This window comes from Xanthomonas euvesicatoria (assembly GCF_013112235.1).
GTDB classification, from domain to species: Bacteria; Pseudomonadota; Gammaproteobacteria; order Xanthomonadales; family Xanthomonadaceae; genus Xanthomonas; species Xanthomonas euvesicatoria.
Genome location: NZ_JABFFS010000001.1, coordinates 3552839 through 3668181 on the forward strand (window position 1 = coordinate 3552839; position 115343 = coordinate 3668181).

103 protein-coding genes, 9 tRNA genes and 3 pseudogenes (2 of these 115 running past the window's edge) are annotated in these 115343 nt (G+C 63.2%); 50 read left to right on the forward strand and 65 right to left on the reverse strand.

Annotated elements, in window-relative coordinates; translation table 11 throughout:
• The 4 genes from HLH45_RS15255 to HLH45_RS15270 form a co-directional block, all read right to left on the reverse strand.
• Positions 1–306: the 5' portion of a cytochrome-c peroxidase gene (locus tag HLH45_RS15255; RefSeq protein WP_033479007.1), read on the reverse strand. 687 nt of this gene lie to the left of the window's left edge; 306 of the gene's 993 nt are visible here — the first part of the coding sequence; its start codon is at positions 304–306; its stop codon lies beyond the left edge, outside the window.
• A complete protein-coding gene (locus tag HLH45_RS15260) occupies positions 303–1082 on the reverse strand; it encodes a response regulator (protein ID WP_008575747.1) in 780 nt (259 codons plus the stop codon). The genes HLH45_RS15255 and HLH45_RS15260 overlap by 4 nt, the downstream gene beginning before the upstream one ends.
• A gap of 400 nt (positions 1083–1482) precedes the next feature.
• Positions 1483–2310, reverse strand: coding sequence for an alpha/beta fold hydrolase (locus HLH45_RS15265; RefSeq protein WP_008575745.1), 828 nt, complete (start codon positions 2308–2310; stop codon positions 1483–1485).
• 47 nt (positions 2311–2357) lie between these two features.
• Positions 2358–3944, reverse strand: a complete 1587-nt coding sequence (locus tag HLH45_RS15270; RefSeq protein WP_033479006.1) for a GMC family oxidoreductase — start codon at positions 3942–3944, stop codon at positions 2358–2360.
• A 603-nt stretch (positions 3945–4547) separates the two neighbouring features.
• Between HLH45_RS15270 and HLH45_RS15275 the strand changes: the two genes are divergently transcribed.
• The 6 genes from HLH45_RS15275 (at position 4548) to HLH45_RS15300 (ending at position 14146) form a co-directional block, all read left to right on the forward strand.
• Positions 4548–5756, forward strand: coding sequence for a cytochrome P450 (locus HLH45_RS15275; RefSeq protein ID WP_197046130.1), 1209 nt, complete (start codon positions 4548–4550; stop codon positions 5754–5756).
• Between the two features lie 162 nt (positions 5757–5918).
• Positions 5919–6431: a response regulator transcription factor gene (locus HLH45_RS15280; RefSeq protein ID WP_008575737.1), complete on the forward strand. Its 513-nt coding sequence runs from the start codon at positions 5919–5921 to the stop codon at positions 6429–6431.
• Positions 6428–9505, forward strand: a complete 3078-nt coding sequence (locus HLH45_RS15285) for a sensor histidine kinase (RefSeq protein WP_033479003.1) — start codon at positions 6428–6430, stop codon at positions 9503–9505. Before HLH45_RS15280 ends, HLH45_RS15285 begins: the two co-directional genes overlap by 4 nt.
• Positions 9506–9543: 38 nt before the next feature.
• Complete coding sequence (locus tag HLH45_RS15290) at positions 9544–10146, forward strand: response regulator (protein WP_008575732.1); 603 nt, start codon at positions 9544–9546, stop codon at positions 10144–10146.
• Positions 10147–10285: 139 nt separating this feature from the next.
• A complete protein-coding gene (locus HLH45_RS15295) occupies positions 10286–10672 on the forward strand; it encodes a hypothetical protein (RefSeq protein WP_008575730.1) in 387 nt (128 codons plus the stop codon).
• A gap of 420 nt (positions 10673–11092) precedes the next feature.
• Positions 11093–14146 (forward strand): sensor histidine kinase, encoded by a 3054-nt coding sequence (locus HLH45_RS15300; protein WP_033479002.1) that lies wholly within the window; start codon positions 11093–11095, stop codon positions 14144–14146.
• Positions 14147–15518: 1372 nt separating this feature from the next.
• Here the strand turns inward: HLH45_RS15300 and HLH45_RS15305 are convergent.
• The 10 genes and pseudogenes from HLH45_RS15305 to HLH45_RS15350 form a co-directional block, all read right to left on the reverse strand.
• Positions 15519–15818: a hypothetical protein gene (locus HLH45_RS15305; protein WP_127170495.1), complete on the reverse strand. Its 300-nt coding sequence runs from the start codon at positions 15816–15818 to the stop codon at positions 15519–15521.
• 34 nt (positions 15819–15852) lie between these two features.
• Positions 15853–16179, reverse strand: a complete 327-nt coding sequence (locus tag HLH45_RS15310; RefSeq protein ID WP_046932637.1) for an SEC-C metal-binding domain-containing protein — start codon at positions 16177–16179, stop codon at positions 15853–15855.
• Between the two features lie 259 nt (positions 16180–16438).
• Positions 16439–16771: pseudogene (locus HLH45_RS22090) on the reverse strand (helix-turn-helix domain-containing protein); the annotation flags it as partial.
• Positions 16772–17023: 252 nt separating this feature from the next.
• Complete coding sequence (locus HLH45_RS15320; RefSeq protein WP_127170495.1) at positions 17024–17323, reverse strand: hypothetical protein; 300 nt, start codon at positions 17321–17323, stop codon at positions 17024–17026.
• 34 nt (positions 17324–17357) lie between these two features.
• Entirely contained in the window at positions 17358–17684 is a 327-nt protein-coding gene (locus tag HLH45_RS15325) for an SEC-C metal-binding domain-containing protein (protein ID WP_046932637.1), read from the reverse strand.
• 259 nt (positions 17685–17943) lie between these two features.
• A pseudogene (locus HLH45_RS22095) lies at positions 17944–18276 on the reverse strand (helix-turn-helix domain-containing protein); the annotation flags it as partial.
• Between the two features lie 252 nt (positions 18277–18528).
• On the reverse strand, positions 18529–18828 hold the full coding sequence (locus HLH45_RS15335; protein WP_127170495.1) for a hypothetical protein: 300 nt from the start codon (positions 18826–18828) through the stop codon (positions 18529–18531).
• A 34-nt stretch (positions 18829–18862) separates the two neighbouring features.
• The gene (locus HLH45_RS15340) at positions 18863–19189 is read right to left on the reverse strand and encodes an SEC-C metal-binding domain-containing protein (RefSeq protein WP_046932637.1); all 327 of its coding nucleotides are present in this window, start codon (positions 19187–19189) and stop codon (positions 18863–18865) included.
• Positions 19190–19448: 259 nt separating this feature from the next.
• Positions 19449–19751: pseudogene (locus HLH45_RS22100) on the reverse strand (helix-turn-helix domain-containing protein); the annotation flags it as partial.
• 33 nt (positions 19752–19784) lie between these two features.
• A complete protein-coding gene (locus HLH45_RS15350) occupies positions 19785–20606 on the reverse strand; it encodes an AraC family transcriptional regulator (RefSeq protein ID WP_033479001.1) in 822 nt (273 codons plus the stop codon).
• Positions 20607–20716: 110 nt separating this feature from the next.
• On the opposite strand from HLH45_RS15350, the gene HLH45_RS15355 reads away from it, so the two are divergent.
• Positions 20717–21742, forward strand: coding sequence for an alpha/beta hydrolase (locus tag HLH45_RS15355; protein ID WP_008575722.1), 1026 nt, complete (start codon positions 20717–20719; stop codon positions 21740–21742).
• Between the two features lie 552 nt (positions 21743–22294).
• Here HLH45_RS15355 and HLH45_RS15360 read toward each other — a convergent pair.
• Complete coding sequence (locus tag HLH45_RS15360; protein WP_033479010.1) at positions 22295–22603, reverse strand: ArsR/SmtB family transcription factor; 309 nt, start codon at positions 22601–22603, stop codon at positions 22295–22297.
• Between the two features lie 254 nt (positions 22604–22857).
• On the opposite strand from HLH45_RS15360, the gene HLH45_RS15365 reads away from it, so the two are divergent.
• The 5 genes from HLH45_RS15365 to HLH45_RS15385 are packed head-to-tail and all read left to right on the forward strand — an operon-like array spanning position 22858 to position 25812.
• Positions 22858–23724 (forward strand): MBL fold metallo-hydrolase, encoded by an 867-nt coding sequence (locus tag HLH45_RS15365; protein ID WP_008575719.1) that lies wholly within the window; start codon positions 22858–22860, stop codon positions 23722–23724.
• Positions 23721–24161: a YeeE/YedE family protein gene (locus tag HLH45_RS15370; RefSeq protein ID WP_008575717.1), complete on the forward strand. Its 441-nt coding sequence runs from the start codon at positions 23721–23723 to the stop codon at positions 24159–24161. Before HLH45_RS15365 ends, HLH45_RS15370 begins: the two co-directional genes overlap by 4 nt.
• On the forward strand, positions 24158–24589 hold the full coding sequence (locus tag HLH45_RS15375; RefSeq protein WP_008575716.1) for a DUF6691 family protein: 432 nt from the start codon (positions 24158–24160) through the stop codon (positions 24587–24589). Before HLH45_RS15370 ends, HLH45_RS15375 begins: the two co-directional genes overlap by 4 nt.
• On the forward strand, positions 24586–25026 hold the full coding sequence (locus tag HLH45_RS15380; protein WP_008575714.1) for a protein tyrosine phosphatase family protein: 441 nt from the start codon (positions 24586–24588) through the stop codon (positions 25024–25026). Before HLH45_RS15375 ends, HLH45_RS15380 begins: the two co-directional genes overlap by 4 nt.
• Before the next feature lie 24 nt (positions 25027–25050).
• Entirely contained in the window at positions 25051–25812 is a 762-nt protein-coding gene (locus HLH45_RS15385; RefSeq protein ID WP_074053121.1) for a sulfite exporter TauE/SafE family protein, read from the forward strand.
• A gap of 167 nt (positions 25813–25979) precedes the next feature.
• Here the strand turns inward: HLH45_RS15385 and HLH45_RS15390 are convergent, their stop codons facing one another.
• The 9 genes from HLH45_RS15390 to HLH45_RS15430 all read right to left on the reverse strand — a co-directional run bounded on the left by HLH45_RS15390 (position 25980) and on the right by HLH45_RS15430 (position 34774).
• On the reverse strand, positions 25980–26783 hold the full coding sequence (locus HLH45_RS15390; RefSeq protein ID WP_008575709.1) for an SDR family NAD(P)-dependent oxidoreductase: 804 nt from the start codon (positions 26781–26783) through the stop codon (positions 25980–25982).
• 53 nt (positions 26784–26836) lie between these two features.
• Positions 26837–28363 (reverse strand): GMC family oxidoreductase, encoded by a 1527-nt coding sequence (locus HLH45_RS15395; protein ID WP_008575707.1) that lies wholly within the window; start codon positions 28361–28363, stop codon positions 26837–26839.
• On the reverse strand, positions 28360–29724 hold the full coding sequence (locus HLH45_RS15400; RefSeq protein WP_033479000.1) for an alpha/beta hydrolase: 1365 nt from the start codon (positions 29722–29724) through the stop codon (positions 28360–28362). The genes HLH45_RS15395 and HLH45_RS15400 overlap by 4 nt, the downstream gene beginning before the upstream one ends.
• A gap of 289 nt (positions 29725–30013) precedes the next feature.
• Positions 30014–30682 (reverse strand): glycosyltransferase family 2 protein, encoded by a 669-nt coding sequence (locus tag HLH45_RS15405; protein WP_008575703.1) that lies wholly within the window; start codon positions 30680–30682, stop codon positions 30014–30016.
• Entirely contained in the window at positions 30679–31281 is a 603-nt protein-coding gene (locus tag HLH45_RS15410) for a class I SAM-dependent DNA methyltransferase (protein WP_008575701.1), read from the reverse strand. Before HLH45_RS15410 ends, HLH45_RS15405 begins: the two co-directional genes overlap by 4 nt.
• Positions 31278–32036 carry a PIG-L deacetylase family protein gene (locus HLH45_RS15415; protein WP_008575699.1) on the reverse strand — a complete coding sequence of 253 codons (759 nt, stop codon included), beginning with the start codon at positions 32034–32036 and terminating at the stop codon, positions 31278–31280. The genes HLH45_RS15410 and HLH45_RS15415 overlap by 4 nt, the downstream gene beginning before the upstream one ends.
• Positions 32024–32542, reverse strand: coding sequence for an acyl-CoA dehydrogenase family protein (locus HLH45_RS15420; protein ID WP_029819477.1), 519 nt, complete (start codon positions 32540–32542; stop codon positions 32024–32026). The genes HLH45_RS15415 and HLH45_RS15420 overlap by 13 nt, the downstream gene beginning before the upstream one ends.
• Positions 32543–33408: 866 nt before the next feature.
• Complete coding sequence (locus HLH45_RS15425; protein ID WP_008575693.1) at positions 33409–33999, reverse strand: O-methyltransferase; 591 nt, start codon at positions 33997–33999, stop codon at positions 33409–33411.
• A 298-nt stretch (positions 34000–34297) separates the two neighbouring features.
• Positions 34298–34774 carry a BLUF domain-containing protein gene (locus HLH45_RS15430; RefSeq protein WP_031422802.1) on the reverse strand — a complete coding sequence of 159 codons (477 nt, stop codon included), beginning with the start codon at positions 34772–34774 and terminating at the stop codon, positions 34298–34300.
• A gap of 69 nt (positions 34775–34843) precedes the next feature.
• On the opposite strand from HLH45_RS15430, the gene HLH45_RS15435 reads away from it, so the two are divergent.
• Both HLH45_RS15435 and HLH45_RS15440 read left to right on the forward strand, forming a co-directional pair.
• The gene (locus tag HLH45_RS15435) at positions 34844–35035 is read left to right on the forward strand and encodes a hypothetical protein (protein ID WP_046934669.1); all 192 of its coding nucleotides are present in this window, start codon (positions 34844–34846) and stop codon (positions 35033–35035) included.
• 13 nt (positions 35036–35048) lie between these two features.
• Positions 35049–35513, forward strand: a complete 465-nt coding sequence (locus HLH45_RS15440) for a hypothetical protein (protein ID WP_031422804.1) — start codon at positions 35049–35051, stop codon at positions 35511–35513.
• Between the two features lie 168 nt (positions 35514–35681).
• Here the strand turns inward: HLH45_RS15440 and HLH45_RS15445 are convergent, their stop codons facing one another.
• Both HLH45_RS15445 and HLH45_RS15450 read right to left on the reverse strand, forming a co-directional pair.
• Positions 35682–36836 carry an epoxide hydrolase family protein gene (locus HLH45_RS15445; RefSeq protein ID WP_008575686.1) on the reverse strand — a complete coding sequence of 385 codons (1155 nt, stop codon included), beginning with the start codon at positions 36834–36836 and terminating at the stop codon, positions 35682–35684.
• Position 36837: 1 nt separating this feature from the next.
• A complete protein-coding gene (locus HLH45_RS15450) occupies positions 36838–37752 on the reverse strand; it encodes an NmrA family NAD(P)-binding protein (protein ID WP_031422808.1) in 915 nt (304 codons plus the stop codon).
• A gap of 181 nt (positions 37753–37933) precedes the next feature.
• Between HLH45_RS15450 and HLH45_RS15455 the strand changes: the two genes are divergently transcribed.
• On the forward strand, positions 37934–38575 hold the full coding sequence (locus HLH45_RS15455) for a TetR/AcrR family transcriptional regulator (RefSeq protein ID WP_008575681.1): 642 nt from the start codon (positions 37934–37936) through the stop codon (positions 38573–38575).
• 148 nt (positions 38576–38723) lie between these two features.
• Here HLH45_RS15455 and HLH45_RS15460 read toward each other — a convergent pair whose 3' ends face one another.
• Positions 38724–41849, reverse strand: a complete 3126-nt coding sequence (locus tag HLH45_RS15460; protein ID WP_008575680.1) for a multidrug efflux RND transporter permease subunit — start codon at positions 41847–41849, stop codon at positions 38724–38726.
• Positions 41850–41899: 50 nt separating this feature from the next.
• Positions 41900–43012: an efflux RND transporter periplasmic adaptor subunit gene (locus HLH45_RS15465; protein ID WP_008575678.1), complete on the reverse strand. Its 1113-nt coding sequence runs from the start codon at positions 43010–43012 to the stop codon at positions 41900–41902.
• Positions 43013–43135: 123 nt separating this feature from the next.
• Between HLH45_RS15465 and HLH45_RS15470 the strand changes: the two genes are divergently transcribed.
• A complete protein-coding gene (locus HLH45_RS15470; RefSeq protein WP_008575676.1) occupies positions 43136–43708 on the forward strand; it encodes a TetR/AcrR family transcriptional regulator in 573 nt (190 codons plus the stop codon).
• 290 nt (positions 43709–43998) lie between these two features.
• Here the strand turns inward: HLH45_RS15470 and HLH45_RS15475 are convergent, their stop codons facing one another.
• Both HLH45_RS15475 and HLH45_RS15480 read right to left on the reverse strand, forming a co-directional pair.
• Positions 43999–45801: a hypothetical protein gene (locus HLH45_RS15475; RefSeq protein ID WP_008575674.1), complete on the reverse strand. Its 1803-nt coding sequence runs from the start codon at positions 45799–45801 to the stop codon at positions 43999–44001.
• 13 nt (positions 45802–45814) lie between these two features.
• Positions 45815–46414, reverse strand: coding sequence for an NfuA family Fe-S biogenesis protein (locus HLH45_RS15480; protein WP_008575672.1), 600 nt, complete (start codon positions 46412–46414; stop codon positions 45815–45817).
• An 88-nt stretch (positions 46415–46502) separates the two neighbouring features.
• Between HLH45_RS15480 and HLH45_RS15485 the strand changes: the two genes are divergently transcribed.
• The 4 genes from HLH45_RS15485 (at position 46503) to HLH45_RS15500 (ending at position 50476) form a co-directional block, all read left to right on the forward strand.
• Positions 46503–46859 (forward strand): 4a-hydroxytetrahydrobiopterin dehydratase, encoded by a 357-nt coding sequence (locus tag HLH45_RS15485; protein ID WP_003489213.1) that lies wholly within the window; start codon positions 46503–46505, stop codon positions 46857–46859.
• Positions 46856–47278 (forward strand): energy transducer TonB, encoded by a 423-nt coding sequence (locus HLH45_RS15490; RefSeq protein WP_008575670.1) that lies wholly within the window; start codon positions 46856–46858, stop codon positions 47276–47278. Before HLH45_RS15485 ends, HLH45_RS15490 begins: the two co-directional genes overlap by 4 nt.
• A 264-nt stretch (positions 47279–47542) precedes the next feature.
• Positions 47543–48361 carry a zinc transporter ZupT gene (zupT, locus tag HLH45_RS15495; protein WP_008575667.1) on the forward strand — a complete coding sequence of 273 codons (819 nt, stop codon included), beginning with the start codon at positions 47543–47545 and terminating at the stop codon, positions 48359–48361.
• A gap of 297 nt (positions 48362–48658) precedes the next feature.
• Entirely contained in the window at positions 48659–50476 is a 1818-nt protein-coding gene (locus HLH45_RS15500) for a DUF3300 domain-containing protein (RefSeq protein ID WP_008575666.1), read from the forward strand.
• A 33-nt stretch (positions 50477–50509) separates the two neighbouring features.
• Here the strand turns inward: HLH45_RS15500 and HLH45_RS15505 are convergent, their stop codons facing one another.
• Entirely contained in the window at positions 50510–51496 is a 987-nt protein-coding gene (locus HLH45_RS15505) for an RluA family pseudouridine synthase (protein WP_008575665.1), read from the reverse strand.
• Between the two features lie 409 nt (positions 51497–51905).
• On the opposite strand from HLH45_RS15505, the gene HLH45_RS15510 reads away from it, so the two are divergent.
• Positions 51906–55574 carry an Rne/Rng family ribonuclease gene (locus HLH45_RS15510; protein ID WP_008575663.1) on the forward strand — a complete coding sequence of 1223 codons (3669 nt, stop codon included), beginning with the start codon at positions 51906–51908 and terminating at the stop codon, positions 55572–55574.
• 523 nt (positions 55575–56097) lie between these two features.
• On the opposite strand, the gene HLH45_RS15515 is transcribed toward HLH45_RS15510, so the two are convergent.
• The 3 genes from HLH45_RS15515 to HLH45_RS15525 all read right to left on the reverse strand — a co-directional run bounded on the left by HLH45_RS15515 (position 56098) and on the right by HLH45_RS15525 (position 58196).
• A complete protein-coding gene (locus HLH45_RS15515) occupies positions 56098–56745 on the reverse strand; it encodes a response regulator (RefSeq protein WP_003489223.1) in 648 nt (215 codons plus the stop codon).
• A gap of 224 nt (positions 56746–56969) precedes the next feature.
• Positions 56970–57731, reverse strand: a complete 762-nt coding sequence (locus HLH45_RS15520; RefSeq protein ID WP_008575662.1) for a sulfurtransferase — start codon at positions 57729–57731, stop codon at positions 56970–56972.
• Positions 57732–57830: 99 nt separating this feature from the next.
• Positions 57831–58196, reverse strand: a complete 366-nt coding sequence (locus HLH45_RS15525) for a DUF6164 family protein (protein WP_008575660.1) — start codon at positions 58194–58196, stop codon at positions 57831–57833.
• A gap of 59 nt (positions 58197–58255) precedes the next feature.
• On the opposite strand from HLH45_RS15525, the gene HLH45_RS15530 reads away from it, so the two are divergent.
• The gene (locus tag HLH45_RS15530; RefSeq protein WP_014090254.1) at positions 58256–58687 is read left to right on the forward strand and encodes an FKBP-type peptidyl-prolyl cis-trans isomerase; all 432 of its coding nucleotides are present in this window, start codon (positions 58256–58258) and stop codon (positions 58685–58687) included.
• 10 nt (positions 58688–58697) lie between these two features.
• Positions 58698–59960, forward strand: coding sequence for a TIGR03862 family flavoprotein (locus tag HLH45_RS15535; RefSeq protein ID WP_008575657.1), 1263 nt, complete (start codon positions 58698–58700; stop codon positions 59958–59960).
• On the opposite strand, the gene HLH45_RS15540 is transcribed toward HLH45_RS15535, so the two are convergent.
• Positions 59944–61236: a nucleotide sugar dehydrogenase gene (locus tag HLH45_RS15540; protein ID WP_046932256.1), complete on the reverse strand. Its 1293-nt coding sequence runs from the start codon at positions 61234–61236 to the stop codon at positions 59944–59946. The genes HLH45_RS15535 and HLH45_RS15540 overlap by 17 nt on opposite strands.
• Positions 61237–61376: 140 nt before the next feature.
• Between HLH45_RS15540 and HLH45_RS15545 the strand changes: the two genes are divergently transcribed.
• The 12 genes from HLH45_RS15545 to HLH45_RS15600 all read left to right on the forward strand — a co-directional run bounded on the left by HLH45_RS15545 (position 61377) and on the right by HLH45_RS15600 (position 72024).
• A tRNA-Leu gene (locus HLH45_RS15545) sits at positions 61377–61463 on the forward strand.
• 83 nt (positions 61464–61546) lie between these two features.
• The gene (locus tag HLH45_RS15550; protein WP_074053117.1) at positions 61547–62581 is read left to right on the forward strand and encodes a tyrosine-type recombinase/integrase; all 1035 of its coding nucleotides are present in this window, start codon (positions 61547–61549) and stop codon (positions 62579–62581) included.
• Positions 62582–62764: 183 nt separating this feature from the next.
• Positions 62765–62962, forward strand: a complete 198-nt coding sequence (locus HLH45_RS15555) for a DNA-binding protein (RefSeq protein ID WP_081397838.1) — start codon at positions 62765–62767, stop codon at positions 62960–62962.
• A complete protein-coding gene (locus HLH45_RS15560) occupies positions 62962–63216 on the forward strand; it encodes a hypothetical protein (RefSeq protein ID WP_139369044.1) in 255 nt (84 codons plus the stop codon). Before HLH45_RS15555 ends, HLH45_RS15560 begins: the two co-directional genes overlap by 1 nt.
• Complete coding sequence (locus HLH45_RS15565; protein ID WP_126952661.1) at positions 63213–63479, forward strand: hypothetical protein; 267 nt, start codon at positions 63213–63215, stop codon at positions 63477–63479. The genes HLH45_RS15560 and HLH45_RS15565 overlap by 4 nt, the downstream gene beginning before the upstream one ends.
• A gap of 9 nt (positions 63480–63488) precedes the next feature.
• Positions 63489–65357 (forward strand): AAA family ATPase, encoded by a 1869-nt coding sequence (locus HLH45_RS15570; RefSeq protein WP_081397839.1) that lies wholly within the window; start codon positions 63489–63491, stop codon positions 65355–65357.
• A 638-nt stretch (positions 65358–65995) separates the two neighbouring features.
• Positions 65996–66667: a hypothetical protein gene (locus tag HLH45_RS15575; protein WP_126952659.1), complete on the forward strand. Its 672-nt coding sequence runs from the start codon at positions 65996–65998 to the stop codon at positions 66665–66667.
• Positions 66668–66800: 133 nt separating this feature from the next.
• On the forward strand, positions 66801–68012 hold the full coding sequence (locus HLH45_RS15580; protein WP_081397840.1) for a phage major capsid protein: 1212 nt from the start codon (positions 66801–66803) through the stop codon (positions 68010–68012).
• A 1-nt stretch (position 68013) separates the two neighbouring features.
• Entirely contained in the window at positions 68014–68532 is a 519-nt protein-coding gene (locus HLH45_RS15585; RefSeq protein ID WP_050494991.1) for an HK97 family phage prohead protease, read from the forward strand.
• The gene (locus HLH45_RS15590; RefSeq protein ID WP_081397841.1) at positions 68523–69674 is read left to right on the forward strand and encodes a phage portal protein; all 1152 of its coding nucleotides are present in this window, start codon (positions 68523–68525) and stop codon (positions 69672–69674) included. Before HLH45_RS15585 ends, HLH45_RS15590 begins: the two co-directional genes overlap by 10 nt.
• Positions 69675–70057: 383 nt before the next feature.
• Positions 70058–70525, forward strand: a complete 468-nt coding sequence (locus HLH45_RS15595) for a phage terminase small subunit, hendrixvirinae-type (protein WP_081397842.1) — start codon at positions 70058–70060, stop codon at positions 70523–70525.
• An 80-nt stretch (positions 70526–70605) separates the two neighbouring features.
• A complete protein-coding gene (locus HLH45_RS15600) occupies positions 70606–72024 on the forward strand; it encodes a terminase TerL endonuclease subunit (RefSeq protein ID WP_198931174.1) in 1419 nt (472 codons plus the stop codon).
• A 168-nt stretch (positions 72025–72192) separates the two neighbouring features.
• On the opposite strand, the gene HLH45_RS15605 is transcribed toward HLH45_RS15600, so the two are convergent.
• From HLH45_RS15605 to HLH45_RS15670, 14 genes are all read right to left on the reverse strand, one after another.
• Complete coding sequence (locus tag HLH45_RS15605; protein WP_033483558.1) at positions 72193–72471, reverse strand: hypothetical protein; 279 nt, start codon at positions 72469–72471, stop codon at positions 72193–72195.
• Positions 72472–73071: 600 nt separating this feature from the next.
• Positions 73072–73147: transfer RNA gene (locus tag HLH45_RS15610), tRNA-Gly, on the reverse strand.
• Between the two features lie 81 nt (positions 73148–73228).
• Positions 73229–73302, reverse strand: a tRNA-Cys gene (locus HLH45_RS15615).
• A gap of 68 nt (positions 73303–73370) precedes the next feature.
• Positions 73371–73446: transfer RNA gene (locus HLH45_RS15620), tRNA-Gly, on the reverse strand.
• 36 nt (positions 73447–73482) lie between these two features.
• A complete protein-coding gene (gene pgsA, locus HLH45_RS15625) occupies positions 73483–74115 on the reverse strand; it encodes a CDP-diacylglycerol--glycerol-3-phosphate 3-phosphatidyltransferase (RefSeq protein ID WP_005916703.1) in 633 nt (210 codons plus the stop codon).
• On the reverse strand, positions 74112–75971 hold the full coding sequence (gene uvrC / locus HLH45_RS15630) for an excinuclease ABC subunit UvrC (protein ID WP_008574530.1): 1860 nt from the start codon (positions 75969–75971) through the stop codon (positions 74112–74114). Before uvrC ends, pgsA begins: the two co-directional genes overlap by 4 nt.
• A complete protein-coding gene (locus HLH45_RS15635; RefSeq protein ID WP_029819492.1) occupies positions 75968–77386 on the reverse strand; it encodes an NHL repeat-containing thioredoxin family protein in 1419 nt (472 codons plus the stop codon). Before HLH45_RS15635 ends, uvrC begins: the two co-directional genes overlap by 4 nt.
• 23 nt (positions 77387–77409) lie before the next feature.
• Entirely contained in the window at positions 77410–77874 is a 465-nt protein-coding gene (locus tag HLH45_RS15640; protein WP_008574215.1) for a low molecular weight protein-tyrosine-phosphatase, read from the reverse strand.
• Positions 77871–78650 carry a 3-deoxy-manno-octulosonate cytidylyltransferase gene (gene kdsB, locus HLH45_RS15645; RefSeq protein WP_046932258.1) on the reverse strand — a complete coding sequence of 260 codons (780 nt, stop codon included), beginning with the start codon at positions 78648–78650 and terminating at the stop codon, positions 77871–77873. Before kdsB ends, HLH45_RS15640 begins: the two co-directional genes overlap by 4 nt.
• A gap of 304 nt (positions 78651–78954) precedes the next feature.
• Positions 78955–79992, reverse strand: coding sequence for a tetraacyldisaccharide 4'-kinase (lpxK, locus tag HLH45_RS15650; RefSeq protein ID WP_008576646.1), 1038 nt, complete (start codon positions 79990–79992; stop codon positions 78955–78957).
• A complete protein-coding gene (gene msbA / locus HLH45_RS15655; RefSeq protein WP_008576647.1) occupies positions 79989–81758 on the reverse strand; it encodes a lipid A export permease/ATP-binding protein MsbA in 1770 nt (589 codons plus the stop codon). Before msbA ends, lpxK begins: the two co-directional genes overlap by 4 nt.
• Positions 81755–82219, reverse strand: coding sequence for an ExbD/TolR family protein (locus tag HLH45_RS15660; RefSeq protein ID WP_008576649.1), 465 nt, complete (start codon positions 82217–82219; stop codon positions 81755–81757). Before HLH45_RS15660 ends, msbA begins: the two co-directional genes overlap by 4 nt.
• Before the next feature lie 3 nt (positions 82220–82222).
• Entirely contained in the window at positions 82223–82885 is a 663-nt protein-coding gene (locus tag HLH45_RS15665; RefSeq protein ID WP_033479147.1) for a MotA/TolQ/ExbB proton channel family protein, read from the reverse strand.
• On the reverse strand, positions 82776–85322 hold the full coding sequence (locus tag HLH45_RS15670) for a DNA internalization-related competence protein ComEC/Rec2 (RefSeq protein WP_008576652.1): 2547 nt from the start codon (positions 85320–85322) through the stop codon (positions 82776–82778). Before HLH45_RS15670 ends, HLH45_RS15665 begins: the two co-directional genes overlap by 110 nt.
• 294 nt (positions 85323–85616) lie before the next feature.
• Between HLH45_RS15670 and HLH45_RS15675 the strand changes: the two genes are divergently transcribed.
• Positions 85617–86681: an SDR family oxidoreductase gene (locus HLH45_RS15675; protein ID WP_008576655.1), complete on the forward strand. Its 1065-nt coding sequence runs from the start codon at positions 85617–85619 to the stop codon at positions 86679–86681.
• Positions 86682–86891: 210 nt separating this feature from the next.
• Here the strand turns inward: HLH45_RS15675 and lolD are convergent, their stop codons facing one another.
• The 10 genes from lolD to HLH45_RS22010 all read right to left on the reverse strand — a co-directional run bounded on the left by lolD (position 86892) and on the right by HLH45_RS22010 (position 93626).
• Positions 86892–87626 carry a lipoprotein-releasing ABC transporter ATP-binding protein LolD gene (lolD, locus tag HLH45_RS15680; RefSeq protein WP_008576656.1) on the reverse strand — a complete coding sequence of 245 codons (735 nt, stop codon included), beginning with the start codon at positions 87624–87626 and terminating at the stop codon, positions 86892–86894.
• Positions 87619–88860 (reverse strand): lipoprotein-releasing ABC transporter permease subunit, encoded by a 1242-nt coding sequence (locus tag HLH45_RS15685; RefSeq protein WP_008576657.1) that lies wholly within the window; start codon positions 88858–88860, stop codon positions 87619–87621. The genes lolD and HLH45_RS15685 overlap by 8 nt, the downstream gene beginning before the upstream one ends.
• A 23-nt stretch (positions 88861–88883) precedes the next feature.
• Complete coding sequence (locus tag HLH45_RS15690; protein ID WP_033479149.1) at positions 88884–89336, reverse strand: YgfX family protein; 453 nt, start codon at positions 89334–89336, stop codon at positions 88884–88886.
• Positions 89287–89535, reverse strand: a complete 249-nt coding sequence (locus tag HLH45_RS15695; RefSeq protein WP_003482785.1) for an FAD assembly factor SdhE — start codon at positions 89533–89535, stop codon at positions 89287–89289. Before HLH45_RS15695 ends, HLH45_RS15690 begins: the two co-directional genes overlap by 50 nt.
• A 111-nt stretch (positions 89536–89646) precedes the next feature.
• A complete protein-coding gene (locus HLH45_RS15700) occupies positions 89647–90429 on the reverse strand; it encodes a succinate dehydrogenase iron-sulfur subunit (protein WP_003482787.1) in 783 nt (260 codons plus the stop codon).
• Between the two features lie 16 nt (positions 90430–90445).
• A complete protein-coding gene (locus HLH45_RS15705) occupies positions 90446–90649 on the reverse strand; it encodes a hypothetical protein (RefSeq protein ID WP_033479151.1) in 204 nt (67 codons plus the stop codon).
• A 9-nt stretch (positions 90650–90658) separates the two neighbouring features.
• A complete protein-coding gene (sdhA, locus tag HLH45_RS15710) occupies positions 90659–92449 on the reverse strand; it encodes a succinate dehydrogenase flavoprotein subunit (protein WP_005916748.1) in 1791 nt (596 codons plus the stop codon).
• Between the two features lie 33 nt (positions 92450–92482).
• Positions 92483–92869 (reverse strand): succinate dehydrogenase, hydrophobic membrane anchor protein, encoded by a 387-nt coding sequence (sdhD, locus tag HLH45_RS15715; RefSeq protein ID WP_008576669.1) that lies wholly within the window; start codon positions 92867–92869, stop codon positions 92483–92485.
• The gene (sdhC, locus tag HLH45_RS15720; RefSeq protein WP_008576670.1) at positions 92866–93261 is read right to left on the reverse strand and encodes a succinate dehydrogenase, cytochrome b556 subunit; all 396 of its coding nucleotides are present in this window, start codon (positions 93259–93261) and stop codon (positions 92866–92868) included. Before sdhC ends, sdhD begins: the two co-directional genes overlap by 4 nt.
• A gap of 56 nt (positions 93262–93317) precedes the next feature.
• On the reverse strand, positions 93318–93626 hold the full coding sequence (locus tag HLH45_RS22010) for a DUF1674 domain-containing protein (RefSeq protein ID WP_014090240.1): 309 nt from the start codon (positions 93624–93626) through the stop codon (positions 93318–93320).
• Between HLH45_RS22010 and ygfZ the strand changes: the two genes are divergently transcribed.
• A complete protein-coding gene (ygfZ, locus tag HLH45_RS15730) occupies positions 93528–94400 on the forward strand; it encodes a CAF17-like 4Fe-4S cluster assembly/insertion protein YgfZ (RefSeq protein WP_031422853.1) in 873 nt (290 codons plus the stop codon). The two genes, HLH45_RS22010 and ygfZ, sit on opposite strands and share 99 nt — an antisense overlap.
• Before the next feature lie 132 nt (positions 94401–94532).
• Here the strand turns inward: ygfZ and HLH45_RS15735 are convergent, their stop codons facing one another.
• Entirely contained in the window at positions 94533–95621 is a 1089-nt protein-coding gene (locus tag HLH45_RS15735) for an ABC transporter ATP-binding protein (RefSeq protein WP_008576674.1), read from the reverse strand.
• Between the two features lie 419 nt (positions 95622–96040).
• Between HLH45_RS15735 and zwf the strand changes: the two genes are divergently transcribed.
• From zwf to HLH45_RS15760, 5 genes are all read left to right on the forward strand, one after another.
• Positions 96041–97471 carry a glucose-6-phosphate dehydrogenase gene (gene zwf, locus HLH45_RS15740; RefSeq protein ID WP_008576676.1) on the forward strand — a complete coding sequence of 477 codons (1431 nt, stop codon included), beginning with the start codon at positions 96041–96043 and terminating at the stop codon, positions 97469–97471.
• The gene (glk, locus tag HLH45_RS15745; RefSeq protein WP_005929801.1) at positions 97468–98475 is read left to right on the forward strand and encodes a glucokinase; all 1008 of its coding nucleotides are present in this window, start codon (positions 97468–97470) and stop codon (positions 98473–98475) included. Before zwf ends, glk begins: the two co-directional genes overlap by 4 nt.
• Entirely contained in the window at positions 98472–99191 is a 720-nt protein-coding gene (pgl, locus tag HLH45_RS15750) for a 6-phosphogluconolactonase (protein ID WP_008576678.1), read from the forward strand. The genes glk and pgl overlap by 4 nt, the downstream gene beginning before the upstream one ends.
• A 131-nt stretch (positions 99192–99322) precedes the next feature.
• Complete coding sequence (gene edd / locus HLH45_RS15755) at positions 99323–101239, forward strand: phosphogluconate dehydratase (protein WP_008576679.1); 1917 nt, start codon at positions 99323–99325, stop codon at positions 101237–101239.
• Between the two features lie 52 nt (positions 101240–101291).
• Positions 101292–101951, forward strand: coding sequence for a bifunctional 4-hydroxy-2-oxoglutarate aldolase/2-dehydro-3-deoxy-phosphogluconate aldolase (locus HLH45_RS15760; RefSeq protein WP_008576680.1), 660 nt, complete (start codon positions 101292–101294; stop codon positions 101949–101951).
• Between the two features lie 478 nt (positions 101952–102429).
• Here the strand turns inward: HLH45_RS15760 and HLH45_RS15765 are convergent, their stop codons facing one another.
• Genes HLH45_RS15765 through HLH45_RS15775 form a run of 3 tightly spaced genes read right to left on the reverse strand, consistent with a single transcriptional unit; the run spans position 102430 to position 110152 of the window.
• Entirely contained in the window at positions 102430–105516 is a 3087-nt protein-coding gene (locus tag HLH45_RS15765; protein ID WP_008576681.1) for an efflux RND transporter permease subunit, read from the reverse strand.
• Complete coding sequence (locus HLH45_RS15770) at positions 105513–109022, reverse strand: efflux RND transporter permease subunit (RefSeq protein WP_008576682.1); 3510 nt, start codon at positions 109020–109022, stop codon at positions 105513–105515. The genes HLH45_RS15765 and HLH45_RS15770 overlap by 4 nt, the downstream gene beginning before the upstream one ends.
• On the reverse strand, positions 109019–110152 hold the full coding sequence (locus HLH45_RS15775; protein WP_008576683.1) for an efflux RND transporter periplasmic adaptor subunit: 1134 nt from the start codon (positions 110150–110152) through the stop codon (positions 109019–109021). Before HLH45_RS15775 ends, HLH45_RS15770 begins: the two co-directional genes overlap by 4 nt.
• 204 nt (positions 110153–110356) lie before the next feature.
• Here HLH45_RS15775 and HLH45_RS15780 point away from each other — a divergent pair, with 204 nt between their 5' ends.
• The 6 genes from HLH45_RS15780 to HLH45_RS15805 all read left to right on the forward strand — a co-directional run bounded on the left by HLH45_RS15780 (position 110357) and on the right by HLH45_RS15805 (position 112321).
• Positions 110357–110749, forward strand: a complete 393-nt coding sequence (locus HLH45_RS15780) for a c-type cytochrome (RefSeq protein WP_033479153.1) — start codon at positions 110357–110359, stop codon at positions 110747–110749.
• A gap of 8 nt (positions 110750–110757) precedes the next feature.
• A complete protein-coding gene (locus HLH45_RS15785) occupies positions 110758–111219 on the forward strand; it encodes a c-type cytochrome (protein ID WP_008576685.1) in 462 nt (153 codons plus the stop codon).
• A gap of 91 nt (positions 111220–111310) precedes the next feature.
• Positions 111311–111386: transfer RNA gene (locus tag HLH45_RS15790), tRNA-Ala, on the forward strand.
• Positions 111387–111433: 47 nt separating this feature from the next.
• Positions 111434–111509: transfer RNA gene (locus HLH45_RS15795), tRNA-Glu, on the forward strand.
• A gap of 613 nt (positions 111510–112122) precedes the next feature.
• A tRNA-Ala gene (locus HLH45_RS15800) sits at positions 112123–112198 on the forward strand.
• Between the two features lie 47 nt (positions 112199–112245).
• Positions 112246–112321: transfer RNA gene (locus HLH45_RS15805), tRNA-Glu, on the forward strand.
• Positions 112322–112618: 297 nt separating this feature from the next.
• Here HLH45_RS15805 and HLH45_RS15810 read toward each other — a convergent pair.
• Together HLH45_RS15810 and HLH45_RS15815 are read right to left on the reverse strand one after the other, a co-directional pair.
• Positions 112619–112795 carry a hypothetical protein gene (locus HLH45_RS15810; protein WP_003482805.1) on the reverse strand — a complete coding sequence of 59 codons (177 nt, stop codon included), beginning with the start codon at positions 112793–112795 and terminating at the stop codon, positions 112619–112621.
• A 371-nt stretch (positions 112796–113166) separates the two neighbouring features.
• Positions 113167–113253, reverse strand: a tRNA-Leu gene (locus HLH45_RS15815).
• Positions 113254–113391: 138 nt separating this feature from the next.
• On the opposite strand from HLH45_RS15815, the gene HLH45_RS15820 reads away from it, so the two are divergent.
• The gene (locus tag HLH45_RS15820) at positions 113392–113772 is read left to right on the forward strand and encodes a response regulator (protein WP_011347430.1); all 381 of its coding nucleotides are present in this window, start codon (positions 113392–113394) and stop codon (positions 113770–113772) included.
• Between the two features lie 202 nt (positions 113773–113974).
• Positions 113975–115343 carry the beginning of a PAS domain S-box protein gene (locus HLH45_RS15825; RefSeq protein ID WP_046932261.1) on the forward strand. 2033 nt of this gene lie beyond the right edge of the window, so the window shows 1369 of its 3402 coding nt (coding positions 1–1369); the start codon lies at positions 113975–113977; the stop codon falls past the right edge of the window.

Sequence of the window (115343 nt, forward strand, 5' to 3'; positions counted from 1 at the left end):
ATCGGCGGCAGCACCGTTGCTGGCCAGGTGATGACATGAGGTGCAGGCAACGCGATTGTCGCCCGACAGCCGGCGATCATTGAACAGCAGCGCGCCGAGTGCGACCTTGCGGCTATCCAGGCCGGTCGCTGGCTGGATGGCGTGGATGGGCTCGCCTGTGCGCACCGACGGGGCTGCAATTTCAGCTGCCGGCACGAGCGGCATGACGAGTAACGCTGCAGAAGCGAGCGCGACTTTAAGGATCGGCGCCGGCGACCAACGCCATTTGCGATGGTCTGGCCTGGCTCGCGCCGGCGGCTGTGTCATCGAGCGTGCTCGACCGGCGGCGTGAAGACATAACCGGCGCCGCGCTGGGTCACGATCAGCGTCGGCTCGCGCGGATCCTGTTCCAGCTTGCGTCGCAGGCGCAGGATCTGCACGTCGATACTGCGATCGAACACGTCCTCATGCAGACGCGTGGCACGCATCAGGTGCTCTCGGCTCAGCGCTCGTCCAGGCGCATCGACAAAGGCGCGCAACAGCGCGTATTCGCCCTTGGTCAGCGGAATGGCGGGCGTACCCGCGCGCGCCACCGTGCGGGCCTGCAAATCGAATTCCCAGGCAGCGAAGCGCACCCGGCCTTCGCCCGCGTCACGCGCCACCGCCACCTTGGAGGCGATATGGCGACGCAGCACGGCGCGGATCCGTGCGGTCAGTTCATGCAGCCCGAACGGCTTGGGCAGGTAGTCGTCGGCGCCCAGCTCAAGCCCTACCACGCGATCGATTTCGTCGCGGCGATGGCCGGTCATGATGATCACCGGAATGTCGGATTCCTTGCGCAAGGCGCGCAACAAGTCCAGACCGTCTTCGTGCTTGAGCATCAGGTCCAGTAGCAGGATATCCGGTTCGCGCCGACGCAAGGCCTCGGCAACCTCGCTGCTGCTGGTGGCGACAAAGGCTTCCATGCCGTGGGAGCGGATGTGGCCCATGACGACGTGTGCCATCGCCTGGTCGTCGTCCACCACCAGCACCTTGGCGGCGGGTGCGGGACGTGCAACGGATACGTCAGAGGAGGAGGGGGAGTTGGAATGCAGCTTGATCATCGACTCTCTATCCCGGCATGACCGCGTTCGCGGACAGATTCCGAGTGTCGACCGGCTGGGGTGACCGAATCGACCGCGTTGGGGAAGTGCGTCCATGCGCGGCGTGCCACGATACGCCGTCGCGGGGACAGCATCTTCACGCACGATGCTAGGGTGTTTTTGTGTCGGCTTGCCACGTCGACAAGCGGGTGGTCACGCTCCGTGCCGTGGTCGATGACGACTTTTCTTCGATCTTGTGACCAGCCACTCGCTCTGCGACGACATGGGCGAGGGGCCGATCCCATCGCCAGCCCGATCCGACCACGAGGTTTTCGAATGAACCGCATTGTCGAGTCTGCTTCTGTAGCGGGTGGCCGTCGCCGATGGTCGGCGACGGTCCCGTTCGCTATCGACCTTGGCGTCAGCCTGTCTTGGCGCTGCTCTTGGCTTTGGAGGTGGACTTGGCTTTTGTCGCAGCATCACGTGCTGCGCGGTCGATCACTTCGGACACGGTCTGCGCCTGCGTGATGAACAGCGCGTGGCTTCCCGGCACGGTGGTGATGTCCGCGCCGATGCGCTTGGCCATGTGCAGCAGCATCGCCTGGTCGAACGCCTTGTCCTCGGTGGCGATCACGGCCCAGCTCGGTTTGCTCTTCCAGGCCGCATGGTGCAGCCGCTCGCCGAATGCGGACATCTTGATCGGCACCTGCGACGCGGCCATGAATGCAGCGTCGGCGTCGCTCACATCATTGGCGAAGCCGGCCTTGAAGTTGGCCGGGCGCACGAAGCCGAAGCCGTCGGGCCGGGTGTCGATCACGAACTCCGGCGTTGGTGCGAAGCCCTGGTACAGCTGTGCGGTGGTCTCGCCGGCATCGGGCGCGAGTGCAGAGACGTAGACCAGGCCGATGACCTTGTCGTGCACGCCGGCTTCGCTGATCACCGTGCCGCCCCAGGAGTGTCCCACCAGGACCGTTGGGCCGTCTTGCTGATCGAGCGCGCGCCGGGTGGCGGCGACGTCGTCGGCCAGCGAGGTGAGCGGGTTCTGCACGATGGTCACGCGATAGCCGCGCTTGACCAAGCGCTCGTAGACGTTGCGCCAACCGGAGCCATCGGCGAAGGCGCCGTGCACCAACACGACATTGCGTGCAGCATCGGCCGGCAGCGCTTCAGTGGGGGCAGCGCCCTGGGCAGCACTCATGGTGGCGGCAGCCATGGTGGCTGTCAGCAGTAACGGGAACGGAAAGCGCATGGTGGATCTCCTTCGGTGAACGAGCGTGGTTGAACGAGTGAAGCGGCTCAGAGGCGATGGGCCGCTTTGATGATGTCGGCGGCGCGTTCACCGATGACCACGCACGGGGCCATCGTGTTGCCGCTGGTGACATTGGGCAGGATCGAGGCATCGGCGATGCGCAGGCGGTCGATGCCGTGCACGCGCAGTTGGCCATCGACGACGGAGAGGGCATCGCGGCCCATTCGCGCCGTGCACCCCTGGTGCCAGAAGGTGATGGCGGAGTTGCGCAGGTATTGGTCCATCTCGGCACCCGAGAGCGGCCCGGGCATCGCTTCGCGCTTCAGTAATGCGTCGAACGCCGGTGCATGGGCAAGCTCCCGGGCAATGGCAACGCTGGCACGCGCCGCCCGTAGATCGTCGGGGTGGGAGAGCGTGTTGGCGTGGATGCGCAGCGGCGCGCCCGGATCGCTACCGGTCAGGTGCAAGCTGCCGCGGCTCTTGGGATGCGACAGTCCGGCGAACACCATCCAGCCGTGGTCCGGCACGCCCATGTGCGCGGTTTCGGGCGTAGCCACCGGAAATTCCAGCTGGCAGTGGAACACGTCCGGTAGCTGCAACGCCGGGTCGGTCTTCCAATAGAGCGTGGCTTCCGAGCCGCCATACTGCGCAGCGATCGGCGCCCTGGATTCGAAGATGCAGCCGAAGGCCACATGGTCCTGATGGTTGCGGCCAACGCCCGGCAAATGCTGGACGACGTGGATGCCATGGGGACGCAGTTCCGATTCGGGGCCGAGCCCGGACTGCATCAGCAGCTTGGGTGTATTGATCGCGCCCAGCGACACCACCACCTCGCGGTCGGCCATGAACCGTTGGCGACGATCGCCAACGATCGCTTCCACGCCCACCACCGAGTGGCCGTCGAACAGCAGTCGGCTCACTTGCGTCTGCAGCAGCACGGTCAGGTTCGGCTGGTGGCGCTTGGGCCACACGTAAGCGCGAAAGATCGACGCGCGGCTGCCGTCCTTGACGATCAGTTCGGTCAAGGCGACGCCGCCGCGGCCTTCCATCATCTCGCCATTGGGACTATCGAACGTCGGCAGGCCGGTCGATGCGGCGGCCTCGACCATGGCGCTGGCAACCGGATGCGGATCGCGTGCGGTTTCGACATGGACCGGGCCACCGCTCCCGCGTCGCAGCGGATCGGCAATGCCCTGCCAGTCTTCGATGCGGCGGTAGACATCCAGCACCGAGCGATAGCTCCAGCCCTCGTCGCCGGCCTCCTGCGCAAAGCTGTCCCAATCCGCCTGGTGGCCGCGTGCCCACACCATCACGTTGATGGCCGAACCACCGCCCGCCACCTTGCCCATGTTGAGCGGAATCGCGCGATCGTTCAGATGCGGATTGGGCTCGGCAACGAATTGCCAATCGCGCTCGGAGCCAAGATTGAGCGGCCATTGGGTCGGGGTCATCACCTCCGGAACCTCATCGCTGCCGCCAGCTTCGAGCAGCAGAACCTCGAACTGCGGATTTTCTGCCAGCCGCGCGGCGAGAGCGCTGCCGGCGGGGCCTGCGCCGCAGACGATGAAGTCGTAATGACGTGTCAGTTGCGGTGTATCGGCCGTCAATCGGAGTGGATCGAAAATCATTGGCATCTCTTGAATCCGGTAGAGAAGCGGCAACGCAGTGCCTTTGCGCTTCCGAAAAGGGTGGGGGATGCATGCATGGCGCAAGCCAGCACGGCGCGATCCTGTCGACTCGGCGCATGCGCCAGGCAATTCCTGCGCTAGAGCGATCAAGGACTCTTGATGGCGGCAGCACGGCCAAGGCACAAAGGCGCGGCATCACGCCGCATGTCGATGCCGCTTCGGATACTGCAAGCGCACCACGACAGGTCGGCCGCAGCAGTATCTGCACTGCGCGTGCCGAGCGATATTCGATATTCATCGTATGAAGCGCGAGGCGTACGGTATAGCGCGCGTTACTCCAAAGGGGTAAATCGACCGCGCGACTTCCGGGCGACGCGACATCCTTTGCGTGCGCACTACCATGCGCGTCCGCTGCAATGCCGCTGCCATCGGAAAAGAGGCGCACGTGCGGCCCGCCTTGTCGCACAGCCCTACAGGCTGTCTTAGTGCTCGCGTCGTTTCCAGGTCGACACGCGTTCGCCGCTGGTATCCCTCTGGCTCTTACCGACGGTGCATGCAGCACTGTCCAATCGAAGTGGATTCCCTCGCATTCCCCCACACGAGATGATCATGCAGCAACCTCTGAAATGTACGAGCGCCGAACTGCAGGCCAACCCCCAGATCGTATTCGCACGCTTGCGTCCGCTGACGCCCGTCCTGCAGCGCGACGACGGACTCTATGTCGCCTTACGTGCGCAGGATGTGCAGCAGCTGCTCGTCGACCCGCGAACCAGGCAGATGGAAACCGAGATCGCCACCGCGCGCGGTGTCACCGATGGTCCCTTGCTCGAGTTCCTGAAGCACACCATGGTGCTGAGCAATGGAACGGCACATCGGAACCGGCGCCTACCGCTCGTTCAGGCATTTGCGTCGCGCTTCGTCCAGGACGTACGCCCCTACGCGCGTCGCGTTGCCGAACAACTGATCGATGCGCGCTACGACGCGGGCGCAATGGACGTCATCGGCGACTTCGCAAGCTGGCTTCCTGCGCGTGTCATTTGCCACATCCTGGGATTGCCCGAGACGGATATCCCGGCCTTCACCCGTTGCGTTTACAGCTTGTCACGCGCGTTCAATTCCACCTTTACCCCTGACGAAGTCCCCGAGCTACAGCAAGCTTCAGGCGAGCTCGATGCCTATGTGCGGGGCTTGATCGCCCACCGTCGGCGTCACCCACGCGAGGACTTCATCACCAGCTACATTGCTGCCAGCGATGCATCCGGGCAGCTCTCCCAGACCGAAGTCGTGGCGCAATTGATGTCCATCCTGCTCGCCGGGAGCGACACCACGCGCAGTGCACTTGCAATCCAGACCTCGCTCTTACTGCAGCATCCGGAGCAGTGGCAAGCGGTCTGCCGCGACTCAGCATTGATTCCGGCGGCAGTACGCGAATGCCTGCGTTATCAGCCGGCGGTGGCATCGGTGCCGCGTATCACGTTAGAGGACATCGTGCTGGATGACACCTTGGTGCCTGCAGGAAAGATCCTGTCTTTGTCCACGCTATCGGCGCTACGCGACCCGGCGCTGTATGCGGAACCGGAGCACTTTGACATTCATCGCACTGACGCTCCCAAGCGCCAACTCGTATTCGGCGGTGGTGTCCATCGCTGTCTCGGTGAGGCATTGGCCATGATCGAGCTTGAGGAAGGCCTGGCTGCAATGGCGCAACGGCTACCGGACATGCGACTCGACGGCAATCCGGTCGTGGTTCAGGGTGGGTTCGGCATTCGGACGGCGCAAGACTTCCGCGTCAGCTGGGGCAGTGCCCGGACGGGTTGACGCATCGCGCAGCGAAGCACTCACTGCCGATCCGATGCTCGGCTATTACCCTAAGGTGCAATGCAGCTGCTGGACTTGAGAGCATTGTGGGGGTGGGGACGCGCAGTTACGGTAGTAGGCGTTCCAACGGGACCCATCCGCATGCAACAGCCTCCTCCGATCATGTTCGTCCTGGTCGATGCCAGCCGCTGGCAAACACCAGGACTTCCGCTATCGTGCGGTGAGGTGGCCGCCCGGCGCGATGCAGCAGTCAAGCCGGCCATGCTGGTGATGGGGGATGGCGCACACGCCCCCTGTGTGTTGTTGCGATCGGACGATCTCGATGGCATCGATGCGCAGCTCGACGAGTGGATCGTGGCGACGGCGACCAGGTTCGCGGACGCAATGGCGCGCTACGCAGCATTGACGCCGCGCGAGCGGCAAGCATTACAGCTGGTCACCGATGGCCTGCTCAATAAGCAGGCTGCCGCAGCCATGGGCATCAGCGAGGCGACACTGCAGATCCATCGCAAGCGTGTCATGGATAAAATGGGTGCGCGTTCGTTTGCCGAGCTGGTGCGCATTGCCGATCTGCTGGGCCTATCAGGCGATGCTTGCCACCCTCCCGTGCCTCCCGACCGTCACAACGCACGGGTTCCACCTCGTCCACGCCGGCTTGGCGCACGCGCGACGTGAGCGTGTCTCGTGCACCAGCGTTGGCATTTCGGCTTGTGCTGGGGTGGGCCCTGACGCTGTGCGCATGTCTGCCGGCATTCGCACAGCTGGCGGAGGTCCCGCTTTTCCAGTTGCACCAGATGCACTGGACGGTCCAGACCGGCGCGCCAAGCGGCATGATCGCCATGACCCAGACGCGCGATGGCTATATCTGGGTTGTCGCCAGTGGAGGCTTGTTCCGATTCGATGGGGTCAAGTTCGAACGCGTCCAGCAGGTTGCCGGCGTTCCTTTGCCGACATCTCAAATCTATGCACTGTGGGCAAGGCCAGCGGGGGGCTTGTGGGTCGGCTATCTGTTCGGCGGCGCCAGCTTCATCGGTGAGGATGGAACATCGCAGCACTATTCCACTCAGGATGGCTTGCCACCTAACACGGCGATGAGCTTTGCCGAGGATGGCGGCCGCATGTGGATCGGGACCTCACGCGGCTTGTTCCGGTTAGAAGGCGGGCGGTGGACGCAGGCGGAAACGGCCTGGCAGTTTCCGCCGGTGCAAGTCAACCAGCTGGAACTCGACGGCGCGGGCACGCTGTGGGCTTATACGGACGATTCGCTGTACTTTCGCCGGCGTGGAGAGCGTCACTTCGAACTTGGCCTGAGGCAGGCGAACCATACCAAATGGAGTTACTTGCTGAAATCGCCGGATGGGCAGGTCTGGTTGGCGCAGCATCGATTAGGGCTCAGTGAACTGAAAGCCCCACAGGTCGGAAACGCATTGGCAATGACCTGGCAGAACTTTCCAGAGTCTGCCGCTGAGCTGCTGGTATTGATGATCGACCGCGATCGCATGCTTTGGCATGCGTCCTCCAATGGCCTCAAGCGGATTCCACTGCTCCGGCAAGACCGCACGGCAACACAGAGCACCCCGGCGAGCAAAGATGTCACTGCCCCCATCCGTCTGTTGGGCGAGACGCCGATCGCGCTCATGCAGGACCGCGAAGGCAACGCCTGGGTAATCTCTGATGGTGGGTTGTCGCGATTTCGTAGCTCTGCCTTCTTGCGAGTTGGGCTTGAGCGCGCTTCACGCGGTGCGGCATTGACTGCAGCGGGAGATGGCTCGATCTGGGTCAGTGATTCGGACCATGGACTGCACCGATTACGGAACGGATTAAGACAAGAATCGCTGCCGTCGTCCCATGAGAACTTTTCAGCCCTGCACCGGGATCACAACGGCACCTTATGGCTGGGTGGACGCCACAGTTCCATTTATCGCAGCAGCAGCAAGGGACTTGTCGAATGGCGTCCCCAGCACACACACAAAGCCAGCGGCATCCAGGCGATTGCCAGCCAGAAGGATGGCACGCTCTGGGTGTCGGTGATCCGGGGAGGCGTGTACCGGGTCGTCGACAATCGCTGGATGTTGTGGGGCGGGTTGGCCGCGTTGCCGCGCGAGCCGGCGACATCGATGACCGTGGATGCAGCTGGGCGGCTCTGGCTTGGCTATGTGCACAATCGCCTGGCGGTCGTCGATGGCGACCAAGTTAGGGTATACAGCGCTGCGGATGGGTTGGCGACAGGCCCGGTGCAGGTTATGGCCGTGTCGGGTCGCGATGTCTGGATCGGCGGCGAAAAAGGCCTCGCTCGTTTCGATGGCAAGCGGTTTCACTCGGTACTCAACAGCGAAGGACTTCGGTTCGGCAGCATCGCCGGGCTCATCCAGCGGGCAGGGGGGGAACTGTGGTTGAACACCAGCGATGGCGCGGTCTTCATCGATGCAAATGAAGTTCGCAATATCGTGGCAAACCCGGCACATCTGGCAAGGTCCAGGCTGTTCGACCACAACGATGGCTTTCCAGGTGCCGTACAGCTCCTGAGCACATGGCCAACTGCCATCGAAAGTACTGATGGACGGTTGTGGTTCACGACCTCCAGCGGCGTGGTTACGCTTGCGCCGGGGCCACTGCCACGCAATATGGTGACGCCCAACGTCTACCTAAAATCCATCACGGTGGATGGCCAGCGCACCAGTATCGAAGGACAGAGTCGCTCAGTGATAGCGCTGCCTACCAAGCCGCGGGTGATTCAGCTCGCCTATACCGCACCCAGTTTCACCATGCCCGAACGCGTGCAGTTCCGCTATCGCCTAAAAGGATCGGCCATGGGCTGGGAAGACGTAGGCACCAGGCGCGAGGCCTTTTTCACCGGTCTGCGCCCCGGGAACTATCGTTTCGAGGTTGTTGCAGCAAACGAGTCGGGGGTTTGGAACAACGCTGGCGCAAGCGTGGACTTTGTCGTTCCGCCCACCTTCGTGCAGTCACGCACCTTCCTGGCCCTGTGCATTGCAGCGATCGCCTGCGCCCTATGGGTGCTGTTTTTCCTGCGCATGCGCCAGGTCAAGGCAAAGCTACAATGGCGAAGTGAGGCGCGATTGTTGGAACGCGAGCGCATCGCACGCGATTTGCACGATACGTTTCTGCAGGGCGTGCAAGGGCTGATGCTGAGATTTCAATCGGCTGCCGAACGGATACCGGACGGAGAGCGCGCACGAGAACTGATGGAAGATGCGTTGGATCGCGCGGACAGAATTCTGGCCGATGGTCGCGACAAGGTGGCTGAATTGCGCACTTCGGTCTGCATGGACCTGCCGGATGCATTGGCGATGTCCGGAAGCGAACTGGCGCGCGATTATGGCGTGGCCTTCCAGGCCTCGGTGGAGGGCAGCCGACGCGCACTGGATCCGCTGGTTCTGGATGAAGCCTTCCATATCGGCAGCGAAGCGATGGCCAATGCCTTCCGCCATGCGCGTGCCACCCGCGTGCAGGTCGTCACCGTTTTCGGGCGCCGGCAACTTGAGATACGCGTCAGCGACGATGGATCTGGCTTCGATCTATCGGGAGTCAAGGATGGGCACTGGGGCCTGAAAGGCTTGCGCGAGCGTGCCGCCAGGGTGCGCGGCAATCTCAGCATTTCGAGCAAACCGGGTGTTGGGAGCACCGTGCAATTGCAGCTGCCTGGCAGCTGGGCGTATAAAGACGCCCGAAGACGGCGCTGGAACTGGCGCAAGCTCCTTGGCATGCATCAGGAGGACCCGACGTGAATCGGGCTAGAGACACCTCGCCAGCGTTGATTACCGTCATGGCCGTTGACGACCATCCGCTGCTGCTCGACGGCATCAAGGCCGCGTTGAGCGAGCAGCCGGACATCGCCTTGATCGCCGAGGCCACAAACGGCCGCGAGGCGATCGAACAGTTTCGCGTGCATGGGCCAGACGTCACGCTGATGGATCTGCAGATGCCTGGCATGGGCGGGCTGGAAGCGCTGCGCGGCATCCTCAGCGAATGGCCGGAAGCGCGCATCGTGGTTCTGACCACCTACCGCGGCGACGCGCAGGCGATGAGCGCGCTCAAGAGTGGAGCCAGGGGCTTCATGCTCAAGGGAATGATGCGCAAGGAATTGCGCGATACGATCCGCGCAGTCCACGCAGGGCGGCGTGTGGTGCCTGCGGAAATCGCTATGGAACTGGCACAGCATGCCGGCGAGGACGACCTGTCACCACGCGAGATGGAAGTCTTGCGAGAGCTTGCGCGTGGCAACGCGAATCGGGAAATCGCCGAAAGCCTCAGCGTCACCGAGGGCACGGTGAAAGCGCATATGAAGCGCATCCTGTCCAAGCTTGGTGCCAAGGACCGTACGCACGCGGTGTTACTCGCCCTCAAACGCGGCATTCTCGAGGTGTGAATCGGGGCGATCTTGCGTCGCCTGCAACCCATCGGTCACCAGAACAAGATGGAGGCAAGGCGAAGGGGCCTTGCTCTGCAAGACGACTCCACCTAGGCGTGAGGGCGGCGCCTGACGGTCAAAGGCATAAGGAAAGATCATGGCGCTGCGTTGGTTATTGCTACTGCCGATCCTCTTGGGCGGCTTTCTCATTGCCGGCGTCCTCGGCAGTCTGTCGACCGCAGTGGTTGGCGTCTGGCATCTTCCTGGCGCAGGCTTCAGCGCCGCGCTGGCGGTTGTCATTCTTGCCTATGTCGCTGCGCCTGCAGTCAAGCTGCAGACCGCGCTCTGCGCGCTGCTGCTCGGCGGCGGCGTCGCCTGGTGGTTACTGGAACCCTCGTTTTATCCAGAAAGCTACCGCGATCGGGGGGCCTATATGCCGACGCATCTGCCTCTGCTGGCGACCTGCCTTGGCGGACTGCTTGGACTGTTTACCGTGCTTGTCCATCACCAGCGGCGCCGTGTCGCGCATCGAACGCCAGGCTGATCAGGGCCATTCAATGCGCCCCCATGTCGACCAGGGCGAGGTGGACATGCCTACCTACGGAGAGTCCGGTCACGTCGCATGCTTTGCTTTGAATTACAACGCATCTGACACTGCTTCGCCAACGTTGAGGCGGTGAACCACGCACATGCCAGGTGATAAACGATTGAGCTGGAGATGGTCGACCATGCCCGACTCACTGGCTTTACACGGGTAAGTCTTGCAATCTTGCAATGCGCTTGAGCTTGCTATCAAGTCAAGGGCTTTGGGTGATATCACGTAATCCGGCGGCATGAGATACAGTCACGCAGCCCGTGACGCACAGAAGCGCTTTGGCCATCACCGCGATCGACGCGAGAGGCCAGGGCTGCAGAACGCTCTCCGATTCGGAGTGGGCCTGGTCTATCCACCCTGAGATAGGAGATGGCGGCGTTGCGTCGTCTGACACCCTTATGGATGCGCTTCATCCTGCACTGCTGCATCGCGGGCGCAGGATTGCTGTTTGCGCTAAATGCGCATGCGCTCGACCGCGAGCGCAACCTCGCGCAGCTGCATCATACCGCCTGGACTGCGCGCGATGGCGCGCCGAGTCAGGTACGTGCGCTTGCCCAGACCAGTGATGGCTACCTGTGGATCGGTGGAGCAACCGGCTTGTTCCGCTTCGATGGCGTGACCTTCGAACGCTACGACAGCATTGGCGGCTCGCAGCTGCCGTCGCCCAATGTCACCGCGCTGCTGGCGACCCGAGAGGGCGATCTCTGGATCGGCTTTCGCAATGGCGCAGTGGCCTGTCTCAGAGACAAGACCTTGCAGGTGTATTCGGGCAAAGATGAGCTCCCACCCGATATCGTGTTCGGATTCGCACAAGATCATGACGGGGCTATCTGGGCCGGCACCGCGCGTGGTTTGGCTGTCCGCGAGGGCAAACGCTGGAAGACGGTCGGCGTGGTGCAGGGCTTTCCGGAAGGCGAGCGCGCGCGGGTGCTGGGCGTCGATCGGACGGGCACGCTGTGGGCCGCCGGAATCGAGAAGCTGCTGTTCCTGCCGCGCGGCGAGCAGGTCTTCCGCGATACGGGCCAGCGATTGAATGATGCCGCTCAAATCGCTCAGGACGCAGCGGGACGCCACTGGATCGCCGAGACAGCGCGCGCGGTGCGGCCGCTCGCGTTGGCAAGCAGCGGCCGTGTCGGCAAGGACGAAGAAATCTGGGTGGGGTCGCAGGCCATCACGTTCGACCGAGATGGCGGGCTGTGGATCGCCACCGTGGGTGACGGCCTGCGCAGGATCAGCCACCCCGAACAACCCAAACCGGCTTCCAGGGTCGAGGTGTTTACGCAAGCAAACGGACTCAGTTCGGATTTGCTGATTGCCGCCCTGGAGGATCGCGAAGGCAATCTTTGGTTTGGCAGCGATAAGGGAGTCGATCGTTTCCGCCATGGCGATGTTGTACCGGTGAGCATACCTGGCGGACATGCCGGGTTCACCCTGATGGCGGGAGAGGGCGGTGATATCTGGGCTGCCAGCTTCTCGGCCAGACCTCTGCTGCAAATCCGCGGCAACGCAGTGATTTCGCATGCGCAGGTCGTCAATATCGACAGTGCCTATCGTGATCCCGTCGGTGCCATTTGGTGGCCAGGATATGTTGGTCTCTGGCGCTACTATCAAGACCGTTTCGTGCTGATGCCCTGGCCCGCTGGTGTGCGTGGAGGCGATTGGTTCTTGCACACGCTTCACGGCGATGGCAATGGAGGACTGTGGGCCGACATCGGAGGCCATGGGTTCAAGCACTTCCGCGACGGCAAATGGGAAGACACCACACCGGGCGGATATCCTGCAGGCGCCACAAGTGCGGTATTCGAAGATACCCAGGGGCGCGTCTGGCTGAGCACGCTGCCCGATCGCTTGCACCGCATCGAAGGTGGCAAAACCCATACCTATACGAGCGAACAGGGGCCTCAGGTGGGCCGGGTGATGGCGATCGGTGGCCGCGGACCTCATCTTTGGGTTGCCGGCGAACTCGGACTGGCGCTGTACCACCAAGGGCGCTTTTCCAAGATTGTTGCCGCAAAAAATGACACTTTGGGCAGCATTTCTGGCCTGGTCGAAACTGCCTCCGGCGACCTGTGGCTCAGCGATGTGCAAGGGGCGATTCGCATACCGGCTGCAGAAGTCTCGCAGGTGCTCGCTAATCCGACACATCCGGTGCGTTACCGAAGGTTCGACTATCTCGATGGCTTGCCTGGCGCCCCGCAGATGGCGCCGACCAACTTCACCGTGGCCGAAGCCAGCGATGGGCGGGTGTGGTTCGCCACCGACAACGGTTTGGCCTGGATCGATCCCAACCGCTTGCACCACAATCCGTTGCCACCGCCGGTATATCTGCATGCTGTGGAGGTGGATGGTCGTCCGTTTTTGCCCGGAGCGTTGCTGCAATTGCCCGTCGGTGCACAACAGTTACGCATCGCCTACGCCGCGCTGAGCCTTTCGATTCCAGAACGGGTGCGATTTCGCTATCGGCTCGAAGGCGTCGATCAGGGTTGGCAAGACGCCGGCACGCGGCGCGAGGCGATCTATACCAATCTGCGTCCTGGCCACTATCGATTTCGCGTTCTTGCCGCCAACGAGGACGGGGTCTGGAACACGCAGGGTGCAGCGATGGAGGTCCAGATTCCACCGCCCTTCTATCTGACGAGCTGGTTCTTGACGTTATGCGTGCTCGTTGGAGCCGGGCTGCTTTGGCTCATTTACCTGCGCCGACTGCGGGTTATGGAGGCACGCTTGCAGGCGCGGCTGGCCGAGCGCCATCTCGAACGCGAACGGATCGCGCGCGAACTGCACGACACCTTGTTGCAGGGTATCCAAAGCCTGATCCTGCGCTTCCAGGCGGCGATCGAAAAACTCCCCGTGAAGGAGCCGGCACGCATTGCGATGGAGGGCGCGCTCGAGCGTGCCGATGATGTGCTGAGCGAAGGGCGTGATCGCGTGCAAGGATTGCGCGCCGCTGCCGCGCCGGTCAGCGACTTTCCGCAGGCGTTGGCCAGCGTGGGCGCTGACCTGATGCACGACGCTGCACCGAACTTCCAGATGCGCGTCGAAGGTACGCAGAGACCGCTCGATCCACTGGTACATGACGAGATGTTCGGCATCGGACGCGAGGCCCTCATCAATGCGTTCAACCATGCACAGGCGGGCACCGTAACGCTCGAACTGCATTACGGCGCCAAGGCGTTGCGCCTGTGTATCAGTGATGATGGCCGCGGCATCGCGACCGAAGTGCTTGCCGCGGGCGTGCGGCCCGGTCACTGGGGATTGGCCGGCATGCGCGAGCGCGCTGCACGCATCGGTGCCACGCTCGCATTTCGAAATGGCGTTGCCACCGGTACCGAAGTGGAACTGCACGTTCCCGCAAAAATTGCGTATCGGCCTGCGGTGGCCTGCTGGCGAGGTTGGTTTGGCCGCATGGGTAAAGACCGATAGTTCCATTTTGGAGACAGGATAAACATCCTGCTCAAGAAAAAATCCAGCTCCTCTCGCAAGGGCCGCAATGAGGCTTTGCGCTGTTGAATTGCGAGAAAAACTAGGGTGATAAGCCTTTTCGACCGGAAGCGCATGACGGACCCTATTTCCAGGCAATCAGCCAAGAGTGGAGGGGCGACGCGACGAATATCTTGCTTGGCGCCGCGCTCCGCCTCGACGGTGGCGGCCTCGCGAACAGCGGATGCTGACGACGAAGGGGATTAGGGATGTTTATTTGGGGTAGGGAAGGGTAGCTTCCGACCCCAATCAGAATCTATCAGGCAAGTTGATCTGAAGACGACGTTATTTGGTCGTGGCCGTGGCCGTGTCGGACCCATGCCTTCGTGACGCTTGAGCGGTGCGTTCCTGCCGACGCTCACAGGCCTGCTTATCCGGCGCGCCAAAACGTCAGTGCAAGTGGCTCCGGGCAAGCTCGCGAGCTGCGCATGACCGGCGCGGGTCAGCACGATCGCCGCGCCGCTGCTCGGCCGATTGGGGGCTCAAGGTCAGTCCCCAGCAAGGGATGGCTCTAGCGTCGGCTGGTGAGCAGTGCGAATGAATCTGTATCTCAAAGCGCCAACGTCTTGTCCTGCGATCTTGCCGAAGTGCTGCTCTCGCCATTCGCCAAGATCCACCACGACGACCTTGACCAATGAATGCTGAACCGCTTTTCGTTTGGCGTTCCGCCTACGCACCGAAGCCCGGATGTCGGTGGCATTCGCATGCCAGAGCAATCCGCGCAGCCGGCGTTCTGGGATCCGTTCGCCGCTCGGTGCAACCAGATCGCGGCCAGCCAATCGCCAGCCCGCCCAGAGGCCGGTCAGTTCTACATGGTTCGTGACCCCGCGCCGATGTAGATCTGCCGCGCAGCTGTTTGGGCATTGCTCGCCAACAGCCAGCATGGTGGGCGACGGTCTAGATTGTAGGTGTCGCTCATGCTGCGATTTCCTTATCGGATGGACCTCGCGACGGTAGCAGCGAGGTGATCCACAGCCAGAGAAGACGGCCGCGCAACCTCAATCCGGCCCTGACTCGATTTCGCATAATGTATATTATGTCCGACTCGGTTCTGTGGCTTCATACGCGTGCCGCCTCCAACGCGGCCCTGAGTGCTGCCGGTGGTTGCTGCCACCGGCAAGAATTGCCCTGATAGGCAGTAAAAAACGGGTCAGCAGTCGGGTTACCGCCCGGCCCTGACCCGCACTCTTGCGCGGCTCCAGCCGCTAAGTGCAGAGCGGCGCATCCATGCGCCATATCCGCAGGGGCGCAGCCCCTGCACCCCACAAGCAGCGACACCGCGACTATCGCCGAGGTCGCTGCAATTCGGAACTGGTCAAGCGATGCAGGTGCCACAGCCAGGCCCGCCCGCACCGTCGCTAACGCTCGCGTTGCAGGCGGGCCCGACTGCAGCACCCTGGACGCGGTAACCATGACCTCCACGCCGCGCGATCAGCGATAGCTCACGGCGGTAGTAGCCGATGAAGGTGTCAGCGGTCTCAAGCATTGAGGCGAAATGGATCTTTTCCTCAACAGTTGTAGGACGTTCGGAGCGCATTTGCTCAATAACGTCGCGCATCTCATAAGCCCGAGCCAACGCCGACCGCAGGTATTCCGGATCGGATTGGCGTTTCACAGCACACCCCCGGCATTTCGTGACGCGTCACAATTTAGGTCCACTCCGGATGGCAGTGCTTGGCCTTGCGACCACTGCCACATGGGCAATCCTCGTTCCGCCCAACCTTGGCCTGAGGACGCTTCACCGGAGTGACGAAAGGAGCGTCCCATTCGGAAACCGCCGCCGATGCTGGGCGCGGCTTGGGCTTGGGCGGTGTCACAGGGCCGGAAAGTTCCTTCCGGGTCCGCTTCACCTGTTCCGAGACAGCGAACAGGATGTAGGCGTTGAGGGACACCCCCAACAGCGCAGCCTGCGCCTTGGCTTCCTCCACTACGTGCATCGGGAGCCTCAAATTGATCTTGTGAATGGCGTCTGTCATGGGGCCATTTTGGCCCCATTATGGCCCCATGGCAAGCATAAGGATAAGCAACGCGAAACCCTTGATACAGCTGGGTTTCGCTGGGGCGCGTGTCACTTGTTTTATAATGGACAAGCCCAAGGCGCGCCCCGGCTTCGCCGGAACGCGCCTGGATGGCGGCAAGTTGATCGCGGAGAGCATCACGCTCACGCATGAGCGGTCCCATGCATTCAGCGCGACGGAATAGCAGCGAAAGCCAGTCAAGATCGGTGGCGCGAATCTCACGCCCCTCAGCAGTCACCAGAGCCCCGCGATGGTTGATAAAGCACCTGGACCACTCCGGGTGGATCAGAGAGCCATGGCGGTACACGCGTAGGAGCTTGAAAGCGGCATAGCTCGGCCGAGCCCTGCCCGTCTCCCAATGTCCAATGGTTCGAACGCTGACGTTGAGGAAGCGGGCTGCGTCTTCCCGAGTGAATCCACTAAAGATTCTGGCGTCGCGGAACTGTGTGTTGCTGATTATAGAACGATGCGCAGATTTGTATAACGACCCTTTGCGGGAAGCCTTTGCTGCGCTCTGTATATTATGTCCGACTCGGTTCTGTGGCTTCATACGCGTGCCGCCTCCAACGCGGCCCTGAGTGCTGCCGGTGGTTGCTGCCACCGGCAAGAATTGCCCTGATAGGCAGTAAAAAACGGGTCAGCAGTCGGGTTACCGCCCGGCCCTGACCCGCACTCTTGCGCGGCTCCAGCCGCTAAGTGCAGAGCGGCGCATCCATGCGCCATATCCGCAGGGGCGCAGCCCCTGCACCCCACAAGCAGCGACACCGCGACTATCGCCGAGGTCGCTGCAATTCGGAACTGGTCAAGCGATGCAGGTGCCACAGCCAGGCCCGCCCGCACCGTCGCTAACGCTCGCGTTGCAGGCGGGCCCGACTGCAGCACCCTGGACGCGGTAACCATGACCTCCACGCCGCGCGATCAGCGATAGCTCACGGCGGTAGTAGCCGATGAAGGTGTCAGCGGTCTCAAGCATTGAGGCGAAATGGATCTTTTCCTCAACAGTTGTAGGACGTTCGGAGCGCATTTGCTCAATAACGTCGCGCATCTCATAAGCCCGAGCCAACGCCGACCGCAGGTATTCCGGATCGGATTGGCGTTTCACAGCACACCCCCGGCATTTCGTGACGCGTCACAATTTAGGTCCACTCCGGATGGCAGTGCTTGGCCTTGCGACCACTGCCACATGGGCAATCCTCGTTCCGCCCAACCTTGGCCTGAGGACGCTTCACCGGAGTGACGAAAGGAGCGTCCCATTCGGAAACCGCCGCCGATGCTGGGCGCGGCTTGGGCTTGGGCGGTGTCACAGGGCCGGAAAGTTCCTTCCGGGTCCGCTTCACCTGTTCCGAGACAGCGAACAGGATGTAGGCGTTGAGGGACACCCCCAACAGCGCAGCCTGCGCCTTGGCTTCCTCCACTACGTGCATCGGGAGCCTCAAATTGATCTTGTGAATGGCGTCTGTCATGGGGCCATTTTGGCCCCATTATGGCCCCATGGCAAGCATAAGGATAAGCAACGCGAAACCCTTGATACAGCTGGGTTTCGCTGGGGCGCGTGTCACTTGTTTTATAATGGACAAGCCCAAGGCGCGCCCCGGCTTCGCCGGAACGCGCCTGGATGGCGGCAAGTTGATCGCGGAGAGCATCACGCTCACGCATGAGCGGTCCCATGCATTCAGCGCGACGGAATAGCAGCGAAAGCCAGTCAAGATCGGTGGCGCGAATCTCACGCCCCTCAGCAGTCACCAGAGCCCCGCGATGGTTGATAAAGCACCTGGACCACTCCGGGTGGATCAGAGAGCCATGGCGGTACACGCGTAGGAGCTTGAAAGCGGCATAGCTCGGCCGAGCCCTGCCCGTCTCCCAATGTCCAATGGTTCGAACGCTGACGTTGAGGAAGCGGGCTGCGTCTTCCCGAGTGAATCCACTAAAGATTCTGGCGTCGCGGAACTGTGTGTTGCTGATTATAGAACGATGCGCAGATTTGTATAACGACCCTTTGCGGGAAGCCTTTGCTGCGCTCTGTATATTATGTCCGACTCGGTTCTGTGGCTTCATACGCGTGCCGCCTCCAACGCGGCCCTGAGTGCTGCCGGTGGTTGCTGCCACCGGCAAGAATTGCCCTGATAGGCAGTAAAAAACGGGTCAGCAGTCGGGTTACCGCCCGGCCCTGACCCGCACTCTTGCGCGGCTCCAGCCGCTAAGTGCAGAGCGGCGCATCCATGCGCCATATCCGCAGGGGCGCAGCCCCTGCACCCCACAAGCAGCGACACCGCGACTATCGCCGAGGTCGCTGCAATTCGGAACTGGTCAAGCGATGCAGGTGCCACAGCCAGGCCCGCCCGCACCGTCGCTAACGCTCGCGTTGCAGGCGGGCCCGACTGCAGCACCCTGGACGCGGTAACCATGACCTCCACGCCGCGCGATCAGCGATAGCTCACGGCGGTAGTAGCCGATGAAGGTGTCAGCGGTCTCAAGCATTGAGGCGAAATGGATCTTTTCCTCAACAGTTGTAGGACGTTCGGAGCGCATTTGCTCAATAACGTCGCGCATCTCATAAGCCCGAGCCAACGCCGACCGCAGGTATTCCGGATCGGATTGGCGTTTCACAGCACACCCCCGGCATTTCGTGACGCGTCACAATTTAGGTCCACTCCGGATGGCAGTGCTTGGCCTTGCGACCACTGCCACATGGGCAATCCTCGTTCCGCCCAACCTTGGCCTGAGGACGCTTCACCGGAGTGACGAAAGGAGCGTCCCATTCGGAAACCGCCGCCGATGCTGGGCGCGGCTTGGGCTTGGGCGGTGTCACAGGGCCGGAAAGTTCCTTCCGGGTCCGCTTCACCTGTTCCGAGACAGCGAACAGGATGTAGGCGTTGAGGGACACCCCCAACAGCGCAGCCTGCGCCTTGGCTTCCTCCACTACGTGCATCGGGAGCCTCAAATTGATCTTGTGAATGGCGTCTGTCATGGGGCCATTTTGGCCCCATTATGGCCCCATGGCAAGCATAAGGATAAGCAACGCGAAACCCTTGATACAGCTGGGTTTCGCTGGGGCGCGTGTCACTTGTTTTATAATGGACAAGCCCAAGGCGCGCCCCGGCTTCGCCGGAACGCGCCTGGATGGCGGCAAGTTGATCGCGGAGAGCATCACGCTCACGCATGAGCGGTCCCATGCATTCAGCGCGACGGAATAGCAGCGAAAGCCAGTCAAGATCGGTGGCGCGAATCTCACGCCCCTCAGCAGTCACCAGAGCCCCGCGATGGTTGATAAAGCACCTGGACCACTCCGGGTGGATCAGAGAGCCATGGCGGTACACGCGTAGGAGCTTGAAAGCGGCATAGCTCGGCCGAGCCCTGCCCGTCTCCCAATGTCCAATGGTTCGAACGCTGACGTTGAGGAAGCGGGCTGCGTCTTCCCGAGTGAATCCACTAAAGATTCTGGCGTCGCGGAACTGTGTGTTGCTGATTATAGAACGATGCGCAGATTTGTATAACGACCCTTTGCGGGAAGCCTTTGCTGCGCTCTGTATATTATGTCAATGTCTATGACTGGTCTGGAGCCGTCACAAGCTAGATTTCCTCCACATCCGCGGCGAGTGCCCTACCTGCGCCTTGAATGCACGCGAAAGCGCTGCTTCGCTGGCGTAGCCCACCTCGTCGGCCAGTTGCTTGAGCGACCGGCCCTGGCGCAGGCCGCGTTGCACCAGCGCGATGCGCCAATCCTGCAGGTACTGGCCTGGAGTGCAGCCCACCGTGTCGTGAAAGCTGCGGGCAAAGGCGCTGCGCGACATGCCGGCACGGGCGGCCAGCGACTCCAGCGACCAGGGCTTGGCGGGATGTTCGTGGATGCCGACCAGGGCCAGGCGCAGCCGCGCGTCGGCCATGCCGGCCAACATGCCGCCCTTGGCGTGGCCTTGCTCCATCAGTTCGCGGATCACGTGCACCAGCACCACTTCGAAGAGCCGGTTGAGCACTGCCTGCCGCCCGCAGTGCTGTGCGAAGGCTTCTTCGAACAAGGCATGCACCAGCACAGCACCTTGGCGCAGCGCTTCCAGCGGCAGGCAAATGCACGCAGGCAGTGCGCGCACCAATGGATTGGCCGCGCCTCCGCTGAAACTCAGGTGCGCGCAGGCAAAGTCGGCTCCGTGCACCGGGTCGGTGTCGAAGCTGTGCGCAAGTGCGCGCGGATACAGCAGCAAACTGGGCCGGTCGATCTGCAGGTGGCTGCCGTCGCCGTTGTGGACCACCACCGCGCCCTGACGGATCAGGTGCAGCTGGCCCCGGTCGCCACTGTCGAGCTGGTTGATGCCGCACAGCGCGCCGGCATGGAAGACCTCGGCGGTCACCGAGAAATGGCTCAGCAAGGCGGCTAGACGGTCGACCAATTGGACTCCAGGTAAAGTTTCATGGACGATTTGCGGCCTATCGTATCGCCTTGACGCGCAAAGTCACTCCTGTCGCCGGCACCCTGCCCGGCTTGTCCAGGAACCGCATCATGAAGACTCCCCTCGCCCTTATCGCCACCACGCTGCTGGCGGCATCGATTGGCACTGCTGTCGCGGCCGCACCCAGCGACCAGCCGGCGCCATTGCGCCCGGTCGCAGACTTCCTCAAGGCGCTCAACAGCGGTGGCGGCACGCCGATCGAGCAGCTGAGCCCCGCGCAGGCGCGTCAGGTGCTGACCAACGCCCAGGCCAATACACCCCTGCCGGCGGCCGATGTAAGCCGCAAGACCATCCAGGCCAACGGCAAGCCGCTGAACCTGGTGATCGTGCGGCCGCCGCATAGCACTGGCCAGGTGCTGCCGGCTTTCATGTTCTTCCATGGCGGCGGCTGGGTGCTGGGCGACTTCCCGACCCACGAACGCCTGATCCGCGACCTGGTCAATGCCTCCGGCGCAGCGGCGGTCTACGTCGATTACACGCCCTCGCCGGAGGCGCACTACCCGGTGGCGATCCATCAGGCCTATGCCGCCACGCGTTGGGTTGCCGAACACGGCACGGAGATCGGCGTGGATGGCCAACGCCTGGCACTGGCCGGCAACAGCGTCGGTGGCAACATGGTGGCGGCAGTGGCGCTGCAGGCCAAGGCAGCAGGCACGCCGGCACTGCGCTACAACCTGATGCTGTGGCCGGTCACCGACGCCGCGTTCGACAATGACTCGTACCAGCGCTACCAGAGCGGCTACTTCCTCAGCCGCACCATGATGACCTGGTTCTGGGACAACTACACCACCGACTCCAAGGCCCGCGCCGAGATCACCGCCTCGCCGCTGCGCGCGACCTCGACCCAACTGGCCGGCCTGCCGCCAACGCTGATCCAGACCGCCGAACTGGACGTGCTGCGCGACGAAGGCGAAGCCTTCGGCCGCAAGCTGGACCAGGCCGGCGTGCAGGTGACCGTGACGCGCTACAACGGGCTGATCCACGATTACGGCCTGCTCAATGCGCTTCGGGACGTACCGGCAGTCCGTGATGCGATTCGCCAAGCCGGCGATGGATTACGCGAACACCTGAAGTAAGCGCGATAGCGGAATGGCTCTGTGGCCGCCGCATCCGCAGTTGGCACGGCCGGTAGACGATGGCAAGGAACCTGTGAACTGTCAGAAAGGAAACCGTGACTGAGCCGTGCCACGTTTCAACGTGCCAACTCGTCCAGGGCGCGGATGACCCGTGCCGAGTGCAAGCTGGTGTGGATTCAACTTCATCGATCCGCGATTGCAGTCATCGTTGATGTTGAAGGTGCGGAAGCGGCGGCCAGGCCATGAGCGGCGTCGGACATGAAGTCTGCCTGCCAGGTGTGGTTCGCCGCTTGCGGGATCTCCAGCGGCGCGGATGCGATCAGGTCGCCGACGCTTGCCGCGACATGGAAGAGTGAGGTTCAGCGCGGTCTGGACCCGCCAGGCACGGTTTTTGCCCCGCCCCCGCGACCGCCACGCCGACTCCATCGGCAGGCCAAATCCGTGTCCGGGGTCGTCCGTCAGATGCGCCTGGATTACGGCGATGAGCTAGCCAGCGTCGCGCGGCGCGGACGGCATAGCTGCGCAGATCGGAGCAGCTGCATCCATAGCGCATTACTCAGGGACGCGATCGCCATGGTCATCCTCCGCACAAAAGATCGCATGCATGGCGCTCAGCAAGGCTGCCACTTTTGGGTCGGCCAAACGATAAATGATGGATCGAGATTCGCGGCGAGTCAGGACCAACTGCCGCTGACGCAGGTCGGCCAGTTGCTGGGACAAGGCAGGCTGCCGAATGCCTGTCGTCGCTTCCAGGCCACTGACGGTGGATTCGCCTTGCGATAACTGGCACAGCAACAGCAGGCGTGACGGTGTGGCCATGAAACGGAGCAGCTCGGCCACGTCTGGGACGCGCTCCTTCATGGCGGCAAGAGCATCGGTGGAGAAAGCGGATTCGGTCACGAGGCGTGGGGACTGCGGATCAGGAATGTAGAGGGTAACGGCTAGGCACTGCGGCTGAACGAAAACGGCCAGCGCCAATCTGATAGTTGCACAGTATAAGTAACTATGAGATTGTTTCTTTACTCCTTCTCGATGCTGCCATCGTGAGTCATCCAACACGCGACACCTGCCTGGCAGCGGCCTGCGCTGTCGTGGAAGACACCCGCTCCGGTCGCATGAGCGCGCCGCACGTGGCGACATTCTTCGACCCGGTGACCTTTACCGCCAGCCACGTGGTCCGAGACCCTGGCTCGTCGGCCTGCGCCATCATCGACAGCGTGCTCGACTTGGACATGGCGTCAGGCCGAACTGCGACCGGCTCCGCTGAAGCGCTTGCGCACTACGTGCGTGACGAGGCGTTACAGGTGCAATGGCACCTCGAAACACACGCCCATGCCGACCACCTGTCGGCTGCGCCGTGGCTGCAGCAGCAGGTGGGCGGACAGCTCGCCATCGGCGAGCGCATCACGGCCGTGCAGCAGACCTTTGGCAGCCTTTTCAACGCCGGCAAGGAATTCAGCCGGGACGGCAGCCAGTTCGATCATCTGTTCGCCGACGGCGCAGCATTCACGATCGGGCATCTGCACGCAGTGGCGCTGCATGTTCCCGGACATACGCCCGCGTACATGGCTTACGTCATCGGCGATGCGCTGTTTTCAGGCGATACGTTGTTCATGCCGGACTACGGCACGGTGCGCTGCGATTTTCCGGGCGGCTCGGCACGCCAGCTCTATCGCTCCATCCAACGGCTGCTGAAACTGCCCGATGCCACGCGTGTCTTCGTCTGCCACGACTACAAGTCCGCAGGCCGGGCCCATTTCGCATGGGAAACCACGATTGGCGCGCAACGCAGCGCGAATGTGCATCTGCATGCGGGCGTTTCCGAAGCGGACTTCGTGAAGATGCGCGAGACACGCGACGCCACGCTTCCCATGCCGCGCCTTCTGCTTCCATCGGTGCAAGTCAACATGCGCGCCGGTCATCTGCCCACGCCGGAAGACAACGGCGTGCGTTATCTGAAGCTGCCGTTGGACGTGCTATGACGCTCCCGCACCTCGCCTGGTATTGGCCGCTGATTGGTGGGCTGATGATCGGCACCGCCTCTGGCGCGTATTTACTGCTGGTCGGCCGCATCGCCGGCATCTCCGGCCTGCTCGCCGATGCGCTCGGTCTGCACGCGGGCGGCGCGCGCTCGCTGTCCATCCTGTTCCTGGCCGGGCTTCTGACAAGCGCAGGTGTGGCATTGGCGCTCAAGCCCATCACGCTCGCGCCGCTGAGCGGCACCAGCATGCCGGTGCTGATCGTGGCCGGCGTGCTGGTGGGCTATGGAACCCGTCTGGGTGCCGGCTGCACCAGCGGGCACGGAGTGAGCGGCCTGGCAAGACTGTCGCCGCGCTCGATCGTCGCCACCACCGTGTTCATGCTGCTGGGCATGGCAACAGTGACGGCCGTGCGGGCTGTCGCTGGAGCGGGCGCATGATCCGCGTGGCGGCTTTTCTCTGCGGCGCCTTGTTCGGGTTGGGCCTGGTGATTTCGGACATGGCCAATCCTGCACGCGTGCTTGCCTTCCTCGATGTCACCGGTGCCTGGGATGATTCGCTGGCCCTGGTGATGGCAGGCGCGCTGATCCCTTCGGCCATCGCCTACCAATGGGCGCGCGCACGCCGCACTCCCTTGCTCGCCCCGACACTGCAGCTGCCGCAGCAGCGGCGGATCGACCGCAAGCTGGTGATCGGTGCGGCGCTGTTTGGCATTGGCTGGGGTCTGGCCGGGGTCTGCCCTGGCCCCGCCATCGCGCTGTTGGCGACCGGCCAGGCGTTCGCCTTGGTGTTCGCTGCCTCGCTGGTGGCAGGCGTCTTCCTCCACAGCTTTCTCCATCGCGCCGGCGCGGGAAAACACGTCGCATGAAGCTGCGATCGCTTTCGCCTGCCCTGCTGGTGGCCGGCCAATTGTTGCCTGCCGATCTTCCTGCCCTGGCCAGCCTGGGTGTCGCCAGCGTTGTCTGCAACAGGCCAGACAACGAGCAGGCGGATCAACCCGATCATCTGGCCATGCAATCGGCCTGCGCGCAGGCGGGCATGCGTTTCGCTTATCTGCCCGTTGTCGCCGGCGCCATTTCGGAGGACGACGTGCAGCAATTTTGCGAAATGCTGGAGCAACTGCCCGCGCCCGTCGTCGCGTATTGCAGGACGGGAACGCGCTCGACGTCGTTGTGGGCGCTGGCACAAGTCCGCACCCTCAGGCTCACCACAGACCAGGTTCTGTCGATCGCCGCCGGCGCAGGTTACGACCTTTCCTCACTCGCTCCGCGTCTCATTCGCGACGCGCCATCCAGTCCTGAGTAAATACCGGTCATGCAAACCCTTTCATTGCTGCAGCTCGTGCTGGGCGGGCTTTCCGGCGTGTTGGTCGGCTTCGTGCTGGGACTGGTCGGTGGCGGCGGCTCCATTCTCGCTGTCCCGCTGATGCTGTATCTGGTCGGTGTGGATAATCCGCATGTGGCCATCGGGACCAGTGCATTGGCCGTCGCTGCCAATGCGCTGTCCAACCTGTTCGTGCATGCCCGCCGTGGCAATGTCAGGTGGCCGTGCGCCTCGGTCTTCGCCCTGGCCGGCGTTGCCGGCGCCTACCTTGGTTCGAGTCTGGGTAAGGCCGTCGACGGACAACGGTTGCTGGCGCTGTTTGCGGTATTGATGGTGGTGATTGGCCTGCAGATGCTGCGCAAGCGCAACGCGCAAGAGAATGCGGCTGCGCGCATCAGCAAGGAAAATGCACCCGCGTTGGTCGGGCTGGGAACGCTCGCTGGCGGATTTTCCGGCTTCTTCGGCATCGGCGGCGGTTTCCTGATCGTGCCGGGCTTGATGACCGCCACCGGGATGCCAATGTTGGCCGCGGTAGGCAGCTCGCTGGTGGCGATGTCTGCCTTCGGTCTGACCACCGCGGTGAACTACGCGTACTCCGGGTTGGTGAACTGGCCACTGGCTGCCGCGTTCATCGTTGCCGGCAGCGTAGGTGGCATGGCGGGAGCACGTGCTGCAGCGGCGCTAGCCGGGCATCGGGGATTGCTCAATAGCGCATTTGCATGCCTGATCTTCCTCACTGCGGGCTACATGTTGTGGCGGGTGGTCTGACCGGTTGTCGTCTCATCTGACAGCCCCACGCAGCTTCACCATCGGTTCGAGAGCGGCCACCGACGATCTGCCCCGCCCTCGCCAATTGCACGGGGATTTGCTTGGATAAGACATGCGGCGGACAGTTGGGCAATGCACGTGCTTGCCGCTGCACAGCGCCGCCCGCCTCAGCCGGCGATGGTGAATACCGAGCCCGAGTCCACGCGCACGCCGGCGCCGTTGATGAAACTGGCGCGCTCCGAGCACAGGAATGCGACGACGGACGCCACTTCCTCTGGCCGGCCGCGCCGCTTCAGCACCATGCCGGGGCGTTCTTCATCCAGGAACGAGGCGATGGCTTCTTCGACACTGGTTCCGTTTTCTTGCGCGCGCTTTTGCATCATCTTGTCGGTCATCGGTGTTGCGATGAAGGCAGGCGACACCGTGTTGACCAGCACATTGTCGGCGCCATAGGCCTTTGACAGCCCCTTGGCCAGGCTCAGGATGCCGGCCTTGGACGCGCAGTAGGCCAACTCATCCACGTACGGCTGCACTGCATCTTCGGACGCGAACAACACAATTCGCCCCCACTGCTTGCGACGCATGGCAGGAATGGCCTGGCGGCACATGCGCACCGCGCCCATCAGGTTGATGTCCAGCGTTTCGAGCCAGCCGGCATCGCTGACCTCCAGGAAATCGCCGGTGGCGCCGGTCACGCCGGCGGCGTTGACGTAGATATCCGGTTCGCCCAGTTGCGCGCGCACCTGGGTCCAGATGTGGACGACCTCCTGTTCCTGCGTCACATCGCCTTCGACGGCGATGATCTCGCCCAGGCCGGACAGCTCGGCCACTGCCTGGTCGAGCGTGCCGTTGGGAAGATCGGTGATCGCCACGCGCACGCCGGCTTCGAGCAGCTGGCGCGCAGTCTCCTTGCCCATGCCGGAGTCGCCGCCGCTGATGAGGGCGATCCGCTGTTTGATTCCGAGATCCATGTTGAGCTCCTGGTCGTTGAATACGTGATGGCGCAGTGCTGGCGCAGCTATCGCTAGCGCGCAAGGAAGCGTTCTGCGGTGCGCAGCGCGAGTGCCATCTGGGTCAGTGCCGGATTGGCTGCCAGTGCGCTGGGAAACACCGAGTTGTCGCAGATGTAGAGGTTCGGCACGTCGAAGGTGCGGCCATCGGGATCGACCACGGCCTGTGCAGGATCAGTCCCCATGCGGCAGGTCCCGAGCGTGTGGGCCGAGCGCGCAGCCGCGAAGATGTTGCGGGCGCCAGCGGCTTGCCAGATCGATCCAAGCACTGCGCGCGCATGGGCGTCGATGGCCTGCTCATTGGGGCCGTAACTGAAATCGATGCGCGCCTTGCGCTGCCCGAAGGCGTCCCGTTCGTCGGACAAGGTCAGGCGATTGGCGTCCTGCGGCAGGCATTCGCCATTGATGCCGATACCGGCCAGGCGGTTGTAGCGCCGCAGCGTGGCGACCAGGTCCCTGCCCCACAGGCCGGCACCGCGCGCCAGCGTGTTCGCCAGCGTGATCGGCTGCACGCCCAGGCTCTGCACCAGATAGCCGCCAATGAAGCTGGCGTCAGCCGGGCGCAGCATGTCTTCGCTAATGAGCGAAGACGGGTAGCCGCGATTCATGCGCATGTCTGTGTCGAACTCGCCCCACACCTGGGTTGCCACGTGCGCCATGAAATTGCGGCCCACCTGCCCGCTGGAGTTGGCCAGCGCCAGGTTGAGCAACAAGCGCGGTGTCTCCACACCCCCTGCGCACAGGAAGACGGTGCTGCAGCGCTGGCGATACTCCTGCCCATGCTGGCGGTAGATCACCGCGGTCACCGCGCCGCGGCCGTCGCGTTCAAGATCGACCACCCGGCTGTCAGTGCGCAATTGCGCACCATGCGCCCTGGCCAGCGGGAGCCATGTGGTGTCCACGCTCACCTTGGCGGCGTTGCTGCAGCCCTGGTGACAGGCACCACAGTTGTTGCACGCCGCACGCTGGCCCCAATGTGGCTGCTGATGCGGCCTGGTGACCAACGCAGCGGGTGCATCGGCGGTCCGGATGCCAAGCGCGCCGCAACCGTGCGCCATGGCCGTGGCCGACGCATTGCGTTGTGGTGGCCGATACGCATAGCTGCGCTCGGGGTCCCACGGGTAGTGCACGGGACCGGAGACCCCGATGAAGGTTTCCACGCGACGAACGTAAGCGACCAACTCATGGTGCGGAATCGGCCAATCGGCGCCCTGCCCGGTCTGGGTCAGAAGGCTGAGATCGCGCTTGTCCGGCCGCGGGCAGAACGCGCCCCAATGCAACGTCGAACCGCCCAGTCCGCAGCCGGAATTGTTCGGCCCGAACGCAGTGGGCGTTTGCCCACCGCTCAGACGCTCCTCCATCCAATAGATGCCGGTGGTCAACTCATCGGGAATATGCGAATCCGGCGTAAATGCCGCGCCGGCTTCCAGCACGACAACCGAGACGCCGGCTCGCGCAAGCCGCGCCGCAAGCGGGCCGCCCCCCGCTCCGCTGCCGACCACCACCACATCGACGCTGTCCTGGCCACCCGCGTTGCTCATTGGGCAGTCTCGGGCGCACGCAATTGCCAGTGCTCATCCCGGCCCGCTGCCGTCTCTACATAGCCGACGGGGCCACTGCCCGTGTCGTTGCCGACCGCAAAACCGTCGTAGCCCAGCGCAGCCATGGTGGCGGGAAGGCTGGTCCAGGTGCGCACCACATCCGCACGTACATCCTCGAACCAATGCGCGAATTGCCCCGCATCCAGGCCGTGCGCAGAGGTATTGCCCACCACCGAGTGCGCGATCTCCTGCAGCCAGCGGTCCTGGTCCTTGGCCGACTGTTCGGCAAAGCCGCCGGCCAATGCATCGAGTGCATCCAGGCCAAGCGCCATCGCCAGGCGATCGTCTGGCAAGTCTGCGTACCGCCAGCCATCTCCCGTGCCTTCTGCAAGCTGCAGGTCGATGCGCCGCGCAATCTGCGCCGCATCGCCCGCGCCATCCAGCACGCGTGCAGCCACGGCGGCGAGCACGTTCAACTGCCGCGGGTTCAACACGCCCTCGCCCGAGGCCGGCGGCCCCGCGTGCCGCGCGAGCAAGGTCTTGCGCATGCGCGGCGCAACGCGCTCGGAGTTCAGCAAGACAATGAAGTCCTCAGGCAGGCAGTTCTCAATGCAGCGGTCTACATGCGTTGCGATCAACCGCGCCAGTTCCTGCGGCTGTTCATAGGGAATCAGATGCGCGGCGTCGGCCACGATGGCGAACTGCGCATGCGCATAGTGCGGCGCATTCAGGCGCCGCTGCGCAGCCTCACCTAGATCACCATCCTGGCTTCCCGCGACAATCAGTGCCGGCACGCCGATGCATCCGGTCTGCGCCGTGCAGTCTTCGCGACTGCCGTGTGTGAGCCATGCCATCCATGCACTGGGTGCGGTGCGCAGAACGTCGTTGATCGCAGCGTCCCTGATTTCATCAGGCAGCGGGCAGGCGCAGTTGGCATCCACGAACTGCGCTGCCTCCACGCGCGCAGGCTGCCCTGTTTCGAACCAGGCAAGCATGGTGCGCCGTCGCGGTTCCTGCATCGGTTCGGGGGCTGGCGGTGACGCGGCAACCAGCACCACGCCAGCCAGCCCGGCAAGGCCCGCCACACCGTCGCGTGCCCGGGCCGCCGTCAAGGTAGCGATCTTTCCGCCCATGCTATGCCCCACTGCAAACCAGCATGCTGGTTGCCGCCTGATGACTTCAGCGCTAAACCAGTCAACAAGCGCGTTCGTGTCGAAGTGGTCCAGCGCAGGTGCATCGCCGAATCCTGGGATGTCCAGGGCAATACAGTCGAAGCGGCTACCCAACTGCGCGATGACATGGCTCCACTCCTGTCGGCTGGCGCCGAGCGCATGCAGGAAGAACAGCGTTGGCTTGGCCATGTCGCACCTTGTGAGTCGGTTCGGCATGGTGGCGTACGCTTCGTCCACGCCCCGTGCAGATGAGGTCGACAGCCGGTCAGCAGGTGTCAGGCGCTGGGCCGCGACATGCCGTGGTTCGACTGCGGCGATGCCGCGGATGCGCTTCAAGTCGCTGGTCTTGCCTGGCCGTAGCCCTGCAGTCGTTGAAGCAAAGACACGTTTTAGCTAAAGCGCATCTGCTTGGCGAATCGAAGACATGCGGCATGGCTATGACATCTTGCAAAGACGGCCCAAAGCGTTGCGTTACCGACTACGCAGGCACGCAGGTCGAGGCTTCCAGCTGCTTCAAAAAATCCGAGAATCCGCCAATTGCCCGTGCCTGCCTGCGGGCACTGGTCCACACCACCGAGCGTGGCGACCAGGCGATTGACGCGTTGATCGCCTGCAGCGCGTGGACCAGCGCAACGTCTTCGCTGCAGGTCAACGCAGAGAACCCACCGCATTGTTGATAGAGCGCGGTGCTCACACCGAGGTTGGCGCCGTGAATGCGGCCATGACCTTGCCCAGTTGCCTCGGTCTGTTCGAACCTGCAACGCATTTCATCGGAATAATCCAGCCAATCCTCCACCTGCACGACACCGCAGAACACGTCCGCGTCGGCCCTGCGCTGTTCCACCAGCCAATCGGCCGGGACGCGCGAATCAGCGTCGGTCACGGCCAGCCAATCGGCGCCCAGTGCAATGGCCTTTGAGGCCGCGGCGGCCCGTGCGATGCCGACGCCGCCGGGCACGGGTACGTCGATCACGTGCGCGCCCAACGCCAGTGCCAGCTCTGCTGTTGCATCCGTGCAACGGTCCACCGCGACGATCACCTCCACAGCCTCGTGCAGTTCGGGGTGCGATGCGGCGAGAAACACCGATGCAAGGCAGGCGGCCATGCACTCGGCCTCGTTATGTGCCGGAATGATGACGGCGATCATCGCAAGCCTTCGTGCTGTGCCACCGACAATGGCTGCGCGGTCCATGCTTCCAGCAGAAAATCACTGTCTTCATAGCGATAACTCAGCGGCAAGGTGAGCAGTCGGGCAATACAGGCATGGACCGCGATGCCATCTTGCTGTGCCTGTTCGAAAGGATGCTTCCAGTGGCAGGCCACCAGCAGTCCCTCCGGCGTGAGCGCCTGCTGCAGACGCGCGATCAGCTCGTCGAGTTCGGGGGCGGCGAGGTAGTAGCCGATCTCGCTCAGCACGATCAGATCGAAACGTCCCACCGGCCAGTGCTGCGGATGGCAAGCCTGCACGATTTCGACATTGCTGCGCTCCCCCACGCGTTGCTTGGCATGGTGTACCGCGGCGGCGGACATATCGGTTGCCAGCAAGCGATCGCAGCGGGCAGCGAGCCCACAGGTTGCTTCGCCGTTGGAACACCCCAGCTCCCATCCCCGTGCAAATCCCTGCCGAGGCAAGGTTGCCAGCAGGATGTCGCGTTTGCGTTTTTCGTACCAACGTGTCCCATAGCCGAACGGATCGTGCTGCTGGTAGATGCTGTCGAAATAGTCGGCGTTGGCCTGGGCGTTCATGGGAGATAGACCTCGAAGTCGCGCCGAAACCTCGCCAGCGCCCAGTCGGGAAGGATGGGGTTGCGCAGCGCAGGCGTGACGTGACCGGTCTGCGTCTTGAACGCAGACATCGCCTGCAGCTTTGCAGCGTGCGCATCGGCAGAAAGCACCAGACGCGTGGCCGATGCCAGCATCTGACTGTGGTCGGGGTCGTCCCAATGCCGTGCCCATATCGGAAACTGGATCAACCGCGCTCCGCATCGTGCAACTGCGGCACTCGCTGCATCTGCGCAGGCTTCGTGATCGGGGTGGCCATCGCGCGCATACGTCACCAGCACCACGTCGCGTGGTTGCAGCAGGTCGGCCAGCCGTGCACCAAGTGCGTCAATTCCCGCACGTACCTGGCCATCTCCCGCATCCAGCCTGACGATGCTGGAGGGATCGATACCCAGGCACGCCAGCGCGTCACGCAACTCCTCACGACGCGCAGCTGCCAGCCGCGCGGGCGGCCATGCGTCGTCCTGCGGATAGGCGGCTTCGCCATCGGTCACGGAGATGATCAGGACCTGCCTTCCCGATGCGATCGCCATCGCAAGCAGCCCGCCACACCCCAGCACCTCGTCATCCGGATGCGGAGAAACCACCACGACACGGGTGGCGGTGCCCAGTAGCTGGTCGAGGCTGCTGGTGAGCAGCGCATTCAACTGGCGCGATGCACGCCAGCGCTGTTCGCTGATGCCTTGCCCTGCGATCTGCTCGCCCCTCACAGCCGCCATGGGTTGACCTCGCGTGCATGCAGTTGTTCCCCCAGCCACTGCTCGTCTTTTTCACCGTGGGATTGGCGGATGAAGGCAGCCAGGTCGGCGCACCGTTGCGCGTGCGCGGCATCGCAGCACAGCGAGGCAGGCCCCAGGGCCAAGGCGGCGCGTTCGATCACGTCCCGGCAGACGCGGTCCATCACGCTACGTAACCGAATGACAGGCAGTTGATGGCTTTGGGTTGGAGCGTCGTCGATCGTTTTGGCCAGGTCCTGCAGCATCAGCCGTGCACCCGTCAGCCGTTCGTCGATGGCGCCCAGGTGTGCTGCGGCAAAAGGATTGTTTGCCACTCGTGGCGAGCGGCGGACATGCTCGGCAATGGCTGCGGCGGCGCCATACCAGCAGGCCGCGATGCCCGCCCCGCCATGCCAAAAACCCGGCCGCTGCAAATAGAATTCCGGCGCACCCAGCAAACGTGCCGGCGCATTCGCGAAATGGACGTTGCCAGTTGGAATGCCGAGCATGCCTGGTCCGTGCCATTGACTTGCATCAAGCTCGAAGCATCCTTGCCTCAGCGTCACCGCGGCAAGCGGCTGCCGATCGCCGTTTCGGACGGTCACCAAGGCGTGCGTCACAACGTCCAGCTCCGCGCTGCACCACGGCTTGATACCGGACACCGTGCTTGAGCTCGCTTCGTACGCCACGGTGTCATGCGGCCCGCCCGCTGCCCACACAGCCCACACCGCTCCATTGGAAGCTAATGGCTGGCCGGCCTCGGAAAAAATCGACACCGCGTCGTAATGCGCTTCCAGCACCTTGGCAAGCGGCAAGCTCGCAGCCCCCAGCTTGCTCAGCGCCTGCCATCGCGCGTACGTGCGTCCTGCGCCAGGATTGGGAAGTTGCGGCGTCATGCGCAGGTACTCACGCACGCGTTGCGCGAGCGCTGGATTTGGCGATAGCGAAGGTGTACCCGGCAGATCGTCGCGGGCGAGTGCTGATTGATACATACGCCAATCTAGGCGATGGCTCGTCAAACTCAAGTGAGCCAACGGCCAAGTGCCTCACCGTGACGGCAGCTGGATAAAGAACAATGCTTTGCCGCTTGACGATGGACGCAAGTCGTCGATGCAAGCCTGGCTTCGCCAATCAACACCGATCGCAATGCCACGCGTAAGAAACGTCACGCCGTGCGTGCGTTCGTGCAAGGGGAGCGAACAGAGTTTTGGTCAAGCGTTGTAACCGGACTCAGCCGATGCGAAGAATCAGTCGTGCTACCGAATGTCACTTCAAGCCGGAAAGAATCGACGGCTCGACCGCTCAGCAGAACAGGCGTGCATCAGCCTCAGTTGGAATCGTCGGGCGCTAGCCGCTGCGCAACGTCGCTCGCGATTCAGTCTGCAACGCGCACTGCCATGAACTGTCCGTTGCCAACCGGCACCTCGCTGCATCGGAAGGACATGTCGGCTCGGACAGCCTGCATGAAATCTGCCATCTCCGTCGCGTGTGAGGTGGCGTTGTCCACCACCATCAGGCCGGTGCCGCGCTTGAGCACGCGGCGCAGCTGCGGCCACCACCGTGCATAGGCGCTGCGGTCCGAGTCCAAAAACAGCAGATCGACGCTGCCATCGTCGGCGGTCTCCAACCACGTGCCTGCATCGCCCAGCACCTGCGTGATGTGCGCCTGTAGTCCGGCACGCACGAAGTTCGCCGCCGCCAGGGCGGCCTTGTCTTCGGCATGTTCCAGCGTGATGACGTGTCCACCGACGGCGATGACAGCTTCGGCCAGCCACAGCGTGGAGTAGCCATTGGAAGTACCCACCTCTAGCACCTGCCGTGCCCGCGTCGCGTGTACCAGCAGGGCGAGCAGTTCGCCGGTTTCGGGGGTGATATTCAGCATGCGTTTGCCACGTGCGGTTTCTACCGCATCGTTGTTGGCCCCAAAGCGCGACAGCTCCTCTTTCAGATCCTGCAACGTGCTCATGCCTTGAGTGCCTGTTGATTGCTGCAATGTGGGCAATGACCCTGGCATCGCCCTTCAGTACCTGGTGTGCTGCGCCGTGATGCGAGCGAATCGGATGCTCGATGCGCCTGCCTGATACAGCGTGCTCGCTATTTGCCATTCGCCATTCGCCATTCGCTCTTCGCCGAAAAGAACGCTCTACGTCGCTTTCGATATCGCTTGCATCAAGATGACTGCAGCCATGGCGGACACAAATCGGTCGCAGGAACCTCCCTGATGGGCGCCCTAGCGATGGGGTAGACCGTTCACCCGCGCCTGGTCATACATCAGCTGTCGGCGGCATGGCCCCCTCCCAGAACTCCAGCAACCGGGACACAGGCTCCGGCTTATTTCCCGCAGACCACAGCGCAAGGCGTGTGCGCGACCAGCGTTGTGCGCTGAGCTCGACGATTGACCCGGGAAGCACCTTGCGGCACGCCATCTGCCAGTCGGGAAAGTAACGCTCGACGATGGAGCCGTTGTAGACCTCTGCGATCACGTGATGGCGCGCAGACTGCTTGATGCGATCGTAGGTATGCTGCACCCCGGCAGGTGGGCCCTCGAAATACTGAAAAAATCGAGCGCCGTCGTAGAGCAGGACGCCGGTGATGGCGGCCAGCGCGTTGTGTGCACTGGAAGAGACAAGCAGCCGGTCGACCTCCCCCATCGACATGGGACGACGCACCTCGCTCACGTAAGCGATGGCCTGCAACGGTGGATTTGCCAAGAACTCATCCCGATAGGTGATCTGCTCCAACGTCCATTTCTGCAGAGTCGTCAGCGCCGGCTCCTCCTGAGATCGCTGCGAGCGCAGTATCAGGGTGTGATGCACCAATTAGCAATGCAGGCATTACAATTTACTTATACAGAGCGGCAACGCGCGTTCATGGTCAGCACGCTCAAGCCGCCTCGGCGCGGCGGTGCCATGCTGGCAGGTCAGTCGATCCGCTGCCCGGTGAGCGAAGACGCTGACGCGTCGCAGTGGCTGGCCGAAGACGTGGTTCGGGATCTCATCTAAAGGACGTCGATCAATGCGCGCATCGCTCCAAAGCCACCCGCAACCTCAATCGTGCCAGGCGAGGACTGCCGGCAAGCATGACCTTCATCGCGCCCCTTTACTGTCTCTGGCAGTGCTCGCCGTCATGTCGCTTGGAGGATGCGCCACCACGCCCCCGGCGACGGGTCATCTCATTGAAGGCCCTGTGCGCCTAGGCGAGATGGCAGCGGTCGATGGTCCCAGGGTACGGCCCGACCGAGTCGTCGAAGACAGCCGTTGCCCTACTGATGTTCAATGCATCGTGGAAGGCCGACTGATCGTACGTGCGACGGTGCTGGGTGGTGGCTGGTCCAGACAGGTTGACCTTACGTTAGGCATTCCGGTGCCTATTGCCGATGGCATGTTGACGCTGGTGGAGGCCACGCCCGTGCCCATCGCCCCGCAAACCGCCGACCGCTCTGCGGCGCGCTTCACCTTTACATTTCAAGGCGGTCGCTAGCCAAGCATGTCCTCAGGCTAACGATCCGCCTCTTGCATCAGCCGCCACGTCCCGCTGGCTCGAAGTTGTCCGCCCTCCCTTCGCTAAATAGCTCATCGCAGCCGAATGCACTGGATTGCCGCTGCAAAGCCCAATCAGCTAGTCGGACTCGATAAGATCCCGCAACCATTACCGCAGCGATTGAAAGGTGTCTCGGAGGTGGTCGACAAATGCCGGCGGATTTTCCATCGCAGCAAAATGCCCGCCCCGCTCTGCCTCTGCAAAAAAGCGCAGATCTGCGAAGCGTCGTTCTGCCCAGCGCCGCGAAATGCGTACTTGTTCTCCGGGAAACATGCTGATCCCGGTTGGCGTGGGCATCGGGTGCATGGGCATCGCAGTCCCAGCTTCCTGCGCAGCTTCCCAGTAAAAACGCAACGAGCTGGGCCCGGCATTGGGGAGCCAGTACAGCATGATGTCGTCGATGAGATGGTCCAGCGCGATCACGTTTTCCGGTTCGCCGCCGCTTTGGGAAACATCCTGGAAGAGCGCATAGATCCATGCGGCAATGCCGGCTGGAGAATCAGCCAGGCTAAACCCCACCGACTGCGGTCGTGTGCTTTGCAGGTGCATGTAGCCTGAAAATTCTCTCTGATAGCGCTTGGCATCGTCGAGCATCCGCTGCTCTGCTGGCGTGGCGTTGGCAATTTCTTCGGCGCTCGGGTCGAACATCACCATGTTCAGATGGATGCCCACCAAGCCGGGCGGCTGCATGAACCCAAGCGCGGTCGTGATCGCGCTGCCCCAATCGCCGCCCTGGGCGGTCCAGCGTTCGCCATAACCCAGCCGGCGCATCAGTTCGACCCATGCCGCAGCCGTTCGCCCCACTCCCCAGCCGCGGAAGGTGGGTTTCCCAGAGAAACCAAAGCCGGGCAACGATGGGATCACCAGATGAAACGCATCCGACGCCTTCCCGCCGTAGGCCACCGGGTCAGTCAGTGGGCCGATCACGTCGCGAAATTCCAGAATCGATCCCGGCCATCCATGCGTCAACAGCAATGGAAGCGCGCCCGGCTCCGGTGAACGCACATGCAGGAAATGGATATCCAGTCCGTCAATGGCCGTGCGACTGCTATTCCAGCCATTGAGCAACCGCTCGGTGGCGCGCCAGTCGTAGCCCGTCCGCCAGCGCTCGACCAGGCGTCGAATGCGCGCCGATTGTGGGCCCTGGCTGTGATCACTCACGGTTTCCGGACTGGGCCAACGCGTGTGCCCAAGACGTTGGTTGAGATCATCCAGCTCAGCCTGCGCGATGTTGATCCGAAACGGTGTCATGCCGTCAGTCATCTCAAGCCTCCGGTGCGTAGGTGTTCGCCAAGGTCTGGCGAGCTGACTGCCACGCGCGCGCGCCGTAGCGATCATTATCCAGATGGATCAACTTGCCGCGTCCACTCATCATGTCGCGCAGGTATTGCATGCCTTGCCAGGGTGGGAACGGGTCATCGCTGGTCGGCGTCAATGCGCGCACGACGCGGATGATGGCCGACATCGTGCCGATTCCGCCTGGCCTGAGGGTGCGATATCGCTCGCCCGTGAGCTCGGTGAGCAGGTGTGCGATGTCGTTGGGCGAAATGCTGTTGCCGGCAATCCGCAGATCGCGTGGAGCATTGGGATCCAGCGCCGCCGCTGCCGTGTAGCGGGCGACATCGTCTTTGGCAGTGAAATCGAGTTTCTGGTCTGCGTCGCCAAAATGCAGGACCCGGCGGCCCGGTACAACCAGGCGCGCACTGCCCTCAAGCAATTCCAGAAAGCCGCCACACAGAATCGATGTGGCCGAAATGGGCGTGGCGTTCAGTTGCTCTCTGAAGCGGCGCCGCAGGTCCAGATTGCGATTGTCGCCTGGCCGCGTCTTCGTGTAGTCCAGCGAGAAATCGGACGGAACAAAACGCGGGACGCCCGCAGAAACCGCTGCATGCAACAGGTTTCCCTGTTGACCCAACATGACCTCTTCCAAGCCGTTCAGTGCGCAAACCACACAGTCCGCGCCCATGAGCGCCTCGCGTAACCGCTCGGCGTCGTCGAGCTCAACATGTCGAACCTGGATGCCCTGCCCCTCCAACGACGCGACGCGGCTCTTCCCTGCCCCGTGCCGCACCAGTGCAACCACGGCCGCGCCCTGATCTTTCAGGGCCACCGCGATCCGGTAACCGAGATCGCCGGTGGCTCCAGCAACAACGACCTGCGAACTCGTCTGTGTGTTCACCACGTGCTTCTCGCTTGAGTCTTCGGGTGCCGAAAGCGGCGGGCAGCCAACGCACCAGGGGGCAGCAGCGCCCTGTTACATCGGCTCTCATGCATCGTGCTGGCGGGAAAGACCATGCAGCGAACAACTGAACGATATCGTTCAGTTGTTGAAAGCACAAGTGGCGTGTAACGTTTCGTCGATGAAGGCGGTCAAGCAAAAATCCAAAGGCGGCAGGCCGCCACCCGATAAAGCCGGCGATGTCGATCGGCGGCTTCTGGATGCGGCACTACAGCTCTTCCTGGAACGCGGCTTCGAGCACACTTCATGCGACGACATCGCGCGACTGGCAGGTGCCGGCAAGGCCAGCCTGTACGCGCGCTATGCCAACAAGGACGCCATTTTCGAGGCAGTGATTCGCCGTGATGTGCAGACACAGCCCCTGCCAGCCGCCCCCAGCGCCCCGCTGGATCTTGAGGGGCGGCTGAGGCTCGCAGGTCGAGGAATACTTGCGCACGCGTTGCAGCCGCAGACCGTGGCGATGATGCGCTTGGTCGTCGGCACCTCCATCCGGGCGCCGGAGCTTGCTGCGGAGGTCAACCGCATCGGCTGGGAAGGCGGGCTGCAACGTGTGCGCATGGCGATCCTCGATGGCCAAGATCAACCCGCCGATCCCTCTGCGTTGGCAGGCCACTTCGTCGATCTGGTGTTTGCGCCGCATCAACTTCGTGCGCTGCTGGGAGAACACCCGGCACGCCTGATCGACTCCGCAGCAGAGCGCGTGGAGTGGGCGCTGGGACTGCTCAGCGCTGCAGGCCAGCTAAAGACGAAACGTCCGCGCTGAGACGCGCTCAGCGCCCGCAAACAGGCTCGGGGCTTTGGAGCGCCTGCCGGTCGATTGCTGGCGCCGTCAGGTCGGCACGAACGCTATCGCGATTACTGCCGCCCTCTTCTCACGATCGACCGATGCCGCATGCAGTCGCCCGGCATGATCATGTGGAGGGCTCCGCCGGGTTTGCGGCTGCACTCCTGCGGGCAGCCACATACGCCATCACCCAGGTAAAAAAGATCGGGGTGAACACGACACCAAGCGTACTGGCCGCCAGCATGCCGCCGATCACGCCGGTACCCAACGCATTCTGGCTCGCTGCACCCGCACCGCGTGCGATCACCAGCGGAATCACGCCGAGAATGAAGGCCAGCGACGTCATCACAATCGGGCGAAAGCGCAGCCTGGCCGCCTGCATTGCAGCGTCCGGCACGCGCGCGCCCTGCGCATGCAGTTCCTTGGCGAATTCCACGATCAAAATCGCATTCTTGGCGGCCAGGCCGATGATGGTGATCAGGCCGACCTTGAAGTACACATCGTTGGAAAGGCCGGCCACCCACACCGCGGCGGTTGCGCCAATCGCGCCGATCGGCACGATCAGCATCACCGAAAACGGAATCGCCCAACTCTCGTACAGCGCGACCAGCAGCAGAAACACCACCAGCAAGGCCAGGCCGAGCAGCAGTGGCGCCTGTGTGCCGGCAGCTTTTTCTTGATACGACAGTGCAGACCATTCGTAGCCGATGCCCTGGGGAAGCGCAGTCGCCAGGCGTTCCATTTCCGCCAGCGCGTCGCCCGAGCTGATGCCTGGCGCAGCCTCGCCGGTGAGATTGACCGACGCATAGCCGTTGTAGCGGGCAATCTGCACCGGCCCCTGCTCCCACCGTTGCGTGGTGAACGCCGTCAACGGCACCTGCTTGCCGGTGCTGCTGGTGACAGACAGCGTGTCCAGTGATTGGGGCGTGGCGCGATCGCTTGCATTGCCCTGTACCACCACCCGTTGCAGACGACCGCGGTTGACGAAATCGTTGACGATCGTCGAGCCGAACGCGCTGGACAGCACCTCCATCGCGCTCTGAAAGCTCACGCCCAGCGCTTCGGCTTTGCCGCGATCCACTTCCAGGCGCAGCTGCGGCGCATCGGCAAGACCTTCCACCATCGCGTATGCCAGCTTGGGCGACTGATTGGCCGCATGCAGCAACTGGTTCACCGACTGCATCAGCGCGTCTCGCCCAAGATTGCCGCGGTCCTGCACGCGCAGCGAGAAACCGCCGGAATTGCCCAGGCCTTCGATCGGTGGCGGCATCACGGCCATGATGGTCGCGTCGCTGATGCGTCCCAGCGCCGCGTTGGCGGCCGCCACTTCGCTGGCCACCGATTCGCTGTCGCCGCGTTCGCTCCAGTCTTTCAGTGACGGAAAGGCCATGGCCGCATTGGCGCCGCTTCCGGAGAAACTGAAACCGTACACCAGCGTCACGTCCTGCATGCTCGGCCGCGCGGCGAGGTAATCGTTGACCTGTTGCCCGGCCGCGCGCGTACGGCTGTAGCTGGCGCCGGGCGGCAACTGCATGTCCACGATCATGTAGCCCTCGTCTTCCTGCGGTACGAAGGCCTCCGGCAGCCGCACGTATGCCAGCCCAAGCGCGCAAAGCAGCACGGCGTACACCAGCATGTAGCGCCCGGCACGGCGCACCAGGCGATGGTTCAAACGATCGAAACGCGACGTCAGCACGCTGAAGTTGCGGTCGAACCAAGCGAAGAATCCCTTCTTCTCATGGCGGCCGTCGATGGGTACCAGGAACGTCGCGCACAGCGCCGGTGTCATGGTCAGCGCCAGGAAACCGGAAAACAGGATCGAGACGGCGAGCACTGCGGAGAACTGTCGGTAGATCACGCCGACCGAACCGCTCATGAAGGCGAGCGGCAAAAACACTGCGGTGAGCACCAGGGTGATGCCGACGATCGCACCGCCCACCTGCGTCATCGCCTTGATCGAGGCATCGCGCGGCGACAGGCCTTCCCCGGCCATCAGGCGCTCGACGTTCTCGACCACCACAATCGCATCGTCCACCAGGATGCCGATCGCCAGCACCATCGCGAACATGCTCATCATGTTCACCGAGAAACCCAGCAGCTTCATCATCGCGAACGTGCCCAACAGGCACACCGGCACCACGATCGCCGGGATCAAGGTATAGCGGATGTTCTGCAGGAACACGAACATCACCAGGAACACCAGCGCCATCGCTTCGAGCAAGGTATGAAGCACCTTCCTGATTGCCACATTGACGAAGGTCGAACTATCGAAGGGCACCGAGTAGGTGATGTCTGCCGGAAAACGCTGCGAGAGTTCCTGCAGGCGCTGGCGCACCGCCGCCACGGTGGCGACCGCATTGCCGCCTGGCGCCAGCTGCACCGCCGCGCCGGCGGCCGGGCCACCGTTTTCCTGCACATCGAACTGGTAGTTCTCCAATCCAAGTTCCAGCTTCGCCACGTCCGACAGATGCACCACCGCGCCATTGGTCTGGGCACGCAGGATGATCTGGCCAAATTCCTGCGGCGATTCCATCAGGCCGCGCACCACCAGCGTGGTGGTCAATTCCTGATCATGCGCGCCTGGGCGTTCGCCCAGGCTACCGGCTGCCACTTGCAGGTTTTGCGCACGGATCGCGTTATTGACGTCGACAATGCTCAGCCCATAGCCGCGCAATGCCTGGGTGTCCACCCACACCCGCATCGCCGCTTCGGCGCCGAAGAACTGCACGCGTCCCACGCCGGGAACACGGCGGATCTCGTCGTTGACCACTCTGGCCGCGTAGTCGTTCAGGCGCACCACGTCCTGCGCGGCGGTCGCATCCTTGTAGACCAGCGAATACAGCATCAGGAAGCCGGCAGTGGTCTGTTCGACCTGCAAGCCAAGTTGCGTCACCGCTGCCGGCAGTCGCGATTCGGATTGACGAATGCGGTTCTGCACGTCCACCTGGGCGATGTTGGGATCGGTGCCGGGCTGGAACGTGATGGTGATCTGCGCACTGCCGTTGGAGCTGCTGGAGTCGTAATACAGCATGTCGCGCGCGCCGTTGAGCTCCTGCTCGATGACACTGGTCACCGCGTCGTTGACGACCTGGGCCGACGCGCCGGGATAGGTGGCAGAAATGCTGATCTGCGGCGGCGCCACTTCCGGATATTTTTCGACAGGCAAGGTGCGCAATGCCAGCAGGCCGGCGAGCGAGATGAAAATCGCAACCACCCACGCGAAGTTGGGGCGGTCGATAAAGAATCGGGACATGGACGGTCACCGGGGCGCCACGCGCCCGCACAGGCGGAATGAAGAGTGGTTCAGTGCGCGGCGTTCAACACGGCACCAGGCTGGATCCGCGTCGCGCCTGAGGCGATGTAGCGCTCACCGGCCTTCAGGCCTTCGAGTATCTGCCAGTCGGTGCCGACCATCGCGCCGGTTCGGACATCGCGCAGTTCGGCCCTGCCGTCGGCGCCCACGACCATCACCGCAGCGCTGCCGCCCGGTCGCCGCTGAATCGCCCGCTGCGGCACATAGACCGCGTCGCTGGCGGTACCGTTCGGCGTGCGCACGCGCACGAACATCCCCGGCAGCAACAGGTTGTCGCGATTGTCGAATTGCGCGCGCAGCGACACCGTATCGGTTGTTTCGTCCACCCGCATGTCCGCGAACAGCAGGTCGCCCTCTCGTGTCTCGCCGAGCTCAGGAATGTCGATGACGACCTTGAGCGGCGCCTCGCCTTTGCGGGCGCGACCGCGCAACTTCAGCGCTTCGGCGACCGGACGATTGAAGTCGGCGAAGATCGGATCGAGCTGTTGTATCAGCGCCATTTCTGTCGCCTCGCCCCCCTGCCCGACCAGCGCGCCCTCGGTGACCAGCGCCCGCCCGATGCGGCCGTCGATCGGCGCACGCACCGTGGCGAAGCCCAGCTCCAGTTGCGCGGTTTTCAGCGCCGCACGCGCCGACGCCACGGCTGCCTGGGTGCTTTTGAAATTGCTGCGGGCGGTGTCGAAATCCTGCCGGCTGATCACCTGCCGCTGCACCAGTTGCTGGCTGCGTTCGAACTGGGCGGCGGCATTTTCCAGCTCGGCGTCGCTACGCCTCAGCTCCCCGCGTGCGCGCGCCACCGCGGCCTCGAACGGCGCGGGGTCGATCTGAAACAACACCTGCCCTGCCCTGACGTCCGAACCTTCTTCGAACCGGCGTGCCAGCACCACGCCGGCCACGCGCGCACGAACCTGCGCTACGCGCATCGGCGAAACACGGCCGGGCAGATCGGTGGTCTGCAATACCTTGCGCGCCTGCGCGGTGGCGATTTCCACCGCTGGTGCAACCGAAGACTCAGCGGGTGGAGCGGCTTTGCCGCAGGCGGCCAGTGCGAACGGAAGGAAAGCGCACAGCGGAAAGAAACGGTAAGCGCGTTGGGCTGTCACAGCGCGGGGTCCAAAGGATGACGCGGGAATGATGCTCCATAGATCCTTATGAATCAAATATGATTCATAAGGATCATTTCCAAAGAACCTGTATCATCCCTGCTTCACTCGTTTTTCAAGCGTATGAGCCAGGACGACCAACGCCTTATCCGCCTGCTGGCCGCAACGCTGACCCGCCGCCCACGCAGCAATCTCACCGAACTGGCCGCCGGCGCGGGGATCAGCCGCGCGACGCTGTACCGCTTTGCCCCGACCCGCGCGGCAATCGTGGAAAAGGTCACCGCCGAAGCGTGGCTGCGTCTGCAGGCGGCCCTGCCCGACGACGACGCCCTGCCCGATCCCATGGCAAGCCTGCGACGCATGACGCACGCCTTGGTGGAAGACCTGGATCTGGTCATCTACATCGTCAACGAGATGGGCATGGAGGGCGCCGAACGCGGCAACACCTATTACGCCGCGCCGGAGTGGGAGTCGTTCCAGGCGCATCTGGATGCTTTCTTCTTGCACGGCCAGCAGCGCGGCGTGTTCGGTATCGAAATGCCGGCGTCCTGGTGGAGCGACTTCTACCTCTCGTGCCTGTTCGGAGCCGGTTGGGCAGTGGCCACCGGCCGTCTGGCACAGGCATCGGTCGTACGTGCGGTCCTGACCTCGTTTTTGGAAGGCGCACGTTCCGGTTCGAGAGTGCAATCTCCCTAGCCGCGAGCCGCTGGCGCCACCGTCACCGCCAGCCGGAACACCACGCGATGTATCGCGTTTCCGCAGGTTGAGCGATCGGTTTTTATCGAGGCGGCAAACCGGTTCGCCGGTGGCCGGCACGGTCTGCGGCCGATGGACGAGCGTCCCCCCGCATCATGCGCTCTCGGCGGCTGATGCAGACAATGCATGTCCACGCGCCCGGAGGCGCGCAAGCGCACCGTGAAGCGAAGGGGCGCAGGGCCGATCTGTGCACTCAGGCAGACATCGCCGCACGCCATCGCGCGTCACGCTCACCCGCCGTTATGGGGCAGCGCGCCCTTGTCTTCCTGCAACTCACGCTTGAACGGCACGTCCGGCGGTGGGCGTGCGATAGCCGGTTGATCGTTGAGATTGGGGTCGCTCAAGCCGCAACCGCCGCCGAATTGCAGCAGGGACACCACGCAACTGATCTTGGTGGTCGTGCCAGGAATCGGAATCTCGATCTTCTTCAGGCCGCGCCGCACCCATTCCTGCAGCAGCGTCTGGTTCGGCATCCAGTACTTGTCCAGCGATGTCGGCGTGTAGCCGTACGGCGGACGTTTAAGCCAGGTGCCGCCCTGGGCAATCTGGTCGCGGGTCCAGGTATCGGTCTCGCTGCCTGGTGGTCCGCGGTCACCTGCACCCTGGCCGGCATCACCGGCTCCGGTGGCCACCTTGATGCTGCCATCGGCATTGAACATGCCGTTGCGCTGGGTGTTGCCACCCGTCGTGTCGCCTTGCCGATTGCGGTCGGACTTGCTCCAGTCGTCGGCGTTGGCGGCCACGTCCCACCCGCCGCTGCGATCGGCAGGCGCCGGGCCGGCATGACCGCTGGCGGCTGGCTTGGCGGGCGACGATGCAGCAGTTGGCGCGCTGCTGGAACGTTCGGACCGGACAGGACTGGCCTGCGACTGTGCAGGTTGCGCGGCTGCTTGCGCGGTTGGCGCCGCCACGGTGGCCGGCCGCGGTTCGGGAGTCGCAGGCGTCGCTGCCACTGGCGCAGGCGCCGGATCCGGCACGTTCGGCAGCTCTGCGGGACGCACCGCAACGTCAGGCATGCGCACGGTCGGCGAGATCTCACGCAGGCGCGCAGCCGGCGCGGCGATTTGCGGGCGCTCGGGGATGACGATGTCGCGCTCGCGCACTGTTGGCGCAGCGGCAGAGCGCACCGCCACATCCGTGGCCGGACGCTGCAGTTCGCGCACCTGCGGGCGTTCGGTCACCGTCTGGATGTCGCGTTGACGCACTTCAATCTGCGGCGCCGCCCGCTCGATCGCACGCGGCGTCAGCGTGATCGTTGGCGGCGGTGGGACGACGAAGTCGTTGGTGGCGACCGGGGTTTCGGTGACCTGCAGCGGCGATTCGATCGTCACCGGCGGCACCTGCACCGTCACCTGCGGAATATCCGCGGTGACGGGTTCGCTGGCCGCTTGCACCGGTTCCGGCGCATGTTCTGGTACCTGGGCCGTATCGGGGCGCTCCACAGGGTCGGTTGCTGGCTGCGCTGGCGTCGGTGCCGGCGATGCAGCCGGTTCGCTCTTCGCCGCCGATGCACCCGCGTGCGCTGGCGAAGACGCCGCAGCTGCAGCAGCCTGCGTCGATGCCTCGGCCGCAGGTTGACCTTCCCCGCCGCCCTGCTCTTCAGCCCCTTCGCCGATCAAGGTCATGCGCACCCGCGATTCGTCGCCGGGCTTGGTTTCTTCCGGCGCCCAGCGCACGGTGACCACCCAGATGAGCAGCGCACCAAAACCGAGGTGGATGAGAAAACTGCCGAGCACCGCCAGCCAGTGCTGCCGACGCTGATCCTTCGGCCGCGGGTCCCAGTGTTGCCACCACAGGCTGCGGAACGCCTGGAATGGCGACAGCAGGGAGACGCCGGCCACATCGCGCCGATCCGGTTGCCCACGTGCCAACAGCACATCCATGACGTGGTCATCGTTGAATGGCGCAGCCGCGTGCTTGCGGTTGCCCATCCAGATGCCCCAGCCATACGGAAGGCCGGTGCGCCGATCCAGAATGAGCTTGCCGGGCATGCGCGCGCGCAGTGCCTGCAGCAGATCGGCAGCCGTTGTCACCGGTGGCGCGGAATCAGGCCGCGCTGTCGCGCGGAATGTAGGGAGCGTCGCCGGTGGCGTGGTCGGTCGCATCGCGCACCGCAGTCACGCCGGGCACGCGCCCCATCAAGGTCTTTTCGATGCCCTGCTTCAAGGTCACGTCGGCCATGCCGCAGCCGTGGCAACCGCCGCCGAAGCGCAGCAACACCACGCCGTCGGCGGAGACTTCCTGCACGGCCACGCGCCCGCCATGCGATGCCAACTGCGGGTTGATTTCGTTTTCCACCACCCAGCGCACACGCTCCACCATCGAAGCCGACTCTGCGGGCGCTTCGCCCTTGATCTTGGGCGCCTTGATGGTGAGCTGCTGGTTGCCGGTAGACTGGGTGACGTAGTCGATTTCGGCCCCGTCCATCCACGGCACGCTGGCAGCGACGACATACAAGGTGAAACCATCGCAGTCGATCGCCCATTCGTCGCCGCTCAGGTCCGCCGGTTCGGCGAACTCAAGCCGGGCGTCGGCACGTGGGGTACCCGCATCCACCGCGCTCAGGCGCACGCCCATGCCGGGCACGCCCTCGCGTTCGATGAGCTTGCGGAAATAGGTCTGGGCTTTGTCGGATATCTGGATCATGCGGGTTATTCTACCGCCCAAAGCGCCCTCGCTCATGGAACACCGTGATCCTGGTGGGCGCGCCGTCCGCCACCCCTGCGAGACCGTCATGACCGATCTGATTCCCCTGGAGCAGGCCCACTGCCTCCCGCGCAAAGGCAGCGACCACAAGCTGGGCGAGGCGCGCCTGGCCGAGCTGCTGCCGCAGGTGCCCGGCTGGGAGCTGGCCGAGGCCGGCATGGCGCTCACGCGCACGTTCCGCTTCGCCGACTATTACCGCACCCTGGCCTTTGTGAATGCGCTGGCCTGGATCGCCCATCGCGAAGACCACCACCCCGACCTGGGCGTGCATTACGACCGCGTCGTGGTGCGCTATTCCACCCATGACGTGGGCGGACTGAGCGAAAACGACTTCATCTGCGCGGCCAAGACCGCGCAGCTCTACGATCAGGGAATCACTGCATGAACATGTATCGCGCCGCGTTCGCCGGCCTCGTCGTCGCCACCGGCCTTGCTGGCTGCGGCAAGTCGCCACAGCAGGCCGCCGCGCCCACCGTCGCGCCCACCGAGCTGGCTGCCCTGAAGACGCCACCGCCGGAATATTCGCCGCAGCTGGCCTGCGCCGGTGTGGGCGGCACGACCGTGCTGCGGGTCGTGGTCGGCACCCAGGGCACGCCGACCGATGTCTCGGTGGCACAGAGCAGCGGCCAGCCCGTGCTCGACGAAGCGGCCCTGACGCGCGTGCGCGAGTGGCAGTTCAAGGCCGCCACCCGCAATGGCCAGGCCGTGCCGCAGACCATCCAGGTGCCGGTCTCGTTCAAGCCGCCGGTGCCGCGTCCGAACGAATGTTTCGCCATCGAGGAACGCGCACGCCGCGGCGGCTGAGGACAGCGCAGGTCGGTGACGCCTTATTCCTGCACGGCATAAGCGCATCGACACCAGCGCATGAGCAACAGCGCCTTGTTCGCGCGCTTGAGTGTCGCCCCTGCCTGACGCTGGCGCAGAGGCGCTGCTTTTCGTCTTCGACACCACGTCTTCGTCATCGCGGCATGGCCATCCTGCTTCCGCGGAGGGGTGTGCGTATCTGGCGAGCTGCAGTTGCCACGCTCTCCGCAGGAAGTTCTTCATTCCACGAGGACGTCGCGCCACATGCTTGCAGTGTCATCACACAATCTCTGGATCGCGCTTGCGGTCACGCTGGCGGCCGGGCTGGCAACCGGGCTCGGCAGCCTCATGGTGGTGTTCGCCAAAAAGCCCAATCCGCGCCTGTTGGCATTCGGCCTGGCCTTCGCCGGCGGCGCCATGGTGTACGTGTCGCTCACCGAGATCCTCAACAAGTCGATCGCCGCGTTTTCCCAGGCCTACAACGACAAGCTCGGCTTTACCTTCGGTACCCTGACCTTTCTGGGCGGCATGCTGCTGATCATGCTGATCGACCGCCTGGTGCCGAATCCGCACCAGAGTTTGTCCAGCGACGATCCGCAGTTTCGCGAAGACAACCGGGCCTATATCCGCCGGGTTGGCCTGATGACCGCCGTCGCGATCACTGCGCACAATTTCCCGGAAGGATTGGCGACTTTCTTCGCCACGCTTGAAAGCCCGGCGGTCGGCATGCCGCTGGCGTTCGCGATCGCCATCCACAATATTCCCGAAGGCATCGCGATCGCGGTGCCGGTGTATTTCGCCACGCGCAACAAGTTCTATGCGGTGGGCGCCAGCCTGCTCAGCGGGTTGGCCGAACCGGTCGGTGCAGGCATCGGATATCTGGCCTTGTCCAGCGTGCTCTCGGATGCGGTCTTCGGCACCGTGTTCGGGCTGATCTCCGGGGTCATGGTGTTTCTGGCGCTGGACGAATTACTGCCGGCTGCCAAGCGCTACGCCCAAGGTCACGAGACCGTGTATGGCCTGGTCTCGGGCATGGGAACGCTGGCGATCAGCCTGGTGTTGTTCCGTTTCGCAACGCCGTGAAGCGCGTCATGCGCGGGCATCACCACTCGTGATGGACTGGCGCGAAGTCTGTTGCAGCAAGTGCAGACAATGCCGCTTCAGAAGCCCGATCGCTGTGTTGCCCGTGACGAGCCGACGCGCCCGCCCGCCTGAAATCAACCGCATGCCACGCAGCGCACCTGCGTGAGGTGCTGTTTCCCGCATGTCTGCTGAACACCGTCGCGCCTGGTCGACTGAAGCCAAGTTCTAGAAAGGTTCCAGACATTCAAGCCGGCGCATGGTACGCGCGTCATCAACGCACACACAGCGAGGTGCCGTATGCAACGCACATGGTCACAAGGGCGCCTTGCCTTGGCGCTGTCGATCGCATCCACTGGCCTGATTGCACTCGGCGGCTGCCAACGCACCGACGCACCGGCGCCGGCCGCCGCCGAGCCTCCGCCGCCTCCCAGCGCGATGGCAGCGCCGGCTTACACGCCGCCCACGGCGGACCAGCTTTACCAACTTGTCGCGCCGATTGCCCTGTTTCCAGACAAGTTGCTGGCGCAAACCTTGGCGGCGTCGGTGTATCCCGATCAAGTGGTCACCGCACAGGAATGGCTACGCAGCAATAGCGGTTTGAGCGCTGCAGATCGCGCGCAGGCCACGGTGTCGCAATCGTGGGACCCGAGCATCAAGGCACTGACCGCCTTTCCCGACGTGGTGGCCCAACTGGCTGGCAATCTGGATTGGACGCGTGCGCTCGGCGATGCCTACGCCCACGATCCCAACGATGTGCTCAACGCGGTGCAGATCATGCGCCAACGCGCCCAGGCCAGCGGCCATCTGCACAGTACGCCGCAACAGCAAGTGCAGGTGGCGCGCCACGTGGTGGTGACGCCCATTCTGGATGAGGGCCGCATCCCGCCGCCCTCGCAGGTGATCACCATCGAACCAGCGCAACCGGATGTGGTGTACGTGCCGCGCTACGATCCCGGCGTGGTCTACGGCGCGCCGGTCGATGTCTACAGGGAGTATCGCTACCGCCCGGTCCGCTGGTACGACGAAGGCGACGTCGTCACCACCGGCCTGGTGTCCTTCGGCGTCGGCGTATTGGTGGGCGGCGCACTCGAGCACCATCACGGTTGGTTCGGCTGGGCCGAGCCGGCGCCTGTCTGGCACCGCTGGGGCTGGAACAGCTGGGGTGTGGATTGGAACGCGCCGCCGGCCGCACCGCATTATGTGGTCTACCAGAACCATGTCTATGCGCCGCGCACCACCATCATCAACAACCGAAATACGTATGTCGATTCACGCTCGTACGTGAATCAGGATCAGCGCCATTGGTCCAATTCGACATCCGCGCCTGTGGCCGGGATGTCCCCAGCCAACTTCCATGCGGCGCAGGCGGCCGCTCTACCGGCAGCAGTCGCCAGCGCACGTGGGCTTGGTGCGTTTGCAGGAGCGGCCACGCCAGCGCCTTCGCCCGCCCAACTGCATCGCCCGCCCGACTATGCGCATCTGGCCACACCGCATTTCAATGCACAGATGCTGCAACCAGGCCGCCCGGTAACGCTGAACGCATCGCCGTCGCCGTCGTCGCATGCTGCGCCCCTGACAACTGCGGGCCATCCGATGCAGCCATTGCCCTCCGGGATGCGTTCGCCGCGCGTGCAAGTACCGGCATTCGCCTCGGCTGCAACGCCTGCACGGGTGAATGACTTGCAGGCCACACAACAGCACATGGCGCAGATGCACGCACAGTCGGGGGCAGCGCAGGAACAGGCAGCTGCAGCCAACCGCGCACATGCCGGCATGCCGCCGCGCGATGCATTTGCGAGCCGCGACGCCCGCGACAGCCAGTTCCGAGCCCAAGCCCAACCTGCGCAATGGAAGCCGCCCGTGCAAGAGCAGCGGCAGCTGGCGCCTCATCAGCAGTTTGCATCCGCGGCAGTGCCGCGTGTCGAACATGCGCAGCCGTCGCAGCCGCGTGACGAACCGCGCCCGGTCATGAAGGCAGAGCCGCAGCAGCGCATGCAGCGGATGGCGTCCTTCGCCCCGCCGCGTGCCGCTCCGACCCATCAGGCCGATATGCACCAGCAACGCCCGCATCCGTCGGCGCAGCCGCAACATCACGACCATCGCCACGAAGGCTGAGCCAGCCGCGCTGGCGCAGCCGCCATGGCTGCGTCAGCGACCGAGCTGGTCTAGGGCCTCGGCGAGCTCTGGCGCCAATGGCGCGCTCAACACGTACGGCGTCTTGCCGGCATCCAGTGCGAATTCCAGCGATGCGGCATGCAGGAACAGCCGCTTCAAACCAAGCTGGTCGCGTAGGCGCTTGTTGACGTCTGCCTCACCGTATTTCTCGTCGCCGGCCACCGGGTGCCCCAGGTGCTGGGCATGCACGCGAATCTGGTGGGTGCGACCGGTCTCGATGCGCACTTCGCAATAGGAATGGCCGCCGCGCCGTTCCAGCAACTTGAAATGGCTCAGCGACGGCTTGCCGATCGCATTCACCTGCACATGCCGCTCCCCTCCCTGGCGCAGGCCGATGTGCAGCGGCGCGTCCACGGTCATCACGCCGTCGGGCATGCGGCCCACCAGCAGGGTCAGGTAGCGCTTGGTGATGCCACGCCCTTCGACGCGGTCGTCTTCGCGCATCAGGGCCTGCAGCTCGGTCAGCGCCGAGCGCTTCTTGGCCACGATCAATAGGCCGGACGTATCGCGATCAAGCCGGTGCACCAGTTCCAGGCTCTGGTTCGGGCGCAGCGCCCGCAGCGTTTCAATGGCGCCAAAGCTGATCCCGCTGCCGCCATGGCTGGCAACCCCGGACGGCTTGTTCAGGGCAAGCAGGCGCGCATCCTCGAACACGATTGCCGCTTCCAGCCGCGCCATGAATGATGACGGCGGCGCTGCCTTGTCGCCCTCTTCGTTGATGCGCACCGGCGGAATCCGCACTTCTTCGCCGCCCTCGAGCTTGCGTTCGGCCTTGGCACGCCCGCCATTCACGCGCACCTGGCCGCTGCGCACCAGCTTGTAGATCAGGCTACGCGGAGCGCCCTTGAGCTGGCCAAGCAGGAAATTGTCCAGCCGCTGCCCAGCACGGTCTTCCGGAACTTTGAGAATGCGCACGCCGACGCGGTCGGCCGGCGGCTTGGGGGGCTGGGGGTCGGTCATCTGGCTCTTTATTCTGTTACACTCGGCGAGCGAGATAAGGGTTTGATTTTGTTGGAAGTTGATTGGCCAGAAGCCTGACTTTCGATGATTCCGGCACAGTGCGCGACCACCGCCCCCGGGGCGGCCATGTTAGCGGCTCACCGGCCTACCCGGCCATCGCCAGCGGTTTTTGACCGCTGCGCTGAACATGTCCCGTGCGCTGCCCCGGTTCGTCCGGACGCGGCTGCCGGCCCTGAAACACCTATAAAACTTAAACAAGCGCTCCCGCGGCCTGCCGTGGTGTTGCAGCGCTGGAAACTCTGGTCAGGCCTGTCCGCGCGTTGCGCGAAGGGCCGACAAGCTGTTCCAGAGGCGAAACGTCACGGCGTTCCGCGCGGTAGAGCGCGTGAGGAACGCAACAATGAAGCGAATGCTGATCAACGCAACGCAGGCCGAAGAGCTGCGCGTGGCGATTGTGGACGGCCAGACCCTGTACGACATCGACATCGAACAGCCGTCCAAGGAACAAAAGAAGTCCAACATCTACAAGGGCCGTATCACCCGGCTAGAGCCTTCCCTGGAAGCGGCGTTCGTGGACTATGGCGCCGAGCGTCATGGCTTCCTGCCGCTGAAGGAAATTTCCCGCGATTATTTCCAGGCCGGCGTCGACCATAACAAGTCGACCATTCGTGAGCTGCTGCGCGAAGGCCAGGAAATCGTCGTGCAGGTGGACAAGGAAGAGCGTGGCAACAAGGGCGCCGCCCTGACCACGTTCATCTCGCTGGCCGGCCGCTACATGGTGCTGATGCCCAATTCGCCGAGCGCCGGTGGCGTTTCGCGCCGCATCGAGGGCGAAGACCGTGCCGCGTTGAAGGAAGCGCTGGACAAGCTCGACATTCCTGACGACATGGGCGTGATCATCCGCACTGCCGGCGTGGGCCGCGATGCCGAAGAACTGCAGTGGGATCTGGACTACCTGCTGCAGACCTGGAAGGCGATTGCCGAAGCTGCGCTGAGCAAGCCGGCCGCGTTCCTGATCTACCAGGAATCGCGCCTGATCATCCGCGCCCTGCGCGACTACCTGCGCGCCGATATCGGCGAGATCCTGGTCGATACGCCGGAGCTCTACGCCGACGCCCAGGAATTCATGAAGCAGGTGATGCCGCAGAGCCTGCGCAAGCTCAAGCACTACACCGACGATATCCCGCTGTTCAATCGCTTCCAGATCGAATCGCAGATCGAAGGCGCCTATGAGCGCAACGTGCGCCTGCCCTCGGGCGGCTCGATCGTGGTGGACCAGACCGAAGCGCTGACCGCCGTCGACGTGAACTCCTCGCGCGCTACCAAGGGCAGCGATATCGAAGAAACCGCGTTCCAGACCAATCTGGAAGCGGCCGAAGAAGTCGCACGCCAGCTGCGCCTGCGTGACCTGGGTGGCCTGGTGGTCATCGACTTCATCGACATGGCCTCGTCCAAGCACCAGCGCGAAGTTGAAAACAGGCTGCAGAACGCACTCAAGTACGACCGCGCACGCGTGCAGCTGGGCCGTATCTCGCGTTTCGGCCTGATGGAAATGAGCCGCCAGCGGCTGCGACCGAGCCTGGGCGAATCCAGCCAGATCGTCTGTCCGCGTTGCGATGGCCATGGCCGCATGCGCAGCGTCGAGTCGCTGTCGCTGTCAATCATCCGCGTGGCAGAAGAGCACGCCATGAAGGAAAACACCGGGCAGGTGCTGGTCCAGGCGCCGGTGGAAATCGCCAACTACCTGCTCAACGAAAAGCGCAGCGCACTGCGTGAAATCGAGCAGCGCCACGAGTCGCCGATCATCATCGTCGCCGACGAGCAACTGCACACCCCGCACTACGAAGTCACGCGCCTGCGCGAGAACGAGCTGGGCGAAGAGAGCGGCAAGCCGAGCTACCAGCGCGGCACCCCGCGCAAGCTGCCGGTGCATGCACTGACCAAGGCGCAGTTGAATATTCCCGCAGCCCCGGCGGTCACGTCGATCAAGCCGAGCCAACCGGCACCGGTTCGCGAAGAAGCCCCTGCCCCGGTCGCGCCCGTCGCTGCGCCGGCGCCGGTGGTGACCGTGCCCATTCCGGCACCGGTCACCGGTGTTGTGGGCTGGCTGAAGCGGATCTTCGGCGGCGTCGAGCCCGTCGCCCCGGCCCCGGAGTCGACCCCGCGTCCGCGCCAGAACGATGCCGGCCGCAATAACCGTGGCGAACGCGGCGAGCGTGGCGGTCAGCGCCGCGATGGTCGCGATGCCCGTAATGGCGGCAATGGTGGCAACCAGCAACGTGGCAATGGCGGCAATGGCAACGGCGCCAATAAGGAACGCCGTGACGAGCGTCGCCAGCCTGCCAGCGCCCAGGGCGCGCAGAATGGCGCACAGGCACAGCAGGTGCAGGCGCCTAAGCCGCCGCGCAATGAAACGCAGGCGTCAAAGCAGCAGCAACCGCAGCAGCAGAAGTCCAAGCCGCAGAACCAGAGCCCACGCCCGCCACGTGCGCCTGCACAGCAGGACGGCGCGCCAGCCGAGCGGCAGCCGCGTCCGGCACGCCAGGATGAGGGTACGGCAGCGGCGCAGACCGTGACCTCCACTGCCGCAACGGCCACCACGTCGAGCGTGGTGGCCGCCATTGCTGACGCCGCTGCACCCACCAATGCGCAGACCAACGCCAATGAAGCGGCGCAGGCGCATCCTGTCGATGTCATGGTGAGCGAATCCACTGCTGATCGTGGCGCCGACGCAAATGCAACTGCACCGGCCCAGGATGCCGCAGGCGACGATGCAGCCAATGGCGAAGGCGGGAGCCGTCGCCGCCGCGGCCGTCGTGGTGGCCGTCGTCGTCGTCGTGGCGCCGGTGCCAACGGAGAAGGTGGTACCAGCGTCGATGGCCTGGAAGGCGACGATCTGGACAGCGATGCCGACAACGATCTCGATGGCGACAGCGAAGGCGACGACGCCGGTGCTCATGCGCATGTATCGGGCGCACCGCGCGCCGGCCAGCCGGAGTTCGATTTCGACGATGAGGCACCGGCACCGGCGGTGCGCGCCAAGTCGGAATCCGCTGCCCAGGCAACCGCCAAGCCGCGTCCGGTTCCCAAGGAGCGCGCAGAGCCACAGGGCGGCAGTGATACAGCTTCGACCACCGCGCCGATTTCCAATACCGTGCCGGCATCGCAGCCTTCGGCAGCACCCGTTGCCGAAGCCGCCCGCGAGCGCCCTGCTGCGCCCGTCGCTGCTACCGACGCACCAGCCAAACCCGCGCCGGCTGTCACAGCGTCGACGGCTGCCAGCACCGAGGGTGCTGCAGCGCAGGCTGCAGAACAGCGCCCCGCGCCGGTCGCACAGCAGGCGTCCGCTACCCCGGCTCCGCTTGCCGCCCCTGCGCCAGTGGCATCCACGCCGGCACCTGCAGTGGCTCCCGCTGCCGGGACTGCACCGACGGCAGCGGTGGCGGCTGCCGCGGCTTCGGCACCGGCTATTGCATCGCCTGTGACCAACGATGCGGCGACAAGCAGCCAGCACCAACCTGCGCCCTCGGCGCCGGCAAGTGCGGCTGTACCTGCCGCCGACGCCGAGGCCGCGAAGGCCGACCACCAGCAGCGCGCTGTGTCGGCGGACGTGGCAGCGCCTTCGGTACAGGCAGCGCCGGTGCAGCCGGCACGGGCAACGCCTGCTGACGACCTACCGGCACCTGCGGCGGCTACGCCGGCATCGCAGGCCGCAGTAGTCACGGTGACGTCGCCGCACGCCGAGCAGTCTGCTTCGCAGGCGCCATCGGCCGAGGTGGCAATGACCTCGACCTCGACGGTTGTGCAGGCAAGCCCAAGTGCGGACACCGCGCCCGCACGCAAGCCGTATGCTCCGGTGCAGACCACCATGCTCGATGCGCTGAGCCCGAACGATGCTGCGCCAGCAGCCTCCTCGGCCAGCAAGCCTCCGGCAGACCCTGCAGCAGAGCAGGAGTTGCAGGCAGGCAAGCCCAAACCGACGGTGGTCGTGTCCGAACCAGTCAAGCCGGCTGCTCCATCGACCGACGCCGACCAGGTGCAGGATGACGACAGCAACAAGCCGCGTGGCGATCGCTGATCGCCAGGTGACTTGATTGGGTGGCCTGTTGGGATAACAGGCCACGTCAACATCGAAACAGCGGCCTTCGGGCCGCTGTTTTTTTAGGCACCGCCTGCACTAACGCCAAGCCGCATCCGCCGGTTGTGATCCCGGAGAGGCATCGACGCTCCACGTTCTTCCACATGAGCGGCGACGTTTGTCGTCACTCGTGGTCAGTGTTTGCAAAGACCCTTCGATCGGCAAGTGCGGCGAGGCCAGGCCTTGCTGGCACATGACGACAATCAGCGCGGAAAGCTCCTAGTACCCGGCGTGTCGTTACGCTCACCGCCCGGGCGCCCTGACGCCCGGGTCTTGTTCGACATACCGCGCGCCTCTAGAAGGTCGGGCTAGTTCCCCCACTCACGCGTTGACGCAATCCAGCAACCGCTTCTGAGGGCGAGACACGTCATTTCTAGGCACGTGATGAGCTTTCTCTACGCGATGTTGTGCGCCCTGGCCTTGCGATGCAGCGCAGCCACTGCACTGCACTCAAGGCAACGGTTCACAGCACCCTGGAGGGATCGGTCAGACCGTATTGATTGGCTAGCCGCGCCAGCGCAATGTTGTCCTGGATGCCGACCTTCTCGAACAGGCGTGCCTTGTGCGTGTTGATGGTCTTGGCGCTGAGGTTCAGGCGCTTGGCGATGTCTTCCTGGCGCAGGCCCTGGGTCAGCAGCAAGGCCACTTCCAGCTCACGGGGCGACAATGCATCAAACGGTGAACCGCCACCTTCCAGATTAGACAGAGCCAGGTTCTGCGCGATCGTATTGCCGAGATAACGCCGTCCCAATGCGACTTCACGCACCGCGCGCAGCAACTCGTGCGCGTCACCACCCTTGCCCACATAGCCGGAGGCGCCTGCCTCGAGCAAACGCTTGGGCAATGGGCCGTCTTCGAGCACGGAGACGATGATGACCCGCGTACCGTAGTCGCCCTTGACGATGCGCTCGGTAATTTCCAGGCCGCTGACGCCGGGCAAATGCAGATCGCACAGCACGATGTCCGGTTTGAGTTGACGAATCTGCGGCAATGCGGCTTCGCCGCTCTCTGCTTCACCCACCACATCGACGTCCACTTCCTTGGACAGAATCATCTTCATGCCTGTACGCACGAGTGCATGATCGTCGATCAGAAAAACTCTGATGGTCATCCTTGTTGTCCTCGCTAGCGGCTGGCTGGTGCAGCCTATCTCCGTGAATAATTCAGGGCAAGCTCGATGCGACGTATTACGCCCAAGTTAGAGCGTTATGACACGTCACTAGAGCATGCATGACGTGCGCATGGCGCGATGTCTCTAGGCAAGATGTTGCAACGTGTGCCGATGATGCGGGCGCCAGGCCGACAGGTGACATCGGGCAATGCAGTCGCGCTCGGTCAGATTTTCACTGGCTCGGCGGTACGGTCGGCGTCCACCAAGGGTTTTAATTCGGGATCCAGCGCAACGCGTTCGTCGAAGACGAAGCAGCGGCCCTCGTAGCCTTCGCCACCGACCTCTTCGAAGTAGCCGAGGATTCCGCCCTCCAGTTGCAGCACGTTGTCCATGCCATCGGCCTGCATCCACAGCGCGGCCTTTTCGCAACGGATGCCACCGGTGCAGAAGCTGACCACCGTGGCATCGGCCAACGCGCCACGATGCGGTTCCAGCGCGCCAGGCAAGTCGGTGAACTTGTCGATCGGCAGCGTCAATGCACCCTGGAAGGTCCCGTATGCCACTTCCTGCGCATTGCGCGTGTCCAGCAACACCAGCGGACGGCCGCGATCATCCTGCCCATTACGCAGCCACTCGCGCAGCACGGCAGGCGTCACCGACGGTGCACGACCTTGCAGCGGCGATGCATCGTCGCGCCGAAAACTGATGATCTCCGGCTTGATCTTGACCTTGAGCCGCGCAAACGGCTGATGCGCGCTTTCGCTGTACTTGATGCGCATCTGCGCAAACCGCGCGTCGGCCTGCAGCCAGGCGTAGAACGCGTCGATCTGCTCGGCAGCGCCTGCCAGGAACAGGTTGATGCCCTCTTCGGCCACCAGCACCGATCCTTTCAGCGCATGCTGCTCGGCTTGCGCGCGCACGCCGTCGGCAAGTGTCTGCGGATCCTGGATGGTGACGAACTGGTAGGCGGCGGTATTGATCATCATGCGGCTATTTTAGGGCCGCGGGCAGCCCCTAGCGAGCGCCGTGGATGGGACGTCCAGCACGGTGCAGCAGCGTGCCTGCAAGCGCGTCATGCCGCGCACTCAGCCGCGCAACAGCACAAACGGCAGCAACACCAGCGAGGCGACGACCAGCATGCCGATCAGCGTCACGAGCACGAAGACCGGTCGCCTGCGCAGCAACGCGCCAAAGGTCTCCGCAGTGCCGGCTGCAAGTTCCTCCTGGCGCTGGGCACGCGCAATCGCGCCGCGCTGTGCCTGGTAGGCATCCATCGCCGCCTTGGCGCGTGGATAGTCGGCATCGTCGCTGAGCCAGATACCGCCAGCGGAAATCCCCCAGTTGCTGGGGCGCGTTTCATAGATCTGCACGCGCTGCTCGCGCATCAGCGCCCGCACCTCATCGGCTTCGTCGTCGGGAACATTGCGCAGATTGAGCAGCAGCTTGGCCATGCCGCGATGATACCGGGAGCCAGGTGCGATAATGGCGGCCTTTCTCCATGGACCCTGCCATGCGCCTTTTGTTGACGCTCGTTGTCGCCCTGTTGCTCGCAAGCTGCGCGCCCGCCCTGCCGCCCTCCGGCGGCACCATCGCCAGTTTCGAGCGGATCGACCGCACCGTGGGGACCGGTGCAGAGGCCACACCAGGCGCCATGGTCACCGTGCACTACACCGGCTGGCTGTACGACGAAAAAGCCGCCGACAAGCACGGCAAGAAGTTCGACAGCTCGCTGGATCGCGCTGAGCCGTTCCAATTCGTACTAGGCGGCCACCAGGTCATCCGCGGCTGGGACGATGGCGTGGCCGGCATGCGTGTCGGCGGCAAGCGCACCTTGATGATTCCGCCCGATTACGGCTATGGCGACAACGGCGCCGGTGGCGTGATACCGCCCGGTGCATCGCTGGTGTTCGATGTGGAATTGCTGGGCGTGCAGCCGCGCTGAGTGCCTGACGATGACTGATCTGAGCAGGCAGCGGCTGGCAGTGATCGGCGGTGGGCCGGCCGGTTTGATGGCGGCGGAAGTGGCCTGCGCGTCAGGCTTGGCGGTGGATCTGTACGAAGCCAAGGGCTCGGTGGGACGCAAGTTCCTGATCGCTGGCAAAGGCGGCTTGAACCTCACGCATTCCGATTCGATGCCGCTGTTTGCGCAACGCTATCGCCAACGTCAGCAACCGGTTTCCACATGGTTGCAGGACTTCGATGCTGATGCGCTGCGCGATTGGGCGCGAGAGCTCGGTGTCGAGACCTACGTCGGCAGTTCCGGCCGTGTCTTTCCAATGGACCGCAAGGCCGCACCCTTGCTGCGCGGCTGGGTGCGCCGGCTCAAGGAACAGGGCGTCACGTTTCATGTGCAGCACCGCTGGCTGGGCTGGACTGAAAACGGCGCACTCCGCTTCGACGCACCCACCGGTGCTGTGGAGTGCAGTGCAGAGGCAGTCGTGCTGGCGCTTGGTGGCGGCAGCTGGCCGCAGCTTGGTTCCGACGGCCAGTGGCAAGCAACACTGCAGCAACGCGGTATCGCGGTAGCGCCCCTGGTGCCGGCCAACTGCGGCTTCGATATCGATTGGAGTGCGCACTTCGTGCAGCGCCATGCAGGTGCACCGCTGAAACCGGTCGTTGCGCATTGGCAGGATGGCAACGGCATGCAGCATGCATTGCAGGGCGAATGCGTGGCCACAGCGAACGGCATCGAGGGCAGCTTGATCTATGCCTTGGCCGCGGACCTGCGCGAGCAGATCGACGCCCATGGCGTCGCCGAACTCGTGCTGGATCTGATTCCCGGCCGCTCGCTCGAACGCGTGCATGCCGAACTGGCCCAACCGCGCAAGGGGCGCAGTTTCAGCGAGCATCTGCGCCGCCAGGTCGGCATCGATGGTGTCAAGGCGGCCCTGCTCTACGAAGAACTCGGCAAGCAGGCGGGCGACGACGTGGCGTTGGTCGCACGCACGCTCAAGCAGTTGCCGCTGCGACTGTTGCGGCCACGTCCGCTTGCCGAAGCAATCAGTTCTGCAGGCGGCGTGCGGCTGGAGGCGCTGGACGATCAGCTGATGGCGCAGTCGCAACCAGGGGTGTTTTGCGCTGGCGAAATGCTCGATTGGGAAGCACCAACCGGCGGCTATCTGCTCACCGCCTGTTTCGCCAGCGGCCGACGTGCCGCACGCGGCGCTGTGCAGTGGCTAGCGCAGCACAACGCAGACGCTACAGACGATCGCTGACTGCCGCACGCGGCCACACCGATTTGACGTCGTACACCACCGCGCCCGGCTTGCCGAGCGCGGCGATCTGCGCGACGTCGTAGTCGCGATACTGCGCGTGCGCCACTGCCAGCACCACGGCATCGTAGGCGCCCTCTTCCGGCGTCTGGCTTAAATGCACACCGCCGTGCTGCAGCGCTTCAGCCGGGTCTGCCCACGGGTCGCAAGTGTCCACCTGCACACCCCCGGCCTGCAGCAACTGCACCAATTCCAGGGCGCGGCTGTTGCGCAGATCCGGGCAGTTTTCCTTGAATGTGGCGCCCAGTACCAGCACCCTCGCCTGCGCGAGCGCGACGCCACGCATGGCCAGCATGCCGCACACGCGCTCGGCCACATGTCGGCCGACCCGATTGTTGACCTGCCGCGCGGTGTGGATCAGGTCCGGGTGATAGCCCACGCTTTCGGACTTGTGCATCAGGTAGTACGGATCCACGCCGATGCAATGCCCACCGACCAGGCCAGGGCGAAACGGCAGGAAATTCCACTTGGTTCCTGCGGCCTCGAGCACATCCAAGGTGTCGATTCCCAACTTGTCGAAAATCAACGCCAACTCATTGACCAGTGCGATATTGACGTCGCGCTGGATGTTTTCGACCACCTTTGCCGCTTCGGCCACGCGCATCGACCGAGCGCGCCAGGTGCCGGCAGTGATGATGCTGGTGTACAGCGCGTCGACTGCATCAGCGGCGTCCGCCGTCGAGCCCGAGGTGATCTTGGGAATGTCGCGCAGACGCCGCTGGCGATCGCCGGGATTGACACGCTCGGGGCTGTAACCGCAAAAGAAGTCGTGGTTGAAACGCAACCCGGAGCCTGCTTCGAGCAAGGGCACGCAAACTTCTTCGGTGGTTCCTGGATAGACCGTGGATTCGTAGATCACCAGGTCGCCGGGCTTGAGGGCGGCGGCGATCAAAGCCGTGGCGCTACGCAACGGCTCCAGATCCGGTTGCTCGAAGCTGTCGATCGGCGTTGGCACGGTCACGATGAAAATGCGACAGGCGGCCAGATCCGCAGCGTTTGCGCTATAGCGCAACTGTGTTGCGGCAGCCAATTCGGCATCGTCCAGTTCCAGCGTGGCATCGTGGCCCTCGCGCAATTGCGCAACGCGCTGCGCATCGATGTCAAAGCCCAGGGTGTCGCGCTGCTCCCCGAATGCAACCGCCAACGGCAGGCCGACATAACCCAAGCCGATGACGGCGATGCGCCCCTGTGGGGGGGCGAGAAGCGTAATGCCGGACATGCGGTTCCTTAAAATGGTGCGCAGCCGGTGGCGGCGCGCTATGTGGCGGCAGCATAACGCAGGCTGCAGGGAGCCGGGCAGTGCAGGAAGTACGCAGCAACGATTCACAATCGCCGCGCAATCAGGCACGCTATCGCAATGCCCGGGTGGCGAAATTGGTAGACGCAAGGGACTTAAAATCCCTCAGCTGTGAGGCTATGCGGGTTCGACCCCCGCCCCGGGCACCACTAAAATCAACGACTTGCGCTTGTGTGCAGTCAAGTGCAGAGCTATCGTCACTCCCCATTGGGACACTTTGGGACAGTAGGCAATGGCAACCTTTGAAAAACGTACCGGCACAAGTGGCAAGGTCACTTGGCGCGTGCGCGTGCGGCGGCAGTCCGGCCCATGGCTCACGAAATCGTTTGACCGAAAGATAGACGCTCAAGAATGGGCACGCAGCATTGAGCATAAATTGGACGTGGGCGACTTCGTACCGTCTACAGAAGTTCGCAAGCGCACTGTCGGCGATGCCATTGATCGCTACCTAGAAGTGACACTGCCGGCCAAGCGGCAAAAGGATGCAGCCAAGCAAATTCAGATGCTGGCTTGGTGGAAAGCTGAAATCGGCGATGTGCCGCTTGTTGGATTGACTCCCGCCAAGATTGCCGCAATCCGCGACCGTCTGGCAGCTGGCAAGGTTCGGGGCGACAAGCTGAGAAGCGGCAGCACCATCAACCGTCGTCTAGCTTCCCTGTCGGCGGTGATGAGCGTGACCGTCAAAGAGTACGGATGGCTGACCAAGAACCCAGTACCCAACGTCACCCGGATGCAGGAGAGTAAGGGACGTGAGCGGTTTCTGAGCGAGCCGGAGCGCTTGGCGCTGTTGGCAGCATGCGACGCGTCGGATTGCGCTCCCCTCGCCCCTTTGGTCCGGCTGGCGTTGGCTACCGGTGCAAGGCGTGGAGAGCTACTGGGACTGCAATGGGAACACGTGGACCTTGACAGGCGTACCGCGCGCTTCATCGACACCAAGAATGGAGAGAACCGGACGGTTCCGTTGGCTACCGGTGTTACGCAAATGCTTCAGGCCATGGCTCGCACAACCGGCCCAATCTTTCCGATCACTGGTCCTATGCTCGATAAGCCATGGCGCGCAGCGTGTGTGTCGGCGGGATTAGGTGATTTCAGATTCCACGATCTTCGACATAGCGCAGCCAGCTACTTGGCTATGAGTGGCGCGTCACTGATGGACATCGCGGCGATTCTTGGGCACAAGACGTTGGCAATGGTGAAGCGCTATAGCCACCTGAGCGAGCAACACACAAAAAGCGCAATTGATCGGATGGCGGAGAAGTTCCTTTAAATGAACGGTCTATTCAGTTGACAACTTGAATTGATAGTCGCATCAAAAGCCTAAAAACAAGTATAAAAGTAACAAATAACCAATTGACACCTTGAATAATCGAAAGATTATTCAAGGTGATAATAGACATTAGATCCAACGACACCCAATATTCAGGCCATGCCAACCACATGAGCCAGAAAGATGCAGAGAAAACTTTTATCAGTCTCAGATTTCGCCGCCGATAGCCCCTTCACTGAAGCGCAATTGCGCTGGTGGATTTTTCGACAAGAGGACAACGGATTACGTGCCCACGGCGCAATCGTCCGCGTTGGCCGGCGCGTCTATGTTGATGTGCAGGCGTTTGATAAGTGGATCGAAAGCCAGCAGGAGGCAGCGTGATGAACCACCCTGCCTATCAAGTCGAAACCTACCGCCAAGACTATCCGGACTATCCGGAGGCGCATATTGGTCGAGTGATCGACTCAACTAGAAATGCAATGGCGACTTCGCCGGATTACCAGCATCTCCCGGAGTACGCAAAAAAGGCTGCTGCCTGCCTGATAGTCCGCTATACCCTGGCAGGCCGCGACATTGATGCAAAACTAGCGCTTCGCGGAAGTATTGATGCCATCGTGTGGGGGTTCCCCAAATGATCAGCGTCAGCGATATCTTACTCACCCGCAAAATCGCGGAACTCTTTCCTCGCCGTCGCGCAGATGTTGCTAGTGCCTATGCAAATGCGCACTTGCAATGGAATGCCTTTCAAAATCTCCCGGCTGTAGAGCCTGACGAATATAAGATTGCTCGATATCTGACAGTCCTATCAATGTTCTGCGTCAGGCCGGGGCCTAAAGCTGCTTACCGTCAAGCTGCGGAAGTAATCGTCGCGCTACACGCCGAATATAAAGGCTTCTGAGGCACCCCAATGAATAACAGCACCTTACTTGGTAATCAGGTAGCGGCAACCCTGCCCGTCAATTTTAGTAGAGGCTCGCGAATTTACGATATCCAGCCCGTGAACAAGACTGCCGCCAGCTGGGGGGAATTCTGTGCGGCAATTCTTGGCGATGTCTCACCCGCCAAGGGGTATGCGTGGATTGCAGCGCAGTTCAATGGCACGCGTTGCAGCGAGAACGTAGCGCCGCGCAATTGGATCGGTTTGGATATCGACGGCACGACACCCGAAGACTTTGCACAAATCGTCGCAAAACTTCAGTCGTGCAATGCCTTGATCTACACAACCGCATCCCATAAGGATGAGTCACCGCGTGCACGCATCATCATTGAATTGACACAGCCGGCCTCGCGCGAATCGGTGAGGCTGACAAGTGAGCGTATTCGCCTGCAACTTAGTACGTCCGCCAAATGGGACGATGCTTGTGATCGTTCTGAACAACCACTGTTCCTCCCTGTTATGGGATTCAAGCACTGGCAATTTTCGGGTCAGGCGGTTGCGCCGATTTCGGTTGCATTGCCAGTACCCAAGCCCTACCCCACACCAGCGGTTGTTCCGCATGCTGCTGCAATCGCGGTGGCGGAGATGGAACTTGCACGCACCTTGGAACGCGTTGCGTCTGTTCCCGAAGGGAGCCGCAATCACCATATCAATGGCGCTGCACACGCAATGGGCCGGTTCGTTGGGGCTGGGCGTCTAGATCAACAGTCAACGATAAAGGCTCTGCACGCTGCGACGGTGAGCGCTGGCTGGGCAGATCCACAAAAAACGCTCAACACAATCAGGTCCGCGATACGGAAGGGTGCAAAAGATCCTGCTGTTCTGGTGATCGATAACTTGCCAGTTCCAGTGGCGACTCCATTGCCGCTACCCAAACCAGACACGGGCATCTATTCGGCTGCGGACTTGATGACACGTGAATTCAAACCTGTGCAATGGGCATTGCAAGATATCTTGCCCGAGGGAGTCACCATCTTGAGCGGACCGCCCAAGTGTGGGAAGTCTTGGCTTGTCTATCAGGCGTGTGTAGCCGTGGCAACGGGCACTCCCCTTTGGGCCGGGCGAGCGCCTGAGATCGCGGGAGACGCGCTGTATATCGCATTGGAAGACAACCCGCGCCGCATGCAAAGGCGTCTTCAAAAAGTGATCGAAAATATCCCATCGCCGAACCTCGCGCGCCTGCACTGTGTGCACGATTGGCCGAGATCTCATGAAGGCGTTGCCAAAATTGCCGCATGGATACGCACGAATCCTGAAACACGACTGGTCGTTATCGACACCTTAGCAGCATTTCGTGATTCTGATCCGGGCCGCAAGAGTGCCTATGCGTTTGACTATGAAGTGGGCGAATCGCTAAAGCCGCTCACAAGGGAATTCAACGTCTCTATCGTTCTGGTGAGCCACACACGAAAACAGGCCGCTACTGACTACATGCAAATGGTAAGCGGCACCCAGGGCCTCACCGGATCAGTAGACAACGTGATTGCGCTTGAGCGTGGCAAGCGCGGTGATTTCAGCGGCGTGTTGCGAGTTGATGGGCGTGACGTAGAGGAACCCGTAGATCTTGCACTAAGCCTTGAAGATGGCCGATGGACATACGTTGGCAAGGTGGACGAGATCGAACGCTCACGTGAGCGCAACGATGTGATAGAGGCGATGGTCACGCTTGGCGTTCCATCGAGCGCACGCGAAATTTTCGATGCCATGGAACCGGGTGCGAAATATGCCACGGTGAAGATGAGATTGTCCCGCATGCTGAAAGCTGGGGAAATTTCAAAAAGCCCCATCGGGTATTTCTTGGATCGGCCAACGATCCCACCGCCAACGTCGAAATCTTGAAATTTCAATCGAGCAAAAGGGTACATCCCCTGTTACTGGTGTTACACCTGTTACTCCATTGATTCCATTGACTTTCCGAGTAACAAGGCAGTAACACCCCCCCTGTTACTGCTGATGGCGGCATCTACACCGCTAGAACATAGTTCCCACACTTCTTCTATGTTACCCCTGTTATTTGTAATCGAGGGTGACAGGAGTAACAGGTGTAACACCAGTAACAGGGGATGCACCCAAATGCATCATTCCGACCGCCAAAGGTAAATTTATGGACATCGACGAAATTTTCGCACCATGGATCACCAGCCCTGAAATAAATTTCATGCTTCAGGTAATTTTTCACATAGCGGAACAAATCTTATGACCGCCGGCCTCCAAGTTTTCGATGCGTACGGAAATTTGACGTTGGACATCACCGACCGGCTGGGGCGGATGACCGGAATTGTGACAATCCAACCGAACACAAATGGCAGCGTTAGCATAGACACTCGGCAAGGAACGTTATGGTGGGTCGTCGCTCCAAGTGGCAGTTTCTATCGTCCATTCTTCACTGACAACGGCCAAGGTACTTTGTCTTGGACACCCAATCCGTCATTCCCCACCGGACAAGTACCGGTGACACTACTTTACGGAGTTCGATGATGCCCGCAGGACTTCAGATCATAAATTCCAATGGTTTCATCCAAATTGATGAAACTTATCGAAACCTACACTTCAAACGTAAAGGCACGGCAACCACCAACGTTGTAGCTCCGGGCGTAGCCGGAAATAGCAGCGTCCAAATCCAAATTTCTGATGTCAATGCAATGATGCTGATTGCTGTCCGCTGTAGTTCATTGGTCAGCATGACTAGCTACAACATCAACGGAAGTACAGTGACAGTTGGTCTTGTAGTCAATGCACGGGTGGGGGCAACGGTTGATTGGTACGCATTCGATACTGCACCCCAGGCCGCAGCAGCGACGTACGGTCTTCAAGTCTTCAACGCGTCCGGACAAATAGTTTTCGATTCCGCTCATTCACCGATGCGCGTTGTAGACACATATCAGGTTAATGGATCGGCGGGAAATACGCGCACGTACCCCGCTGGTCGCAGTTATGCTGCTGTGTTTTCGCCGGGGATATACGTTGTCCCCGTCAATGCTGGGCCAGAAGGATCAAACGGCTATGCGGTCAATCTCCCTGGTGTTCGTATCGGATCGTCTTCCGGTGATGTAACAGTCGCCCCGTTTCAGATCCAAGGATCGTCAGGATCAAGTTTCAACCAAACGCTTCCTTCAAACGTTATGGTGATTGATGTGACACACTTATAATCCTGCGCAACCGCACGCTAATTTCATCACGTATCGACAAATTCCGATAGCCGTCAACAAGGATGTTTGACGGCTATTTTTATACGCATAGTTTCTATATCCGGGAATTCCCTATAACCCGGAGTAGAAACAAATGCGTACCCTGAAAGAAATTCGTGAAGCACGTGCCGCCAAGGTTGCCGAAGCTCGCGCCCTAGTCACCACTGCCGAACAGGCTAGCCGCCAACTCACTGCCGACGAACAAGGCAAGTTTGCGAATCTACAGGCAGAAATTACCAACCTTGAATCGGACGAACAGCGCCAACAGTTCTTGGATGATGCCGAGCGTCGTTCCCAGGCTCGCCCTGTCCACACGCCGAACGGTAGCGATACCGAAAGCCGTGTCAGCCTGCTTGCTGTTGTTCGTGCAGGAATGGAAGGCCGTTCCCTGACTGGTGCCGAAGCTGAAATGCATGCCGAGTTGGAGCGTCGCCATGGTCCGGCGCGCAATGGCGGCATCTTGGTGCCACTGTCGGCATTCGAACGGCGTGCCAATACCACGGCGACCGCGCCGGAGTTGGTCGCTACTCAGCACCGCGCAGACCAGTACATCGGTCCACTGCGTGACTCTCTGCTTGTTCGTAGTTTGGGCGTGCGGACCTTGACCGGATTGACCGGCAACGTTTCGATTCCAAAGGCAGGCGCGGGCCTGACAGCTGGTTGGGTGACTGAGGGTCAGGAGCTACCTGAGTCGCAGATGGACTTCGATTCGGTCACGTTGACCCCGAAGCATGTTGGCGGCATCACCGAGATGAGCCGCCAGCTGATCCAGCAGAGTTCCCCGGCAATTGAAGATCTCGTTCGCGACGATCTGAGTTTTGCCGTTGCATCTGCGATTGATCGGGCCATCATTGCAGGCACGGGCGCAAATGGTCAGCCGTTGGGTCTCATCAATCGTGCCGGCGTGCAGAAAGACACAATCCCGACCACGTGGGCCGATGTGCTGGCGATTGAACAGCTGCTTGCAGCCATCAACGTCAATCCGACTGGCTGGTACACCAGCCCGGACGTTCTGTCGGCTCTGCGTGGAATCCTCAAGGCACCGGCAGCCGGCAGCGACTACATTGCGACTGCAAGCCGTATTGGTGAACTTGCCGTGGCTGTCTCCAATGCATCGCCTGCCAATACCGCCATTCTCGGCGACTGGTCGCAAGTTCTGTTGGGCCAGTGGGGCGCGGTGGAAATCTTGGTCAACCCCTATGCCGAGACGTCTTATCGTCGTGGCGGTGTTTTGGTGCGTGCGATGGCGACGGTTGATGTGGCCGTGCGTCATGAAGAAGCGTTCGTAGTGGCTACGGGAGCCTAACGTGGACATTGAGCGCCGCTTCGCAACCGGTGCCACTGTAGAGGGTCGCCAGCTTATCGGGCTGGCGGCTCCTTTCGGCACTGAGACACGTATCGCCGACTTCCGGGAATTGATTGCCCCCGGCGCGTTTACTCGGACGTTAGCCGAGAACAAAGACATCCTCGCGCTTGCTGACCATGCCCCGGACAAGGTGTTGGGTCGGACCAAATCGGGAACGCTTGCACTCCGTCAGACCGATAAGGGTCTGGAATATTCGCTGACCCTTCCTGACACCAGCACGGGCAATGACATTCGCACGCTTGCGCAGCGTGGTGATCTCGGCGGCGTATCGATGGGATTTGTTGCGACACGCGATAGCTGGGATGGGGATAGACGCACCCTGCATGAAGTTGAGTTGATCGAAATCAGCATTGTGCAATCTTGGCCCGCCTATCCAACGACTACCGTCAGCCTGCGCAGCAAATCACAGCACGTGGATCAACTCGCGATCCTGAAATTTTGGTTGGAGACATGCAGATGAAATTTTGGCCGTTCAACCGCGAACAACGCAAGACTGATCCAAGCTGGAATGCATTGGCTGACCGTGGGGCATCGAGTATCTGCGGTCAATTCGTAGATGTGAAGTCCGCCGAATCAATCAGCACGGTCTTTGGCTGTGTGCAGGCTCTCAGCGAGTCTGTAGCCTGCCTGCCTTTGCACGTTTATCAGCGCACCCAGGATGAGCGTGTGCGGGCGGATGATTACCCGCTGGCACGTGTGCTAAGTCAACCGAACCCGAATCAATCGGGCCTGTCTTTCCGCGAATCCATGACCGCATCTGTTTTGCTGCATGGCAATGCATATGCTCGCATTGAATCAAATGGCGCAGGTGAAATCACCGGCCTGCATCCCATTGACCCTAAGACAGTCACGATTGTGGAGTTGGCATCAGGACGCTACGCCTACGACGTGGCCGGAAGCACCGCAGTTGCGCGACTGCTTGACGACGAAATTTTTCATCTCGCAGATCGTTGTGATCTCGGCAGCATTGTAGGGAAAAGCAGGATCACGGTTGCACGTGAGACGTTGGGCCTTGGGTTGGCTCTGCGCAATCACGGGTCCAGCACGTTTGCGAATGGCGCACAGCCCGGTGGAATTCTGACCGTGGATAACGGTCCAAAGGCTCTCACTAGCGAACAGCAATCCGATCTGCGCGACGCTTGGAACTCGCGCCATTCGGGTAGCGGCAATGCTGGACGTGTGGCAGTGCTGTCAGGAAACATGAAATATCAGCAAGTTGGCATGAGCTTGGATGATGCGCAGTGGGTGGCGTCGCAGCAGTTCAGCGTTGAAGAGATATGCCGCATCTTTCGCGTCCCACCAACAATGGTGGGCGACTTGCGTCATGGGTCGTACTCCAATACTGCCGAGTTGGGTAGTCAGTTCGTGCGCTATTCGCTTGCACGCTGGATTGCCATGTGGGAAGCCGAGATTACGCGTCAGCTTCTTGGCCCTCTCGCACGTCGGAAATACTTGGCCGAACACAGCGTTGAAGGTTTGTTGCGTGGCAATCCTGAAGCACGCGCCGATTTCTACGCCAAGGCAATCGCATCAGGTTGGATGACAGTTGATGAAGTTCGCAGGCTCGAAAATTTGCCAAGGATGGAAAATGCGCAGGAGTAATCCTAGTGGTCGTGATGCTGATTCGCGACGCACCATCCCACTCAATAGCTCGGCATGGCGAAAGTTGCGTGCTTATGTTCTGGCACACGATCCATTGTGCAGACATTGCAAATCTCGCGGAATGACTGTCCTTGCTACTGATATTGACCACGCGAGTGGTGATCCATCGGATAACAGTGCAGAGAACCTTCAGCCACTCTGTCACTCATGTCATAGCCATAAGACAGGACGCGAACGACATGGCTTATCAGTGGTTATGGGGTGCAATCAAGATGGATGGCCCGCAGATCCATCACATCACTGGAATCAGAAAAATCGCTAGGAAATTCGACTCAAAAGACCGACTTCCCTCCCTTTAAAAATCGCTAAGTCCAAAGATCGCCATGAAGAAGACCAGAAATCGCCGATCCGATAGCCTCGCTGCTGCCGTGACTGCTGCCAAGAATGCCGCCGCAGATAGCTTGCAACCGCCTGTACATATCGACTTCCCAACTGAGGCATGGCCGCACTGGCTGGCAATCATCGGGAATCGTGCCCGTGATCGATGGAACGACTTGGATTTGATCAACGCAGCGGAACTCGCGATGATTCATGCCGACATTGCGCGTCTGCGTGCGCTGGTGCGCCTTGAAGGAGACATGACGCAGGGCGGCAAGCCCCATCCTGCCCACAAGCTGCTAGACACAGCGGGACGCCGTGCAATCGCGCTGTCTCGAATGCTGCATGTCCACCCGGAAGCGACAGAGGGACGGAGTAGAGATGCAGGTAACGCACTCAACTTGCAGCGTGAGGCACAACAAGCCGCCACGAATAGTGATCCGCTGATTCCGCGATTGGTGGCGGTGAAGTGATGGACAGTAGAGCCAGCCGCGTAATCGCATTCATTGAAAAATACTGTCTGACTCCTGACGGTGCGCAGGTTGGTCAGCCCATGAACCTTGCCAAATTTCAGAAGGATTTCATCCGCGATGTATACGACAACCCTGCCGACACTCGGCGGGCTTATCTTTCGATTGGCCGAAAGAACGGTAAGACCGGGCTGATCGCTGCACTACTCTTGGCACATCTTGTTGGACCGGAAGCAAAGCAGAATGCGCAAATTGTGAGTGGTGCCATGAGCCGTGATCAGGCTGCGTTGGTGTTTAATCTCGCATCCAAGATGGTCCAACTATCTGCCGACCTTTCAGGCATCGTCAAGATCATCCCAAGTGGCAAACGTTTGGTGGGTTTGCCACTCAACACTGAGTTTCGGGCACTGGCCGCTGACGGCAGGACCGCCCATGGTCTTTCGCCAGTGCTAGCTATTCTTGATGAAGTCGGGCAGGTGCGTGGGCCGCAATCTGATTTCGTGGATGCCATCGTGACAAGTCAGGGCGCGCACGCTAATCCGCTATTGCTGGTGATTTCAACTCAAGCCGCCAACGATGCAGACTTGCTAAGCATTTGGTTGGACGATGCCCAACGCAGCAGTGATCCGCGCATTGTCTGCCACCTTCATGCGGCAGCGGATGGATGCCCGCTTGATGATGAGAAAGAGTGGATGGCCGCGAATCCTGCGCTCGGCACGTTCCGCAGTCGCGATGATCTTGCCGAACAGATGAAGCAGGCGCAGCGCATGCCGTCGATGGAGAACTCTGCGCGCAATCTATTGCTCAATCAGCGCGTGAGTACAGAAAGCCCCTTCGTATCGCCGGACGTATGGAAGTCATGCGGTAGCCACGTCCTGCAATTTGACGGTCCCGTGTACGGCGGTCTTGACCTATCCGCTCGCACAGATCTCACGGCGCTGATTCTTGTCGGCAAGGTCGATGGCGTATGGCAGGCACAGGCGCACTTTTGGACGCCTCAGATTGGCTTGGCAGACCGTGCGCACCGTGACCGTGCGCCATATGACGTTTGGTCACGGCAGGGATTCATGCGGACCACTCCGGGTGCCAGTGTTGACTATGCCCACGTGGCAGCAGACATCGGCGAAATTGTGAGTGACCTGGATTTGCGCGTGATCGCCTTTGACCGCTGGCGGATAGACGTGATGAAGAAGGAGCTAGACACGCTGGGCATCGACCTACCACTGCAACCATTTGGGCAAGGGTTCAAGGACATGGGACCAGCTATCGATGCCCTGGAAGCAGAATTGTTGAACGCGCGGATTGCACACGGCAACCATCCTGTTCTTGCGATGTGTGCAGCAAACGCCATTGTCATCAAAGACCCGGTCGGCTCGCGCAAATTTGACAAGGCTCGAACCACTGGCCGTATCGACGGGCTTGTTGCGCTTGCAATGGCTATTGGCGTTGCAGCCACGGTGCCGGAAGCACAGGAAGCCGAACCGATGATGTTCTTCATTTAGCGCGGGTGTGGCTGTAGGGCCGCGCGTAGTCCATTCCCTACAGTCGGCGGATTAGGCATGAGTGCCGCCACCTTGAAAAACCATGTCAGCCGGTGGACTCTTTTGGAGGAGTTGAGCCGGCACGAACCCCACTCACCGCGATGGCGTAGTGGGGTTTTTTGTTGGTCGCTAGCTCAGGTTGTTTCTAAGCCAGTCAGATCCAGCGCTGTTGAATCCGCTCCATGCCGCATCCCCTTGTGCGAGCTTCACAACAAGGAGTTCGTCGTTGCTATCGATAAAAGGCTTTAGAGCATCGCGAATCACAGATGCGCTGCCTGCATGGCTGATCAGCCACGTCGAGTCAAGGTGGTGCCAGTAACCGTTGGCAATTTCCTTGATTTTTTCGATCAAACCGCTGTAGTTCTGCCCTTGACGGTTCAGGTCGTACCCAATCATGTAGATCGCCATACCAAACCCCTTTTGTGATGTTCGTCAAATTTCTCATCAGGACTGAGAAAGCGCAACCCCTGGGACATTCTTGGGACAGTGCCCCCGAGATAAGCCAATTTTGGCCGTTGTTGGCAGGGCTGTAAGTGACTGATTTATCAGTTGGACGTGGTTGGCTATTGTTGAACAAAATCAATAACTTACCCACTTAAAATCCCTCAGCCGCAAGGCTATGCGGGTTCGACCCCCGCCCCGGGCACACGTTAATAAGGTAATCGAGTCGGCGCACACGCAATCGTCTGCGCGCCGCTTACCGGCTAATGTCCCTGCACGACCATCCGCATCATGCAGCCAACGCGCTGGCCACCTGGCCCCGGATTGCGTTTCGATTACGCGTGCCCGCGACATCGCGTGGCGCCATTCCTCCAACGCAATCAGTCAAACCCACGTGTCCAAGTGCCCAAGCACAGGTGTGCGGCACTGGCACATGCGCTCATTACCGGACACCGCAGCACCACCGCTCATATTTCGCAGCCGCCGCGTAGTTAGTGGACGCCCCCGGCAATAACACGCGACCAATAAAAAAACCCTGGATATCGATCGATATCCAGGGTTCGAATTTGGAGCGGGAAACGAGACTCGAACTCGCGACCTCAACCTTGGCAAGGTTGCGCTCTACCAACTGAGCTATTCCCGCGTGGAGCGAAATTGTACAGCGTGTTACTTCGTTGCGCCAGCCCTGTCGTCGTTATCGATGGCAGGAAGACCGCATGCGATGTGGAGGCCTGGGCCGGAATTGAACCGGCGTACGCGGATTTGCAGTCCGCTGCATAACCACTCTACCACCAGGCCGAAACATCAAACCCAAGGCATCCTGCCTTGAAACGACGAGACCCCTGACGCGGGGTCCTGTCTACATCTGGAGCGGGAAACGAGACTCGAACTCGCGACCTCAACCTTGGCAAGGTTGCGCTCTACCAACTGAGCTATTCCCGCTTGGGAGGCGAAATTCTACAGCGAACAGGATAGCTGTCAACTGTTGCTTTCGATTTTTTTCGGCTTGTTGCTGATCGCTGCTTTTTCGTCGGCGCGCAGGCTTGGCCATGCAGCCTGCAGATACTGAAACCCCGACCACAGCGTCAGCAAGGCCGCAATGGCGAGTGTCCAGTAGCCTGCACGAAATATCAGGTTGCCCAGCCAGATTTCATGCGTGGGCATCTGCCCAGGCGTGACCGAATACAACAGACACAGCAGGGCCACCATTTGTGCGGTGGTCTTGATCTTGCCGATGGCCGCCACGCGTACCTTGGCGCGCTGGCCGATCTCGGCCATCCACTCGCGGAGTGCAGAAACGGCAATCTCGCGTCCGACGATGACTGCAGCCCAGAACGCCATCCACGGTGTGGGATGGCCCTGCACGATCAGGAACAGCGCCACGGCGACCATCAACTTGTCGGCGACCGGGTCCAGAAATGCGCCGAACGCGGAATATTGGTGATAACGCCGCGCGACCCAGCCATCCAGCCAGTCGGTGATGGCGGCCAGCGCAAACACGCCGGCGGACGCGAAATTCGTCCACGTGTACGGCAGGTAGAACACCACGACCAACACCGGGATCATCACGATCCTCAGCAGTGTCAGCCACGTGGGGATGGTCAACTTCATTGCGGACTTGCCTCGCCTGCCGCATCGGGAAGCGCCAGCCCGTGCAGGTTAGCGTAGATTCGCGCGGCAAGTGCGGCATTGACCCCCTCCACTCGTGCAATCTCGGCCTCGCCAGCGGCCTTGAGCCCGACCAGCCCGCCGAAGTGCTTGAGCAGACTCGCGCGGCGCCGAGGGCCGATGCCGGGGATATCCTCGAGCTTGCTGGTCATGCGCGCCTTCTGGCGGCGACCGCGGTGGCCGGTGATCGCAAAGCGGTGCGCTTCGTCACGCACCTGCTGGATGAATTGCAGCGCAGGCGACGCCGCGCCCGGCCGCAGCTCGCGGCCGTCGGCCATGATCAACGCTTCGTGCCCGGCCCGGCGCTCTTCGCCCTTGGCCACGCCGACCAGCAACACGTTCTCGACCCCGAGATCGGCCAGCGCGGCCTGCGCCTGTGCCAGCTGGCCTGCGCCACCGTCGATCAACAGCACGTCGGGGAGCACGCCGTTCTCTTCCACGGCGCGACGGAAGCGGCGCTCGATCGCCTGCCGCATGGCTGCATAGTCGTCGCCCGGCGTGATGCCGGAAATATTGAAGCGCCGGTACTGGCCACGCACCGGGCCACTGGCGTCGAATACCACGCACGAGGCGACGGTCGCCTCGCCCATGGTGTGACTGATGTCGAAACACTCCACACGCTTGACCGGCTCGGCAAGTCCAAGCATCTCGCGCAAGGCTTCGCTGCGTGCGTGCTGCGCGCTCTGGCTGGTGAGCTCGGTGACAAGGGTCAGCTGCGCATTGCGCGTTGCCAGCAGCAGATAGCCGGCACGCTCGCCGCGCACGTTCCACTTCAGTGCCACCTTGTGCTCGGCCGCCGTACTGAGCGCCGCTTCGATCAGCTCGGCTTCCGGGATCTCGCGGTCGAGCAGGATTTCGCGCGGGGGAGAGTGCTCGGCGTAGTACTGCGATACGAAAGCGCCAAGAATTTCGTCGGCACTGTCTTCCCCGTTGGTCTTGGGAAAGAACGAGCGCGTGCCGAGATTGCGGCCGTCGCGAAAACTCAGCAACAAGACGCAAGCCTGGCTGGATTGCGTGGCGCAGGCCAGCACGTCCAGATCCGCTGCACGCCCGTCGACGTATTGACGGTTCTGCATGCTGCGCAGCGACGAGAGCAAATCGCGCAAACGCGCAGCACGCTCGAATTCCAGCGCCTCGCTGGCCTGCTGCATCGAGTGCATGATCTCTTCGCCGAGCTGATCGCTCTTGCCTTCGAGAAACATGGTGGCGCGGCGTACCGATTCGGCGTAATCCGGAGCCGCCACCAAGTCCACGCACGGACCGCTGCAACGCCCGATCTGGTATTGCAGGCATGGCCGCGAACGGTTGCGGAATACGCTGTCCTCGCAACTGCGCAGCTTGAAGAGCTTGTGCATCAAGCTGAGCGTCTCGCGTACACCGGTGACGCCCGTGTAAGGGCCGAAATAACGCCCTTGCACCGCACGCGGACCGCGGTGCAAGGCAATCCGGGGCCATTGTTCGCGGGTCAGCAACACGTATGGGTAGCTCTTGTCGTCGCGCAACGAGACGTTGTAGCGCGGCGACAGCGATTTGATCAGCTGGTTTTCCAGCAGTAGCGCTTCGGCTTCGCTGCGGGTGACGGTGACGTCCATGCGCGCGACCTGCGACAGCATCGAGGTCAACCGGGCGTTCTTCGGTGTCCCGTTGAAATAGCTGCCCACACGCTTGCGCAACGCGCCGGCCTTGCCGACGTACAGCAAGGTATCGTCGCCCGCATACATGCGATAGACGCCAGGCGCGGTGCTCAGTTGCGCAGCAAACGCTTTTCCATCGAAATCGTTGTGGGGCCTGACGCTCATTCGTCTATCGAAACATCACTCAGTTCGCCGCTTGCAAGGTCGTACCGCAAGATGGCATGTGCATCGGTTTCTGCGATCCAGACCGCACCGGCGGTGACCGCCAGACCGGCCGGGCCATGCAGACGACGCGGCAGCGCGACCGTGGTCAATTCACCGCCGCCCAGGCGCAGGCAGCGCAGGCGGCCATTGCCGGTGTCGGCGATCCACAGCAACGGCGAATCGGCCGCCAGTGCAATGGCCTGTGGGAACTGCAGGCGTGCCGTGCTGCGTGGGCCGTCCTGATCTCCAAACTGCCAGGTGCCCTGCCCGCCGACCAAGGTCTGTACCAGATCGCCGCGTAGTTGCATGGTGCGGATTGACGAGCCCAGCCCGTCGCAGACATAGGCCACCTGCTGCACGGACGCCAAGCCGGCCGGCTGTGCGAAAGCAGCGAGATGGCCGCTGCCGTCGCGAATTTCAAGGGCACCGGTGCCTGCGCGCGCGGTCAGCGCGGCGCGGCCCAGGTGATAACTCCAGATCCGGTTATCGCCGGCCATGGCGATCAACACCTGGTTGTCGGCGATGGCCAGACCTTGCGGGTAGTTCAGCGCAGAGGCACCGGGCGACGCCAGCGGGCCTTCGACCGGCTCGCCGGAACGGCCGGTGCCGCACAAGGTATCCACCTGCCCGCTGCGCAGGTTGATACGACGTAGCGCATGGTTGCCTGTATCGGCGACATACAGCTGATCGCGTTCCAACGCCAAACCTTGCGGGCGCCGGAATGCCGCTTCGCCGACACCGCCGTCGATGAGATCAGCATTGCCATGCCCGAACTGGCGCAGTACGCGCCCGCTGTGCGTGCACTCGAGCACGCGGTGATGGCCGGTATCGGCGACATACAACCGGTCTTCGGTCGCGGCCAGGCCGGTAGGAAAACGCAATGCCAGGTGCGGCTCGGGCTCGCGCTCGGCCACGCCGTGCAGGTCGGCGTCCGATGGCGGCTGCTGGCCCTCGCACAGGGCAGTCAGCGCCTTGTCCAGATCGCCAGTGACGCCCACCAGGCGCTGCCGCTCGCGGCCGTAGGCATCCAGCAGCACCAGCGTGGGCCAGGATTCGATACCGAAGCGACGCCAGGTTTCCCAGTCCTTGTCGAGCAGGATCGGCGCACTCACGCCGTGTCCGCGCAGTTGTTTAAGCGAGCGTTGCGGCAGGCGCTCGCTGTCGAAACGCGGCACCTGCACCACGATCACCTGGAGCCGGCCAGGGCTGCGCGCCTGCCAGTGGGCAAGCTCGGCCAGGCGTTCGGCGCACCACACCGAACTGGCGTTGACGAACGCCAGCACCAGCGCACGGCCGCGATGCTCCTGCAAGGTGGAGGGCCTGGCATTGAGCCAGGTGGGAAATTCCGGCAGTTCCTGGGTGAGCTGGGCGTTCATGCGGTGATTATGCCCAAGCGCGATTAGCCGCGGGTGAGTCTGGCCACGGTGAGGCGCGCGGCAGTGTCGACCAGCTGCCATACCTGCTCGAAGTCATCCATGCTGCCGGTATACGGGTCGGGGATGTCATCGCGCGCGTCGATGCCGGCCCAGGGCAGCCACAAGGCGAGCTTGTCGCGCTGCGCCGCCGGGGCGAGCCGCTGCAGATCGCGCAGATTGCTGGCGTCTGCGCACAACAGCCAATCGAAATGCTCGAAATCCGAGTGCTTCACCTGGCGCGCGCGGAGGCCGGAGATATCCACGCCGTGACCGCGCGCGCAGCGGATGGCGCGCGGGTCCGGCGCCTCGCCGGCATGCCAGTCGCCGGTACCGGCCGAATCGACCTCGATGCGCCGCGACAAACGGGCTTCATCCAGCCGCGCACGCAACGCACCCTCGCCCATCGGTGAGCGGCAGATATTGCCCAGGCAGACGACCAGCACCTTCATGGCGATGCCACCCGCACCTGTGCGCGGACGAGATCGTCCGGGGTATCGATGCCCGGCGGAAACGGCTCGGGCGTCACCGCCACGGCGATGCGATAACCGGCTTCCATCACGCGCAGTTGTTCCAGCGATTCGATGCGCTCCAGCATGCCAGGCGGCATGGCCGCGAAGCGTTGCAGGAAGCCTGCGCGATAGGCGTAGATGCCGATGTGGCGCAGCCACTGACCTTCTGCAGGCACGCTATCGCGCTGGCTGGCGAAGCTGTCGCGGTGCCAGGGAATCGGCGCGCGGCTGAAATACAGCGCATCGCCGCCGGCTGTGCGCACCAGCTTCACCACGTTGGGATCGAACAGGTCGTGCGCGTTTTCCACCGGCGCGGCCAGCGTGGCCATCTGGGCACCGGAGTGCTGCAGCAGATCGGCAACGGCGCGGATGCCTGCAGCCGGCGCAAACGGTTCGTCGCCCTGCAGATTGACCACGCAGGTCTGGTCGTCCCATCCGGCAATGCGTGCGCATTCGGCCAGGCGGTCGGTGCCGGACAGATGCGCGGCGCCGGTCATTGCCACATGCACTCCTGGCAGATGTTCGATCGCCGCTGCGATGCGCGCGTCGTCGGTGGCCACCCATACCTCGCGCGCACCCGCCAGCAACGCACGCTCGGCCACATGCTGGATCATCGGGCGATCGCCGATCCGTTGCAGCGGTTTACCCGGCAGCCGCGTAGAGGCGTAACGGGCGGGAATGGCGACGACGAAATCGGCAGGCGTGGTGGGTGTCATACGTGCGCGCTCTGGATGCAGTGGGGAAACGAGAGAACCGAATCGCTTGATGCCGATGTGTGATTGAGCGAAGTGGCTGTATTCAGTGGGAGCTGCGCTGCACGACATCAGCACTCAAAAACGCGCTGCGTGCCCTGCTCGCAGCCATGCGCACCGATATTTCAGGGCAGACCTCTGCCCGAGTGTTGCGAAACGTCATGCAGCCTGGATGCCACATCACAGCAGCAAGCGCGTCCTCGACGCCTGGCTCGCGATGGTTGGCCAGCAACGTCCAGCTGCATGCTCACCATGGCCCGTGATGCACTCACACGCCCTGCCGGCTGGCCAATTTGTTCAGGCGGTCCAGCAGACTCACCCAGAACGCGGCCGGCAGCTCCGCCTTCAGTGGCACGCTGTACAACCACTCGTCGGCGAACGGACGGCATTTCACCGCGTCCTTTTCGGTCATCAGCACCGGCAGGCGGCTTCCGAAGCTGAAATCCGCGGCGCGGTAGACGTGATGATCCGGAAACGCGTGCGGCACCACGCCAATGCCGCGCGCGCGCAGCATGGCGAAGAAACGTTCCGGATGCGCGATGCCCGCCACCGCATGCACGCGCTGCCCGGCAAGCATGCTCAAGGGCTGCGCACGCTTGCCATCCATCGGCTGCACGCTGTCGATGCTCAAACGCATCTGCCACTCGCCGAAACCGGCATCATCGGGCACCTGCGGTGCGGCAGTCGCACTGGCCTGGCCGAGATTGACCACGCGGAAATCGCAATCGCGTGCCCGCGCGGCCGGTTCGCGCAGCGGCCCAGCGGGCAACAGGCGTCCGTTGCCGTAGCGCCGCTGGCCATCGACCACTTCGATCTCGACATCGCGCGCCAGACGGTAATGCTGCAGCCCGTCGTCGCAGATCACGATGTCGCAGCCCGCTTCGACCAGCGCCCGTGCAGCAGCGAGCCGGTCGCTGTCGACACGCACGCGTGCACCGGTTTTCCAGGCGATCAACACCGGCTCATCGCCGCCGAGCGCCACCGGCGTGTCCGCTTCGACCCACCGCGCGGTACCTGCGTCATCGCGGCCGTAGCCACGGCTGGCGACGCCAGGCGTCCAGCCGGCTTCCTGCAGCTTTGCGACCAAGGCGATCGTCAGCGGCGTCTTGCCGGTGCCGCCGGCGGTGACATTGCCAACCACGATCACCGGCACTGGTACCCGGTGGCGCCGGCGCCAACCGCGGCGATACAGCGCCCGCCGCAATGCAATGGCAGCGCCGTAGACCGGCGCCAGGATGCGCGCCGGCAAGGGGATCGGCGTGTTGTCGTACCAGTAACCCGGGGTGCGGGTGCCGCGTTTGCTCATGCCTGGCGTTCGCGGAATTGCATGCCGTGCAGATGCGAATACAAGCCGCCCTGCGCCAGCAATTGGTGATGCGTACCGCGCTCGACGATCCGACCCTGGTCCATCACCAGCACCTGATCGGCATGCTCGATGGTGGACAGGCGATGCGCGATGACCAGCGTGGTGCGGTCCGGCATCAGCTTGTGCAGGGCGTCCTGTACCAAGCGCTCGGATTCGTTGTCCAGCGCTGCGGTGGCCTCGTCCAGGATCAGGACCGGCGCGTCCTTGAGCATGGCGCGTGCGATCGCCAGACGCTGGCGCTGGCCACCGGACAGGCGCCCGCCCTTGGTGCCGACATGCGACTGCAGCCCCTCGGGCAGTTGCGCGACAAATTCCATTGCGTTTGCGCCCAGAATCGCCCGCTCCAACTGGCCGGCATCGGCGTTGCGCATTTCACCGAACGCCACGTTGTCGGCGATGCTGCCGTCGAACAACATTACCTGCTGGCCCACCAGCGCAATCTGCCTGCGCAGATCCGCCAGCGCATACGCCTGCACCGGATGACCGTCGAGCAAGATCTGCCCGGCCTCGGCTTCGTAAAAACGCGGGATCAACTTGATCAGACTGGACTTGCCGCTTCCCGAACGCCCGACGATGGCAGTGACGGTGCCCGGTTGCGCAACGAAACTGACATCGGCCAGCGCCGGATTGACCTGGCCGGGGTAGCGCGCCGTGACATCGCGAAATTCGATCAAGCCCTTGGCACGCGTTAGCGGCATGGTACCTTGATCCGGCTCGTCCGGGCTGTCGAGCACCGAAAACAAGCGCTCGGCCGATGCCAGGCCGCGCTGCACCATGTTCTGCACATTGGTGAGCTGCTTGAGGCCCGGAATGATCGTCAGCATCGAGGTCATCAGCACGACGAAATCGCCGGCCGTCAGGCGCCCGGCCAAGGCCTGCGCACCGGCCACGAACAGCAGGGCCGACAGGCCGATCGCGCCGATCATCTGCACGGTGGCAGTGGAAATGCCGCGGGTGGATTCGACCTTCATCGCCAGGCGCAGGTTGCGATTGGCCAGCGCGCCATAGCGCTCCATTTCGGTCTGCTGGGCCCCGTAGATCTTGACCTCCTGATGGCTGGACAAGGTCTGGTCGGCAGCCTGCAGCAGCTGCGCACCGCTTTCCTGGATGCTGTGGCTGATACGGCGGTAGCGCCGCGCCACCTTGTCCATCACCCAGGCCAGCACCGGGGCGAGCACCAGGATGGTCAACGTCACCTGCCAGCTATGCCACAGCATCAGTGCCAGCGCACCGATCACCTGCAGCGATTGCTGGATCATGACCTTGACCGCATCCACTGCGGCCTGCGCAACCTGGTCCGAATCCGAGCCCAGGCGTATCAGCATCGAGGGCACCGGCTCCGAATCGAAGCGTGACCCCGGCAGGCGCAGATACTTGGCCATCACCTTGATACGCAGGTCGCGCGCGATGCTGCGTGCGGACTTGCCCATGGCCATGTCGGTGATGTAACCGGCGACGCCGCGCACCACGAACAGCAGGATGATCTGCACCGGCAGCCAGCGACTGACCTCAGCGTTCTTGTAGATGAAGGTCTCGTCGGTGATCGGCTTCATCAACGCCAGAAACCCGGTGGTGCCGGCCGCTTCGATCAACGCGGCGATCAACGCGGCCACCAGCAACAAGCGATACGGCTTGGCAAACGCCAGCAGGCGACGGTACGTGCGCCAGGAAGACACTGGCGCCGGGCGGTCGGTGGAGATGGTCACTGGCGGGTTCCGTTGGTGCTTGTCTTGCCGGTCGTACCGGTGGCGCTGGCCGGAGGCGCGGTGGCGATGGCAATGCGCCGGAAGCCGAGCTGACCCAGCGCATCCTGCGCGGTCACCACGGCCTGATACGGGGTCCGCGCATCGGCGCGCATCAGCACGGTCTGTTCGCGGTCATCGCCGGCGATCTGGGCGATGGTCTGCTTGAGCGAATCCACATCCGAGCGCAGTACTTCCTGATCGTTGATGAAATAACGCCCATCGGCGTTGACCAGCACGCTCAACGAACGCGGCGGCGCACTGGTGTGCTGGTCGCTGGCGGTCGGCAACTGCAGCTGCAGCGTGGAGCGTGCGTCGAAGGTCGTGGTCACCACGAAAAAGATGATGAGGACGAGGATGACGTCAATCAATGGCACCAGGTCGATATGCGGCTCGTCCTGGCTTCGGTCGCTGCCGATGCGCATCCGTCAACCCTTCGCCGTGACAGGCTTGGCGCCCGCTGCGGCCGGCGCGACGGCTGCCGGCACGACTCGGCCATCGATGGTGTCCAGCAACAAGGTGGCTTCCTGCTCCATCTCGATGATGTAACCGGCGATGCGCCCCTTGAAGAAGCGATGTGCCATCAATGCCGGAACAGCGATGATCATGCCGGTGGCAGTGCACACCAGCGCTTTGCCGATGCCGCCGGCGAGCTGATTCACATCGCCGACGCCGTGATCGAGGATGCCCAGGAACATCTGGATCATGCCGACCACGGTACCAAGCAGACCCAACAACGGCCCGGCCGAAGCGATCGTGCCCAACGCATTCAGGTAGCGCTCCATGCGATGCACCACATGCCGGCCGGTGTCTTCGATACGTTCGCGAATCATGTCGCGCGGGCGGCCGCGCACATCCAGCGCAGCGGCCAGCAAGGCGCCCAACGGCGAATTGCGGCGCAGCGATTCGATGTGGGTGGGATCCAGATTGCCGCGCGCGGCCCAATTGCGCACTTCTTCACCCAGGCCCGGCGGCGTCACCTCATTGCGGCGCAGGCTCCACAGACGCTCCAGCACGATCGCCAGGGCGATCACGCCCAGCAACAGCAACGGCACCATCGGCCAACCGCCTGCCTTGACCAGCTCCAACACGATTCGATTCCTCCGGCAACACGGCCGCCTGTTCGCTGACCGATAGGATAGCAGCCGACCGCCGCCGTTCCGCAGCATCCCATAGCCGCGGCTGCCAGTGCCGCCGCTCGCGCAGTTGCAGGCCCGCGGCACCGAGCCAAACCCGTATCGCTCCCGCCTGGGCAGTGTCCAGCACTTCTGCTCCGCCCGACTTCCAGCGTTGCACGACCTCGGCGCGTGGATGCCCGAATCTGTTGCCATGACCGGACGACACCAGCGCCAGGCGTGCGCCGGTCGCGGCGATGAAGCCGGCCTGCGAGCCGTCGGCGCTGCCGTGGTGCGGCACGATCACCAGGTCCGCACGCAGATCCGCGGCGCGCCCGCGCAGCAGGCGGCGCTCGACGATTTCGCCAATATCGCCCGGCAACAGTGCGCTCGCAGACGCGGTCTCGACCCGCAGCACGCAGCTGGATTGATTGCGTAGATAAGGAAACCCAACACCGGGATGCAGGAAGCGGAAGCGCACACCGTCCCACTCCCACTGCTGCCCGGCGCGGCAACGTGCGGTGACGTCCAACGGCGCACCCGGTGGCGCAGCCGTGCGTGCCACCGGCAGCCCCGTGCGCACCGCGGCATAGCCACCGGCATGATCGGCGTCGGCGTGGCTGAGCACGATGGCATCCAGCCGGCGTACGCCAAGCGCGCGCAACGCCGGCAGCACGACGCGCTCGCCGGCATCGAACCCGTCGCGCACCGCCGGACCGGTATCGAACAACAGCGCATGGCGTTGCGTGCGCACCAGCACCGCCAAGCCCTGGCCCACATCCAGCACCTGCACTTCCGCCTCGCCTGCGGCGGGTAGCTCGCGATCCGGCCAGAGCAGCGGCAACCACAGCAGCGCCGCCAACGATTTACCCGGCGTCGCGCGCGGCAGCAACAGCCAGAACGCACCGAGCAAGGCGGCGATCAGGGCAACCCCATCGGACTCGGGCACCCACCACAACGCCACCGCGGTGTGCCCAAGCCAGACGAACCCCGGCCAGGTCAGCTCAAAGCACCAGCCTGCAAGCTGCCATGCCCATACGCCGGTCCCTGGATAGATCGCTTCGAGCGCGGTCCCCAACAGGCACAGCGGCACCACCACGAAAGTCCACCAGGGAATGGCGACCAAATTGGCGAATGGCCCGACCAGCGACGCCTGCCCGAACAGGCTGACCGTCAACGGCAGCAGGCCAACGGTGGCCACGGTCTGCGCAGACAGGAAGCCGCGCACGATGGCGCGATCGTCAGACGGCAGGCACCAGACCAGCCATGCCACGCCGGCGAAGCTGAGCCAGAAGCCAGCCACCAGCACGCTGAGCGGATCCCACAGCAACACCGCCAACAAGGCGAGCGAGAGGACGTGCGCGGTCGAGGCGCGTCGCCGCAGTACCCTGGCGAGGGCCACCACCGCAATCATCAACACGGTGCGTACCGTCGGCAGCGCCAGGCCAGCCAATAGCGCGTAGGCGGCGGCGCCGAGTAGCGCGGCAATCGATGCCGCATGCAGACGCGGCATGAAGGTGCCCAGTCGCGGCTGCCAGCGCCATATGCCAGCGACCAGCAGCGCGAAGAATGCCCCGACCAGCCCGACATGAAATCCAGAGATGGCGATCAGATGGCTGAGCCCGGTCGCGCGCAACGTTGCCCATGCCATATCGTCCAGCCCGCGGGTATCTCCGAGCGCGAGCGCCCGCAGGTACGGCGCAGAAGGGCCGCCGACACGCTCGGCGATGCGTTGCGACATCCGTTCGCGCCACGCATCCACGCCTTGCGGCGGCGCGATCTGGCGTGCGGTTGCAGGCATGCGCACATAGCCCGTCGCAGCGATGCGCTGCGCCAGTGCCTGGCGCTCGGCATCGAAGCCTCCGGGATTGCGCAAGCCGCGTGGCGCACGCAGCTTGAGCCGCAGCTGCCAACGCGCACCTGCATGCAGCGCTGCGCGCGGGCCGATGCGCTCGGCGCCAAAGTCGTCGTACCAGGCCAGTTGCAGGAGCTTCCCGCGCAGTGCCTCCGGCTGCGCCGGCGCTTGGTCCACGCGCAGCTGAAAGCGGGTACGGCGTTGCTCGGCGGTCGGCAGGCCGACAATCTGTCCGCGCACGGTGACATCGCGTGTTTCATCCTGCGGAAGCAGTTGCGACTGCAGGGCATCGGTCACCTGCCACCCCATCGTCCCGAATCCAAAGAGTGCCGCCGCCCCTGCCAGCAATAGCGCACTCCGGGGCGGGCGCAGCCACACCGTCGCGCCGCTGCCCAGCAATGCAACACACACGCAGCCGACGTAAACCATGTGCGCAAGCAGTGTGGGCGACCAGGCGCAGGCCACCACGCCCAGCAATAACGCGGCCGCAATGGCCACCGCCGATCTCATCTGCGGCGGCGCTGCCTGCGCTGACACCTCCATGCTGTCGGTCGCCATCCCGCACCCTATCGATCAACGTCTTCACCTTAGATCGCGGCACCTTCCACGCACAGCGGAGATCTGCCCAAGGCTGGGTAGGAAGAACACTGCGCGGCGCTCGCCGATCGCGAATACGGAAGAGGTACTGCAGCCCGCAACCGCTAGATGCAGTGCGTAGGACAGTGCACACCTAACGATGCATGCCGCAGCAAATGGAGCGATCAACGGCGCAGCACGCGCTCTGGCCCAGCATTCGCCCCGATTTCATGGTGTCGCCGCTAAGGTGAAATCCGTTTTCCAGGAGTCTCCCCCATGCGTAAAGGCATTGCATTGATCGTCGGTGTGACCGGCATCTCCGGTTACAACCTTGCCAACGTGCTGCTCGCCGACGGCTGGACCGTGTACGGCCTTGCACGCCGGCCACTGCCCCACGACGGTGTCATTCCGGTCGCGGCAGATCTACTGGACGCCGACAGCACCAACAGCGCGTTACGTGGCCTACCGATTACCCACGTGTTCTTCTGCACCTGGACCCGCCGCGATACCGAACGCGAGAACGTCCAGGCCAACGGCGCGATGATGCGGCACCTGTGCGATGCACTCAGCGATGCGCCGCTGCAGCACATGGCGCTGGTCACCGGCACCAAGCACTACCTGGGCGCCTTCGAGAATTACGGCAGCGGCAAGGCCGAGACGCCGTTTCGCGAAAGCGAGCCGCGCCAGCCGGGCGAAAACTTCTACTACACGCTGGAAGACCTGCTGTTTGCGCATGCGCAGCAGCACGGTTTCCGCTGGAGCGTACATCGCTCGCACACCATGATCGGCATGGCCAACGGCAGCAACGCCATGAACATGGGCGTGACGCTGGCGGTGTATGCATCGCTGTGCAAGCACACCGGGCAACCGTTCGTGTTCCCAGGGTCGCAAGCGCAGTGGAACAGCCTCACCGACCTCACCGATGCCGGGCTGCTCGGCCGCCAACTGGCCTGGGCCGGGCTTAGCCCCGCAGCGCGCGATCAGGCCTTCAACACCGTCAATGGCGATGTGTTCCGCTGGCGCTGGATGTGGGGCGAGATTGCGAAGTTCTTCGAACTCGATGCTGCGCCCTGCCCCGCTGTGCCTGAACCGCTGGAACCACGCATGAGCCAGACCGCACCTGCCCTGTGGGCTGAGGTGGCCGCGCAACACCAGCTGGTAGAGTCCGACGTCAATCGGCTTGCATCGTGGTGGCATACCGATGCCGACCTAGGCCGCGAGATCGAGTGCGTCAACGACATGACCAAGAGCCGCGAACTGGGTTTCCTCGACTTCTACGACAGCCGCGCCTCGTTCTTCGAACTATTTACCCGCCTGCGGGCACTGCGCATCATTCCTTGACCGATGCCATGGCATCGCCGCAGGCTGCATTGGCCTGCGGCGACCAGGCAGCTAATGCCCTGGCAGTCGGGGTGCATGCGATCGTGCGCTGCCACTGCACTTCAAAATTCGCCACCATTTCGGCTAACGGGCACAGCACCGGTGACCGCTGAAGATTCCACGCTCATACACGACGCGATCGGTCTGCCAACCGACCGCTTCGCCATGCGCTTACACCGCAGACGGCGCCAATTCGCGCAGCTTGCCCTGGTTTAGCTCCAGCACGCGGTCCAGACGCCGTGCCAAGCCGCGGTCGTGCGTCACCAACACCAGGCTGGTGCGCTGGGCGCGGTTGAGCTCCAGCATCAGCTCGAACACGGTGCCCGCGGTCTTGTCGTCCAGATTGCCGGTGGGCTCGTCGCCCAATACGCAGCCCGGCTTGTTGACCAATGCACGCGCCACCGCACAGCGCTGACGTTCGCCCCCGGAGAGTTCGCTGGGCTTGTGTTCGACGCGATGCCCAAGCCCAACCGATTCCAGCAGTTGCAGTGCCTGACCCTTGGCGACGGCCACATCCTTGCCGGACAACAGCACCGGCATCATCACGTTCTCCAACGCGGTGAATTCGGGCAACAAGTGATGGAACTGGTAGACGAAGCCAAGCGCCTGGTTACGCAGCTTGCCGCGCTGCGCGTCGGACAGCGCCGACATGCGCTCGCCGGCCACATACACCTCGCCGGAGGTCGGAATATCCAGCCCGCCGAGCAGATGCAGCAAGGTGCTCTTGCCGGCGCCGGAGGCACCGACGATCGCCACGGTTTCGCCGGTGGCCACCGAGAGATCCAGGCCATCGAATACCGGCGTGCGCATCTTGCCTTCGGCGTAGGTCTTGGCCAGCGCTTCGGCGCGGATCACCGCAGTTGCCTGTTCTGATGTTTGCACGGCCGCTTCCCGGATCTCATTCATAGCGCAGCGCCTCCGCCGGCTGGGTGCGCGAAGCGCGCCACGCCGGGTACAAGGTCGCCAGGAAACTCATCACCAATGCCACCACGGTGATCACTACCACGTCCTGGGTTTGCATATCGGTCGGCAGGCCGGTGATGTAGTACACGTCTTCGGGTAGCAACTTGACGCTGAAAATCGTTTCGATCACGCCGAGGATGCGTTCGAGGTTGAACGTCAGCACGATGCCGCCGATCACGCCCATGAAGGTACCCATGAAGCCGATCAACGAGCCCTGCACCATGAATACCTGCATCACCCCGCCCGGCGACAGCCCGAGCGTGCGCAAGATGGCGATATCGGCCTGTTTGTCGGTCACCAGCATCACTTGCGAAGACACGAGGTTGAACGCCCCCATCGCCACGATCAGCGACAGCAGGATGCCCATCACCGTCTTTTCCATCTTCAAGGAGTGGTACAGGTTGGCGTTTTCCTGGGTCCAGTCGCTAACCCGATACGGGCCGTGCAACTTCACCGCCAGATCGCGCGCCACCGGCCAGGCCTGATCCATGTCATGCAGGCGCAGGCGCACGCCGGTGACGCCATCCATGCGCAGCACGCGCGCCAGGTCCTGCATGTTCACCACGGCCAGGCCGCGGTCGATCTCGTTGTATCCGGCCTCGAAAATACCGCTCACGGTAAAGCGCTTGAGCCGCGGCATCGCGCCCAGCGGCGTCGCCTGGGTGTCGCTGAGCAACACGACGATGCTATCGCCGACATCCACGCCAAGCCACAACGCCAGCTCCTTGCCGATGACGATGTTGTACGAGCCAGGGGTCAGGCTGTCGACCGAGCCCTGCTGCATCTTCTTGGCCAGCACCGACACCTTGCCTTCTTCGGCAGGAATCACGCCGCGCACGATGGCCGGCTGCTTACGCGGGCCCTGCAATAAGGATTCGGTTTCGATGTAGGGCGCGGCACCGGCCACGCGCGGATCGGACATGGCGACCTCGACCGCATGCTGCCAGTCGCGCATCGGCGCGCCTTCCGCACTGACGGTCGCGTGGGCAGCCATCTGCAGCAGGCGGTCGCGGATTTCCTTCTGGAAACCGCTCATCACTGCAAGCGTGGTGATCAGCACGGTCACGCCCAGGGCGATGCCCAGGATCGACGCCATCGAAATAAACGATATGAAGCCATTGCGCCGCTTGGCACGCAGATAGCGCAAGCCGATGGCAACCGGGATAGGTTTGAACATGCGGTTCAACCGGGAAAGGGACGCTATGGTGCCACTAGCGGCCGCCCCGACGAAATGGCGTGGGCCTGAGCGGCCAGACGCAGTTCACGTCGTTGCGGCGCCGGCAAGGTGTCCGGCCAGAAATGCAGGCGCTCGCGCCGGCCATCCGCTCGCCTCCACGACACCACCGCAAGCGGTCCGCGCCAACGGACCTGCAGCCCTTCCACCTGCATACCGTCAATGCTGGCGGGCGTTTGCGTCCATGGCACCAGCAACTGCCTCACTGGCGAACGCAACAGCTGGCGCACTGCTCGCCCGCCTGCAAACACCGCGTACGCCGACAACAACACGGCCAGCCACGGTGGTACGCCACTGCGCCACACCGCCCACACGGCCAGCGCTACCAACACGCTCAATGCGCAAATCAACCAGCGCGAGGGGCGCCACTCAAGCCGGCAAGGCGCGAATATCGGCGATGAGTGCGGCGTTGGCGGCATCGGGGCAAGCCTCGTATCCCATGAACCAGCGCCACAACTTATCGTCTTCGCAATCCAGTAGCTGTAGGAAAACCGCGCGCTCGGCGTCGGGAGCCTGCGCCCAGCGTTGATCAAGGTAGCGCCCGAATAATTGGTCGAGTTCGCGCATGCCGCGTCGGCAACGCCAGCGCAGTTTTTTCAGCAGGGTTTGTTCGTCCATTCTCACTCTCCACCGCACCGCATGGCGGGCCAAAAACGACAGCGGCACCTGACCCAAGGGCCGGTGCCGCTGCGAACCACATCCCCGTGGTGGGGAATCAATGCCGTGCAATCAGGCGCGACGCGCCATCATCAGCTTCTTGATTTCGGCGATCGCCAGCGCCGGGTTCAAGCCCTTCGGGCAGGTCCGTGCGCAGTTCATGATGGTGTGGCAGCGATACAGCTTGAACGGGTCTTCCAGATCGTCCAGACGCGCACCGGTGTCTTCGTCGCGCGAATCGATGATCCAACGGTAGGCCTGCAGCAGGATCGCCGGGCCCAGATACCGCTCGCCATTCCACCAGTAGCTTGGGCAACTGGTCGAGCAGCATGCGCACAGGATGCACTCGTACAATCCGTCGAGCTTGCGACGGTCTTCCGGCGACTGCAGGCGCTCGCGGTCCGGCGGCGGCGGGGTCTGGGTACGGATCCACGGCTTGATCGACGCGTACTGCGCATAGAAATGCGTCAGATCCGGCACCAGGTCCTTGATCACGCTCATGTGCGGCAGCGGATAGATCGGCACCTCGGACTTGCCGCATGCGGCAATCGCCTTGGTGCAGGCCAGCGTGTTGGTGCCATCGATGTTCATCGCGCACGAGCCGCAAATGCCCTCGCGGCAGGAGCGACGGAACGCCAGCGTCGGGTCGATCTCGTTCTTGATCTTGATCAGCGCGTCCAGGACCATCGGGCCGCATTTATCCAGATCGATCTCGTAACTGTCGGTGCGCGGGTTGGCGTCGACGTCCGGATCCCAGCGGTAGACCTTGAAGGTGCGCGTGTTCTTGGCGCCCTTTGCAGGGTAATGCTTGCCCTTGCCGATCTTTGAATTCTTGGGGAGGGTGAACTCTGCCATAGCTGCTCTCGTTGGCTCAGGCGATGCGCGGTGCGGACGACAACTGCACCGTGCGCATGAAGGTAAAGATGACGGATGCCACTGCCGAAGCAGTCGCACAGCGGCCGGCCATGTGCCGGCGCTGCTCCAGCGTCATGCCACGATCACACTGCTGCACCGACTCGCCGCCACGCGCCGAGGCGATGGCAAGCGATGACAAGGCAACGGTGGGTCGCTGCATGCGCATCGATCAGTAAACGCGCGGCTTCGGCGGGACCACGTCCACGTCCTTGCTCAGCGTGTACATGTGCACAGGGCGGTAATCGAATTCGCACTTGCCCTTGTCGTCGACGGTCACCAGCGTGTGCTTTTGCCAGTTGACGTCGTCGCGATCCGGGAAGTCTTCGTGCGAATGCGCGCCGCGGCTTTCCTTGCGCTGTTCGGCCGAATTGATCGTCGCCACCGCGTTGAGCAGCAGGTTGTTCAATTCATAGGTCTCGATCAGGTCCGAATTCCACACCAGCGAACGGTCAGACACCTTGACGTCTTCGAAGGTGGCGAAGATCTCGGCCATCTTGTCCACGCCCTCTTTCAGCGTCTTGCTGGTGCGGAACACGGCGGCGTCCGACTGCATGGTGCGCTGCATGTTGTCGCGGATCACGGCCGTCGGCGTGGAGCCGTTGGCGTGACGCAGCTTGTCCAGCAGGCCCAAGGCCTTGTCGCAGGCATCGGACGGCAGCGTCTTGTGCGGCTGATTGGGCTTGACCGTCTCGGCACAGCGATTGGCAACCGCGCGGCCGAACACCACTAGGTCCAGCAGCGAGTTCGAACCCAGACGGTTTGCACCATGGACCGAGACGCACGCCGCCTCGCCGATGGCATACAGGCCCGGCACCACTGCATCCGCATCGTCGCCCTGCTTACGCACGACCTCGCCGTAGAAGTTGGTCGGAATGCCGCCCATGTTGTAGTGCACGGTCGGCAGCACCGGGATCGGCTGCTTGGTCACGTCCACGCCGGCGAAGATGTGTGCGCTTTCGGCGATGCCGGGCAGCTTTTCGTTGATCACTTCCGGACCAAGGTGGGTCAGGTCGAGCAGGATGTGATCCTTGTGCTCGCCCACGCCACGGCCTTCTCGAATTTCCACCGTCATCGAACGCGACACCACGTCGCGCGACGCCAGATCCTTGTAATGCGGTGCGTAGCGCTCCATGAAGCGCTCGCCATTGCTGTTGCGCAGAATGCCGCCTTCGCCGCGCACGCCCTCGGTGATCAGGCAGCCCGCACCGTAGATGCCGGTGGGGTGGAACTGCACGAATTCCATGTCCTGCACGGGCAGGCCGGCACGCATCACCAGGCCGCCGCCGTCACCGGTACAGGTGTGTGCGGAGGTGGCGCTGAAGTAGGCACGGCCGTAACCGCCGGTCGCCAGCACCACACCGTGGGCGCGGAACAGATGCAGCGAGCCTTCGGCCATGTCCAGTGCGAGCACGCCACGGCAGACGCCTTCTTCGTCGAAAATCAGATCGAGCGCGAAGTACTCGATCATGAAGCGTGCGTTGTGCGCCAGCGACTGCTGATACAGCGTATGCAGCATGGCGTGGCCGGTCCGGTCGGCTGCGGCGCAGGTACGCTGCGCTGACGGGCCTTCGCCATACTTGGTGGTCATGCCGCCGAACGGGCGCTGGTAGATCTTGCCCTCTTCGGTACGCGAGAACGGCACGCCGTAGTGTTCGAGCTCGATGATGGCCGGAATCGCTTCACGACACATGTACTCGATCGCGTCCTGGTCACCCAGCCAATCGGAGCCCTTGATGGTGTCGTAAAAGTGATAACGCCAGTCGTCCTCGCCCATGTTGCCCAGCGCCGCGGAAATACCGCCCTGCGCTGCCACGGTGTGCGAACGGGTCGGGAAGACCTTGGTCAGGCAGACCGTCTGCAGGCCCTTCTGGGCCAGGCCGAACGTGGCGCGCAGGCCGGCGCCACCGGCGCCCACCACGACCATGTCGTACTTGTGTTCTGTGATCTTGTAAGCGGACATCGAATTATGGGTTCCTGTTTGGTCGCTGACGACTCAGCTCATGCCCAGCGCGATACGCGCCACGGCAAACACGCTGACGATGGCGCCCAGCACGGCAACAAAACGCACGAGGGTCTGCGCAATCAGTGCGAGCAGCGAGTCGTGCACGTAGTCTTCCAGTACCACCTGCATGCCAAGCTGGGCATGCCAGAACGAGGCAATGAGGAAAGCGACAAGCAAAATCGCATTCCACGGCTTGGCCACTGCGGCGGTGGCGGCAGCGTGATCGGCACCGATCAAGCTCAGCACGAAGATCAGGAACCAGATCGACAGCGGCACCAGTGCGGCCGCGGTCAGGCGCTGGATCACGAAATGTTCGGTACCGGTCTTGGCGGCGCCCAGGCCGCGCACATTCTTCAGCGGGGTACGGTAGCGGCTCATAGGGCACCTCCGGACAGCAGTACGTAAGCCCAGATGGCGATAGTCAGCACAAGGCTCAGAACCACCGACAACCAACCCATGCTGATGAACGAGCGCACGGCGTAGCCTTGCCCGAAGTCCTGCAGCATGTGGCGCAAGCCACCGAACAGGTGGAAGGCGAAAGACCAGGTCCAGCCGAACAGGAATACCTGCCCATACCAGGTGGCAGCCTGATCGCGGAAACAATTCCAATGGTCGGGGCCAAGCATCAAGGTGAGCAAGGCAGCGGCAATTCCCAGTGCGCCGACGGACAGTACGATGCCGGTGGCTCGATTGAGAATCGAGGTCACCATCTGTATCTGCCAACGGTATACCTGGAGATGCGGGGAGAGAGGACGTTCGCGGATCGCCATTCGCTGGGCTCGTTTTCTCGGCTGGGCGGCACTAGGCCGCTGTGGCTAAAAGCTGCTCAAAAATCGATGCAGCGTCCATTTTTTTCCCAGTCGCCGTAGCGCGTTGGCTCGGGGCCGTCGCGCCCACCAATCTCCTTCGGCAGTGGCTTTTTCTCGGGAATATGCTCCTGAGAAGAAGGCTGCGTCTCGGAATCCTGCGCTGGGGTGGGGGTTGGATGGCCTATCATAGTGCTCTCACAACTTGGCGATTTTAGTCCTCCCCTTCCGTGGCTGACAACCTGAATCTTATTCCGCAGGGTTTTGGCTCCCTGCACGACATGCAATACGTCCGATTGGCCGGTACGGATGCAGTGGCGTTTGCGCATGCCCAATTTGCCAATGACGTACAGGCGCTGGCGGTTGGGCAGTGGCAGTGGAACGCGTGGCTGACGGCGAAGGGGCGCGTGATTTCCATCTTCGCACTCCTGCGTGAGGACGATGCACACCTGCTGATGCTGTTGCCGGACGGCAACGCGGCCGAGATCGCCGCGCAACTCGGCCGTTTCGTGTTCCGCCGCAAGCTGAAAATCAGCGCTGCCGCGCTGCTCGCCTACGGCGGCTTCGTAGCGCCGGAACACGCGCATGCCGCGCAAGCCGACCTCGGAACCCAGCGTATCGAACTGGATCTGGGTAGCGCAGCGCTGCCGCGCACGCTATTGCTCTACAGCCCGGATGCATTGGCGATGCCTATCGAACTGCCGAGCGCAGAGGCGCAGTGGCGGACGACCGATCTGCAACTGGGGCTCGCCCGCCTGGTCGAGAGCCAGCGCGAACAGTGGACGCCGCAGCAGTTGGCACTGGACCGCCTGCAGGCGTACAGCGTCAAGAAAGGCTGCTACCCGGGCCAGGAAATCGTGGCGCGGACGCACTTCCTGGGCAAGGCCAAGCGCGTCTTGCAGCTGCTCGAAACGGATGCGGCCGTGGATGCAGGCGATGCCGTCGCATTGGACGGTAGCGCGATCGGCACGGTAGTGAGCGTGGCCGGCAACCTCGCGCTGGCGGTATTGCCGTTGGAACTGACGCTGGACGCCGGTACCGCGTTGCAGGCAGGCACGCATGGCGCCCGCCCACGCGCACTCACGACGGGGCTGGAGCGTTAGCGGCAAAAAAACGCAGCGAGCCGTGCCAGGCGGGCGTGGGCATCGCGCAGCACGCAGTGGCCCAACGACACCCGCCAATTCCGAGCGCCGGCCGTGTCCGTCTGGCGGCTGCGTCGCTGTTGACCAGTTTGCCTAAGCCGCCTCCAGCCGCTGGCCGGTGGCTGGATCGAAAAAGTGCAAGGCCTCGCTGCGCAATGCCAGGCGCAATGGCTGGCCTACCGCCGGCAAGCTCTGCGGCGGGACACGGATCACCAGCGGCTGACCGCCACGGTCGAGATTGAGGAAGATCTCGTTGCCGACCGGCTCGATCACATCGACCCGCGCATCGAAGCCCAGGACCGCATCGTCGGACGGCTGCAAGTGCTCCGGGCGCACACCGACGATCACGTCCTGGCCGAACCAAGCCGCATCGACCCGCGCCGCACCCAGCGGCACGCGCCAGCCATCGGCCATGACCAGGTGCAGGCCGTCCTGCGCGTCCAGACGCCCCTGCAGCACGTTCATCGCCGGGCTGCCGAGGAACCCGGCCACGAACAGATTGGCCGGACGGTCGTACAGCGCCATCGGGCTGTCGATCTGCTGGATCACGCCATCCTTGAGCACCACGATACGCTGGCCAAGCGTCATCGCTTCGACCTGATCGTGGGTGACGTAGATCATGGTGGTACCAAGCTTGCGGTGCAACTGCGCGATCTCGGTGCGCACGCTGTGGCGCAACTTGGCGTCCAGGTTGGACAGCGGCTCGTCGAGCAGGAACACCGAGGATTCGCGCACCATCGCCCGGCCCAGCGCCACGCGCTGACGCTGACCGCCGGACATCGCCTTGGGCAGCTTGTCCAGCATCGGCGTCAGGCCCAACAGCTCTGCGGCGTTGTTGACGCGTTCGGCGATGACCTGCTTCGGATGCCCGCGCAGCTTGAGCCCGAACGCCAGGTTTTCGGCCACGGTCATGTGCGGATACAGCGCGTAGCTCTGGAACACCATGGCGATGTCGCGATCCTTCGGCGCCACGTCGTTGACCACGCGCTCGCCGATCTTCAGCGTGCCGGCGCTGATGTCTTCAAGCCCGGCGATCATGCGCAACAGGGTCGATTTGCCGCAGCCGGACGGCCCCACCAGCACCATCAGCTCGCCGTCGGCCACTTCGAAACTTGCGCCCTGCACCGCCACCTGGCCATTGTCGTAGACCTTGCGGACACCTTCCAACTGCACTTTCGCCATCGTTCGGCCTCAACGTAAGTTGTGCGCCCTGCCCTCGGCCCTCCCGATGGCGGTGACGCCGCATGCGCTTGCGAGGAATTCCCTGCAAACGAATGCATTGGTTTATTCTGACATGTAATCGTTTTCACATGGCAACATCGATCTCTGGAGGACCATGCCGCCACGCAGGTATGACGCAATGCCTGCAGTGCAGCTCGCCGCACGACGCATGGCATGCCATCACGCAGGTGCAGCTATGCCGCCATGGCGCTAACCGCTGATCGCCAGTTGCTGCAACAATCCGGGACTGGGTGTCAGCGTCCATCCCCCGCTGCGCGCACGCAAGTGTCGCTCAGGAACAGACGTACCGACCGCCGGACGACCGGCGCCTTTCCGACAAGCTGCTGATAACGATGTCTCCAGAATCTGAAACGCGGTCCATGCACAACACCCTGATCCTGTTTGGCGCCACCGGCGATCTTGCCCAGCGCTATCTCTTTCCTTCCCTGCTGCGCCTGTTCATCGACGGCCTGCTGCCGGAGGACTTCCGCATCCGTGCGCTGGCGCTGTCGCCGCACGACACCGATGCATTTCGCGAAGTACTGCGGCCACGCCTGACCGAAGCATTGCCGATCGCGACCGCCGAACAGATCGACACGCTGCTGCAGCGAATCGATTACCGCTCGGTGGATCTGCGCGATGCCGAGTCGGTGGCCAATGCGGTCCGCGAGCTGGCCAGCCGCCGCTGTGTGAGCTACCTGGCGATCCCGCCGGGCCTGTACATCAGCACCTGCCAGGGCCTGGCGCTGGGTGGCGCGCTGGAGGCACCGCATCGCTTGATGCTGGAAAAACCGATCGGCCACGACTCCGACAGCGCCCGCGACATCCTGCAGTCGATCGGCGCGCTGATCGACGAGGACCGCGTGTTCCGCCTGGACCACTACCTGGGCAAGGCGGCGGTGCAGAACCTGATCGCACTGCGCTTCGGCAACACGCTGCTGGAGGCGGTCTGGAACCGCGCCTACATCGAGTCGGTGCAGATCCTGGTCGCCGAAAGCGAAGGCGTCGACGGGCGCGACGCCTACTACGCCCGCTCCGGCGCACTGCGCGACATGGTGCAGAGCCATATCCTGCAGCTGTTGTGCCTGGTGGCAATGGAGCCGCCGGCCTCGCTGGAAGCCGACCGCATCCGCGATGAGAAGGTCAAGGTGCTGCGCGCCCTGCGTCCGATGACCGCCGAGCACGCCGCGCATGACTGCGTGCGCGGCCGCTACACTGCCGGCAGCATCAACGGACAGCCGGCGCAGGCCTACCACCCGCCGGAAGGCAGTGACGTGGAGACCTTTGTCGCCGTCACCGCGCATATCGACAACTGGCGTTGGGCCGGCGTGCCGTTCCACCTGTGCACCGGCAAGCGGCTGGCCGAGCGCTCCACCCGCATCGTGGTGACGCTCAAGCCGGTGACGCATTGGCTGTTCGAACGCCCCGACCGCCAGAATGCGGTGCCGAACCGCCTGACCTTCCAGTTGCAGCCGCAGGAAAACATCGAACTCGGCCTGATGAGCAGCCTGGCTGGCCCGGAATGGGGCGCGATCGAACTGCAGCCGCTGGAACTGGAACTGTCGGTGCCGACGGGCCTGCACCGTCGTATCGCCTACGAACGTCTGTTTGTGGACGCCTTCAACGGCAACCCCGCGCTGTTCGTGCGCGACGACGAGGTCAAGGCAGCGTGGTCGTGGATAGACAGCGTCAGCGACGCCTGGAAAGACGCCGCGCTGCCGCTGCAGCCCTACCCGGCCGGCAGCTGGGGGCCCGAATCTGCTGCCCACTTCCTGCCCCCGGCCACCGACGCACAGGGAAACAACGCATGACCGCTCCTTCCAAGCCGGTGCTGGTTGCCGATATCGGCGGAACCAATGCGCGCTTCGCGCTGGCCGATGTCGACGCTTCGGTGCCGTTGCTGGATGACACCTCGCGCGAATTTGCCGTGGTGGACTTCGGTTCGCTGGGCGAAGCCGCGCGCTATTACCTCGACCAGATCGGCGTGCAGGCCACCCAGGGCGTGTTCGCCGTGGCAGGCCGCGTGGATGGCGACGAGGCACGCATCACCAACCATCCCTGGGTGATCTCGCGCTCGCGCACCGCCACCATGTTGGGTTTCAGTACCTTGCATCTGATCAACGACTTTGCCGCGCAGGCCATGGCCATCAGCCTGCTGCGCCCGCAGGACGTGGTGCAGGTGGGCGGCGCCAGCTGGCGGCCGGCGCCGATCGATCAAGCGCGCAACTATGGCGTGATCGGCCCGGGCACCGGCCTGGGCGTGGGTGGCCTGATCATTCGCAACGGGCGCTGCTTTCCGCTGGAAACCGAAGGCGGCCATGTCAGCTTCCCGCCCGGCACGCCGGAAGAAATCCGCATCCTGGAAATCCTGTCCGAGCAGTTCGGCCGGGTCTCCAACGAGCGGCTGATCTGCGGCCCTGGCCTGGTCAACATCCATCGCGCGCTCAGCGAGATCGCCGGCGTCGATCCCGGCCCGCTGCAACCCAAGGACATCACCGCGCGCGCGGCCGCGGGCGACCCGCGGTCCTCGCGCACCATCGACCTGTTCTGCGCCATCTTCGGTGCGATCGCCGGCGACATGGTGCTGATGCAGGGCGCCTGGGACGGCGTGTTCCTCACCGGCGGGCTGGTGCCCAAGGTGCTGGATTCGCTCCAGCATTCCGGCTTTCGCCAGCGCTTCGAGCACAAGGGCCGTTTCTCCGCGATCATGTCGAAGGTGCCATCGCTGGCGGTCATGCACCCGCATGCCGGCCTGCTGGGCGCCGCCGCATACGCGGTGGATGCACAACGTCAGCACCCCGGGGAGCAGCGATGAACCTGCAGGACAACCCGCGCATCGCCCTGGTGCGCTACGACGACCCGGCCGAGTGGACCGAGGCGGTGGCCAGCGAAATGGCCGACCTGCTGGAACAGGAAATCTCCCGGCGCGGCCAGGCACGCATGCTGTTGTCCGGGGGTACCACGCCTGCGCCGGTGTACGAGTCCCTCGCCCACCGGCCGCTGGACTGGTCGCGGGTGGAAGTGGGCCTGGTCGATGAGCGCTGGTTGTCGCCGCAGGATCAGGACAGCAATGCCTGGCTGGTGAATCACAGCTTCCTGACCCACGCACCGGCCGCGACCTTCATCCCGCTGGTTCGCCCAGGCAAGCAATTGCCCGAATGCGTGCACACCGCCAACCTGCAGGCCAAGCATGCCGAACCGGCCTGCCTGGCGGTGCTGGGCATGGGCGGTGACGGGCATACCGCGTCGTTGTTCCCGGGTGCCACCGACCTACCCAAGGCGCTGGCCAGCCCGCAGCCGTATGCCTCGCTGGATGCCACCGGCTGCCCGGGCTCGAACCAATGGCCGTTACGCATCACCCTCACACCTGCAGGGCTTGCCAGCATTCCGACGCGCCTGCTGTTGTTGCGCGGCAAGCAGAAGCTGGACGTGCTCCAGGCTGCGCTGGCAGGCGACGATGTCAACGAATATCCCATCCGCGTGGCGCTGCAGCAGCCTGGTCCGCGGTTGCGGGTGCATTGGTGTGCTTGAATGCGAGTGGTTTGATGCGAGTCCTTCGCAACAGCCGATGCGATGCGAGTCCCTCGAAAAAACCCGCACATCCATGTGCGGGGAATTAAAAGAGCATTTCCTTCCCCCCTGTTTCTCATAGCCGGTAGCCAATGAGCCTGCATCCGAATATCCAAGCCGTCACCGACCGTATCCGCAAGCGCAGCGCTCCCTCGCGCGCGGCGTATCTGGCCGGTCTCGATGCTGCCCTGCGTGAGGGTCCGTTCCGTAGCCGCTTGAGCTGCGGCAATCTTGCGCATGGCTTCGCTGCGTCCGAGCCGGGCGACAAATCGCGCCTGCGTGGTGCGGCCACGCCGAACCTGGGCATCATCACCGCCTATAACGACATGTTGTCGGCACATCAGCCGTTCGAACACTACCCGCAGCTGATCCGCGAGACTGCCCGCGCGCTCGGTGCCACCGCACAGGTGGCCGGTGGCGTGCCGGCGATGTGCGACGGCGTGACCCAGGGCCGCGCCGGTATGGAGCTGTCGCTGTTTTCGCGCGACAACATCGCCCAGGCGACAGCCATCGGCCTGAGCCACGACATGTTCGACAGCGTGGTGTACCTGGGCGTCTGCGACAAGATCGTGCCGGGCCTGCTGATCGGTGCGCTGGCGTTCGGCCATTTGCCGGCGATTTTCATGCCGGCCGGTCCGATGACGCCGGGCATTCCGAACAAGCAGAAGGCCGAAGTGCGCGAACGCTACGCCGCTGGCGAAGCCACGCGCGCCGAGCTGCTGGAAGCCGAGGCCTCGTCCTACCACTCGCCGGGCACCTGCACCTTCTACGGCACGGCCAACTCCAACCAGGTCTTGCTCGAAGCGATGGGCGTGCAGCTGCCCGGCGCCTCGTTCGTCAATCCGGAGCTGCCGTTGCGTGATGCGTTGACCCGCGAAGGCACCGCGCGCGCATTGGCGATCTCGGCGTTGGGCGAAGATTTCCGCCCATTCGGTCGCCTGATCGACGAGCGCGCCATCGTCAACGCCGTGGTCGCGCTGATGGCGACCGGTGGCTCGACCAACCACACCATCCACTGGATCGCAGTGGCGCGTGCGGCCGGTATCGTGCTGACCTGGGACGACATGGACCTGATTTCGCAGACGGTGCCGCTGCTGACGCGCATCTACCCGAACGGCGAAGCCGACGTGAATCGCTTCCAGGCCGCTGGCGGCACGGCATTCGTGTTCCGCGAGCTGATGGACGCCGGCTACATGCACGACGACCTACCCACCGTGGTGGAAGGCGGCATGCGTGCCTACATCAATGAGCCGCGCCTGCAGGACGGCAAGGTGACCTACGTGCCAGGCACTCCCACCACCGCCGACGACAGCGTGGCGCGTCCGGTCGGCGATGCCTTCGAATCGCAAGGCGGGCTGCGCCTGCTGCGCGGCAATCTCGGTCGCTCGTTGATCAAGCTGTCGGCAGTCAAGCCGCAGCATCGCAGCATCCAGGCGCCGGCCGTGGTGATCGATACGCCTCAGGTGCTCAACAAACTGCATGCCGCCGGCGTGTTGCCGCACGATTTCGTGGTGGTGTTGCGCTACCAGGGCCCGCGCGCAAACGGCATGCCGGAGCTGCATTCGATGGCGCCGCTGCTGGGCCTGCTGCAGAACCAGGGCCGGCGCGTGGCATTGGTCACCGACGGCCGCCTGTCCGGTGCCTCGGGCAAGTTCCCGGCCGCAATCCACCTGACGCCCGAAGCGGCACGCGGCGGCCCGATCGGGCGCGTACGCGAAGGCGACATCGTGCGCCTGGACGGCGAAGCCGGCACCCTGGAAGTGCTGGTCTCGGCCGAAGAATGGGCATCGCGCGAGGTTGCACCCAATACGTCCGTTGCCGGCAATGACCTGGGCCGCAATCTGTTCGCCATCAACCGCCAGGTCGTCGGCCCCGCCGACCAGGGCGCGATTTCGATTTCCTGCGGCCCGACCCATCCGGACGGTGCGCTGTGGAGCTACGACGCCGAGTACGAACTCGGTGCCGATGCTGCCGCTGCGGCAGCACCGCACGAGTCCAAGGACGCCTGATCCCCTTCCCTCTCTGCGGCCGCTCCGGCGGTCGCCGTCACCCGGAGTTGCAATGACGATTGCCCAGACCCAGAACACCGCCGAACAGTTGCTGCGCGATGCCGGCATCCTGCCGGTGGTCACCGTGGACACGCTGGACCAGGCGCGCCGCGTCGCCGATGCGCTGCTCGAAGGCGGTCTGCCCGCGATCGAGCTGACCCTGCGCACGCCGGTTGCCATCGATGCGCTGGCGATGCTCAAGCGCGAGCTGCCCAACATCGTGATCGGCGCCGGCACGGTGCTCAGCGAGCTGCAACTGCGCCAGTCGGTGGATGCCGGTGCAGACTTTCTGGTGACCCCGGGCACGCCGGCGCCGCTGGCGCGCCTGCTGGCGGATGCACCGATCCCGGCGGTTCCAGGCGCGGCCACCCCGACCGAGCTGCTGACGTTGATGGGCCTGGGCTTTCGCGTCTGCAAGTTGTTCCCGGCCACCGCCGTGGGCGGTCTGCAGATGCTCAAGGGCCTGGCTGGCCCGTTGTCCGAGCTCAAGCTCTGCCCCACCGGCGGCATCAGCGAGTCCAACGCCGCCGAGTTCCTGGCACAGCCGAACGTGCTGTGCATCGGCGGCTCGTGGATGGTGCCCAAGGACTGGCTGGCGCAGGGCCAGTGGGACAAGGTCAAGGAAAGTTCGGCCAAGGCGGCGGCGATCGTGCGGCAGGTGCGTGCAGGCTGACGCGCTGACGCCATCTCCAGCGGGTTGATCGTTGGATGACTTCGAATCTGTACGCCGATACAGATGTACGGATTCGCTAATGACGGCATTGGAGATCGAGTGATCCTGCATGACGGCGATCACTGCAGTGTTCGCCCGTAGGCCGAAAAAAATCTTTCGAAGCATCCTTGAGCGCGGCTTTTCTGCTCGAGGTCATGGCGATGGCACACCGATCTGCTCGAAGCCACGGTAATGAAACACCGAAGCGGCAGCGCGGCCGGCGATCGGCGGAGAGCGGCGCACGGATGTGTCGCGACGGCGCGTCAGACAGGATGTCTGTCGCTCCGAAGAGCCGATCCCCGGCTGCGCTGTCGCCCCTTACCGGAGCCGCTGATTGGCGGTCAGGTGCTTTGGTTGTCGTACGAGCCGAAGGAAGCAACCGTACCCTCACCCCAACCCCTCTCCCGGGGGGGGAGAGGGGCTTAACGCCTTACCTCGTTCACGATTCCAACGCAGCGCTCGACCGCCTCGCCTTCGGCACACCACGCGCACGCTGTACCAGCGCAGCCGCACCGCTGCTCATGTCGTCGAGGATCGCGTAGATCGTCGGCAGGAACAGCAGGCTCACCACCGTCGAAAACACCAGGCCGCCGGCGATGGCGCGCGCCATCGGGAAGTACGGTGGGCCGTCGCTGAACATCGTGGTGCTGGTCAGCGAGATCGGCACCATCGCCAGGATCGCGGTGCCCATGGTCATCATGATGGGCCGCAAACGCTCGCGTGAGCCTTCGACCAGCGCCTGCGTCCGCCCCATGCCGCGGCGGCGCAGATTGTTGATGTGCTCGATCATCACGATGCCGTTGTTCACCACCACGCCCATCAGCACCAGGATGCCGATGAAGGACATGATGCCGAACGAGGTACCGGTGATCCAGAACAGCCAGAACACCCCGAAGATCGAGAACAACACCCCGCTCATGATCGCCGCCGGGAACAGCAGCGATTCGAACACCGCGGCCATCACCACATAGATCATCACCAGCGCGATCACCAGATTGAACACCATCTGGTTCATCGCCTCGCCGTCGTTCTGGTAATCGCCGCCGTCGAAGGTGTAGCTGTAACCGGCCGGGAAACTCATCGCCTTGAGCGGCGCTTCCATCGCTGCGCGCGCCTCGGGCATGGTGACCTTTTCGGCGAGATTGGCCTTGATCGTCAGCGTCGTCTGCCGATTGGTGCGCCCGATCTGGGTGGCGGCCGGACGGATCTGCACCTCCACCAGACTCAGCAACGGTACGCTGCGGCCGTCCTTGGTGCGCACGGTGAAGCTGGCCAGATCTTCCGGCTTGCTCTGCTCGGCGCCGGCAAACCGCACCCACACCGGCACCTCGTTGTCGCCCCGGCGGAACTCGCGCAGCGGTGTGCCGCGCAATGCCAACCCGACAAAACTGGCCACCTGCTCGGCACTGAATCCGAAGGCAGCCGCGCGCTCGCGATCGACACGAATCGCCAGCTCGCTGGTGCGGTCGCCCGTATCCACATGCACATCGCGCAGCTCCTTGCGCTGCGCCAGCAGTGGAATCACATCGTCGGCCAGCGCTTTCAGTGCATCAGTCGAATCGCCGACCAGCTGCACCTGCACGCCCTGGTTGCCATTGCCGCCATCGCCCTGATTGCCGATGCTGTAATCGGCACGCGCAGAGCGCGGCAGCTCCTTGCGGATTTTTTCCAGCAGCGGCGGCAGGTCCTTGACCTTGCTCGCATCGAAGGTCACCACCGTATTGCTGCCTTCCACTTCGCTGAACCACGAATAGATCTGCGTGATGTGGTACCTGGCGCGATTGGCTTGGAGATAGTTTTCGACACGGCCGATCTCTTCGCCCAACTGCTCACGTGTGTACGAACCTTTCCACTGATACTGGATAAAGGCTTCGTTGCCCCCGTCGCCACCGAACATGTCGACCTTGGTCAACTTCATGGGCACCAGGCTGATCGCGCTGACCAGGATGATGCCGGTCACGCTCCATCCGCGGTGCGCCAACGTCCACGCCAGCACCTTGGCGTAACGGCGCTGCAGCCGTGCAATCACGCCGTGCTCGGAGGTCACCATCGGCGGCGTTTTCATGCGTGCCGACAACATCGGAATCAAGCTGATTGCCACCAGCCACGACGCCAGCAACGACACCGAGATGGTGATGGCGATCTGCGCCATGAAAATGCTGATGTTGTTGGTTTCGCCAAACAAATTCGGCACGAACACGATGCAATGGCACAAGGTGCCGGCGCTGAGCGCAATGGCCACGCTGCGCGTTCCCAGCAGCGCGGCAAGCTGCGGTTGATCGGGCATGCGCTCGCGTTCCTGGTAGATGCTTTCCACCACCACCACCGCGTTGTCCACCAGCATGCCCACTGCCAGCAGCAACCCCATCATGGTCAGGATGTTGAGCGTGACCCCGACGAAATACATGAAGCCCAAGGTGATGGCGAAGCAGATCGGGATCGCCAACGTCACCATCAGCGTCGATGGCCAATGCCGCAGGAAGAAGAACAACACCGTGATCGAGAGCAATAGGCCCACCGCGCCGGCTTCGGCCAGTTCGGCCAGCGACGAGGTCACCGCCTTGCCCTGGTTGTCGATCACCTTGACCTGCACATCGCGCAGCGCCGGTTGGGCGCGGATGTCTTCGACCTCTTTCAACGCCGCCTTCGACACCTCCACCAGATTGGCGCTGCGTTCCTTGTAGACATCCAGGCCGATGGCCGGGCGCCCATCCAGGCGCCGGCCATAATTCATGCGCGTCGGCTTGAGCCGCACCTCGGCGATGTCGCCCAGCCGCACACCTTTGGCATTGAGTACCAGCTCGCGCAATTCCTGCAGGTCGCGCAGCTCGCCGATTGGCTGCACCCGGATACGCTGGCCGTTGTCGTCGATCTGGCCTGCAGACACCGAGAAATTCAGCTTGCCCAAGCGCTCGCTCAGATCGTTGAGGCTGAGGTCGTGCGCGGTGAGCCGATCCGGTGCGATCGCGATCTCGACCTCGTTCGGCGGCGCACCGGAAATCTCCACCTTGGCCACGCCGGGGATGCGCTCGATGCGCCGCTTGAACTCGCGGTCGAGCATGTCGTACGCGCCGGTCAGATCGGTCTGGCTGGCCAGGCGCACCTTGAGCACCGGCTCGTCGCTGCTGGACCACTTGAAGACGTGGAAGCGCTGCAGATCCTCCGGAAAATCGTCGCGCACCGCATCCAGTCGCTCGCGCGCATCGGATGCGGCGATGGCGATATCGCGGTCCCAGTCGGAGAATTCGATGAAGATGTTCGCGCCGTCTGCGGTGGCGGTCGAGCGCATGCGCTTGATGCCGGTCATCGTTGCCAGCGCTTCCTCGGCCGGCCGCACCAGGTTGCGCTCCACCTCGTCCGGCGTGGAGCCGGTGTAGGGCAATTGCACGAACAGGAATGGCGCGGAAATATCCGGCAGCGCCTCCAAGGGCAGCCGGAACGCCGCGATCAAGCCCACCACCACCAGCGACACGAAGCACATGATGGTGGTGACCGGGCGACGGATGCTGAAGGCGGCAACGCTCATAGCGCCCCCAGTCCGTCGGCATTGCTTGCCGCCTGTGCACGTTGCCCGGCCATGCGCCGGCCGCGCTCCAGGTAGTACGCATCGGCACGGCGATCCAGCAGGTCGTACACCACCGGGATGACCAGCAAGGTCAGCAAGGTCGACACCAGCAACCCGCCGATCACGGTGATCGCCATCGGTGCACGCACTTCAGCGCCCTCGCCCATGGCCACCGCCAGCGGCAGGAAGCCGAACAAGGTGCACAAGGTGGTCATGATGATCGGCCGCAGGCGCGAGCGCGCACCTTCGATCAGCGCCTCGCGCTTGGGCACACCGTCTTCGCGCAGCTGATTGACCTTGTCGATCAGGATGATCGCGTTCTTGGTCACCAGGCCCACCAGCAGGATCAGGCCGATGAACACCACCACCGAGATCGGCTTGCCGGTCATCAGCAGGGCCAGCACCGCACCGACCATTGCCAACGGAATGGTGAACAGAATGACGAATGGATGCAGCAGCGACTCGAACTGCGAGGCCATCACCAAATAGACCAGGAAGATCGCCAGGCCGAACGCGAACAACAGCGACTTCACCGATTGCGCCAGCTCCTCGCCCTGCCCGCCGATGTGCATGCCCACGCCGGCAGCAAGCGGGTCCTTGCGCACCATCGTTTCCACTTCGCGTACCGCGCCGCCCAGGTCGATGTCCTTCAGGCTGGCCGACACGATCGCCACGCGGGTCTGGTCGGCACGATGGATCTCGCTCGGCCCCGTCGTCGCCAACACCTCGGCAACGGCCGCCAGGCGCACCGGCCGGCTGCTGCCCGGGTTGACGATCAGCTGACGGATCGCATCGACACTGGCGCGATCGGCTTGTTGGGCACGCACTAGCACATCAATCTTGCGGTCACGGAAGCTGTAGCGCGTGGCCACATCGCCACGTACCTTCTTGACGATGACATCGGCGATCTGCCGCGTGGTCAGCCCCAAGGCACCAGCGCGCTCCTGGTCGAAACGGATCTGGATCTCCGGGAAGCCCTCTTCCACCGTCGATTTGACGTCGGCGTAGTGGCCGTTGGCGCGCAGCATCGCGGCCAACTTCTGCCCGGCGCGTTCCAGCTCGCCCAGATCCTGGCCGCGCAGTTCCACTTCCAGCGGTGTCGAAAAACTGAACAACGCCGGCCGCGCGAAATCCACCTGTGCGCCCGGGTGCCCGACCATGCTGCTGCGCAGCCGCTCGGTCGCCGCCGCCTCCACTGCCGGGCTGCCGCCACCGGCCATCACCACGGTGAGCTTGCCGATGTTCTCGCCGCTCTCGGTGGGGTTGGCATCCAATCGCGTGCCGCTACCGCTGACGCCGTACAGCGAGGCGACGCCCGGGTCCTTGTCGTGCGCCAGCTGCAACTCGCGCACCACTGCATCGGTCTGCGCCAGCGGCGTGCCGGAAGGCAGTTTGACGGTCATTTCGAAGCGATCCTGCGCCAGCTGCGGAATCAGATCCGCGCCCAGCATCGGCACCAGAAACACTGTCCCGATGAACGCCGCCGCGGCCAGCCCCAGCACCAACCAGGGACGCCGCAGCGCCGCCGGCAACATCCCCAGATAGCCACGCTCGGCACGGGCATACGGCGCCATCGCCAGGTCGCTGGCCTTGCGCATCACCGGCCCCACCACGCGGCTCAACCCGCGCCACACCTTCACCACCGCCCACGCCGCACCGAAGAACGCATAACGCACGCTCGCACCCGCGCCGCGCCGCCCGGCCGCCACCGGCTTGAGCCAGCGCTGCTCGGGCCGCCAATCCGGATGGCTCGGCTCGTCCGGGAACGCCATCGGCGGCGCGCCCTTGAGCGAGCTCAGCATCGGAATCAGCGTCATCGACACCACCAGCGAAATCGCAATCGCGATCGCCACCGTCAATGCCTGATCGCGGAACAACTGCCCGGCGATGCCTTCGACGAACACCAACGGCAGGAATACCGCAATGGTGGTCAACGTGGACGCCATCACCGCCATGCTCACTTCGCGGGTGCCGGCGATGGCCGCGTCCAGTACGCCCAGGCCACGCTCGCGTGCCTTGGCGATGCTCTCCAGCACCACGATCGAATCGTCCACCACCAGGCCGGTGGCCAACGCCAGCCCGCCCAGCGACATCACGTTGAGGCTCAACCCCAGCTGACCCATGAAGAAGAACGTGGTGATGATCGACACCGGCAACGACAGGCTGATCACGAACGTGCTCCAGCCATCGCGCAGGAACAGGAAGATGATCAGGATCGCCAGCACGCCGCCAATCACCGCATCTTTTTTGACATCGCTGATCGCATGCTCGATGAAGTGCGATTGGTCCTCGATCGTGGTGATTTCCACATCGCCCGGCACCGTCGCCTTGAGTTGCTCCAGGCGCTTGCGCAGCGCCGCGGCGGTGGACACGGTATTGGCATCGCCTTCCTTGTAGATCGCCAGCTCCACCGCTTCCTTGCCGCCCAGGCGGATGATCGCCTCGCGCTCCTTGTAGCCCTGGCGCACCTGCGCCACATCCTTCAGCCGCACCGGCATGCCGCCGGCGATGCTGCTACTGGACGAGGAGGAGGTGCTCTGCACTTCGGCCGCTGCCGCCAGCGCCGCCTGCGAACCGGTGGACGCCGCAATGGCGTACATCTGCTGCATCGCCGCTTCGGCCGCGCTGCCGCTGCTGCTTTGGGTGGTCACCAGCATGTTGCGGATCTCGTCCAGATCCACGAACTGGTTGACCGTACGCACCAGGTAGCGCTGCGAGCCTTCTTCCAGCCGACCGCCGGAGATGTTGACGTTCTCCTCCTTGAGCCGGGTGATCACGTTGTCGATCGGCAGATTGAGCTGCGCCAACTTCTGCTGATCGATGTCGACCTGGATCTCGTCTTCCAGCCCGCCGCCGACCTTCACCGCTGCCACGCCGGCCACCGGTTCGAGCTTCTTTTTCAGGTCTTCGTCGGCATAGCGACGCAAGCCGGTGAGCTGGCGGATCGCATCTGTATCGGAGGCCGGCGACTGCTTGGGCGACAACGCCAGCCGCATGATCGGCTCGGTGGAAGGATTGAAGCGCAGCAGTACCGGCGGCTTGGTTTCCAGCGGCAGCGACAAGGCCTCCATTTTGTCGCGCACCTCCAGGCTGGCCTGGTCCATATTGGTGCCCCAGGCAAACTCCAGCACCACATCGCTCTGCCCTGTGCGCGAGATCGACTTGAGCTTGCGCAGGTTCTTGACCACCCCGACCGCTTCTTCCACCGGCTCGGTCACCAGCGTTTCGATTTCCGCCGGCGCCGCGCCGGTGTATTCGGTGCGTACGGTGAGCGTGGGATAGCTCAGATCGGGCAGCAGATTGACCTTGAGGCTGCGTAACGCGATCAGCCCGAACAGCAGCATCGTTACGGTGATCATGGCGATGGTCACACGCCGCCGCGTGGCGAAGGCCACCAGGCCACCGCCGCCAGGCAGTGGTGCGTGCGGATCATGCACGGGTCCGTGCGGGTTGCCGTTCTCGCTCATGCGTGCGTCTCATCATGTGCGGGCGCAGCGGCCTTGGTCGCGACCGGCTTGCGATCGGGTTGGCCGATCACCTGCACCGCAGTGCCGTCGCGCAGCGCCACCTTGCCGGCAGTCACCACCTGGTCGCCTTCCTTCAGGCCCTGCCGCACTTCCAGCCACGGCCCCTCGGCATAGCCCAGTTTCACCGGCACCCGGCTGGCCTTGCCGTTGCGCACTACGAACACTGCCGGTTCGCCATCGTCCAATAACGCCAGGCGCGGGATCACCAAGGCGTCCTTGCGCTGGTCGTAATCGATACGGATGCGCCCGAACATGCCCGGCTGCAACGCTTCGGCCCCCTGGCCGAATGCGCAGACCACGCGAAACGTGCCGCTGCCCGAGTCCACCACCGGCGCGATGCGATCCACCTTGCCGACGAATTGTTGGCCCGGTAGCGCATCGGCCAGCAAGGTCACCGGCTGGCCCGACTTGAGCGTGGCCAATTCGCGTTCGGGCACATTGAGCGTGGCCTCCAGCTGCGAATCGTCGACGATGCGGAAGATCGGCGTATTGATCTGCACGAAGTTGCCGGTCTTGATCGAGCGCGATGCGATCACGCCGGAGATCGGCGCCTGCACCGTGGTGTACGACAGCTCCAACGATGCAAGCCGGTGCTGCGCACGACTGTTTTCGACATCGAATTTGAGCTGGTCCACATCCGCGGCGCTGACCAACTGCTGCCCTACCAACTGGGTGGCGCGGCGATAGCTATTTTCCAGCTTGCGCAGCTGGGCTTCGCTCTGCGCCACCGCCAGATGCGCGCGATCCGGATCCAGCCGCACCAGTGCCTGGCCCGCCGACACCTTCTGCCCCTCTTCCACCATCACCGACAGCGCAACGCCCGAGGTCTTGGCCACTACTTGCGCCTCGGCGCGTGGCTCCAGCGCAGCGGTGCCGGTGTAACTGGCGGCCACCGCACGGCGCGCGGCCTTGGCGATTTCCACCGGCACCGCATCGACGGCCTTCTTTTCCTCGGCGGTCTTGGCCTGGCCCTCTCCTGCCTTGCAACCGCCCAGCAGCAGGCTCGTGGTGATCAACAATGCAGCGGCGCAGGTTCCGCTGCGACCCGGCAAGAAGGAGAGTGGCGACATCGTCGTGTCCTAGTGGATGCGTGAACAGGTGTTGTAGGCAAGTAGACCACCCAGATGCACATGCCGCCAATGCGCCAAAGGTCATGGTCTATTCAACTTGGCCTATTCACCCGGTTTGCGCCGCGCCAAATCGCAGGCATACTCGGTCCGGTTCCGTCACGCCCCCACGTGCGGACGCTCAATCAGTCTTCCGGATACGAAACCATGCGCCCGCAGCCGCTCGCCGCTTGTCTCGCTCTGGTCGTCTTCCTGCCGTTTGGGGGCGCATCAGCAACACCGCAAGCCACACCCGCAGCTCCGGCCCCCCCGGCACCTGCTGCCGCGGTGGCAACCCCTGCCGCGCCGACCGGCAACCCGTCGAATGGGCGCTTGCTCGCCTATACCTGCCAGGGTTGCCACGGCGTCACCGGCTATAAGAACGCCTACCCCAGTTATCGCGTGCCCAAGATTGGCGGCCAGACCAGCCAGTATTTGACCCAGGCGTTGACCGAATATCGCCAGGGCAAGCGCAAGCATCCAACCATGCAGGCACAGGCGCAGAGCTTTTCCGAGCAGGACATCGCCGACATCTCCGCCTTTCTGTCCACCCTCAAGTAAGCGCCCACATGCCGAACGCACTGCACGCTCCGCGTCTAGCCATCGTCCTGGTCGCTGCCCTGATGATGGCGGCCTGTTCCCAATCCCAGGTTGAGTCCACCGATCACTCCGCTGGCGACCCCGGCCACGCCAGCGGCGAGCACGGCTCCGGCTCGTCGGCAGGTCTGCCCACCGGCCGCGCCGACGCCGGCGACAAACTCGCCCATGCCAAGGGCAAGGCGACAGGCCAGAGCTGCGTGGACTGCCACGGTGCCGATGGCAATGCGCCGATCGATCCCAGCTATCCCAAACTGGGCGGCCAATACGGCGACTATCTTGCGCATGCGCTGCAGGCCTACCGTAGCGGAGACCGTCAGCATCCGTTGATGACCGCCCAGGCCACGGCGCTGAGCGATCAGGACATCGCCGACCTGGCGGCGTACTTCGGCGCGCGTCAGACGCAGTTGCGCGATCTGCACGGCGTCAACTGAGTGCGATGCGAACGTCGCACCGTCTCATTCGGAATGAAAAAGCGCTTGCGCGAACATTAACAGGCCGCTATCATTTCGTTCTCAGTTTCGTGGGGCCATAGCTCAGCTGGGAGAGCGCCTGCATGGCATGCAGGAGGTCGGCGGTTCGATCCCGCCTGGCTCCACCACTTCAGACATTAGGCCGTCTCAAGTGGACAACGAGGTTTTGATACGCGTCCCCATCGTCTAGAGGCCTAGGACACCACCCTTTCACGGTGGACACCGGGGTTCGAATCCCCGTGGGGACGCCAATCATCCAAAAGCCCCGGCACTGCCGGGGCTTTTTTTTGCCTGTCACCAGGCCGAATCCGGTTCTGAGCGAGGCTGGGCATGCCTCGGTTCATCGCCATGATGCAGCGGACAGAAAGAGTTGAATCTCTGCCGCGGATGGCACAGCGCTTGGTGTGCGCATCGATACGCACGCACTGCTGTTCGGCAGGCCGCTACTGATGCCGACACCCGCTCGATCCAAGCGCTTGACGAGTTGCGGCACGACTCAAGCGTATGCGCGTTCGCGCGCGCACATAATTTTGCTGTCGATGTCCCTGCCCGCCTCGCAGTTGGCACGTTGCCAGAAGCGTCGCGGCAGTTGCTCGCAAATCGACCGCTGTCGAAGTGAGTGCAAACTCACATCGGCGCATCCAGCGCGCCGATATCGTCGTCACTGCAATCCACTGCACACCCCGAACACCGAGGACTTATGGCGCTTCATGCACTCCAGCTGCGCCGTTGCTGTTCAATGGCGCGCTCGACGCATGCGGCCTGGCAGTTCGCCCGGCGGCTGCGCCCTTGCTACAACTTTTTTGCCCAGACCACTTCCCATCGCGCGGCGATGTCGCTATGATTGCCGGCTCGCAGCAACGCGGGGCCATAGCTCAGCTGGGAGAGCGCCTGCATGGCATGCAGGAGGTCGGCGGTTCGATCCCGCCTGGCTCCACCACTTCAGACATTAGGCCGTCTCAAGTGGATAACGAGGTTTTGATACGCGTCCCCATCGTCTAGAGGCCTAGGACACCACCCTTTCACGGTGGACACCGGGGTTCGAATCCCCGTGGGGACGCCAATCATCCAAAAGCCCCGGCACGGCCGGGGCTTTTTCTTGTCTGTCCCTAACCTTCGTCTCAGACGTATTTCGAGGCCATTGCGGGCTGGGACCAGTGGCGCGCAAATGCATTTCACTGGCGAGCCTTGTATGCAACTCCCCGCTACGCACTTGCAAGCCATTACATCGCTGACCGATCGTCTCGCCACCTCGCAAATGCGTTCGGGGCGTGTCGCAGGCCCCATCGCACGCTAATGCGATGAGTAAAACCTCCGTCCGATCTCAAGGCCAGCCACGCAGTGCACGGTGCGAAACACCTCAGGTCTGCCCGCTATCCAGCGCCTTGCGGCCCTCGTGCGTCAGGTCGATGTCGCCATCTTCGGCTTGCGTGGCATAGCCGGCGCGTACCGCCCAGTTTCCCTCTTCGTCGGCCACCGGCTTGGTGTCGTGGATGTCGCGCAGGATGCGCAGCTGTTGCGAAGCATCGAAGTCCATGGGGTCACCCGCTCAAAAGAGACTCCCACGGTACGCAAGCAGCGTGATGGTCGCGTGCCTGCAACGTCATCCATTACCTGCGCACTGCACGGCGCGCGGCAGTTGCGTGCCTGATGCGTGGCGTGCCGATGGACGAACTCGGGCGATCAGCATCTGCGCCACGCAGATGCACTGCAAACAAATTGCTCCTGACGCCAGTCGTGCATCGCGCGCCAACCACGCCGTCGCTTCGCGCTCCGTTCGACCGCACTGACGGTCGCCAGCCTCGCTGGTCGCGCCGCATCAACGAAGCCCCACGCCTGCCGAACGGCACACAGCAAAAAGCCCCACCGGACTTCTCCAGAAGGGCTTTCGCTGGTACTGCAACAACCTGGTGCCGAAGGTGGGACTCGAACCCACACGCTTTTAAGGGCGGCGGATTTTGAGTCCGCTGCGTCTACCGATTCCGCCACTTCGGCGTGGCCGCGCAGTATAGCGACTTGTTGTTGAAACGAACAGTGTCAGTTTGCGCCTGACGAATTCAGGTGCAAGCGGGGTCTGCAGCGCTGTGTCCAGGCAGTCCCGATATACTGGCCGACTCAGTAAAGGAGTAAGCAATGTCGGTGTTGCGTGGAGTTCGGGTACTCGTGGTCGAAAACGATGACATGAATGCCATGCTGCTCGACCTGCAGCTTGTTCAGGCGGGTGCCGTCGTCATCGGCCCGGTCGGCGAAGTGCGCGATGCCCTGCAGCTGATCAGCGCCGAGCCACCGGATATCGCAGTGCTGGACTATCGCCTGGGTAACGGCGAAACCAGCGAACCGGTCGCACGCCTGTTGTCGGAGCGCGGTATCCCGTTCGTGCTGGCAACCGGCGTGGCCATCGGCAGCATCCCGAGTGGATTCGAACGTGGTGTCATCCTGATCAAGCCCTATCTGTCCGAAGAACTGATCGGTGCATTGTCCAAAGCGCGCGAGTTGCGCGGCGCTGAGGGCTGAGCAGCAGGACCGGGCGCCCTGCCGGTGCCACTGCCAGGTGCGGCACGCCTGCCCTCTCTCTAACACCTTATCCTTCTGCCACAGACGCATTGTGTTGCCATGTGCCGGCAGCGATTAGCTGAATCGCCGGTTCCGCGGCGCTGCCGGTGCAGGCCGGTTGCTACTAGAATTTGCCATCGAAGAATGACGGGCGGGTCGCTGGATGGATATCGCCGTGTCGCCGTTAGCCGGCTTGCTGCCGGAGACGAGCGAAACTGCAGCATTACTGGCCGCTTCCGTGCACGCTGCGGACGCGCTGTTGGGCGACAGCCCCGCGCTGCGCACAGCACTCTCGATCTGCCTGCATGCGCAAGTTCCGATGCTGCTCGTATGGGGCCGCGACGAGCGCTGTATCTACAACGATGCCTGCATTGCACGACTGGGACCGCACCACCCGGCGGCATTCGGGCAGCCGCGTGCGGCGCTGACATATGCATCCAATCGCGATGGCGATGACGAACCAGCCGCGGCAATGGCCCTGGAGCTGGAGCGCTGGTCATGCAGCCCAGTGCTGCAAACGGGCGAGCAGGTAGGCGCGCTCTACATCGGCGTTGCGGATTCGACCGCTGACGTCAGCGAACAACGTCGCAGCGATAGTCGCGACAGTTTTCTATTGATGCTGGAAGACGCACTGCAGCACGTGTCCGATCCGCGGCAGATCATCGACACCAGCGTGCGCCTGCTTGGCGAGCATCTGCAGGCGAACCGTTGCGCATTCGGTCTGGTCGCTGCCGATGGCAGCACCATGCATGTCATCAGCGACCATGTGCAGGACATGCCGAGCCTGCAAGGCGACTTCCCACTGGAGGCCGCACAGGGCCTGCGCGATGCGCTGCTGGCGAACCGCCCCTGGTTCACGACCGATGCGATGGCGCCGGGTGCGCCGGACTATGTGGCCGAGCAGTACCGCCGCTCCGGCTTGCGCGCCTCGCTGGCCATTCCGCTGCACAAGCACGACCGATTGGTGGCCGCGATCGGCGTCCATCAGCGCGCACCGCGGCGCTGGCTGTCGGCGGAGATCGAACTGGTGCGATTGGTCGTGGCACGCTGCTGGGAATCGATGCAACGGGCCAAGGCGCAGCAGCAACTCGCGGCCAACGAAGCGCGCCTGCGCCGCCTCGCCGATACGCTGCCGCAGATCATCTTCATTGCCGATCCGGACGGACGACCGCACTACTTCAACCAGCGCTGGTACGAGTACACCGGCCTGGATCCTTCCAGCAACGAAGATGCCGCCTGGCACCGCGCGCACACCGCCGATGGTCTGCGCCTGTCCGAGCAGGCGTGGAGCCTGGCATTGAAAGGCCAGCGCGCTCTCGAGGTGGAGTGCGAACTGCTGCGTCACGACGGGCAATCGCGCTGGCACCTGGTGCGCGCGCTCCCGGTGCGCGGCGACGATGGCAGCATCAGCGAGTGGATCGGTACCTACACCGACATTCATGACCGGCGCGCATTCGAGCAGCAATTGCGCGAAAGCGAAGTGCGCTTCCGTGCGCTCTGCGAGACGGTGCCAGCGATGATCTGGATGGCCG

Excerpts from the sequence above, each read along its gene's own strand:
- HLH45_RS15260 (WP_008575747.1), bottom strand. The coding sequence starts at position 1,082 with ATGATCAAGCTGCATTCCAACTCCCCCTCCTCCTCTGACGTATCCGTT.
- HLH45_RS15265 (WP_008575745.1), bottom strand. The coding sequence starts at position 2,310 with ATGCGCTTTCCGTTCCCGTTACTGCTGACAGCCACCATGGCTGCCGCC.
- HLH45_RS15270 (WP_033479006.1), bottom strand. The coding sequence starts at position 3,944 with ATGCCAATGATTTTCGATCCACTCCGATTGACGGCCGATACACCGCAA.
- HLH45_RS15275 (WP_197046130.1), top strand. The coding sequence starts at position 4,548 with ATGCAGCAACCTCTGAAATGTACGAGCGCCGAACTGCAGGCCAACCCC.
- HLH45_RS15280 (WP_008575737.1), top strand. The coding sequence starts at position 5,919 with ATGTTCGTCCTGGTCGATGCCAGCCGCTGGCAAACACCAGGACTTCCG.
- HLH45_RS15290 (WP_008575732.1), top strand. The coding sequence starts at position 9,544 with ATGGCCGTTGACGACCATCCGCTGCTGCTCGACGGCATCAAGGCCGCG.
- HLH45_RS15295 (WP_008575730.1), top strand. The coding sequence starts at position 10,286 with ATGGCGCTGCGTTGGTTATTGCTACTGCCGATCCTCTTGGGCGGCTTT.
- HLH45_RS15300 (WP_033479002.1), top strand. The coding sequence starts at position 11,093 with ATGGCGGCGTTGCGTCGTCTGACACCCTTATGGATGCGCTTCATCCTG.
- HLH45_RS15310 (WP_046932637.1), bottom strand. The coding sequence starts at position 16,179 with ATGACAGACGCCATTCACAAGATCAATTTGAGGCTCCCGATGCACGTA.
- HLH45_RS15325 (WP_046932637.1), bottom strand. The coding sequence starts at position 17,684 with ATGACAGACGCCATTCACAAGATCAATTTGAGGCTCCCGATGCACGTA.
- HLH45_RS15340 (WP_046932637.1), bottom strand. The coding sequence starts at position 19,189 with ATGACAGACGCCATTCACAAGATCAATTTGAGGCTCCCGATGCACGTA.
- HLH45_RS15355 (WP_008575722.1), top strand. The coding sequence starts at position 20,717 with ATGAAGACTCCCCTCGCCCTTATCGCCACCACGCTGCTGGCGGCATCG.
- HLH45_RS15360 (WP_033479010.1), bottom strand. The coding sequence starts at position 22,603 with ATGAAGGAGCGCGTCCCAGACGTGGCCGAGCTGCTCCGTTTCATGGCC.
- HLH45_RS15365 (WP_008575719.1), top strand. The coding sequence starts at position 22,858 with ATGAGCGCGCCGCACGTGGCGACATTCTTCGACCCGGTGACCTTTACC.
- HLH45_RS15370 (WP_008575717.1), top strand. The coding sequence starts at position 23,721 with ATGACGCTCCCGCACCTCGCCTGGTATTGGCCGCTGATTGGTGGGCTG.
- HLH45_RS15375 (WP_008575716.1), top strand. The coding sequence starts at position 24,158 with ATGATCCGCGTGGCGGCTTTTCTCTGCGGCGCCTTGTTCGGGTTGGGC.
- HLH45_RS15380 (WP_008575714.1), top strand. The coding sequence starts at position 24,586 with ATGAAGCTGCGATCGCTTTCGCCTGCCCTGCTGGTGGCCGGCCAATTG.
- HLH45_RS15390 (WP_008575709.1), bottom strand. The coding sequence starts at position 26,783 with ATGGATCTCGGAATCAAACAGCGGATCGCCCTCATCAGCGGCGGCGAC.
- HLH45_RS15395 (WP_008575707.1), bottom strand. The coding sequence starts at position 28,363 with ATGAGCAACGCGGGTGGCCAGGACAGCGTCGATGTGGTGGTGGTCGGC.
- HLH45_RS15400 (WP_033479000.1), bottom strand. The coding sequence starts at position 29,724 with ATGGCCAAGCCAACGCTGTTCTTCCTGCATGCGCTCGGCGCCAGCCGA.
- HLH45_RS15405 (WP_008575703.1), bottom strand. The coding sequence starts at position 30,682 with ATGATCGCCGTCATCATTCCGGCACATAACGAGGCCGAGTGCATGGCC.
- HLH45_RS15410 (WP_008575701.1), bottom strand. The coding sequence starts at position 31,281 with ATGAACGCCCAGGCCAACGCCGACTATTTCGACAGCATCTACCAGCAG.
- HLH45_RS15415 (WP_008575699.1), bottom strand. The coding sequence starts at position 32,036 with ATGGCGGCTGTGAGGGGCGAGCAGATCGCAGGGCAAGGCATCAGCGAA.
- HLH45_RS15420 (WP_029819477.1), bottom strand. The coding sequence starts at position 32,542 with ATGCTCGGCATTCCAACTGGCAACGTCCATTTCGCGAATGCGCCGGCA.
- HLH45_RS15425 (WP_008575693.1), bottom strand. The coding sequence starts at position 33,999 with ATGAGCACGTTGCAGGATCTGAAAGAGGAGCTGTCGCGCTTTGGGGCC.
- HLH45_RS15435 (WP_046934669.1), top strand. The coding sequence starts at position 34,844 with ATGCACCAATTAGCAATGCAGGCATTACAATTTACTTATACAGAGCGG.
- HLH45_RS15440 (WP_031422804.1), top strand. The coding sequence starts at position 35,049 with ATGCGCGCATCGCTCCAAAGCCACCCGCAACCTCAATCGTGCCAGGCG.
- HLH45_RS15445 (WP_008575686.1), bottom strand. The coding sequence starts at position 36,836 with ATGACTGACGGCATGACACCGTTTCGGATCAACATCGCGCAGGCTGAG.
- HLH45_RS15455 (WP_008575681.1), top strand. The coding sequence starts at position 37,934 with ATGAAGGCGGTCAAGCAAAAATCCAAAGGCGGCAGGCCGCCACCCGAT.
- HLH45_RS15460 (WP_008575680.1), bottom strand. The coding sequence starts at position 41,849 with ATGTCCCGATTCTTTATCGACCGCCCCAACTTCGCGTGGGTGGTTGCG.
- HLH45_RS15470 (WP_008575676.1), top strand. The coding sequence starts at position 43,136 with ATGAGCCAGGACGACCAACGCCTTATCCGCCTGCTGGCCGCAACGCTG.
- HLH45_RS15480 (WP_008575672.1), bottom strand. The coding sequence starts at position 46,414 with ATGATCCAGATATCCGACAAAGCCCAGACCTATTTCCGCAAGCTCATC.
- HLH45_RS15485 (WP_003489213.1), top strand. The coding sequence starts at position 46,503 with ATGACCGATCTGATTCCCCTGGAGCAGGCCCACTGCCTCCCGCGCAAA.
- HLH45_RS15490 (WP_008575670.1), top strand. The coding sequence starts at position 46,856 with ATGAACATGTATCGCGCCGCGTTCGCCGGCCTCGTCGTCGCCACCGGC.
- zupT (WP_008575667.1), top strand. The coding sequence starts at position 47,543 with ATGCTTGCAGTGTCATCACACAATCTCTGGATCGCGCTTGCGGTCACG.
- HLH45_RS15500 (WP_008575666.1), top strand. The coding sequence starts at position 48,659 with ATGCAACGCACATGGTCACAAGGGCGCCTTGCCTTGGCGCTGTCGATC.
- HLH45_RS15505 (WP_008575665.1), bottom strand. The coding sequence starts at position 51,496 with ATGACCGACCCCCAGCCCCCCAAGCCGCCGGCCGACCGCGTCGGCGTG.
- HLH45_RS15510 (WP_008575663.1), top strand. The coding sequence starts at position 51,906 with ATGCTGATCAACGCAACGCAGGCCGAAGAGCTGCGCGTGGCGATTGTG.
- HLH45_RS15515 (WP_003489223.1), bottom strand. The coding sequence starts at position 56,745 with ATGACCATCAGAGTTTTTCTGATCGACGATCATGCACTCGTGCGTACA.
- HLH45_RS15520 (WP_008575662.1), bottom strand. The coding sequence starts at position 57,731 with ATGATGATCAATACCGCCGCCTACCAGTTCGTCACCATCCAGGATCCG.
- HLH45_RS15525 (WP_008575660.1), bottom strand. The coding sequence starts at position 58,196 with ATGGCCAAGCTGCTGCTCAATCTGCGCAATGTTCCCGACGACGAAGCC.
- HLH45_RS15530 (WP_014090254.1), top strand. The coding sequence starts at position 58,256 with ATGCGCCTTTTGTTGACGCTCGTTGTCGCCCTGTTGCTCGCAAGCTGC.
- HLH45_RS15535 (WP_008575657.1), top strand. The coding sequence starts at position 58,698 with ATGACTGATCTGAGCAGGCAGCGGCTGGCAGTGATCGGCGGTGGGCCG.
- HLH45_RS15540 (WP_046932256.1), bottom strand. The coding sequence starts at position 61,236 with ATGTCCGGCATTACGCTTCTCGCCCCCCCACAGGGGCGCATCGCCGTC.
- HLH45_RS15550 (WP_074053117.1), top strand. The coding sequence starts at position 61,547 with ATGGCAACCTTTGAAAAACGTACCGGCACAAGTGGCAAGGTCACTTGG.
- HLH45_RS15555 (WP_081397838.1), top strand. The coding sequence starts at position 62,765 with ATGCAGAGAAAACTTTTATCAGTCTCAGATTTCGCCGCCGATAGCCCC.
- HLH45_RS15560 (WP_139369044.1), top strand. The coding sequence starts at position 62,962 with ATGAACCACCCTGCCTATCAAGTCGAAACCTACCGCCAAGACTATCCG.
- HLH45_RS15565 (WP_126952661.1), top strand. The coding sequence starts at position 63,213 with ATGATCAGCGTCAGCGATATCTTACTCACCCGCAAAATCGCGGAACTC.
- HLH45_RS15570 (WP_081397839.1), top strand. The coding sequence starts at position 63,489 with ATGAATAACAGCACCTTACTTGGTAATCAGGTAGCGGCAACCCTGCCC.
- HLH45_RS15575 (WP_126952659.1), top strand. The coding sequence starts at position 65,996 with ATGCCCGCAGGACTTCAGATCATAAATTCCAATGGTTTCATCCAAATT.
- HLH45_RS15580 (WP_081397840.1), top strand. The coding sequence starts at position 66,801 with ATGCGTACCCTGAAAGAAATTCGTGAAGCACGTGCCGCCAAGGTTGCC.
- HLH45_RS15590 (WP_081397841.1), top strand. The coding sequence starts at position 68,523 with ATGCAGATGAAATTTTGGCCGTTCAACCGCGAACAACGCAAGACTGAT.
- HLH45_RS15595 (WP_081397842.1), top strand. The coding sequence starts at position 70,058 with ATGAAGAAGACCAGAAATCGCCGATCCGATAGCCTCGCTGCTGCCGTG.
- HLH45_RS15600 (WP_198931174.1), top strand. The coding sequence starts at position 70,606 with ATGAACCTTGCCAAATTTCAGAAGGATTTCATCCGCGATGTATACGAC.
- HLH45_RS15605 (WP_033483558.1), bottom strand. The coding sequence starts at position 72,471 with ATGGCGATCTACATGATTGGGTACGACCTGAACCGTCAAGGGCAGAAC.
- pgsA (WP_005916703.1), bottom strand. The coding sequence starts at position 74,115 with ATGAAGTTGACCATCCCCACGTGGCTGACACTGCTGAGGATCGTGATG.
- uvrC (WP_008574530.1), bottom strand. The coding sequence starts at position 75,971 with ATGAGCGTCAGGCCCCACAACGATTTCGATGGAAAAGCGTTTGCTGCG.
- HLH45_RS15635 (WP_029819492.1), bottom strand. The coding sequence starts at position 77,386 with ATGAACGCCCAGCTCACCCAGGAACTGCCGGAATTTCCCACCTGGCTC.
- HLH45_RS15640 (WP_008574215.1), bottom strand. The coding sequence starts at position 77,874 with ATGAAGGTGCTGGTCGTCTGCCTGGGCAATATCTGCCGCTCACCGATG.
- kdsB (WP_046932258.1), bottom strand. The coding sequence starts at position 78,650 with ATGACACCCACCACGCCTGCCGATTTCGTCGTCGCCATTCCCGCCCGT.
- lpxK (WP_008576646.1), bottom strand. The coding sequence starts at position 79,992 with ATGAGCAAACGCGGCACCCGCACCCCGGGTTACTGGTACGACAACACG.
- HLH45_RS15660 (WP_008576649.1), bottom strand. The coding sequence starts at position 82,219 with ATGCGCATCGGCAGCGACCGAAGCCAGGACGAGCCGCATATCGACCTG.
- HLH45_RS15670 (WP_008576652.1), bottom strand. The coding sequence starts at position 85,322 with ATGGCGACCGACAGCATGGAGGTGTCAGCGCAGGCAGCGCCGCCGCAG.
- HLH45_RS15675 (WP_008576655.1), top strand. The coding sequence starts at position 85,617 with ATGCGTAAAGGCATTGCATTGATCGTCGGTGTGACCGGCATCTCCGGT.
- lolD (WP_008576656.1), bottom strand. The coding sequence starts at position 87,626 with ATGAATGAGATCCGGGAAGCGGCCGTGCAAACATCAGAACAGGCAACT.
- HLH45_RS15685 (WP_008576657.1), bottom strand. The coding sequence starts at position 88,860 with ATGTTCAAACCTATCCCGGTTGCCATCGGCTTGCGCTATCTGCGTGCC.
- HLH45_RS15690 (WP_033479149.1), bottom strand. The coding sequence starts at position 89,336 with ATGCCGCCAACGCCGCACTCATCGCCGATATTCGCGCCTTGCCGGCTT.
- HLH45_RS15695 (WP_003482785.1), bottom strand. The coding sequence starts at position 89,535 with ATGGACGAACAAACCCTGCTGAAAAAACTGCGCTGGCGTTGCCGACGC.
- HLH45_RS15700 (WP_003482787.1), bottom strand. The coding sequence starts at position 90,429 with ATGGCAGAGTTCACCCTCCCCAAGAATTCAAAGATCGGCAAGGGCAAG.
- HLH45_RS15705 (WP_033479151.1), bottom strand. The coding sequence starts at position 90,649 with ATGCAGCGACCCACCGTTGCCTTGTCATCGCTTGCCATCGCCTCGGCG.
- sdhA (WP_005916748.1), bottom strand. The coding sequence starts at position 92,449 with ATGTCCGCTTACAAGATCACAGAACACAAGTACGACATGGTCGTGGTG.
- sdhD (WP_008576669.1), bottom strand. The coding sequence starts at position 92,869 with ATGAGCCGCTACCGTACCCCGCTGAAGAATGTGCGCGGCCTGGGCGCC.
- sdhC (WP_008576670.1), bottom strand. The coding sequence starts at position 93,261 with ATGGCGATCCGCGAACGTCCTCTCTCCCCGCATCTCCAGGTATACCGT.
- HLH45_RS22010 (WP_014090240.1), bottom strand. The coding sequence starts at position 93,626 with ATGCGCAAACGCCACTGCATCCGTACCGGCCAATCGGACGTATTGCAT.
- HLH45_RS15735 (WP_008576674.1), bottom strand. The coding sequence starts at position 95,621 with ATGGCGAAAGTGCAGTTGGAAGGTGTCCGCAAGGTCTACGACAATGGC.
- zwf (WP_008576676.1), top strand. The coding sequence starts at position 96,041 with ATGCACAACACCCTGATCCTGTTTGGCGCCACCGGCGATCTTGCCCAG.
- glk (WP_005929801.1), top strand. The coding sequence starts at position 97,468 with ATGACCGCTCCTTCCAAGCCGGTGCTGGTTGCCGATATCGGCGGAACC.
- pgl (WP_008576678.1), top strand. The coding sequence starts at position 98,472 with ATGAACCTGCAGGACAACCCGCGCATCGCCCTGGTGCGCTACGACGAC.
- edd (WP_008576679.1), top strand. The coding sequence starts at position 99,323 with ATGAGCCTGCATCCGAATATCCAAGCCGTCACCGACCGTATCCGCAAG.
- HLH45_RS15760 (WP_008576680.1), top strand. The coding sequence starts at position 101,292 with ATGACGATTGCCCAGACCCAGAACACCGCCGAACAGTTGCTGCGCGAT.
- HLH45_RS15765 (WP_008576681.1), bottom strand. The coding sequence starts at position 105,516 with ATGAGCGTTGCCGCCTTCAGCATCCGTCGCCCGGTCACCACCATCATG.
- HLH45_RS15770 (WP_008576682.1), bottom strand. The coding sequence starts at position 109,022 with ATGAGCGAGAACGGCAACCCGCACGGACCCGTGCATGATCCGCACGCA.
- HLH45_RS15775 (WP_008576683.1), bottom strand. The coding sequence starts at position 110,152 with ATGTCGCCACTCTCCTTCTTGCCGGGTCGCAGCGGAACCTGCGCCGCT.
- HLH45_RS15780 (WP_033479153.1), top strand. The coding sequence starts at position 110,357 with ATGCGCCCGCAGCCGCTCGCCGCTTGTCTCGCTCTGGTCGTCTTCCTG.
- HLH45_RS15785 (WP_008576685.1), top strand. The coding sequence starts at position 110,758 with ATGCCGAACGCACTGCACGCTCCGCGTCTAGCCATCGTCCTGGTCGCT.
- HLH45_RS15810 (WP_003482805.1), bottom strand. The coding sequence starts at position 112,795 with ATGGACTTCGATGCTTCGCAACAGCTGCGCATCCTGCGCGACATCCAC.
- HLH45_RS15820 (WP_011347430.1), top strand. The coding sequence starts at position 113,392 with ATGTCGGTGTTGCGTGGAGTTCGGGTACTCGTGGTCGAAAACGATGAC.